Annotated in this window: 110 protein-coding genes and 1 pseudogene (1 of these 111 running past the window's edge); 45 read left to right on the forward strand and 66 right to left on the reverse strand. The window is 46.1% G+C overall.

Going from position 1 to position 115,343, the window contains the following annotated elements; genetic code table 11:
- Positions 1–313 precede the first annotated feature (313 nt).
- Both ASG89_RS19935 and ASG89_RS19940 read right to left on the reverse strand, forming a co-directional pair.
- Positions 314–1,270 carry an SDR family oxidoreductase gene (locus ASG89_RS19935; RefSeq protein ID WP_057312832.1) on the reverse strand — a complete coding sequence of 319 codons (957 nt, stop codon included), beginning with the start codon at positions 1,268–1,270 and terminating at the stop codon, positions 314–316.
- An 87-nt stretch (positions 1,271–1,357) separates the two neighbouring features.
- Positions 1,358–2,206 carry a MerR family transcriptional regulator gene (locus tag ASG89_RS19940; protein WP_082593457.1) on the reverse strand — a complete coding sequence of 283 codons (849 nt, stop codon included), beginning with the start codon at positions 2,204–2,206 and terminating at the stop codon, positions 1,358–1,360.
- Between the two features lie 205 nt (positions 2,207–2,411).
- Between ASG89_RS19940 and ASG89_RS19945 the strand changes: the two genes are divergently transcribed.
- The gene (locus ASG89_RS19945; protein ID WP_057312834.1) at positions 2,412–2,777 is read left to right on the forward strand and encodes a FlxA-like family protein; all 366 of its coding nucleotides are present in this window, start codon (positions 2,412–2,414) and stop codon (positions 2,775–2,777) included.
- A gap of 431 nt (positions 2,778–3,208) precedes the next feature.
- Here ASG89_RS19945 and ASG89_RS19950 read toward each other — a convergent pair whose 3' ends face one another.
- The 6 genes from ASG89_RS19950 to ASG89_RS19975 form a co-directional block, all read right to left on the reverse strand.
- The gene (locus ASG89_RS19950; RefSeq protein ID WP_057312835.1) at positions 3,209–4,225 is read right to left on the reverse strand and encodes an SDR family oxidoreductase; all 1,017 of its coding nucleotides are present in this window, start codon (positions 4,223–4,225) and stop codon (positions 3,209–3,211) included.
- Between the two features lie 35 nt (positions 4,226–4,260).
- Complete coding sequence (locus tag ASG89_RS19955; RefSeq protein WP_057312836.1) at positions 4,261–4,752, reverse strand: SRPBCC family protein; 492 nt, start codon at positions 4,750–4,752, stop codon at positions 4,261–4,263.
- Between the two features lie 285 nt (positions 4,753–5,037).
- Positions 5,038–6,420 (reverse strand): sugar porter family MFS transporter, encoded by a 1,383-nt coding sequence (locus ASG89_RS19960; RefSeq protein ID WP_057312837.1) that lies wholly within the window; start codon positions 6,418–6,420, stop codon positions 5,038–5,040.
- Positions 6,421–6,665: 245 nt separating this feature from the next.
- Positions 6,666–8,033 (reverse strand): AraC family transcriptional regulator, encoded by a 1,368-nt coding sequence (locus ASG89_RS19965; protein ID WP_057312838.1) that lies wholly within the window; start codon positions 8,031–8,033, stop codon positions 6,666–6,668.
- A complete protein-coding gene (locus ASG89_RS19970) occupies positions 8,008–9,471 on the reverse strand; it encodes a sensor histidine kinase (RefSeq protein ID WP_057312839.1) in 1,464 nt (487 codons plus the stop codon). The genes ASG89_RS19965 and ASG89_RS19970 overlap by 26 nt, the downstream gene beginning before the upstream one ends.
- On the reverse strand, positions 9,468–10,460 hold the full coding sequence (locus ASG89_RS19975) for a substrate-binding domain-containing protein (RefSeq protein WP_057312840.1): 993 nt from the start codon (positions 10,458–10,460) through the stop codon (positions 9,468–9,470). Before ASG89_RS19975 ends, ASG89_RS19970 begins: the two co-directional genes overlap by 4 nt.
- A 716-nt stretch (positions 10,461–11,176) precedes the next feature.
- Here ASG89_RS19975 and ASG89_RS19980 point away from each other — a divergent pair.
- The 11 genes and pseudogenes from ASG89_RS19980 to ASG89_RS20030 all read left to right on the forward strand — a co-directional run.
- Positions 11,177–11,899 (forward strand): annotated as a pseudogene (locus ASG89_RS19980) (ABC transporter ATP-binding protein); the annotation flags it as partial.
- A 1-nt stretch (position 11,900) separates the two neighbouring features.
- Positions 11,901–12,695, forward strand: a complete 795-nt coding sequence (locus ASG89_RS19985; protein WP_057312842.1) for an ABC transporter permease — start codon at positions 11,901–11,903, stop codon at positions 12,693–12,695.
- Between the two features lie 69 nt (positions 12,696–12,764).
- Complete coding sequence (locus tag ASG89_RS19990) at positions 12,765–13,463, forward strand: response regulator transcription factor (protein ID WP_057312843.1); 699 nt, start codon at positions 12,765–12,767, stop codon at positions 13,461–13,463.
- A gap of 1 nt (position 13,464) precedes the next feature.
- Positions 13,465–14,400: a sensor histidine kinase gene (locus tag ASG89_RS19995; protein WP_057312844.1), complete on the forward strand. Its 936-nt coding sequence runs from the start codon at positions 13,465–13,467 to the stop codon at positions 14,398–14,400.
- Between the two features lie 14 nt (positions 14,401–14,414).
- Positions 14,415–15,350: an ABC transporter ATP-binding protein gene (locus ASG89_RS20000; RefSeq protein WP_057312845.1), complete on the forward strand. Its 936-nt coding sequence runs from the start codon at positions 14,415–14,417 to the stop codon at positions 15,348–15,350.
- Complete coding sequence (locus ASG89_RS20005; protein WP_057312846.1) at positions 15,331–16,011, forward strand: ABC transporter permease; 681 nt, start codon at positions 15,331–15,333, stop codon at positions 16,009–16,011. Before ASG89_RS20000 ends, ASG89_RS20005 begins: the two co-directional genes overlap by 20 nt.
- 220 nt (positions 16,012–16,231) lie before the next feature.
- Complete coding sequence (locus tag ASG89_RS20010) at positions 16,232–16,693, forward strand: MarR family winged helix-turn-helix transcriptional regulator (RefSeq protein WP_057312847.1); 462 nt, start codon at positions 16,232–16,234, stop codon at positions 16,691–16,693.
- Entirely contained in the window at positions 16,686–18,158 is a 1,473-nt protein-coding gene (locus tag ASG89_RS20015; RefSeq protein WP_057312848.1) for a DHA2 family efflux MFS transporter permease subunit, read from the forward strand. Before ASG89_RS20010 ends, ASG89_RS20015 begins: the two co-directional genes overlap by 8 nt.
- A gap of 459 nt (positions 18,159–18,617) precedes the next feature.
- The gene (locus tag ASG89_RS20020) at positions 18,618–20,690 is read left to right on the forward strand and encodes an EAL domain-containing protein (RefSeq protein ID WP_235549839.1); all 2,073 of its coding nucleotides are present in this window, start codon (positions 18,618–18,620) and stop codon (positions 20,688–20,690) included.
- Positions 20,691–20,697: 7 nt separating this feature from the next.
- On the forward strand, positions 20,698–22,344 hold the full coding sequence (locus ASG89_RS20025; protein ID WP_321166521.1) for a thiamine pyrophosphate-binding protein: 1,647 nt from the start codon (positions 20,698–20,700) through the stop codon (positions 22,342–22,344).
- A gap of 60 nt (positions 22,345–22,404) precedes the next feature.
- Complete coding sequence (locus ASG89_RS20030; protein ID WP_057312851.1) at positions 22,405–23,067, forward strand: hypothetical protein; 663 nt, start codon at positions 22,405–22,407, stop codon at positions 23,065–23,067.
- Between the two features lie 108 nt (positions 23,068–23,175).
- On the opposite strand, the gene ASG89_RS20035 is transcribed toward ASG89_RS20030, so the two are convergent.
- The 10 genes from ASG89_RS20035 to ASG89_RS20075 form a co-directional block, all read right to left on the reverse strand.
- The gene (locus ASG89_RS20035; RefSeq protein WP_057312852.1) at positions 23,176–24,120 is read right to left on the reverse strand and encodes an ABC transporter permease; all 945 of its coding nucleotides are present in this window, start codon (positions 24,118–24,120) and stop codon (positions 23,176–23,178) included.
- Entirely contained in the window at positions 24,113–25,045 is a 933-nt protein-coding gene (locus ASG89_RS20040; RefSeq protein WP_057312853.1) for an ABC transporter ATP-binding protein, read from the reverse strand. The genes ASG89_RS20035 and ASG89_RS20040 overlap by 8 nt, the downstream gene beginning before the upstream one ends.
- A 21-nt stretch (positions 25,046–25,066) precedes the next feature.
- Positions 25,067–26,146 (reverse strand): hypothetical protein, encoded by a 1,080-nt coding sequence (locus ASG89_RS20045; protein WP_057312854.1) that lies wholly within the window; start codon positions 26,144–26,146, stop codon positions 25,067–25,069.
- A 2-nt stretch (positions 26,147–26,148) separates the two neighbouring features.
- Positions 26,149–26,892 carry a hypothetical protein gene (locus ASG89_RS20050; RefSeq protein ID WP_057312855.1) on the reverse strand — a complete coding sequence of 248 codons (744 nt, stop codon included), beginning with the start codon at positions 26,890–26,892 and terminating at the stop codon, positions 26,149–26,151.
- Positions 26,893–27,606, reverse strand: a complete 714-nt coding sequence (locus ASG89_RS20055; RefSeq protein WP_057312856.1) for an ABC transporter ATP-binding protein — start codon at positions 27,604–27,606, stop codon at positions 26,893–26,895. It abuts the gene before it with no gap.
- A gap of 3 nt (positions 27,607–27,609) precedes the next feature.
- Positions 27,610–27,987 carry a GntR family transcriptional regulator gene (locus ASG89_RS20060; RefSeq protein ID WP_063868034.1) on the reverse strand — a complete coding sequence of 126 codons (378 nt, stop codon included), beginning with the start codon at positions 27,985–27,987 and terminating at the stop codon, positions 27,610–27,612.
- 721 nt (positions 27,988–28,708) lie between these two features.
- The gene (locus ASG89_RS36510) at positions 28,709–28,858 is read right to left on the reverse strand and encodes a hypothetical protein (RefSeq protein WP_157276733.1); all 150 of its coding nucleotides are present in this window, start codon (positions 28,856–28,858) and stop codon (positions 28,709–28,711) included.
- A 213-nt stretch (positions 28,859–29,071) separates the two neighbouring features.
- Positions 29,072–30,955, reverse strand: coding sequence for a carbohydrate-binding domain-containing protein (locus ASG89_RS20065; protein WP_057312857.1), 1,884 nt, complete (start codon positions 30,953–30,955; stop codon positions 29,072–29,074).
- A gap of 32 nt (positions 30,956–30,987) precedes the next feature.
- Positions 30,988–31,668 carry a DUF4956 domain-containing protein gene (locus ASG89_RS20070; protein ID WP_057312858.1) on the reverse strand — a complete coding sequence of 227 codons (681 nt, stop codon included), beginning with the start codon at positions 31,666–31,668 and terminating at the stop codon, positions 30,988–30,990.
- Complete coding sequence (locus ASG89_RS20075) at positions 31,665–32,402, reverse strand: polyphosphate polymerase domain-containing protein (protein ID WP_057312859.1); 738 nt, start codon at positions 32,400–32,402, stop codon at positions 31,665–31,667. The genes ASG89_RS20070 and ASG89_RS20075 overlap by 4 nt, the downstream gene beginning before the upstream one ends.
- A 283-nt stretch (positions 32,403–32,685) precedes the next feature.
- Here ASG89_RS20075 and ASG89_RS20080 point away from each other — a divergent pair, with 283 nt between their 5' ends.
- From ASG89_RS20080 to ASG89_RS20130, 11 genes are all read left to right on the forward strand, one after another.
- Positions 32,686–34,101 carry an RNA-guided endonuclease InsQ/TnpB family protein gene (locus ASG89_RS20080; protein WP_057312860.1) on the forward strand — a complete coding sequence of 472 codons (1,416 nt, stop codon included), beginning with the start codon at positions 32,686–32,688 and terminating at the stop codon, positions 34,099–34,101.
- A 153-nt stretch (positions 34,102–34,254) separates the two neighbouring features.
- Positions 34,255–34,935 (forward strand): response regulator transcription factor, encoded by a 681-nt coding sequence (locus tag ASG89_RS20085; protein WP_057312861.1) that lies wholly within the window; start codon positions 34,255–34,257, stop codon positions 34,933–34,935.
- Positions 34,935–36,203 (forward strand): sensor histidine kinase, encoded by a 1,269-nt coding sequence (locus ASG89_RS20090; RefSeq protein WP_057312862.1) that lies wholly within the window; start codon positions 34,935–34,937, stop codon positions 36,201–36,203. The genes ASG89_RS20085 and ASG89_RS20090 overlap by 1 nt, the downstream gene beginning before the upstream one ends.
- 513 nt (positions 36,204–36,716) lie before the next feature.
- Positions 36,717–37,391 carry a response regulator transcription factor gene (locus tag ASG89_RS20095; RefSeq protein WP_057312863.1) on the forward strand — a complete coding sequence of 225 codons (675 nt, stop codon included), beginning with the start codon at positions 36,717–36,719 and terminating at the stop codon, positions 37,389–37,391.
- 3 nt (positions 37,392–37,394) lie between these two features.
- Positions 37,395–38,834 carry a sensor histidine kinase gene (locus tag ASG89_RS20100; RefSeq protein WP_057312864.1) on the forward strand — a complete coding sequence of 480 codons (1,440 nt, stop codon included), beginning with the start codon at positions 37,395–37,397 and terminating at the stop codon, positions 38,832–38,834.
- Positions 38,835–38,877: 43 nt separating this feature from the next.
- Positions 38,878–39,663, forward strand: a complete 786-nt coding sequence (locus ASG89_RS20105) for a DUF3919 family protein (RefSeq protein WP_057312865.1) — start codon at positions 38,878–38,880, stop codon at positions 39,661–39,663.
- Positions 39,664–39,687: 24 nt separating this feature from the next.
- Positions 39,688–40,722 (forward strand): ABC transporter substrate-binding protein, encoded by a 1,035-nt coding sequence (locus ASG89_RS20110; RefSeq protein WP_057312866.1) that lies wholly within the window; start codon positions 39,688–39,690, stop codon positions 40,720–40,722.
- A gap of 92 nt (positions 40,723–40,814) precedes the next feature.
- Entirely contained in the window at positions 40,815–42,473 is a 1,659-nt protein-coding gene (locus ASG89_RS20115) for an ABC transporter permease (RefSeq protein WP_057312867.1), read from the forward strand.
- 36 nt (positions 42,474–42,509) lie between these two features.
- On the forward strand, positions 42,510–43,589 hold the full coding sequence (locus ASG89_RS20120; RefSeq protein ID WP_057312868.1) for an ABC transporter ATP-binding protein: 1,080 nt from the start codon (positions 42,510–42,512) through the stop codon (positions 43,587–43,589).
- 76 nt (positions 43,590–43,665) lie between these two features.
- A complete protein-coding gene (locus ASG89_RS20125; RefSeq protein ID WP_057312869.1) occupies positions 43,666–44,679 on the forward strand; it encodes an extracellular solute-binding protein in 1,014 nt (337 codons plus the stop codon).
- A gap of 73 nt (positions 44,680–44,752) precedes the next feature.
- Complete coding sequence (locus ASG89_RS20130; RefSeq protein WP_235549840.1) at positions 44,753–46,222, forward strand: methyl-accepting chemotaxis protein; 1,470 nt, start codon at positions 44,753–44,755, stop codon at positions 46,220–46,222.
- A gap of 41 nt (positions 46,223–46,263) precedes the next feature.
- On the opposite strand, the gene ASG89_RS35155 is transcribed toward ASG89_RS20130, so the two are convergent.
- From ASG89_RS35155 to ASG89_RS20175, 10 genes are all read right to left on the reverse strand, one after another.
- On the reverse strand, positions 46,264–46,440 hold the full coding sequence (locus ASG89_RS35155; RefSeq protein ID WP_063868037.1) for a hypothetical protein: 177 nt from the start codon (positions 46,438–46,440) through the stop codon (positions 46,264–46,266).
- Positions 46,441–46,707: 267 nt separating this feature from the next.
- Positions 46,708–47,133, reverse strand: coding sequence for a hypothetical protein (locus tag ASG89_RS36515; RefSeq protein ID WP_057312871.1), 426 nt, complete (start codon positions 47,131–47,133; stop codon positions 46,708–46,710).
- A gap of 24 nt (positions 47,134–47,157) precedes the next feature.
- Positions 47,158–47,826 (reverse strand): hypothetical protein, encoded by a 669-nt coding sequence (locus ASG89_RS20140; RefSeq protein WP_057312872.1) that lies wholly within the window; start codon positions 47,824–47,826, stop codon positions 47,158–47,160.
- A gap of 15 nt (positions 47,827–47,841) precedes the next feature.
- Positions 47,842–49,206: an arsenic transporter gene (locus ASG89_RS20145; protein ID WP_057312873.1), complete on the reverse strand. Its 1,365-nt coding sequence runs from the start codon at positions 49,204–49,206 to the stop codon at positions 47,842–47,844.
- 153 nt (positions 49,207–49,359) lie between these two features.
- Positions 49,360–49,866: a hypothetical protein gene (locus ASG89_RS20150; RefSeq protein WP_057312874.1), complete on the reverse strand. Its 507-nt coding sequence runs from the start codon at positions 49,864–49,866 to the stop codon at positions 49,360–49,362.
- A 202-nt stretch (positions 49,867–50,068) separates the two neighbouring features.
- Positions 50,069–50,890: a collagen-like protein gene (locus tag ASG89_RS37775; RefSeq protein WP_235549842.1), complete on the reverse strand. Its 822-nt coding sequence runs from the start codon at positions 50,888–50,890 to the stop codon at positions 50,069–50,071.
- Positions 50,891–51,788: 898 nt separating this feature from the next.
- Complete coding sequence (locus ASG89_RS37195) at positions 51,789–51,965, reverse strand: hypothetical protein (protein WP_200963503.1); 177 nt, start codon at positions 51,963–51,965, stop codon at positions 51,789–51,791.
- A 99-nt stretch (positions 51,966–52,064) separates the two neighbouring features.
- On the reverse strand, positions 52,065–52,523 hold the full coding sequence (locus ASG89_RS20165; RefSeq protein WP_057312877.1) for a hypothetical protein: 459 nt from the start codon (positions 52,521–52,523) through the stop codon (positions 52,065–52,067).
- 52 nt (positions 52,524–52,575) lie between these two features.
- The gene (locus ASG89_RS20170) at positions 52,576–52,938 is read right to left on the reverse strand and encodes a hypothetical protein (RefSeq protein ID WP_057312878.1); all 363 of its coding nucleotides are present in this window, start codon (positions 52,936–52,938) and stop codon (positions 52,576–52,578) included.
- Positions 52,935–54,131 (reverse strand): ParM/StbA family protein, encoded by a 1,197-nt coding sequence (locus ASG89_RS20175; RefSeq protein WP_057312879.1) that lies wholly within the window; start codon positions 54,129–54,131, stop codon positions 52,935–52,937. The genes ASG89_RS20170 and ASG89_RS20175 overlap by 4 nt, the downstream gene beginning before the upstream one ends.
- Positions 54,132–54,396: 265 nt before the next feature.
- Here ASG89_RS20175 and ASG89_RS20180 point away from each other — a divergent pair, with 265 nt between their 5' ends.
- Positions 54,397–55,332 carry a phosphodiester glycosidase family protein gene (locus tag ASG89_RS20180; protein ID WP_057312880.1) on the forward strand — a complete coding sequence of 312 codons (936 nt, stop codon included), beginning with the start codon at positions 54,397–54,399 and terminating at the stop codon, positions 55,330–55,332.
- Positions 55,333–55,349: 17 nt separating this feature from the next.
- Complete coding sequence (locus tag ASG89_RS20185) at positions 55,350–56,360, forward strand: bifunctional glycosyltransferase family 2/GtrA family protein (RefSeq protein WP_057312881.1); 1,011 nt, start codon at positions 55,350–55,352, stop codon at positions 56,358–56,360.
- Positions 56,361–56,400: 40 nt separating this feature from the next.
- Here the strand turns inward: ASG89_RS20185 and ASG89_RS20190 are convergent, their stop codons facing one another.
- Positions 56,401–59,820, reverse strand: coding sequence for a glycoside hydrolase family 2 TIM barrel-domain containing protein (locus ASG89_RS20190; protein ID WP_057312882.1), 3,420 nt, complete (start codon positions 59,818–59,820; stop codon positions 56,401–56,403).
- A 297-nt stretch (positions 59,821–60,117) separates the two neighbouring features.
- Here ASG89_RS20190 and ASG89_RS20195 point away from each other — a divergent pair, with 297 nt between their 5' ends.
- The 4 genes from ASG89_RS20195 to ASG89_RS20210 are packed head-to-tail and all read left to right on the forward strand — an operon-like array spanning position 60,118 to position 64,079.
- On the forward strand, positions 60,118–61,200 hold the full coding sequence (locus tag ASG89_RS20195) for an iron-siderophore ABC transporter substrate-binding protein (RefSeq protein WP_057312883.1): 1,083 nt from the start codon (positions 60,118–60,120) through the stop codon (positions 61,198–61,200).
- A gap of 4 nt (positions 61,201–61,204) precedes the next feature.
- Positions 61,205–62,245 (forward strand): FecCD family ABC transporter permease, encoded by a 1,041-nt coding sequence (locus tag ASG89_RS20200; protein WP_057312884.1) that lies wholly within the window; start codon positions 61,205–61,207, stop codon positions 62,243–62,245.
- Positions 62,242–63,273: a FecCD family ABC transporter permease gene (locus tag ASG89_RS20205; protein ID WP_057312885.1), complete on the forward strand. Its 1,032-nt coding sequence runs from the start codon at positions 62,242–62,244 to the stop codon at positions 63,271–63,273. The genes ASG89_RS20200 and ASG89_RS20205 overlap by 4 nt, the downstream gene beginning before the upstream one ends.
- Complete coding sequence (locus tag ASG89_RS20210; protein WP_057312886.1) at positions 63,273–64,079, forward strand: ABC transporter ATP-binding protein; 807 nt, start codon at positions 63,273–63,275, stop codon at positions 64,077–64,079. The genes ASG89_RS20205 and ASG89_RS20210 overlap by 1 nt, the downstream gene beginning before the upstream one ends.
- 81 nt (positions 64,080–64,160) lie before the next feature.
- Here the strand turns inward: ASG89_RS20210 and ASG89_RS20215 are convergent, their stop codons facing one another.
- Both ASG89_RS20215 and ASG89_RS20220 read right to left on the reverse strand, forming a co-directional pair.
- On the reverse strand, positions 64,161–66,539 hold the full coding sequence (locus ASG89_RS20215) for a discoidin domain-containing protein (RefSeq protein WP_235549844.1): 2,379 nt from the start codon (positions 66,537–66,539) through the stop codon (positions 64,161–64,163).
- Positions 66,540–66,653: 114 nt separating this feature from the next.
- Positions 66,654–66,995: a winged helix-turn-helix transcriptional regulator gene (locus ASG89_RS20220; protein ID WP_057312888.1), complete on the reverse strand. Its 342-nt coding sequence runs from the start codon at positions 66,993–66,995 to the stop codon at positions 66,654–66,656.
- 135 nt (positions 66,996–67,130) lie between these two features.
- On the opposite strand from ASG89_RS20220, the gene ASG89_RS20225 reads away from it, so the two are divergent.
- A complete protein-coding gene (locus tag ASG89_RS20225; RefSeq protein ID WP_057312889.1) occupies positions 67,131–67,484 on the forward strand; it encodes a DoxX family protein in 354 nt (117 codons plus the stop codon).
- Positions 67,485–67,496: 12 nt separating this feature from the next.
- On the opposite strand, the gene ASG89_RS20230 is transcribed toward ASG89_RS20225, so the two are convergent.
- The 5 genes from ASG89_RS20230 to ASG89_RS20250 form a co-directional block, all read right to left on the reverse strand.
- Positions 67,497–67,826 carry a hypothetical protein gene (locus ASG89_RS20230; protein ID WP_057312890.1) on the reverse strand — a complete coding sequence of 110 codons (330 nt, stop codon included), beginning with the start codon at positions 67,824–67,826 and terminating at the stop codon, positions 67,497–67,499.
- A gap of 86 nt (positions 67,827–67,912) precedes the next feature.
- Complete coding sequence (locus ASG89_RS20235; protein ID WP_057312891.1) at positions 67,913–68,374, reverse strand: hypothetical protein; 462 nt, start codon at positions 68,372–68,374, stop codon at positions 67,913–67,915.
- A gap of 79 nt (positions 68,375–68,453) precedes the next feature.
- Entirely contained in the window at positions 68,454–69,056 is a 603-nt protein-coding gene (locus ASG89_RS20240; RefSeq protein ID WP_057312892.1) for a class I SAM-dependent methyltransferase, read from the reverse strand.
- A gap of 94 nt (positions 69,057–69,150) precedes the next feature.
- Positions 69,151–69,813, reverse strand: coding sequence for a hypothetical protein (locus ASG89_RS20245; protein WP_057312893.1), 663 nt, complete (start codon positions 69,811–69,813; stop codon positions 69,151–69,153).
- A gap of 84 nt (positions 69,814–69,897) precedes the next feature.
- Positions 69,898–70,476, reverse strand: coding sequence for a TetR/AcrR family transcriptional regulator (locus ASG89_RS20250; protein WP_057312894.1), 579 nt, complete (start codon positions 70,474–70,476; stop codon positions 69,898–69,900).
- Between the two features lie 166 nt (positions 70,477–70,642).
- Here ASG89_RS20250 and ASG89_RS20255 point away from each other — a divergent pair, with 166 nt between their 5' ends.
- A complete protein-coding gene (locus tag ASG89_RS20255; RefSeq protein ID WP_063868039.1) occupies positions 70,643–71,593 on the forward strand; it encodes a ketopantoate reductase family protein in 951 nt (316 codons plus the stop codon).
- Positions 71,594–71,701: 108 nt separating this feature from the next.
- On the opposite strand, the gene helD is transcribed toward ASG89_RS20255, so the two are convergent.
- Positions 71,702–74,113 (reverse strand): RNA polymerase recycling motor HelD, encoded by a 2,412-nt coding sequence (gene helD / locus ASG89_RS20260; protein WP_057312895.1) that lies wholly within the window; start codon positions 74,111–74,113, stop codon positions 71,702–71,704.
- A 345-nt stretch (positions 74,114–74,458) separates the two neighbouring features.
- Between helD and metE the strand changes: the two genes are divergently transcribed.
- Entirely contained in the window at positions 74,459–76,729 is a 2,271-nt protein-coding gene (gene metE, locus ASG89_RS20265) for a 5-methyltetrahydropteroyltriglutamate--homocysteine S-methyltransferase (RefSeq protein ID WP_057312896.1), read from the forward strand.
- A 27-nt stretch (positions 76,730–76,756) separates the two neighbouring features.
- On the opposite strand, the gene ASG89_RS20270 is transcribed toward metE, so the two are convergent.
- The 3 genes from ASG89_RS20270 to ASG89_RS20280 all read right to left on the reverse strand — a co-directional run bounded on the left by ASG89_RS20270 (position 76,757) and on the right by ASG89_RS20280 (position 79,672).
- A complete protein-coding gene (locus ASG89_RS20270) occupies positions 76,757–77,698 on the reverse strand; it encodes a LysR family transcriptional regulator (protein WP_057312897.1) in 942 nt (313 codons plus the stop codon).
- 77 nt (positions 77,699–77,775) lie between these two features.
- Positions 77,776–78,357: a TetR/AcrR family transcriptional regulator gene (locus ASG89_RS20275; RefSeq protein ID WP_057312898.1), complete on the reverse strand. Its 582-nt coding sequence runs from the start codon at positions 78,355–78,357 to the stop codon at positions 77,776–77,778.
- Positions 78,358–78,400: 43 nt separating this feature from the next.
- On the reverse strand, positions 78,401–79,672 hold the full coding sequence (locus ASG89_RS20280) for a phytoene desaturase family protein (RefSeq protein ID WP_057312899.1): 1,272 nt from the start codon (positions 79,670–79,672) through the stop codon (positions 78,401–78,403).
- Positions 79,673–79,935: 263 nt separating this feature from the next.
- Here ASG89_RS20280 and ASG89_RS20285 point away from each other — a divergent pair, with 263 nt between their 5' ends.
- Positions 79,936–81,204, forward strand: coding sequence for an S-adenosylmethionine decarboxylase related protein (locus ASG89_RS20285; RefSeq protein ID WP_057312900.1), 1,269 nt, complete (start codon positions 79,936–79,938; stop codon positions 81,202–81,204).
- 167 nt (positions 81,205–81,371) lie between these two features.
- Here the strand turns inward: ASG89_RS20285 and ASG89_RS20290 are convergent, their stop codons facing one another.
- Positions 81,372–82,154 (reverse strand): alpha/beta fold hydrolase, encoded by a 783-nt coding sequence (locus ASG89_RS20290; RefSeq protein WP_235549846.1) that lies wholly within the window; start codon positions 82,152–82,154, stop codon positions 81,372–81,374.
- 402 nt (positions 82,155–82,556) lie between these two features.
- Between ASG89_RS20290 and ASG89_RS20295 the strand changes: the two genes are divergently transcribed.
- The 4 genes from ASG89_RS20295 (at position 82,557) to ASG89_RS20310 (ending at position 88,702) form a co-directional block, all read left to right on the forward strand.
- Positions 82,557–83,360 (forward strand): hypothetical protein, encoded by an 804-nt coding sequence (locus tag ASG89_RS20295; protein ID WP_057312901.1) that lies wholly within the window; start codon positions 82,557–82,559, stop codon positions 83,358–83,360.
- A gap of 7 nt (positions 83,361–83,367) precedes the next feature.
- A complete protein-coding gene (locus ASG89_RS20300; RefSeq protein ID WP_057312902.1) occupies positions 83,368–85,566 on the forward strand; it encodes a sensor histidine kinase in 2,199 nt (732 codons plus the stop codon).
- A complete protein-coding gene (locus ASG89_RS20305; RefSeq protein ID WP_057312903.1) occupies positions 85,563–86,204 on the forward strand; it encodes a response regulator transcription factor in 642 nt (213 codons plus the stop codon). The genes ASG89_RS20300 and ASG89_RS20305 overlap by 4 nt, the downstream gene beginning before the upstream one ends.
- 578 nt (positions 86,205–86,782) lie before the next feature.
- Positions 86,783–88,702 carry a sensor histidine kinase gene (locus ASG89_RS20310; RefSeq protein ID WP_057312904.1) on the forward strand — a complete coding sequence of 640 codons (1,920 nt, stop codon included), beginning with the start codon at positions 86,783–86,785 and terminating at the stop codon, positions 88,700–88,702.
- Here ASG89_RS20310 and ASG89_RS20315 read toward each other — a convergent pair.
- From ASG89_RS20315 to ASG89_RS20325, 4 genes are all read right to left on the reverse strand, one after another.
- A complete protein-coding gene (locus ASG89_RS20315) occupies positions 88,668–88,916 on the reverse strand; it encodes an NHLP leader peptide family RiPP precursor (protein WP_057312905.1) in 249 nt (82 codons plus the stop codon). The genes ASG89_RS20310 and ASG89_RS20315 overlap by 35 nt on opposite strands.
- A 204-nt stretch (positions 88,917–89,120) precedes the next feature.
- Positions 89,121–89,285: a hypothetical protein gene (locus ASG89_RS36520; protein WP_157276734.1), complete on the reverse strand. Its 165-nt coding sequence runs from the start codon at positions 89,283–89,285 to the stop codon at positions 89,121–89,123.
- A complete protein-coding gene (locus ASG89_RS20320) occupies positions 89,278–90,219 on the reverse strand; it encodes a hypothetical protein (protein WP_057312906.1) in 942 nt (313 codons plus the stop codon). Before ASG89_RS20320 ends, ASG89_RS36520 begins: the two co-directional genes overlap by 8 nt.
- 191 nt (positions 90,220–90,410) lie before the next feature.
- Positions 90,411–90,770 carry a DoxX family protein gene (locus ASG89_RS20325; protein WP_057312907.1) on the reverse strand — a complete coding sequence of 120 codons (360 nt, stop codon included), beginning with the start codon at positions 90,768–90,770 and terminating at the stop codon, positions 90,411–90,413.
- Positions 90,771–90,931: 161 nt separating this feature from the next.
- Here ASG89_RS20325 and ASG89_RS20330 point away from each other — a divergent pair, with 161 nt between their 5' ends.
- Complete coding sequence (locus ASG89_RS20330; protein WP_057312908.1) at positions 90,932–91,543, forward strand: TetR/AcrR family transcriptional regulator; 612 nt, start codon at positions 90,932–90,934, stop codon at positions 91,541–91,543.
- 177 nt (positions 91,544–91,720) lie between these two features.
- Here the strand turns inward: ASG89_RS20330 and ASG89_RS20335 are convergent, their stop codons facing one another.
- Positions 91,721–92,401, reverse strand: coding sequence for a TetR/AcrR family transcriptional regulator (locus ASG89_RS20335; protein ID WP_057312909.1), 681 nt, complete (start codon positions 92,399–92,401; stop codon positions 91,721–91,723).
- 138 nt (positions 92,402–92,539) lie between these two features.
- Here ASG89_RS20335 and ASG89_RS20340 point away from each other — a divergent pair, with 138 nt between their 5' ends.
- A complete protein-coding gene (locus ASG89_RS20340) occupies positions 92,540–93,892 on the forward strand; it encodes an MATE family efflux transporter (protein ID WP_057312935.1) in 1,353 nt (450 codons plus the stop codon).
- Positions 93,893–94,044: 152 nt separating this feature from the next.
- Here ASG89_RS20340 and ASG89_RS20345 read toward each other — a convergent pair whose 3' ends face one another.
- The gene (locus tag ASG89_RS20345; RefSeq protein ID WP_057312910.1) at positions 94,045–94,836 is read right to left on the reverse strand and encodes a formylglycine-generating enzyme family protein; all 792 of its coding nucleotides are present in this window, start codon (positions 94,834–94,836) and stop codon (positions 94,045–94,047) included.
- Between the two features lie 59 nt (positions 94,837–94,895).
- Positions 94,896–96,188, reverse strand: coding sequence for a hypothetical protein (locus tag ASG89_RS20350; RefSeq protein ID WP_235549848.1), 1,293 nt, complete (start codon positions 96,186–96,188; stop codon positions 94,896–94,898).
- Positions 96,189–96,782: 594 nt separating this feature from the next.
- Here ASG89_RS20350 and ASG89_RS38235 point away from each other — a divergent pair.
- Positions 96,783–96,917: a hypothetical protein gene (locus tag ASG89_RS38235; RefSeq protein WP_268795636.1), complete on the forward strand. Its 135-nt coding sequence runs from the start codon at positions 96,783–96,785 to the stop codon at positions 96,915–96,917.
- A gap of 132 nt (positions 96,918–97,049) precedes the next feature.
- Here ASG89_RS38235 and ASG89_RS20355 read toward each other — a convergent pair whose 3' ends face one another.
- The 4 genes from ASG89_RS20355 to ASG89_RS20370 all read right to left on the reverse strand — a co-directional run bounded on the left by ASG89_RS20355 (position 97,050) and on the right by ASG89_RS20370 (position 99,083).
- Positions 97,050–97,517: a hypothetical protein gene (locus tag ASG89_RS20355; protein ID WP_057312912.1), complete on the reverse strand. Its 468-nt coding sequence runs from the start codon at positions 97,515–97,517 to the stop codon at positions 97,050–97,052.
- Between the two features lie 23 nt (positions 97,518–97,540).
- The gene (locus ASG89_RS20360) at positions 97,541–98,020 is read right to left on the reverse strand and encodes a GyrI-like domain-containing protein (RefSeq protein ID WP_057312913.1); all 480 of its coding nucleotides are present in this window, start codon (positions 98,018–98,020) and stop codon (positions 97,541–97,543) included.
- 137 nt (positions 98,021–98,157) lie between these two features.
- Positions 98,158–98,580: a DoxX family protein gene (locus ASG89_RS20365; protein ID WP_057312914.1), complete on the reverse strand. Its 423-nt coding sequence runs from the start codon at positions 98,578–98,580 to the stop codon at positions 98,158–98,160.
- A gap of 23 nt (positions 98,581–98,603) precedes the next feature.
- A complete protein-coding gene (locus ASG89_RS20370) occupies positions 98,604–99,083 on the reverse strand; it encodes a GyrI-like domain-containing protein (RefSeq protein ID WP_057312915.1) in 480 nt (159 codons plus the stop codon).
- 105 nt (positions 99,084–99,188) lie between these two features.
- Here ASG89_RS20370 and ASG89_RS20375 point away from each other — a divergent pair, with 105 nt between their 5' ends.
- Positions 99,189–100,154 (forward strand): helix-turn-helix transcriptional regulator, encoded by a 966-nt coding sequence (locus tag ASG89_RS20375; protein WP_057312916.1) that lies wholly within the window; start codon positions 99,189–99,191, stop codon positions 100,152–100,154.
- A 153-nt stretch (positions 100,155–100,307) separates the two neighbouring features.
- On the opposite strand, the gene ASG89_RS35735 is transcribed toward ASG89_RS20375, so the two are convergent.
- From ASG89_RS35735 to ASG89_RS20385, 3 genes are all read right to left on the reverse strand, one after another.
- On the reverse strand, positions 100,308–100,526 hold the full coding sequence (locus ASG89_RS35735; RefSeq protein WP_082593466.1) for a S41 family peptidase: 219 nt from the start codon (positions 100,524–100,526) through the stop codon (positions 100,308–100,310).
- A gap of 15 nt (positions 100,527–100,541) precedes the next feature.
- Complete coding sequence (locus ASG89_RS20380) at positions 100,542–100,868, reverse strand: hypothetical protein (protein WP_057312917.1); 327 nt, start codon at positions 100,866–100,868, stop codon at positions 100,542–100,544.
- Between the two features lie 276 nt (positions 100,869–101,144).
- Positions 101,145–101,891: a glycosyltransferase family 2 protein gene (locus tag ASG89_RS20385; protein ID WP_057312918.1), complete on the reverse strand. Its 747-nt coding sequence runs from the start codon at positions 101,889–101,891 to the stop codon at positions 101,145–101,147.
- Positions 101,892–102,069: 178 nt separating this feature from the next.
- On the opposite strand from ASG89_RS20385, the gene ASG89_RS20390 reads away from it, so the two are divergent.
- Complete coding sequence (locus tag ASG89_RS20390) at positions 102,070–102,753, forward strand: GT-D fold domain-containing glycosyltransferase (protein ID WP_057312919.1); 684 nt, start codon at positions 102,070–102,072, stop codon at positions 102,751–102,753.
- Between the two features lie 39 nt (positions 102,754–102,792).
- Here the strand turns inward: ASG89_RS20390 and ASG89_RS20395 are convergent, their stop codons facing one another.
- Positions 102,793–104,118, reverse strand: a complete 1,326-nt coding sequence (locus ASG89_RS20395; protein WP_235549850.1) for a nucleotide sugar dehydrogenase — start codon at positions 104,116–104,118, stop codon at positions 102,793–102,795.
- A gap of 437 nt (positions 104,119–104,555) precedes the next feature.
- On the opposite strand from ASG89_RS20395, the gene ASG89_RS20400 reads away from it, so the two are divergent.
- Entirely contained in the window at positions 104,556–104,795 is a 240-nt protein-coding gene (locus tag ASG89_RS20400; protein WP_057312920.1) for a hypothetical protein, read from the forward strand.
- A gap of 366 nt (positions 104,796–105,161) precedes the next feature.
- A complete protein-coding gene (locus ASG89_RS37780; protein WP_235549852.1) occupies positions 105,162–105,326 on the forward strand; it encodes a hypothetical protein in 165 nt (54 codons plus the stop codon).
- 71 nt (positions 105,327–105,397) lie between these two features.
- Here ASG89_RS37780 and ASG89_RS20410 read toward each other — a convergent pair whose 3' ends face one another.
- The 4 genes from ASG89_RS20410 to ASG89_RS20420 all read right to left on the reverse strand — a co-directional run bounded on the left by ASG89_RS20410 (position 105,398) and on the right by ASG89_RS20420 (position 108,456).
- Positions 105,398–106,150: a hypothetical protein gene (locus ASG89_RS20410; RefSeq protein ID WP_162259717.1), complete on the reverse strand. Its 753-nt coding sequence runs from the start codon at positions 106,148–106,150 to the stop codon at positions 105,398–105,400.
- Positions 106,151–106,425: 275 nt separating this feature from the next.
- A complete protein-coding gene (rlmH, locus tag ASG89_RS20415; protein WP_057312923.1) occupies positions 106,426–106,905 on the reverse strand; it encodes a 23S rRNA (pseudouridine(1915)-N(3))-methyltransferase RlmH in 480 nt (159 codons plus the stop codon).
- Positions 106,906–106,986: 81 nt separating this feature from the next.
- Positions 106,987–107,154 carry a CxxH/CxxC protein gene (locus ASG89_RS35160; protein WP_063795715.1) on the reverse strand — a complete coding sequence of 56 codons (168 nt, stop codon included), beginning with the start codon at positions 107,152–107,154 and terminating at the stop codon, positions 106,987–106,989.
- A 72-nt stretch (positions 107,155–107,226) separates the two neighbouring features.
- Positions 107,227–108,456, reverse strand: coding sequence for a S1C family serine protease (locus ASG89_RS20420; RefSeq protein ID WP_057312924.1), 1,230 nt, complete (start codon positions 108,454–108,456; stop codon positions 107,227–107,229).
- 220 nt (positions 108,457–108,676) lie between these two features.
- Between ASG89_RS20420 and ASG89_RS20425 the strand changes: the two genes are divergently transcribed.
- Entirely contained in the window at positions 108,677–108,886 is a 210-nt protein-coding gene (locus tag ASG89_RS20425) for a hypothetical protein (RefSeq protein ID WP_057312925.1), read from the forward strand.
- On the opposite strand, the gene ASG89_RS20430 is transcribed toward ASG89_RS20425, so the two are convergent.
- The 6 genes from ASG89_RS20430 to ASG89_RS20455 all read right to left on the reverse strand — a co-directional run.
- Positions 108,855–109,655, reverse strand: a complete 801-nt coding sequence (locus tag ASG89_RS20430; RefSeq protein ID WP_057312926.1) for an MBL fold metallo-hydrolase — start codon at positions 109,653–109,655, stop codon at positions 108,855–108,857. The two genes, ASG89_RS20425 and ASG89_RS20430, sit on opposite strands and share 32 nt — an antisense overlap.
- Positions 109,656–109,709: 54 nt before the next feature.
- Positions 109,710–110,525, reverse strand: coding sequence for a two-component system regulatory protein YycI (gene yycI / locus ASG89_RS20435; RefSeq protein ID WP_057312927.1), 816 nt, complete (start codon positions 110,523–110,525; stop codon positions 109,710–109,712).
- Between the two features lie 30 nt (positions 110,526–110,555).
- A complete protein-coding gene (locus ASG89_RS20440) occupies positions 110,556–111,842 on the reverse strand; it encodes a YycH family regulatory protein (RefSeq protein WP_057312928.1) in 1,287 nt (428 codons plus the stop codon).
- Positions 111,836–113,674, reverse strand: a complete 1,839-nt coding sequence (walK, locus tag ASG89_RS20445; protein ID WP_057312929.1) for a cell wall metabolism sensor histidine kinase WalK — start codon at positions 113,672–113,674, stop codon at positions 111,836–111,838. Before walK ends, ASG89_RS20440 begins: the two co-directional genes overlap by 7 nt.
- A gap of 2 nt (positions 113,675–113,676) precedes the next feature.
- Complete coding sequence (yycF, locus tag ASG89_RS20450) at positions 113,677–114,396, reverse strand: response regulator YycF (protein ID WP_056622616.1); 720 nt, start codon at positions 114,394–114,396, stop codon at positions 113,677–113,679.
- A gap of 181 nt (positions 114,397–114,577) precedes the next feature.
- Positions 114,578–115,343, reverse strand: partial view of a M23 family metallopeptidase gene (locus ASG89_RS20455; protein ID WP_057312930.1) — the final stretch only. 794 nt of this gene lie beyond the right edge of the window; the window shows 766 of its 1,560 coding nt (coding positions 795–1,560); its start codon lies off the right edge, out of view; it ends in the stop codon at positions 114,578–114,580.

The raw sequence follows: 115,343 nt of genomic DNA on the forward strand, positions 1-115,343 counted from the left end.
CTTTTGATTGTAACGTTGGCGGCTTTTGATTGTAACGTTGGCGGAATTCACTCATCTCGGACACCTCGTAATTTGGATAGGTCTATTATCTAACTCCCCAATTCGTTGTGTCCACTACTAAGTCTAAATTCATTTTCATCACTAACAGCGCTCTAATCTGACTCAGCTCGCTTTTTCTGGTGCATTAGTGATGTTTTTCATCACTAACAGCAGAGAAATCAAGCTAAGCATGTCAGCTGCAGCGTTGTCCTTACGTACTGCTCGATCTCTTCCACAGACTCTAGTTGCAGGACATACTGTGACATGGCCCCTGCTACTGAGCCCGCTGTTCCTGCATCGTTTCCTTAAACCACCGTACTGTATGCCTGATAGCTTCCACATGCGGAGTCGTCGTTTGCGGGCCAAAGGCAGCCTCAAATTTGCTGTGATCCAAGATGAAGGGGTGTTCAAACTCGTAAAGTACTTCCTTGAGCTCCCTCAGCATCGGATGGAATAGACCGATCATCGTCACCATACCACGGGATAATGTGCTTATTTTCCTTGTGGAGCCTAACTCTTCGAAAATCAGCGTCAACATCTCCCTGGTTGTGAGTGTATTCGCACTTGGAATATGCCAGACTCCCCCCAAAGCACGATCCTCTTGAGCGAGTGTTACGAGACCTCTGGCGAAGTCATCAATATACGTGTAGGTATGTGGCATATCCAGATTACCTAACAAACTTACTGGCTTGCCGCTTAAAGCGAAGCCAAATACTCGCTCTCCTAGGGAGGACTGTTTCACACCTGGACCATAGAAGTCCGAGGCGCGGCCAATCGCCACGCGTGCCTTCCCCGATTGATGCGCAAGCAGCAATTCCTCCGCCATCTGGGCGCGTGTTTGCCCTTTTTTGCCGGTAGCTAGGTGCGGTAGGTTCTCCGTCAGAGGCTGTTTCTGCTGGCCATACATATACAGGTTATCGCCGTAGATCAGCTTCGCACCCGCAGCAGTCGCACCTGCCATAATCCCTCGGGTAAGGCCGGGGAATTCGGTCGGCCAGTTCGTATAGCCCGGATGAGCACAGTGATAGACCACTGCCGCATCCTTGCACAGTGCCACTGCTTCAGCAAGTTGGGAAGCATCCCCTCTAGCCACTTCCACCGCTGTGGCCTCGGACAATCTACCGTTGCGATTCACCATACGTATGCGCTCGACCCCGCGCCGCTTTAATTCCCTCATGATCGCCATCCCTAGTGGCCCCGTTCCAACAATCACATGCACTTGATTACTCATTCATCATGCCCCCTCTTCTTCGATACCCTAACGATATTGTCTACCGTAACGAGAGAGTCAAGAGACATTCCGAAAATAGTTGGCGGATTATTGGGATATGGCCACTTGAAGCTCCACGACTACATTGTTGTAATCATCGAGATGGTTTTCTCTACCGAATAGGTGCAGCTCGCGAACCGGACCGGTTTGTGCATAGCCATTTGCCCCAAGCCATGTAAAAAGCGCTAGAATCCCCTCCCCGACACCCATGAAAGGACCTTTGTAAACGAGGCTTGCCACCATAGGCTCAGCTGGAATTTCATAAATGGTAATTGGACCAGCTGGACGTAAGTGCGCTAATGAATCAAAGCTAAACCCTACTTCAATGTCGAAATTCTCCTCAATAAACTCCGTCATATGATACAGAACGTATTCTTGTTGCATAGGGTCGATCGATGCACGGCCTCCCAGCCCTTCCTCGAGCTCCTCGAACATCTGACAGCGGTAGACGGGCATATCCTGTAGGCGTGGTATTATTCGGCGAAGTCCGGCCATATAGAGCGCGGGCACCTGCTTAATCCCAACCTCATAAGCAGGCTTCTCACCCAGTCGTTCTAGTTGATGCAATCTAGACTCAATGCGCGCCATTTGTTGCGCAGCTTCCTCGATTTGATTCGCTAGCTCCGCTTTCTTCTTGTGCATCATCTGCTTCATGTCGTCCATGGTGAGTGCTTGATCGATCATCGTCGCGATTTCATCTAACGAAAACCCCGTCTCTTTCAGCACCACAATATGATGAATTCGAGTGAGCTGTTCATAGGTATAATACCGATAACTAGTCGCGGTATCGATATAAGCAGGCTTTAGTAGGCCGCGCTCATCGTAATGGCGCAGGGTGCGTATGGTCACCTGTGCGATTTTGGAAAAGAGTCCGATTCTAATGAAATTCGACATCATTATCCGCCTTTCGAATACGTATCCTTATCTATCCATTATACGGATTTCATGGGGAATAAGGTGAACAAGTTCCAGCTTGCCTTACCTTCTTCCTAATTTTAAGCAAATCCTCAGGATACGTTCAGCTTCCCATCAATCCGTTCTGTCATACTCAGATGAGCTTTCTAAACATTTCCATAAAGCTAGAAATGAGGCTAAGACCAACATGAATATTTCCAGTGTATCTTCCACATCCAGCACTAGCTCGTATTCCTCCCCTACTAACTCAACGGACACAGCCGCCCTTGAGAAACAAAAGGCCAAGCTGCAAACCGAGCTAACGAAGGAACAGCAGAGCAAGGACGATCAGAAGACGAAGGAGCGCAAGACACAGCTCATTCAGCAACAAATCCAGCAGATTGATCAGCAGATCGCGCAGGCGAGCTCGAGATCTAGCAGCAGCGGTAACAGTGGCAGCACTAGCCAAAACGATTCCAGTGCTCGGAACTCGAACGGCCCTGACGGCCCGAGCAACGCTGCGAGCAAGCAAATGAACATGAATCCCAACGGTACGTTGGACATTCTAATTTAAGTCACTTCATGAGAAAAGGGACTGTACTTTGAGAAGTACGTCCCTTTGTGTATGCAGCCAACGGCTGCCGATCATTATTGCGTGATTGCTAAAAGAGGAAGGCGAACAGCTTGTGCCAAACACAAGAATACCTGTATTTTGTACAGCTATTTTCATCTCTAATTCGTGTTTAAGTGAATTAACCGGAAATTCTCCATGTAATTCCGAGAATTCGAGAGAATATTGGAGAAATCGCATGATTTAACTACATAATTTCCATTTAATCGTCGATTTCGAAAAAGAAATCAAGGAAATTAACTGTATGTTTTCCATTTAGTCGAGGCGAGATATCCAAAGTCTGAAATCCGAAATCAGCAATCAGTTGAAGTCTGATTGAACATGAGACAAGGCACCCTCAACCTCGAGGGTGCCTTGTCCAGCCCATGAGCGATTTACGCGAGGATCGCTTTCTTGGCAGACTCCAGTGCTCCAATGACCTTGTCGCACCACACATCGAATTCCGGATCTTCCCGCTGAAGCTCCGGATTAGCTAGGATATTCGCGATTGTCTGCTTTATTCCTTGATCAAATCGCGTCGTAGCCACGAATTCGGGCATAAGCCGCTTCAACTTCGTGTTGTCGAAAACAACGGAGTTCGCCTTATCTCCAAGCAAGCCTCCACGGTAGTCCTGCGCGCTGCAAGCATCGAGGAACTCTGAGGCCACATGCACCGCATGAAGCTTCACGCCTAGCGCATCCGCGATGGCCTCGTAGATCTGATTCCACGTCAATGTCTCATCAGACGTGATATGAACAGATTCCCCAATCGCATGGAGATTGCCCATGAGGCCAATGAATCCTTTGGCAAAATCGCTATTCTGCGTCATCGTCCATAGCGACGTTCCGTCACCGTGAATGATCACGGGCTTGTTCTCCAACATGCGCTTCGCTACTTGCCAGCTCCCCTTCGCACCATGTACACCAAGCGGGATGGAGCGCTCATCGTACGTATGACTCGGCCGGATAATCGTAATCGGGAAGCCTTGCTCCCGGTATTGTTTCACTAAGTACTCTTCACAAGCGATTTTATTTCTGGAGTAAGCCCATAAGGGGTTGGATAATGGCGTTCCTTCCGTGATCCGGTAATCGGATAAAGGTGTCTGATACGCGGAAGCCGAGCTGATGAAGATGAATTGTTTCGTTTTGCCTTGAAAAAGTCGGTAATCCCGCTCCAATTGAGAAGGCTCGAACGCGATAAAATCCGCGACAACATCGAACGATAAGTCCGCAATCAGCTTCGCCACGCGCTCCTCGTCGTTAATGTCCGCCTGCAGGATGCGCGCACCTTCTGGCAAGTCCGCATTGCGCGTGCCTCGGTTCAATAAATAGAGCTCACAGCCTGTGGCAAGCAGTTGTTTCGTAATCGCCGAGCTGATGGTACCCGTTCCGCCAATAAATAGTGCCTTCATGATTTCGCCTCCGTTATCCCATTTTGATGTATGTTTTAGGTCTGATTCGTTAGGACTGCGTCTGTCAGTTGCTTATACTTCACATACCAGTCATTCCACATATCCTTACGTGACGCAATCGTTCTACCTGCTAGCAACGCCTCAATCACTTCTAAACACACGTGCCATCCGGCCAAATCTCTTGGCGTGTGCGCTGTTATTTGATGCAAGTACTCACTGAACACGAGACGACATCCACCGTCTGAATCCGCGTGAAGCTCGAAACGAACGCGATCCTCATCCCATGTAAAAGCCAAAACCTGATCTTGGATGAATTCAAGAATGTCCATAGGAATAATTGTCCCGTCGGGCATATTGAACTTTATCATGCCGCCTTCACGGAGTTCGCCTACCTCTAACTCGGGAAACCATTTCGTTAGCTTGTCATTTTCCGTCAACCATGACCAGACTTCCTTCACATCATGCGGCCAATGACGCTCATAACGAGCCAAATATCCACCTTGGGTGGATTGAAGATCAGCTATCATACGATGCCTCCTCTACTTCGTCCTATTAAAAAGCATATCGAATTGTCCTAGCTTCATCTTACCTGTAGATACGTGTTCAAATCAAGAAATGAGAAAACCTCTATCGAGGCCACTCACAGATGAGCGACCGCGTTTGAAGAGGAGAGACTTTGGTCTCCGACCAAAGATCCCTATAAATGGTTTTATCGCCAATAAGAAAGCTGTTTTCGGAAGCCGAAAACTTATACTTTCTTATGTGGTAGCCAAAAAGCCGAGGTTAGGGCCCCGGCCTTTCTGTTCATGCTTCTATGCTTTTTTCGCGGACCATAGGGATTCGATTTCTTCCAGTGATCTGCCCTTGGTTTCAGGCACAACTCGCATGGTGAAGAAGAACGTCACCAAGGAAAGGATGCCGAAGATCCAGAAGGTTAGCGCTGGACCTGCAGAGCTAAGCAGTGGAGGGAACGTCTGTGAAACCACATAATCTGCGATCCACAGTGCCATCGAAGCGATGGCTGTTGCCTTGCCGCGAATACGATTCGGGAAAATTTCGGACATGATCACCCATACCACAGGACCTAAGGACACCGCGAAAGAGGCTACGTAAAGTAGGATAAAGACGAGTACAAGATTGCCTGATGTGTGGCCCGTGTGGAACGCGATACCTATCACCGCTAAGCAGATCGTCATTGAAGCGGAACCAACTAGCAGCAACACCTTCCGACCAACTTTATCGATAAGCCATATCGCTAGGATGGTGAAGAGAAAGTTAATTAACCCGACCAGAATCGTCTGAGTCAGCGCAGCATTCGTGCCTGTGCCCGTTTGTTTGAAAATCTCAGGCGCATAGTACATCACCGCATTGATACCAGTCACTTGCTGGAGAACGGCTAGGCCCACACCGACGATTAACGCAAGGCGCAGCGCTGGGCTGAATAGTTGGCGAATGGAGCCATTTTCTTGTTTAAACGATTCCTTGATCTCCATCACTTCTTTCCTAGCCAGTTCTTCCCCATGAATGCGGAGCAGGATCGGAAGTGACTCCTCAGCCCTTCCTTGCTTGATTAACCATCTTGGGCTTTCGGGCACGAAGAAAAGCAGCACTAAGAACACTAAGCCAGGAAATGCCCCGAAGCCGAACATCCAACGCCAGCCCGTTGCAATATTCCAGGCTTCATTGGAATGATTCGCAATGCTGGTATTGATGAAATACACGAGGAAAATCCCCGTCACCGTAGCAAATTGGTTCAATGCCACCAGTCGGCCGCGATATTTCGCAGGTGCTATCTCCGCGTTATACAGCGGGCAAAGCGTTGAGGTGATCCCGATGCCGAGTCCGCCAATGATACGAGCAATAATATACCCCGTGAATGTATCCGGGATCGCAGATCCAATAGAGCCAATAATGAAAAGCAGCGCCGCTGTGATGAGCACCTTTTTTCGACCGAAACGATCACTCAGGACACCAGATGCTGCTGCACCCACGATGCACCCAATAATTAAGCTGGAAACTGCCCAGCCTACCTCCACTTCACTAAGTGTAAAGCGTTCTTTCATGAAACCAACCGCTCCCGATACGACGGCCGTATCGAAGCCGAACAAAAGCCCGCCGAGCGCAGCAACAATGGAGACAAGCGTGACGAATTTTATGCTAACTTGCTGGCTTGAATTGTCTATTTGTACACTCATAATGATGGTCCCTTCTGACGTCTACCGCATCTTCATGCGAGTCTTTAATCTTACATTTCGTGTGAAGCGAGACTCATTATAGCATGGGCGATATGACAGCTGGGGAACCTTTCCCTGCACTAATTTGTGATATACCAGCATAAAAATAATCCGTCACAGACTCACGCCTCCCCCGAGCCTTCGGCTAGCACAATCTTGTCCGGAAATAACAAAATAGTCCTTGCCCCAGCATGGACTATTCTTCCTTATTGCCCCGTGCGATACTCCGTTGGGGTAACACCTGTCACCTTTTTGAACACGCGGCTGAAATAATTCGGATCCTTATAACCGACCATATAGCTGACTTCCTTCAGGCTAAGCTGACCCTCGTTAATGAGGTCCTTGGCCCTCTCAATACGCAGTCGTGTCACATAGTCGATGAAAGTTTCTCCGGTTTGCTGTTTGAATACTTTGCTAAAATAATGGGGATTCAAGTGGACAAGCTCAGCAACATCCTCGAGTGAAATGTCTTCCTGAAGCTTCTCATGAATGTAAGTCAGCGCGCGATCCAGCACCGTCCATGTCTGGTGTTCACGCTCTTCTCGGATTCGCCTAATGGCTAGCTCCACATAGGTACGCTCTGATGAATTATCAGCGGTACGCGGTTCGATCAGGCCTCGCTGCCCTTCAGTAGGGAGTCCTTTTAGTTCCTCGAAGGACCTCAGGTTTCCCCACTTTTTATCATACGTCGCCGCAAATACCGCTTCAAAGTAGGACGTCCGGATCCCCTCCATCTCATACCGAATCGAACCGATGCCAATATTCACGTCAATGCCGCGTACCTGTCGCAGATGTTCTACGAGCTTCGCACCTAAGGATGCTGCTTCTTCCCGCAGCACCTCAGCAGTCATCGGAGCGCGGTCCACTAGGAAGATGGCCATATGCCAATGCACCATCGAGCTGACGACACACCCGACGCGATTCTTGAGATAACCTTTCGTAAAGGTTTTGACGGTTTCGTAGATTTTCTTCTTCGTGGTTGCGACTTCCTTGTCGGATATAGGGCCAAGCTCTGGCAGAGCAAGGACTAGCCCACATCCCTGTTCCGTGGATATCTGCAAAATATCAGCCAAATACCCGGCATCCGTTTCATTCACAGGATCGGACATAATGACCAATGCCATTTCCGTCTCAGCCAGCGGAAGCAGCTGAAAATAGTTATCCCGCATCGCGAGCTCCCCCTCCCGCTTCCGCCCTTCTTGCTCAATTTCCGCAACTAAGCGCTGTAGGAGCTCAACAATCTGATCCCGTTTGGCTGGTTTGACTAGATAGTCCTTGACCCCTAAGGAAAGGGCCTCTCTGGCATACTCGAATTGCTCGTAAGCGGTCACTAGCACCATTTTCGTCTGAGGATGTCCCTCTTTGATTTCTCTTAATGCTTCCAACCCCTGAATACCCGGCATTCGGATATCCATTAGGATGATGTGGGGGCGGTGCTCGTCCGCTTTTTGAATCGCAATGCGGCCATTCTCCGCATGAATGACCTCGAATGTATTCGGCATCATTCGGCCCACGATCCATTCGATGCCTTCTCTCTCTAACGCTTCATCATCGGCGATCAGTAAGCGATACATCTCCAACTTCCTTTCCTTCGGCAGGCAGCCGCAAGAAGACCTTCGTCCCTCGGCCAGGATCACTTTGAATGCGGACGAGATCCTTTTGACCATAAAATAAAGCTAATCGTTTGAACACATTTCGTGTTCCTAAACCTGTGGACTGGCCATTGGCGCGGGTAACCTGAGGTTCCCCGTCCACATCAAGCAGAGCTTCACGGATCTCTTCGCTCATCCCCACCCCATTGTCGGAGATCGCGACTAGCGTTTCACCGCTCCCTTGTGTAATCGTGAGCTGAATGACGGCTCCTTCTTCCATTCCCTCGATCCCGTGTACGAACACATTTTCAAGGATCGGCTGCAGCGTAAGCATCGGTACGGGAACGTCCAGTCCGCCCTCATCAATCTCCATCACAAACTGAATGCGATTGCGGAACCTAGCTTGCTGTATTGTGAAATACTGTTTGGCATGCTCCACCTCATCTCTAAGCCGCACAGGACGATCTAGCTTTCGCAAATTATAGCGGAGTAGATTCGACATCGTGACCGTCAAATCACTCGTTTGCTCGGCACCCTCCAGTAGGGCAAGCTTGGACAACACATTCAAGGAATTGAAGAGAAAGTGAGGGTTCATTTGATTTTGCAACACCTCGAGCTCCATTTCTTTCAACTGCTTGTCCTTCTCCAATCCTTCTGTTTCCTTCACAATAAGCGCTTTGAGATTATCCTGCATATGTCCAAAGGCACGTGCTAACACACCAAACTCATGCTCTACAGGCAAATGGGGGATTGGCGCATGCAGATCTCCGTTCGACATGTGCTGCGCCACTTGAACCAGCTGGCTAATCGGTCTCGAGATGCCCCATGAGATGCGATAGGCCAGCAAGATGCTGATCAAGGTCGTGAGGATGAAAATAACGACACCCCACTGATTCATCTCCTCCGTTTGAACCAGAATTTGCCGATAGAGCGGCTGATAGTAGCTCAACTCCAAATCAATCAATTGGTAGCCTTCCTCCTGTATGAATGCCGCCGTCCGCTCTGCCTCTTCATAAAAGGCTGTATAGGCTAACGTATCTGGGCTGCTGGCTGCTTGGATTACGCCTGCTTCTTGTGCCATGAAGGTGTCAACCGTATGGGTATAGCTGCGGAACGTAAGGTGGTCGGTCGCTGAGAGGGTCTGCTGCGAAGCTAATTTCTGCTGCAGGGCCTCCAGCCCCTCCTTCTCGCGTATGAAGGCCAACCGGCTGCCTTCGCTTCGGTCCACGATGTAGCCGTTCATGGCACGGAGATTGTCCTGCGTTTGCCCAGCAATTTGCTTGTATAACAATACCCGATCGAGCATAACATTATAGCTTTCCTGTACGGATCTGCCACTATGGAATATGAAATACGCCACCGCATTATTCAAAATAAACAGCGCAGGCAGCACGATAAACAACATGCGACGTATGTTCACGGGGAACTCCTACTCACAGGTGTTAACGTCGTCGTATCGAGGATGTAGGTACCTGTAACATGTTGTTGAGGTAACGTGTTGCCCAGGAAATGAGAAGCTAGAAGCTGTACAGCTACCGAACCTATTTCATGGGGTTGTTGCACGATAGAAGCTTTGATGGCTCCTTGGCTGATCCCCTGCCTTGTCGATGCGATATCATCGAAGCCGAACACGAGTATGCCGTCTCGATGCGCTGCTTTCACCCCTTCCGTGATGCCTGCCGCATCTAAGGAGCTGAAACCCACCATCGTCTGAATGGCGGGATATTGCTTGAGCATTGCTTCCGTATGTTTCGCCGCCTGAATGCGGGATATATTCGATGCCCGGATATCTATAATTTCATAATCAGGCCTGTTCGCAATAGCTGCCCGAAATCCCTCTAAACGCTGCTGCTGATTCTCCGCCTGCTCACTTCCGATAATGACGCCAATTCGCCCCTTACCGATTGCTGCTCCTGCCACGAGTTCACCCATCCGTCTGCCCGCTTCCCGATTATCCGTGCCTACATAGGTTAATCTGCGGCTGTCTGGCTCATCCGCATCTAACGTAATCACAGGAATGCCTTGATCGATCGCTTTGCTGATCAACCTATCATACTGTGGCTCCTTGATCCCTTGAACAAGCAGAGCATCCGGCTTAGCTGCAATTGACTTCTCCAGCAGGCTCGTTTGCTCAGCTGGATTGATACGGATTGGACCCAAGTAATCAATCTTCATACCATGGCTTACTGCGGCTTCACTCGCGCCCTTCTCAACCGTTCGCCAGAATGGGTTGTCTAGCTCTTGCGCGATGAGCACAATGTGTTTGAAGGGCTGCTGAGCCTCGCTATGCGGCTCCATCTGTCCCACAAGCTGGCCAATATGCACGGTGGATATGAGAAATTGAAGCATCACATAGCAAAAAACAAGAAATAAGCCCAGCAGGCTGAGCGTCCAGCTCCTATTTCGCATTGTGTTGTGTCACCTCCTGAGCAGCGCATTCATCCGCTAGGAGGAACGCTTTCTGATTAGTATGAGCCCGGTGGGGCTAGCACATGCAAGGTTTTCCACGCGGATGCGTGGCATCTACTGAAGCCAGTGGTGTGGTCGTGGGAAAACGAGACCGTCTTATGAAAGCGAAAGCATAGGGAACCAGTGTGCCTGTGGATTTGGCTGCGAGCAGCTAATTGCTGAATAACTGGAAAACCTCCATCTATTTTCGCCAATATTACCTCGAATGGATGATTAGATGGATTTCATACAGTAATTCCTCCATATTCGGCCCATTAGCGCAAATGGCATCGGATTAGCTGTAGGTTTTCCAGTTAAACGCCGAAATCGGCTGAAATCAGCGGAAATAACTGTAGTTTTTCCATTAAGATGCGATGGGGGTTTGCGGAGACTCTTAGAGAATCGACAACATAACCTTAGAGAATCGACAGCCGACCTCAGACACCTCAACGACACCTCAGTGAGTACTAAGAATACTCAGCATATACTCAGAATTCACAGACTCCTTAGACTCCTTAGAATCCTTAGAATCCTCGGCATCCTTAGAAAACCCGCCCCCGCCTCCTCACCTCCGCATCGAAAGACTTTCGTAAGATTTAGGAAAGGGTCCTGCATGATGTATCTAGTAAGATAAGCGTATCAAATTAATCGGAGGTACGCATATGAACCATTTGAACATACAACCCGTTGTCGAAGTACGTAATCTGACGAAACGGATTCGACATAAGAGCATCGTGGATCAGATTAGTTTTGAGCTTTTCCCCGGCGAGGTATTCGGCTTTCTCGGACCCAATGGCGCCGGCAAAACGACAACCATTCGCATGATGGTCGGCCTCATCGGCATGAGCGACGGCGATGTCGCGATTAACGGCCACAGCATCCACACAAGCTTCCGGGAAGCGATTCGGCACGTCGGCGCGATTATCGAGAATCCCGAGCTCTACAAGCATCTCACCGGGATGCAAAATCTAATGCAATTCGCTCGCATGGTCGGGAGTATCCCACAGAGCCGTATCGATCAGATCGTGCAGCTAGTCGGGCTATCGGCCCGCATTCACGATAAGGTGAAGACGTACTCGCTCGGCATGCGCCAGCGGCTGGGCATCGCCCAGGCCCTGCTCCATAAGCCCGCTGTACTCATCCTCGATGAGCCGACCAATGGTCTTGACCCGGCGGGCATTCGTGAAATGCGCCAGCTCGTCCGCCAGCTGGCCGCTGAAGAAGGCCTCGCGGTGATGGTGTCTTCTCATCTACTCGCCGAAATGGAGCTCATGTGCGATCGCTTCGGGGTCGTGATCGATGGCCGCCTACGTAGCACCTTCTCGCTTGCAGACTTACAGTCCCAGACGGATACGCTGACACTCGAAGAGAAATATATCAGGCTAACGGAGGTTGCCAACTATGCTTAATTTCACCAAACTCGTGCAAAATGAAGGCATTAAGATCTTCACTAAAATCGGAACCTGGGTGATGATTGCCTTCATTCCGATCCTTGTTATAGCGGTCGCCCTTCTCTGTAAGTATGCGAACGAAGAGGAGCTTGCTGCGAACAATGTGTGGGAGTTCTTAGATTTATGCCTTTCCGCCATTCCCAATCTCATGGATATTGTCACCTTGTTTACGATTATTGTTGCCGCGGGCATCGTAGCCTCCGAGTTCTCTGGCGGTACAATCAAATTACTGCTGATTCGTCCCTTCAGCCGCTCAACGATCTTATTATCCAAGTTCACGACCGTCCTATTGTTCGGGTTAGGTCTTACACTACTGCTTTTAGTGACCATTATTCTTACAGGTGGCATCTTTTTCGGATTTAATGGTGCTTCCGAGCTTCATGCCGGGGCTGCTTTCTCGAATGCGGCTTACACCTGGAAAGCTATCGGCTACAGCGGCATCGAATTGATCGTCATGGTCACACTTGCCTTCATGTTCTCCTCTGTGTTTCGTGCAAGCTCCATGGCCATCGGGATTTCCTTGTTCTTCTTATTGACAAGCGGGCAATTGGCCTACGTTCTCAAACAATTTGAATGGTCCAAATTTCTGATTTTCGCCAATACGAATTTGCTGAGTTATGTGGACGGCAGGCCGCTAATGACCAGTATGTCTTTATCTTTTTCATTGCTAATGTTGGCTTGTTATCAACTGCTATTCCTCGCTCTATCTTGGTATGTGTTCGCAAAGCGTGATGTTTCTATATAACCAATTCCGTTTCAATATGAGCGGACAAAGCGGTATACTGGAAGCATATGACATAAAGGTGGAAATAACATGCCTAATCACATTTTGCTTGTAGAAGATGACCCGGCAATTGCTGAAATGGTCCTGGGCCATTTAACCAAAGAGAGTCTCACTGTTCGACATGCCCCTGATGGGGAGGCGGCGCTGCGGCTCTTTGCCGAGGAAGCTTTTGATATGATTCTGCTGGATCTGATGCTGCCTGGGGTCGATGGCATGGAGGTGCTGCGCAGGGTGCGTAGCGGAAGTACGGTGCCGGTTCTCATTTTGTCCGCGAAGGATAGTGATGTTGAGAAAGCATTGGGTCTCGGCTTCGGGGCGGATGATTATTTGGCCAAGCCATTCTCGCTTATTGAGTTGTCGGCACGTGTAAAAGCGATTTTGCGGCGAGCTTCCCAATATGCCAGTCCTTCTGCACCAGCCGAGCAAGCTCTCTTGCGCATCCACGAGCTGACGCTTCATCCCGATGAGCATCTCGTGACCAAAAACGACACGCCCCTCAACCTCACGGCGAAGGAGCTCCTTATTTTAAAACTGCTGATGTCTCATCCCAAACGCGCCTTCTCCAAGGAGCAAATTTATCGTTCGGTATGGAATGACGCTTATTATGACGATGTGAATGCGATTCAGGTCCATATTTCCCGCTTACGGGAGAAGATTGAGGACGATCCTGCGCACCCGCGGTACATCAAGACCGTATGGGGGATTGGTTACAAAATGGGGGATTTCTGATATGCATGTCGTGTGGCCCAGCCTGTGTATCTTACTTGGGATACTTACCTTCGTTCAATGGAAGATCAGAATCGACCAATCGCGTCATCTCCGCTATTTGCAAACGAAGCTAACCGATATTCTCGATCAGGAATCCTCAGAGAAGGTTCATCTCCATACCGATTCTACCCAGCTCCAACGCTTACTCATTGTCATCAACCGACTCCTCGATGCGAATCGCAAAGTGGAAGCCGACTATACCCGTAAGGAGAATGCAATTAGGAAAATGGTTTCCAACATGTCCCATGACTTGAAAACACCGCTTACGGTTGTGCTGGGTCTGACAGAGACCCTTGCACATGATCTTACTGCCAACGAAGAGGAGCGGAAGCGACTATCCCTCAAGGTTCATGAGAGAACGCTCGACATCCTGAATCTGACGAATCAGTTTTTCGATCTGGCACGACTGGAATCCGGCGATCGACCCCTCCCTTTATCCAAAATCAATCTGAGTGAGGCTTGCCGGAACGGCATTCTATTCTACTACGAATTAATTGAGTCACAAGGTCTCGAGGTTGATGTTGCGATTCCCGAAGAGCCGATCTGTGCCTACGGCAACACAGAAGCGATCGGGCGTGTGCTGCAAAATTTGCTGTCCAACGCGATACGTTACGGCAAAGATGGCGGCAGGATTGGCATCACACTCCGACAAGAGGCGGACGGCGTCTATATCGACGTGTGGGATCAAGGAAAGGGCATTGGCGAGCGAGATCGCCTAAATGTCTTCGAGCGTCTTTACACGCTGGAGGATTCCAGAAACCAGACCTATCAAGGCAGCGGCCTAGGTCTCACGATTACGAAGCGGTTAGTAGAACTCATGGAGGGGAGCATTTCCCTGCACAGTATCCCTCATGTGAAGACCGTGTTTACGGTCCGTTTTCCCACAATCCGCTTTTGAAAGGAACCCATGTGATGAGCCTTATTCTACAAACGAAACAATTGTCTAAAAGGTACAAACAGACCGAAGTTGTCTCCGCTGTCAACATGCACGTTCGCCGTGGCGAGATCTACGGCTTTCTCGGCCCGAATGGTGCGGGCAAAACAACGGTCATGCGGATGATTACGAATCTCATCACACCAACCAGTGGAGAAATCGAATTGTTCGGAGCTCCGCTTACTCCCCACTCTTACGAAACGATGAAACGGATGGGCAGCATTATTGAGTATCCGATCTTCTATGACCATCTGACTGCTCGTGCTAATCTAGAGCTCCACTGCGAGTATATGGGCTACTACGATACAAAAGCCATACCTGAAACACTAGATCTCGTTGGACTGTCCGACATCGGCAATAAGCCTGTGAAGGATTTCTCACTGGGAATGAAGCAGCGCCTAGGTATTGGCAGGGCCATCTGCACGAAGCCGGAATTGCTCATCCTCGACGAGCCTGTCAATGGCATGGATCCCTCGGGGATTCGTGAAATCCGTGATCTATTTCGCATGTTGAGCAAGGAGTTTGGCATGACCTTGCTTATTTCTAGCCATATTTTACAGGAAATTGAGCAATTGGCCGATACGATCGGCGTCATTAATCATGGCAAGCTGCTCGAAGAGGTGTCCATGGAACAGGTTCGCGGGCGGCATAACGAGTATACAGAGATTGTCGTGACGGATGTGCCGCGGGCTGTGCTTGTACTCGAAGATAAGTTGGCTATCCTGAATTATAAAATTATGGAGCGCAACACCATACGCATCTATGATCCGCGTCTTGCACCTGTAGAGCTGAATCGCTTACTTGTGCAGCATGAGATTGGCGTCGAGGCCCTGAACAAAAAGACCCGCTCGCTCGAAGACTACTTCCTCGGGGTCATCGAAGGAGGCAACCGTGATGCTATGGAAGCTCATTAAGCTGGAACTGAAGAAGACGAAGTGGCGAGGACTTCTACTTTGCGCCGTGATCACCAATCTCCTGGTAGCACTATGGGTCGTGAGCAGCGACGTGCCAAATAATGAAGTCAGAAGCTATGATCGAGTCTTCCAGAGCATTATGAACTACTGCGGGATTACCTTCATCATTTTCTCGTCTGTCCTCATGTCCCGAATGGTTATTGACGAGTATCGGAACAAAACGATTACCCTTCTCTTCGCCTACCCCGTGCCTCGAAAGATGATCTTCTTGGCCAAATTGATCATTATCGGGGTTTGGACCTTCGTCACAGTGTTACTCAACAATATTTTCGTGGTGATCTCACTCCTGATTGCTAATTCACATTACCATTACATTACGGAAACGCTGACCCATGATCGGCTGATCGCAGAAGCGATTCGTATGTTGATCTTCGCCTTCACCTGTGCAAGTGTATCCTTGATTCCGCTGTACTTCGGTATGTTTCGGAAGACGATGCCGGCTTTGATCGTGAGCGCGTTCGTACTCTCTAACTCTTCGATGGTGATCGTTAATAACATCACTGTCGAAGATGGATATGGTATCTTTATGACGGCAGCCTTGGTATGCTTCACCATCGGGGTCCTTATGGCCTACGCAGGTGTACGGAGGAGTCAGTTGTAGGTGGGTATTACAACATTAACGTATAGAGTCCGTATCTGAGCGCCCTCGCTTTGATACGGGCTTTTTTTTCACTGCATATGAACTGCATGATGCCCACCGATCTGCACAAACTAGGACAACCAACCAAATTTATCAGTTTGACAGCAATTTGCTATTACTCCTATAATAGTTCGTATACGAATTATTCGCACGCGAAATTTAGCCAAGGGAATGAGTTAACATGGACGATCAGCAGCAACAGCGTACACTCGAAATCATTCGCTCCGCACGAGAGGTCAAACAAGCCTTTCACCAGGTAATGAGTAAAGCTTACCAGCATTTAAATATCACACCGATTCAATCCTTCGTCCTTCGAAAGCTGAGTGAGAAACCTGGCATCACACTATCGGAGCTAGCCGAATGCATTCAATTGGGCAAAAGCACGACGAGCGGTATTATCGATCGCATGGTCAGAGATCAACTGGTATCCCGCGAACAATCCAGCGCAGATCGCCGGTCGGTCATCCTTAAGTTGTTGGACAAAGGCGAGCTGTTGCTTCAACGTGTGCGAGAAAACCAAGTGGAGCGCATGTCCCCGCTCTTGCAAATGTCCGATGACGAGATCGACAGTTTGCTTCGTATTCATCAAAAAATTGTGCGCATCCTGCACACACAACTGGAAGGAGATTCTACTTATGAGTGATGCAGTCACGAATACCCTACGAAGAGGTCCGATTGTAGCATCCCTGCTGATCGCGGCTTTCGTCGCCTTATTAGCTCAGACCTTATTGAATGTCGCATTGCCAAGCATGATGAAGGATTTGAATGTTAACGAAAACACCATTCAATGGTTGATCAATGGTTATATGCTTGTGAACGGTGTTCTTGTCCCGATCAGTGCCTATCTGATTTCTCGCTTTACGACGCGAAAGTTATTCATAGCAGCATCTGGATTTTTCGCACTTGGCACCATTATTTGTGCCTTTTCCCCAGGCTTTAGCCTTCTCTTAACCGGGCGTCTCGTTCAAGCTATTGGCGCTGGTATTCTTATGCCGCTGATGACGATCGTGTTCCTAACGATTTTCCCTGTGGCAGAACGCGGAAAAGCCATGGGTCTTATGGGTCTTGCCATGATCTGTGCGCCTGCCATCGGACCGACATTGTCTGGTTGGGTCGTTGAGCACCATTCTTGGCGTGTTCTGTTCTATATCATTTTGCCATTATCCTTATTTGCTCTAGTATTCGGCGCTTTGTCCATGAAAAATGTGATCAAAACATCTACACCCAAATTTGACATCCTTGGCGTTATCTTCTCGACCCTCGGTTTCGGTGGTTTGCTGTACGGCTTTAGTGATGCTGGATCCGATGGTTGGGGCAGCGCCACTGTTGTTAGTTGCTTAATTATTGGTGCGTTAGCCTTGCTTCTCTTCGTATGGCGTGAGCTCAAAATAGAGAAACCGCTACTCGAGCTTCGCGTGTTCAAATACAGCATGTTCTCCTTGACTACTGTCATTAATGTCATCATTACGATGGCGATGTTTTCTGCAATGGTCTTGCTGCCGATCTTCTTGCAAAATATCCGCGGATTCTCGCCGTTAGACTCTGGACTACTGCTTCTGCCTGGTGCCATCCTGATGGGCATCATGTCCCCTGTGACAGGTATTATTTTTGACAAAATCGGAGGACGCTGGCTCGCGGTCATCGGTTTGACGATTACAACAATTACAACTTACGAATTCAGTCAGCTTACTGTTGATTCTACGTATTCCCATCTCATGCTGGTCTACACCTTGCGGATGTTCGGGATGTCCATGCTAATGATGCCCATTCAAACAGCGGGCTTGAATCAACTGCCAAGACGTCTGAACGCGCATGGTTCTGCCATGTCTCAGACACTGCGGAATGTCGCGGGGGCGCTCGGCACAGCACTTCTGGTTACCATTATGTCGAACACAGCAACTTCCCGCGCGAAAGACCTGGTTATAGCAGGTAAAATCGATCCAAAAGACGCGGCAGCTATGGCCGACGTTACTCATCATGCCACGGTATATGGGATCAATTACTCCTTCGAAATCGCAACATGGATGACGCTCGCCGCGCTGGTGTTGGCCTTCTTTATTAGAAAGACTGCCCCAGCCGAAGAACCTAATGTAGAAAAAGCAGCGTAAAGAAGACGTGAATTGTCCAGCAAAATCGAACGACGAAAAAGGTCATCTGTGAAGATGGCCTTTGTTGCTATAATCTTTCGTTTATGACAGATCACCCTATTTCTTCATTAAATAACTCCAAAGCAAAAAACTTCCACCTCTTTACTTTTGTTTCCTAAAATCAAACAGAAATAAATTGACAAAAAACGAGATGAATAGACATAATGAAAATAAAACGATAAATAATGGGGTTACTCTAGATTTTTCAAATATAATTTTTTGCAATTTCATGGTAGCGAAGGGGGGATTGCTTTGAGCAATGTATCTTTAATCTCGGTGTCTAAAAAGAGATGTGAAAAGCTAGGTATTAATCCACGGGGGACTCCCACCTTTTCTAACTTTTTATCAGAAGGCGATTTGAATCTAAAACGGGCCGATTACGAAGAAATATTATCCGTTATAAATTTTTTTGTTCATAAAATGTTAGAGCTCATGAAAGGGATACCAGTACTAATCCTAATAACTGATGAGAATGGCTGCATTCTGGAAATGGCCGGAGATGAAGCGATTAAGAGTGTGATTGAGCAATCGGGCATTAAGGTTGGTCTCGTATTCAACGAACATGAAGCGGGAACCAACAGCGTTAATTTAGTTTTGGAACATCGTCAGCCGATTCAACTTATTGGGGACGAGCATTATTACCAATTTTTAGGATCCTCTGCCTGCTATACCGTACCCTTCAAATATACAGATGTCAACAATTTGCTCGGGACGATATCGATCATGACAGCAATTGATCAGCATAATCCATTTTTATTGGCGATGCTATGCACAGTCGTAGATTCGATCGAAAGAGAACTAATGCTGAAAAAGCAAAATAACCGATTGCATATTTTGAATCAGGTGGTCATCGAAACAACAAGAAACGGCATTATTATTACTGATCGGGATGGGATCATTACCGAGTTTAACAAGTTTGCTGAAATTATAACTGGTTCCAAAAAGCAGGATGTCATTAATAAACCTATTCCGGATGCCCAAACAAATGATTTCATTAAAGAGGTCCTTCAAACGGGAAAAGAATACGAAGATATGGAATTGATGCTTCCCCCTCAGAAGGGGCAAGACGAGCTGGTTTGCCTGTTCGACGCCTTCCCTATTCGTGATGAGAATATGCAGATCATGGGTGCATTTGCGCAGTTTCGGGATATCACGGAGCGTTATCATACGCAAAAGCAGATCAATTATTTGGCCTATCATGACGATTTAACTGGTTTACCGAATCGAAGATTTTTTACCCGGCATATTGATGAATTACTGAGAAACGGGATAAAAGAAAAAAGTATCTTTGCCGTCATGTTTCTCGATCTGGACAGCTTCAAGAAGATTAATGACACGCTGGGTCATAACAACGGTGACGCACTATTGAAGCTAGTTGCCGAGCGTCTAAAAACTTGCTGCCATGCTCCTAATCAATTGGTTTCAAGAATGGGTGGGGACGAATTCACGATCCTCATGCAAGAGATGACGGATCATACGGAAGCCATTCATGTTGCGGAAGTGATTATTAAAGCATTCGAGAAACCATTTGCAGTGGAAGGCTATGAGTTCTATATAACAGCTAGTATCGGTATTGCCTTCTATCCTCAAGATGGCATAAATGGCGAGATGCTGATGAAGAACGCTGACATTGCTCTTTACCGTATGAAAGAAGACGGAAAGAACAACTATAACATTTTCAAACCTAGCCCGAACAGCAGCGGTATTGAACGGCTTACATTGGAGAATTCGATCCGCAAAGCGTTGCGCTCAGAGGAATTCGTGTTATATTACCAGCCCCAAATCGATACGCTGACAGGGAAAATTATTGGTACCGAGGCGCTCGTTCGCTGGAATCACCCGACTCTCGGCTTGGTCCCTCCAGCTAAGTTCATCCCGATTGCCGAAGAAACAGGACTCATTGTCCCCCTTGGGGAATGGGTGCTTAGAACCGCTTGCATTCAAAATCAAATATGGAAAGAAAAAGGATACCCTCCTATGAGCGTATCGGTCAATCTTTCTTCTCGCCAATTTTCAAAGCAGAATTTGGTAAAGACCATTACTGAGATTTTACTCGAAACCCACATAGATCCCCAATACCTAGAGCTCGAAATTACGGAGTCGATGACTATGAATGTTGAAGTCGCGATTGAGGTACTCGGAAGACTGAAGGAATTAGGTATACAAATTTGCATCGACGACTTTGGGACAGGCTACAGCAATCTCTACTATTTAAAATTGTTCTCAATTGATCGGTTAAAGATTGATCAATCCTTTGTCAGGGATATTATGACGGATTCTAATGACGCAGATATTGTAGCTACAATAATAGCTATGGCCCATAACCTTGGAATTGATGTGATCGCAGAAGGTGTAGAAACTAAGGAACAATTGGATTTTCTGCGTAGTCAGAACTGCCATGAAGTACAAGGTTTTTATTATCATCGACCTTTACCTGCAGAACAAATTGAGCAGTTGTTAATGAAAACAATGAAAATCGATACTAAATTGTAAAGGTGATATGATGAAAAAGAGAGTGTATACACTATTAGTCGAGCATTTTAAAAATTGGGGAATTTCTCACGTATTCGGTATTCCTGGGAAGTCCATTTCTCCGCTGATGTTGGAACTTGATAATTATGGAATAGAATATGTGTTAGGTCGCCACGAAGCCGGCTGCGGGTTTGAAGCGTCAGGTTATGCACTGGCGAAAAAAACGATGGGGATCGCGATTGGCACTTCCGGACCTGGAGGAACGAATCTGATTCCAGGCGCTGGGCACGCCAGAGAGTTCCAATTACCTGTATTGTTTATCACCGGCCAGCCTTCGATGCAAGAGACTGGACGTGCTTTAAGTCAGGATTCAAGCCAATTTTCGGTAGATTTGGTTAAAATGTTTGAACCAGTAACCCTATTTAGTGCTCGCGTCGAGCGAGGGGATCTTCTTCACCTATACCTTAAACATGCCTTGGAAAAAGCCTACACAGGTGAAAAAGGTCCAGTTCATCTTTGTATCCCATTTGATGTGCTGATGGAGGAAGTGGATTCCTTCTATTTGCCTTTGCCGGACCACATTTCACCAGTTGTATCCCCTGATATTGATAAAGCCCTATCCTTAATCAATGAGGCCAAGAAACCTGTCCTCTTTCTGGGCAAAGGCGCCGTCGCGGCGGAAACATACAACCAAGTGCGGATTATTGCCGAACATTGGGGGATTCCTGTCGTAACTTCAACTGGTGGGAAAGGGGCTTTTTCCACTAACCATCCCTTATACTTGGGCGGATATGGCCTCGGCGGTTCCAAATATGCGACAGAATATATGAAATCTGGCATTGACTTGATGATCGTCGTTGGCAGCAAATTGTGCGACATGTCTTTGTCCGGATTTACGGCTGATATGGAGCCAGAGAAGGTATTGCAATTCGAGTATGACCTTACGTTCGCAGGTAAAACCATTCAAGCGCCGACGCAAATCATCCTAGGCGATATCGAATACAACCTGAATCAACTCATTTTGCAAAGCGGAGCATCCCTCAAAGAGCATGAAGTACTAGCAGCTCGTGCACAAGTGGCAGCAACGACCGCTCCAATGGAATCCGCATTGTCAGCGGGGGCAGCGTTCAGAAGTTTGCGGTCTGTGCTTCCGAAAGAGGCGGTTATCTTCGGGGATGCAGGGAGTCATTCTTTCCATGCCGTACAAAATTTTGAAATCATCGAGCCTGGAACATTCTTTTTAGCTGAAATGTTCATAACCATGGGGGCAGCGATCGGCTTTTCGATCGGCGCGAAAATTGGCATGCCCGAACGCCCTGTCGTCTGTGTGACCGGCGACGGCTGCATGATGATGCACGGCACAGAAATATCAACAGCAGTTAACCATGGGATTCCGGTTATTTTCTTTGTTTTGAATAACGGTCGGTTAGATATGGTAGAAAAGGGGATGTCGTATAACACGGGACGGTCCGTTGGCGCTATCTTTGAGCGACCGCTGGATGTTAGCTTATTCGCCCAATCTATGGGAGCAACGGCGTTTCGCTGTGAAAATGAAACAGACGTCAAGAGGGCGGTTCAGTTAGCTTTGCAGTCCAATACGGCTACGGTCATCGAGGTAATGGTTGATCCGCAAGAAATCCCGCCGATTCTTACTAGATTGCTTAGTTTAGATTAAACTTAACGGAGAACGTATATCCATTAGAAATGCCACCAACAACGAAAAGAGGATAGTACGATGTCGAAGATAGCGGTCATGGACAGCCACTTGGCCTCCCATCGCGAAATTCTAACAGGCCATAAGATTAGAGAAATTATCGAAATCGTTTATCGCATTAGTTTAGATGACATTTCAGCTAAAGGTGAAGGCAGTATTGTAGCCTCATACCCCTTCGAAATCATGAAACATGTTAGGCAATCACTTGGAATAGATCCAGCCTCTACGGATCACGATTCTGAAATCATGTCTATGACGAAGGTAGAAGCTATGGACAAATATCTGTTATCCTATGGACCTACGATAACAGGAGCGGAGATTAGAAGTCTCGTCAATGAGATTTTCGGTGTCAATCTAACAGGAATCGCTACTTTGGATAACTCTAGGTTATCCATCTTTTCGAAAGGTCAATGGATTTTACAAGAACCTACGGATATCATAAGTCTCATTACTGGAAAAGGTGATATTGATGTAACAATCAGCGCTACAGACTATTATATGAACACAATAGGATTCGATCAATTCCCCCCCGAACTTCATGACTTCTTACTCACACTAGGTTTTTCTTATCATATAGAGATGAAAAATTACCATTATTCAAACCCAGCAGGTCAATCTATTTCAGAGGCTTTCAAAGGACAATTAATCGGGAAGCTTGTAACAGTTATACGTGACCATTATTAAGATTGTGACACCGCCATCATTTCTTAGTCCTACACTTATAGAAAGCTGATTACAAAATGTAAAGAGGCACCCATCAGGTGCCTCTTCATTCTAGCTATTATCCACTTTTTACGCCGCCACATCTCTCTTCGTAAATACCAGCCATGCCACTGCATTGAAAATAATGAAATATATGCTCAGCACGATAATCGAGAATTGAAGCGTCATCCCGGTCTGATACGGGCGACCGCTCAAATACTGGGACAGATCAATATTCGCAAATAGCAAGTATTTACTCCATTCGTAGGGCTGCAAGAGTTCCATGAAGATCGCTCCCGCAAATAAAGCAAAGATGGAGAAGCCAATCGCCATGATACTGCTACGGAAGGCAGAAGAAATCATGAAGGCCATGGTGACGAAAATAATCGTAGACACGCCATTAAGTAGATATGTTTTCCACAGGTTAGCAATCATGCTCTTCTCCACAACCTGGCCTGCCGCATCCACGGTCACTAGGGGCAGATCAATCAGCCCGAACTTATATAGAATCCCGTTTACTAGAATAGACACAACGAACAGAATAATTAACAAGAACAAACCAAAGGCAATCATGGATAAATATTTGGACACTAGAATTTTCGTTCGATTCGCTGGTCGAATCAAGAGTAACTTGATGGTCCCTGTCGTGAATTCACCAGCCAAGCTGTCCCCTGCCACAATAACAGTGAACAAGGTGATTAGGATAATCATATGCGCTGAATCGTTAATCCCGCTCCACATGGTCCCCCCTTCCGGGTGAATATTATGCTCGAGATGGTAGTCGTACCTGGCAATCTGTTTTTCAATGCTTGCTTTGCTCTCCGCACTCCGTTTCGGCTCTTTCAGCGCATCTGCGAGCTCTTGCTTCTGCTCAATTACGTGATCTCTCCACGCATCGACCTCTCCCGATTTGTCATCATAATACCAATCCATGAAACTGCCTAAGAAAACGGCGCCAATCATAATAGCAACCATGATCCATGTACGTACCCGACGGTAGAGCTTCATATTTTCGTTCAGAAACAAATTAACCAACGTGTTCACCCCCTGTCATTTCCAAGAACCGATCTTCTAGAGATTGTCGCAGCACTTGGACACCATAGATGCGGATATCTCTTCGCATCAGATCTGCCAAGATATCGGGAATACTGTCTCTCTCTGTCACAACCTCTACCCCTTGGGGAACAATCTTCACATCTTTCACGCCTGTCATCCGAACAATGGCCGAGTGTACCAGTTCCGCAGGTGTAGCTTCGATCAAGTAGGTTTGCGTCCCGTCCTGCGAATCGGCCATGAAATCTTCAATCTTCTTCACATCAACTAGCTTGCCTTGCTGAAGAATGGCCACACGATCACACATCAGCTCCATCTCGCTCAGCAAATGACTGGACACAATCACTGTGATCCCTTCGGATCGCGTCAGATAACGCAGGTAATCACGCAGCTCACGTATCCCAGCAGGATCTAGACCATTCGTCGGCTCGTCCAGAATGAGCAGTGACGGCCTGTGAAGCAGCGCCTGAGCAACACCCAATCGCTGACGCATGCCCAGAGAATACTTCTTCACCTTGTCATGAATCCGCGTCTCCAGCCTCACGAGCTTGACCACTTCGTCAATTCGCTCCTTTGTAACCCCAGGTACCATGCGCGCATAATGAATAAGGTTATGATAGCCGCTTAAATACTTATACATTTCGGGATTCTCAACAATCGCCCCCACATGGCGGATCGCTTGCTCGAAGTCATGCTGAATGTTCTTCCCTTTAATAACAATTTCGCCCTGTGTAATAGACATTAAGCCAACCATCATACGAATCGTTGTTGTCTTCCCTGCGCCATTGGGCCCGAGGAATCCGAAGATCTCACCTTGCGGCACGTCAAACGTTAAATTATCGATAATGGTTGCTCGCCCAATTCGTTTCGTAACTCCGCGCAGACTTACAATGGGTTCACTGTTCATGCATGGGACCTCCTTCTAGATTTAGTTAGCTTGAAAAATTATATTGCCCGATGCCATCTTAGCATTTATTTTCTTTGACCCTTTGCCCAAGACACCCTTCATGCTGGTTTCATATTCATTGTTGGTACCCTTTTGGATAGATAAAGGAAGCAAGGATTGAATACGTCCCGCACTCATCTCAGCATCTAACGTATACCCCTCATCCTTGGACAAAATGAATGTTGTATTACCGCCATTGTCTGACACAACTTGGATGTCACCCTGGATATGGTCGAATTTCATATCGGAACCATGTCCTACAACAGATACAGAGCCCTTCAATTCACGAAAGAATACAGATCCGTATTTCGCATTTCCTGTGACTTCGCCTGTAATATCAGTTAAATCCGTGTGACCTGATTGGTGATCGAGGACCAGATTACCTAGCGTATGATCAAGATTGGCTGTACTAGATCGGTTAACTAGATCAACATTCCCTTTAATGTCGGCCATATATAGACTTCCATAGGAGGATTTCACTTTGAGATCTCCCTTTACATTAACAATCTCCATCAGCCCACTTGTAGAAGTAGCCGTGACATTCCCGTTAATCCCGCTAATTCGCACAGCGCCATCTTCATTCTGAATCGACGACTTCATCGCATCGGGGATAGCAAGTACATAATCAATGGAGACATAGTCAGGATCAATGGACTTTCCATTTGCTGTCGTAACAAACGTTAGTTGCCCATTCTGGAGCTCTTGCTCTACCTTAACAGCGTCTCGTCTGCGATTAGCCCCTTCTGTATTCGCTGCGGTTACTGTCACCGTAGCCTGTAACCGAATCGTTGACGTCTCTGAACGTTGTACGGAGATTTTGCCTCTACGACCTGATAGCAGTACTTCCTTAATCTCTGGCTTGTTAATTTCCGATTGAAGCTGCGCGGTTGCCGTTACAGCTCTCCTCTCGCCGATATAAGCATCTGTTCTCTCTTCATTGACGAATTGCTCAATAAACACTTGGAAAACATCTTCCTTGCGGATAAACACGTCGAGTATCGAGAGTAGGAACAGCATCACGACGGAGATGAGAAGAATACTTCTTTTTTGCCGGAAAAACATCCTCACACCTCCACTTCTTTCTCGAAAATAAACCCATTCAGCGCAATTAATCCTACACAGAGTAAACCAAGCACAATAAAGGGTCCTGAATGCAAGAAAGCCATATCTGACTCTTTATTTCCAATCACAATCTCAGGTGTCCAGATCAGTAGGTCGGACAACAGTGGACTGATACGAAGGATTAGCCAAATGATACCGAAAAAAGCGCTGAGCATCACAAGCCACTTGAACTTTGCAACTAGCTGTCCACATAAGAATGTGAACTGTACAACAATTAATAGGAACAACATCACCAAAAGGCAGATCCAGTAGAGGTTGAGCACTAGACTAATCAGGCTGGGCCCTAGCTCCGACCAATCCTCGCTTGTGCTTACTTCTTCCCACATCACACGGAGTACCAGGATTGTAAAGCTTGCTCCAATGCCTATGGACGTTGCAATCAGCAAAGACAGCACTGCCGCTAGCTTGGCTGCCAGCACCTTCCACCCTCGAATAGGCAAGGAAAGGAGGAGATAAATCGAGTTCGTTCTCCACTCTACATGGAGTTGGTAGTAGCCGGTTCCGATGGCTAAAGCAACTAGGAATAAGTACGGTACAATGAGTGTCAGCACCATCGTCGCATCCATTTGGAGTTCAGCGCTTTTGTACAAAACAATCAAATGCAGCGCAACAACAGCCACTGCAAAAAAACCGAATAAAGGGAAAATACTCTTTATTTCTTTCCTGAATAGGTTCCAGAGTGCCATCTACCCGTACACCTTCTCCCATATGTTCTCTAACGAGCAACCGTACGCCTCGCGTAAATTTTCGGTGGAGTCGAATATCGTAACCTGGCCATTCTGTAGAAAAATAACATCATCAAACATCGGCTCAGATTCATTCACCGAATGGGTGGAAAGCACAATCGTCTGCTCATCCGATTGAAACTCGCTAATAATGGAGCGGATGATTTTGGCTCTAGACGATGGGTCAATACCAGAGAACGGCTCGTCCAGCAGGATCAGCGGCACATTCCGAGACAAAGCTGCAATCAGCTTCAATCGCGCCCGCATCCCTTTGGACAGATTCCGAACCTTCTGGTTCTCATCCAGCTCCATTTTGACAAGCATATCCGCCGCTCTATCTGCCTGCCAATCCTTGTAGAACCCCGATATAAATCGCAGTGATTCCTTCACCGTCATCCACCCATACAGATTATCAATCTCAGGCAAGTATGCGACATGCTGCTTATTGTGGACATCCGGCTTCCTGCCGCCTACGAGAATCGTACCCGAAGTTGGATAGATCAGACCGGCCATCATCTTGAGCAAGGTTGATTTCCCACTCCCGTTTGGTCCCAGTAAGCCAACAATCGTGCCTCTCTTAACCTGAAGATCAATCCCGCTTATGGCTTGCTTTAACAAATACTTCTTATGAATGCCTTTGAGCTCAATCATGTACGGATTCTCTTCGCTCGACACGGTCTATCCCTCCTTGCGTTCAATATGTAAAGTCTCGCGGAGCATATGCGCCATTTCGTCTGGCTTAATGCCTAAACCGCGCATTTCTTCAATAAATTGATGGACGGCAGCTTGCGCCATTTCCGAACGAATCGAAAGGAGCATTGCTGGATCATTCTTGATAAAAGTACCTTGTCCTCGTAACGTTTCCGTCAAACCCACCCGCTCCATCTCTTGGTAAGCTCTCATCACCGTATTGGGATTAACTTGTGATATTTGTGCCCGTTCCTTGTGGGACGGAATTTTATCACCTGGCGATAGCTCGCCCCTAGCCAATGCCTTCTTTACCTCATCGACCATCTGCAAATAAATCGGTTTCGGGCTATTAAAATTAAGTTGCACCGTCCTACCCTCCTCTACACCGCAAACCAGTGCACTATTGAACTAGTGCACTATAAGGATATTTCGATCTTCGCGAATTGTCAATGACTTTTTATGGGCAGGGCATAAGAGCACGCCTCATCTAGAGGAAGGGGAACGAGAGGACACTATTTGGCCGTGAAATATGGAAAATCGACACCCAAGGGATCGTGAGTGTCCTATTTACTCGAAAAACACGAAAAAAACCAACAATTGCGCACATAGCGCACTCTAGTTCCTCACCTCGCAAAAAATGGCCGATTTTGGTTTATTAGCGCATCTCAATTCCCTTACGTAAGGGCGAAATTTGTATTGGAGGGGATCGCGGACAGTGGTGATGGGTGGGGGTGCGGATGATCGGGATGGTGGAGATGGCCGAGATGGTGGGGGTGGTGATAGTGATGGTGGGAAGATGCTGGGGCGGGTGGTGATGGGGCAGGTGGGATAGTGCTAGTGGGGATGATGGTGCGGGGATGGTGGGGGTGCAGGTTTCGAGGGAAGCGTGCCTTACATATTTGTATTAACTGGAAAATATACAGCTATTTACGAGATATTTCTTCGAAAACTCGATTTAACTGTAAAATATGAGGTTAAATCTGCCCGTTTTGTTCATATTGGATAAACTGTACAAAATTAACTGTAGGTTCTCCATCTATTCTGCGTTTGGTTGGAAAATCCTGAAATTTAACTACATAAAATCCATCTATTTGCCTCTGGAGCACAGTAGATTTACGAAATTTCCAGCCTCCAACCCATTAATCTGGCTCAGAAATCCTACTTCTACTTCTACATCTACTTCTACTTCTACTTCTACATCTACATCTACTTCTACCCCTGCCACTACTCTACTCACGCAACTCCGCTAGCAACCAACATGTCACACCTCTCGACTTACTCATTACGGGGTAAAGGCGCTTCGATTCCTTCATTGCTTTGCGTGATATCGATCGTACCTCCTGCGATAGCAGCTCCCCCTCCCCCATGAAAGAACCTAAACATGCAATAAGCTGTCCCCACATAGATGATCTACGTGAGGACAGCGCTCTAGAATTGCTATTCATTCAATTTATTGTGTTGCTCGTTGTGGGCGCTGTCCACCGCCTTGGGGTGGCATACCGCCTCCACCTCCGCCTTGTCTGCCACCACCAGGACCACCCATCATCCCGCTTCTAGCCTCGGTTACACCCGTTTCGGACAACCACGTGATCAAGGTTGCTGTCTTGAAGTCGACGACCTTCGTCCCGCCTTGGTACGTGCCGCCTTCATAAAGCCCCTTCGTTTCAGTGCCTGTTGAAGACCCGCCCGAGCTAAGGGTATACGAAGCGTCCTGCTTCAGGTTCGGTGAGCTAACGAACACCGACTGATAGTTCTTCGCTGGCGCAAAGGTGATAATTGTGTTACCTGCGCTATCTTCGAGATGAACCAGCGCACCCGCTTGCTGGGTCTTGGTGTAGGTCATTAGGACGCCGGCTTGCGTCGACTTATCAGACGTGGCCTGCGCCATGCCAGAGCTTCCCGCGGCAACGAGGAAGCCGCCCGTCATGACGAACGTACCGTCATAATCAAGGGAGCCGTTGTTGTTCTCGGTCGGTCCGTTGACCACCACCGTACCACCGCTCATCGTAATGGAGCCGTTCGAGTCCAACCCGTCGCCTTTGGAGTCGACGGATAGGAAGCCTCCGGTAATCGTCAGCATATTGCTCGAATTCGCGCCAGATGCGCCTGGTGCGCCTCCGGGTGCACCACCAAGCCCACCAACAGGAGCTGCCCCCGCTTGACCACCTGCTCCTGCTCCTGTGCCTGCTCCTGTGCCAGCTTGGCCTGCGCCTGCTCCTGCTCCGCTAGCTGCAGCTCCCGGAGCGCCGCCGCCCTCGGCGGACTCAGCATCGCCGCTGGAGATGTTCACACCGTCGTCCGTAGAGACGACATTGGTTGTACCACCCGAGATCAGCACCGCAGGCGATTCGATCCCTTCGTTACTTTGCGTGATATCAATTGTCCCACCTGCGATAGCAAGAGATACCTCGGCGTGAATGCCATCATCGCCAGCGTTGATGTGAAGATCTCCACCGCTCACATCAAGGCCGCCGCTGCTGTGCACCGCATCCTCGCCGGATTTGATCGTGAAGGATCCACCAGCAAGGCTGATATAACCTTCCTCACCCTCTTTATCGTTTGAGGTTTTGATGCCGTGTCCACCCGCATCAATGGTTAAGGTGCCTGCTTGGACAGCGACCAAGTCGCGCCCCATCACGCCATCATCAACAGCTTTAACATCCAGCGTACCTCCCGTGATTTTCAGCTTATCCTTACTGGTAATCCCTTTGTTGTAGTTCCCTTTCACGACTAGCTTCCCTGTTCCATTAATCGTTAGATCGTCTTTGCTGAAGATCGCCGAATTCGGCTCATCTGTCGCAGCATCTGGATACACATACTTTGTCCCATCAGAAACGATGTTCTCTGTTCCTTCTTGTAAAGAGATGATTGCCTTGCCCGCTTCCTCGACAAAGATTGCAGAAGATGTGCTGTTCAAAATCTCCACGCCATTTAACACTAGACGAACGACGCCTTTATCCTTCACGTTGACCGTTATTTGACCATCTGTCAATTTACCGCTCACGACATAGATTCCAGCCTTCGTAATCGCAATCTTACCGTCCTTCGCGGCTGCTCCCTCACCTTCGATCGTTGCACTTGTACCCGTTAACGAGATCTTCGTCGGATTCGCAGAAGCCCAATCGGTGTAGGCATCATCCGCCGCATACTCCACCTTCTGGATGACATCTGACGTCGTTGCTTTACCGGCTGAAGCCGTCGTTGCTGTCGTTGTTACAGTTGGTGCAGCCTCCGTAGTCGTCGAAGCTACATCTGTCGTTTCATTGCATGCTGCCAATACAACAGCGCATAGTAATAAGGCACTTGTGCCTTTCATATTCAAAGGTTTTTTCATAGAATTCTCTTCCTCTCTCTATTGCATTATTTTTAAAATTCAGCCGCTGTAGGGCTCATCGTTAATGTGATATCTAAGTTCCCATTTCTGCATCTAATGGCGTCTAGGAACTCTTTTTGACTCGTCAAATGATCAATCGTCACGACGTAAACTAACTCATATAAACTGCCTAACTCGGTTGTACGTACTTTTTTCAATTCATAGGCAATATCGAACATTTTGAAAACTTCATCAAACGCTTCTTCATATCCCAGACTCTCGGGAATCGTCACTTTCAACAGCTTCTGTGCGGCCTTCTTAGCACCAAAATTCGTCACTTTCAGAACAAACATCAATACGCACAGGATAATCGTGAAAAGTACTGCATAACCAAACGAACCAACACCGCAGGCAAGACCTGCCGCCATCGTGAACAAGACGAACGCAATATCCTTCGGATCTCCAGGAGCGCTTCGGAATCGAATGATGGAGAATGCCCCTGCAAGACTGAACGCTCTAGCAATGTTGCTACCGATTAATAGAATAATAATGGCTACGATGACAGGCAGAACAATCATGGTTAACGTGAAGCTTTGTGTGTAGTTGGTTTGTGTTTTCATATAAGTAACGCTGATCAAGGCGCCTAGTACAATGGCCGTAATAATAGTTAATAAAGCATTCATTAGCGTTAATTCTGTGCCTGCTGTGACTTGTGCAAAAATAGAATCGATCATAATTGAATCCTCTCCCCTGTAAGTTGTTCATTTCGCATCTTCTTATATTCGTTGCCGTACTTCGAGAAGCTCGTTCGAAACATGTCATGCTCCGACAGCATCTTCGATAGCCAAAGCGGGATCGTTTTCTCCGCCTTCACTTCCATCAGCCATTGCCCGCGGCCCATCAACTGCTCTCCATGATCGCCGCTTTCGAGCTTGAGATCGTACCGTCTGGAACGGATATTCGTGTCGAAGGTGATCCGCAAATCTCGGTTGTTTTTGCAAAACATCGCAATCCGGTCATATGCCAGATATACCTTCGGCTCCAGATCATAACGGCCTAAGAAATATTTAATCTCTTGGATCACTTGCTTGTTCATATATGGTTGCAATTCCGGCTCAAGCCCCGTTCGTACAAAGTCATACGACTCATTCAGCTTCAGCGCTGTTCTTCTTTTATTCACCAGGCCGAACACTTTCTTCTTCAGCTCTAGATAGACCTTCGCATCTGCATTTGGTACCCCATAAGCTCTTATCCGCAGCTTCTCTCGGTATTTCGGCTTCGCCAGCGAATTTCGAATTAATGAATCATGTTCGGTATCAAAGTAGATATTACTGATCGAATAGAATTGTTCATTCTTGTTGTAAGCGTCCATTTCCATATATTCGAGCAGTCGATTATAGATCGTATAAAAGGCTTTCGTATCCATCAAATACTTATTTTCATATCGATTAAATACTTCAATCGCCATTGTGATGCGCCTCCTTCTTGTTCAGCTTGCGTGTTGCTCGCCGCTTCCATGACTGTATCTTAGCCCCCGAACCTTTAGTGAAACTTAAATGCGAAATGAAAGTTGTTTTTTTCGTAAATCCATCTATCAATTCCGCCGTGAGGACTCCCACTTCTACAAGTGACGAGGTGTCATCGGCGACTTCCCAATTCCCCCCTAAATGTTCTTTCTATTCCCATTCATATGCGTTAAAATAACTACAGAACATTTGTTCCTGTTTGCTAAATAGACTAGAGGTGAAGTCATGTCAAAGCCAAAGTCAGTTTACAGAACCTATCAAGTATGTATTAAACCTGGACATCGGTTGTATCCTTACCTGGAGCAGGTGTGTCAGGATGCCAAGAACCTCTACAACACGACCAACTTTTATATCAGACAAGTGTTTACCGCTTTTGGGCAGAATCAACCGCTACAGCCATTACAGCAACAAGTGATGAACCTACTTCAGACGCACATCGACGCCATGAATAAACGATTGAGGGAGAAAAATCGTTCCCGTCCGTTTCAATTACCATCGCAGGAGAGTCCTTTTGTTAATTACCGCTTTTTGGACGCCTTATTCAAAGTGATGGGGCAAGTCGACTATCGAACGCTACCCACACAGAGCAGTCAAGGGGTCATGCGGGTTGTGTTTCAGAACTGGAAGTCCTTCTTCACCAGTATCCAGGACTATCGTAACCATCCGGAGAAGTACAGCGGAAAGCCACGTATTCCGGGCTACGCTCGCAGTCAAGCTAAAGAAGTGGTTTTCACGAATCAGGATTGTGTGATCAAAGAACGAAAGTATCTTAAGTTTCCGAAAACGCGATTGCAGCTTAACATCGGAAAGCTAGGTTATACCGATGGACAGTTGATGCAGGTGCGTGTTGTTCCAGGATTTGGACAATACGTGGTGGAAATGGTCTTTGCATGTCGGATTGAAGAGAGAGAATTGGATAAGGAACATGTACTAGCGATAGACCTCGGCGTCGATAATCTTGCAACCATTGTCACCTCGACCGGATCCAAACCGGTTTTGGTGAAGGGCAAGGTAGTGAAAGCCATCAATCAGTATTACAACAAAATGAGGGCTCGTTATACAGGTATTCTTCGTCAAGGTAAGCAGCCGCAAAAAGGCGTACATACTTCCCACCGTTTAGAAAGATTGCATTTGAAGCGCCATCGTAGGCTCAAAGACTTGTTCCACAAGGCGAGTTATCATATCATTAAGCTGGCTGTGGAGCAAAACATCGGCACAATCGTCATCGGGCATAACAACGGATGGAAGCAATCATCTGATATCGGGCGGCGAAATAATCAGTCCTTTTGTCATATCCCTCATCAGCTTCTCCTTTCGATGCTTCAATATAAAGCGGCTGAACAGGGAATAGCCGTCATCCTGACAGAAGAAGCCTACACCTCGAAAGCCAGTTTCTTGGATCATGATCCATTGCCGCTTTATGACGAAGAGGGTACATGGACGTTCTCGGGGAAACGGATTCATCGCGGACTGTATGAGAGTGCGAAGGGTTTGATTCATGCCGATGTCAATGGCGCAGCCAACATTATGCGAAAAGTATTCCCAAGAGCATCCGCCAAGGAAGCAAATGGGATAGAGGGGTTGGATGGTCCAAAGACCATCAATGTGTCAACTCCACTGGTGTTAAGCATCCTGAAATAAGTAAGGTTGATACACTTGAAACCCCCACTTCAACCTTAGCTTTAGCTAAAGTTAAGTGGCGGGAGTATTCATTAAAGTTGATTAAAGGTTCACAGGCTTATAATGAGCCATGCCAATTGAGAGCACCTAGAAGGCACTGAGGAGGAAACGACCATGAGAATTCTAATCGTGGAAGATGAAGTACATTTAGCTGAAGCTTTAACTCAAATTTTAAAAAAACACCATTACTCCGTTGACGTTGTTCACGATGGACAGTCCGGGCTGGATAATGCGTTAAGCGGTATATATGATCTTTTATTGCTCGACATCATGTTGCCTGAGATGGACGGGATCACGATTCTCAAGACTCTGCGTGCCAAAGGGATCTCAACACCTGTCATTTTGCTTACGGCCAAGGGGGAAATTTCAGATAAAATAGAGGGATTGGATTATGGAGCCGACGATTATGTGGCCAAACCGTTCTCAACGGAAGAGCTGCTAGCTCGGATACGCGCCGCGTTACGGCGTAAGGGTGAAGTGATACCTGAGGATGCTTTAAAGTTCGGGGACATCGAATTGCATACGGGAAATCTCAAGCTGACCTGCAAGGGGAAGGAATTGAAGTTGATTTTAAAAGAAAGCGAGCTCTTGGAGCTATTAATGACGAGAAAGCAAGCCGTAACCTCAAAGGAACAGATTATTGAGAAGCTGTGGGGCTTCGATTCTGAGGTGGAGCATAACAACGTAGAGGTTTATATTTCTTTTTTACGTAAAAAACTAACTTTCCTACACGCGGCGGTCCGTATCTCAACCCTTAGAGGCGTCGGATATGTGCTGGAGGAGGTGACTTCCTAATGTTCAACAAGCTCCGCAACCGATTTCTTATTGTAAATCTCGTAATCATTTCCTGCATTATGCTCTTATCCTTCGCTACGATTTATTTCATTACCTATCAGAACGTGCGGGCCGACATTGAAATGGAGCTGCATCGTGTAGCTGAATTCAATCTTAAACCTGACGGGAAAAAGGGAATGCCGAAGCTTGGACCTGATGGCGGGCATCGCCAGCAAGACCCTCAGGGGTACAATGATTCGTTACCTGAGCGGTCCGTTACCTTCATGCTGCAAACGGATGACCAGTGGAACATCACATCGACGAACTCCCGTTTTAACATGGACACCGCATTCTACGAAACGGCCATTAAGGAAGCTGCCTCCAGCAAGTCGGAGATCGGCCAGTTTACTCTCGATGGCAATCAATGGGCGTATATCGTGCAAAAGAATGCCTCTGGGTATAACGTTGTTTATCTCGACGTTACAGCTCAGAAGACGATCCTGACGAATCTTGTCTATACATTCACGCTCGTCGGCTTGGCGATGCTGATCGTCATCTTCTTTACGAGCCGCTATTTCGCGAATCGTTCCATAACGCCAGTTCGCGAAGCATTCCAGAAACAGAAACAATTCATTGCGGATGCTTCTCACGAGTTGAAAACACCACTAGCTGTCATCAATACCAATGCGGATGTTCTCTTAGCGAATAGCGAGGATACCATCGAAAGTCAATCAAAATGGCTGCATCGCATCAAATCTGAGACGGAACGCATGAAGACGCTCACCAATGATCTCCTCTATCTCACAGAAATGGATGATTCCAGAGTAGGTATCTTGTACAGCGAATTCAACGTGAGTGAATCTGTGGAGAGTGTTCTTCTCACAATGGAAGCCGTCGTGTTCGAGAAGGACATTACACTGGACTACGACATCCAGCCTGACTTAACCTTGCACGGCAATAGCGAGCAAATCAAGCAAGTCGTCATGATTCTTATGGACAATGCGATTAAATATACGCCACCGAAAGGGGCTATTTCGCTCACCTTCAAGAAGCATCATAGCGATACACTTCTCACGGTGACTAATACAGGTGAAGGCATCTCGCCTGAGCATGTGGAGCGGATTTTCGATCGCTTCTACCGTGCAGATCCCTCACGCTCACGTAAGCACGGCGGCTACGGGCTTGGATTAGCCATTGCCAAGTCCATCGTTGAGCAGCATAAGGGGAAAATTTATGCCAAAAGTGTGCAGCATGAGGCAACGTCGTTCTATGTGCAGCTTCCCTCTTAGCGTTATTGGAGTCGTTCATTCTCGACAGTTAGATAAGTGAATTTTTAGGAGCTAAACGGCTTAGATGCGTTTAGCTCCTTTGCGTGCTTTGCGCATACCGCTCTGCGTTTGCAATCTACCCGGAAGCCGCGATAGTCCGATATTCCCTAATTAAAACGAGGTTCCCTTGTTAAAAAGGACAATTAGTCAGATTCTGCCGAACTATCTACCAAATTTCCTTGCGAGAGGGTTGTTTAGGCCGTTTTAATTGGGCTATTTCGGACTAAATAAGAATTCATAGTGCACTCAGTGAGATTAGTTCGGCAATTCCGGACTAATTTCACCGAGAGTATGAGGACTAGCTGCCTCCACCCCCATCCTCCCCATGATGGCGTGCGTTCCACTCCTTTTCGGGGCCACATTTCATTCACGTATTTACATGTTGTGTTCCTTGTGTAGAATGGATACACAAGGTACATGCTTCATAAGTGGTGAATGAGGTAGGCTAAATGCGATCGGAAAGGAACTTTTCCTATGAATATTTTAATTATCGAAGACGATTCTAGCATTCAAATGCTGCTCAAATTAAGCCTTGAAGTGGAGGGCTTTCATCCTATCGTAGCAGGCACAGTCGCATCCAGTCTTGATGTACTCGCCTCAGAGCCTATCGATTTCATTCTGCTGGATCTCATGCTACCCGATCAGTCGGGGTTTGAGCTGCTGAAGACGCTCCAGCAAATCCATAAAGAAATCCCCGTGATTGTACTCACGGCCAAAAATGAGATGAATGATAAGATACTAGGCTTTCAGCTCGGAGCCGACGATTATTTAACCAAGCCTTTTGAGACACGAGAGCTTATTATGCGGATTCGCGCTGTCATGCGCCGTGTAACATCAGATACACCAGCACAAGGGGCTGAAGTCCTTCAAATTGGCATTATTGAAATCGATAGAAATGAGCGCTCCTTCAAGATGGCTGGCAAGCCTATTAAAACAACGAGCAAGGAGTTCGATTTTCTCTGGCTGCTGTGCAAGAATCCGAAGAAAGTTTTTACCCGCGAGCACATCCTAGACCAAGTATGGGGATTTGAATATTACGGACAGACACGGTCTGTCGATATGATGGTGAATCGTCTGCGGGAGAAAATCAAACCCCACGATCACGTGCTCGCCACAGTTCATGGTACGGGCTATAAACTGGAGGTTTAAACCATGAAGCTGCGCAACAAACTGTTCATTCAGCACTCGATCACGATCATCATGCTGCTTGCCTCGATGTATGTTGTGGTGAATTATACGCTGAGTAAAAGCATGATCGAGCGGGATACCCAAACCTTGGACCAGTATTACGGTCTACACCGCATTGAGGCTTTAAAAATCGTGAATGATAAGAAAATTAGTATTGAACAGCTCTTTTCGGGGACTTATGCGCCACTAATTGCCTCCCACCTTGCAGCTAACAGCAACTTTCAAGTGCAGCTGTTTGATCCGGAGGGGACAATTATCGGGGATAGCGGCAACAAAGAGGATTTGATGAAACGAAGCGATATTGACGCTGCACTAGCTGGACAATCAGCAACCGTCATTACCGAAGGTGAGAATAACAAAATTCTTATTTATGCCTCTCCTTTCACTTATGAGGGCAAAATTGTAGGCGGATTCCGCTATCTGCTGGATCTGAATAAGCATGAAGAAACGTTATCGGAGATGCGCTCTTGGTTTATTGGCGTTGCGCTTGGCTGCTTGCTCATCGCATTGCTAGCGAGCTACTCCTTCTCGTTCTTTATTATGAAACCGCTACACGCCCTTCAACAAGCACTAAAGCAAGTGACCGTTGGTGATTTCAGCCGTAAGATTGTTGTCACCAGCCAAGACGAAGTGCGGGAACTCGCTGATGACTTCAATCAAATGTCTGAAGCACTCCAAGAGCATATCGAGCTCCTTCAGTATGAACAAAACAAACAGAAGAAATTTTATGATAATGTGACCCATGAGCTCAAAACACCACTAACCTCTATCATTGGTTTTTCCGATCTGATTGACAAAATGGAGCGTGTCGAAGATATTCGAACATGCAATGTCTACATCCGCAAGGAAAGCACACGACTGTTACAAATGGTTGAGGAGCTGCTCCAAACATCGCTCAAAGGCGATGAAGCTTGGCGCGTACAGCTTGAGCGCGCAGATCTCGCGGCAATCCTAACCGATAGTCTGCGCATTCTTGAACCTACCTTGCATAAATCTTCCATCACAACGACGGTGCAGGCCGAGCCATGTGAGGCCTACGTTGATCCCCAGCGCACGCAGCAGGTCCTGTTTAACGTCATTGAAAATGCGATTAAGCACAGTGAATGCACACATCTGAATATTCGACTAGAGCAGCTAGAATATCAATGCCACGTCCGTATCTCGGATAACGGCAAAGGTTTAAGTGAGCAAGATACTGCCGCGCTGTTCCTAGCCTCTTCGGAGCACAATCAGAAGCGTCCCGTTTCGACGCATTCCCATGGGCTTGGTTTACTTCTCTGCAAGCAATTAATGGAGCTGCAAGGCGGTAACATCACGGTACATAGCCGCGAGAAAATGGGGACGGAAGTGATTTTGGTGTTCCAAACCGAGCCAACCCTCACGCAAGGCTTGTTACAAAATTGATACAAATCGATGATTTTTCTGAGATAAAAGGAGAGTAATCTACATGCAAGAGGAGAAGAAAGGGCTTTCATGGTTGCGTCTCATCTTACTACAAATCGTGATTGGTTGTACGTTGATTGGCATTTTTGCCTATGTGTTTCGTATCGGCGTCGATGAAGTACGGATCGTCCCTAAGGAAGCCAACAGCCGTGATATGTTCGACGGTGTTCCCATGCGGATGAACGTGACGTATCCGGGGGTTGGCACAATTTCCATTGATGATCCGAAAGAGCTGATTGCGTGGAAAGCATCGTTTACCCGCATATTAAACGGGGGCAAGCCGCAGACGCGTGCAAACGCTTCACGCTTGCTGTTAACAGGCTCCATTGCCTATCTGGATCAGGAGGATATCCCTTTCCAAATCGGGACCAGCGGCTTTCGCTTCGGAACAGACTCGGTCAATTCACTGGAGATTAGTGCTGAAATTCGGAAACTGCAGAATATGCTCATCGATAAGACGCTGACAGCGGATACGGTAAGCGGCGTTATTGCAAACAGAAATCATCAAGTTTTCCGTTTGCAGGATGGCCTCCTTACAGCACTTTCCGAAGCGGAGCGGACTGCACTAACGATGCAGACACGAACTGCAGTCAGGCTGATCGATTTCAGTCATTTCGACTTCATAGCTGAACAGCCTAGCAGCCACTATGTCGTGGAACTGACCGACGAAGCCGTGGACGGAAAGCATTGGCTGCATCTCGACCGATATGATAACGCTTACTTCATTGTTTTCGATTTGTTAGATGAAACCAACCATAAAGCCTATTTCAAGTTAAGTGATGCCTCCTAACATATCGAGGGGATGGTTGAGGAAATGGATAGAAAGAAAAGCAATACTTCTATTACGATCGTGTCAGTTATTGTTGTCGTACTGGTAGCAGGGTTCTTCCTGTACAAATCCGGTGTTTTTGGCGGGGCAGCGAAAGGTAAAATTACGGTATACTCCATTTTCCAAGAAGAAGATGCCCGTAAGCTCTTAGATAAATTCAAAGCAGAAACGGGGATCGACTACGATGTACTTCGTTTGCCAACCGGTGAGGCAGTGACCCGGCTACAAACGGAGATGGGCAAACCGCAAGCCGACTTCCTGATGGGCGGTCCCGCTGATTCCCATGAGGTACTGAAAATTGCCGGTGCACTTGAAACCTACATTTCACCGAATGCCAAAGATGTTCCTGATAATATGAAGGACAAAGACGGCTTCTGGACCGGATTCTATCTAAATCCCGTAGCCATTGGTATCAACGAACAGCGGTGGAAAGAGAAGTACGCTGCAGCCCCTTACCCGCAAACCTTCCAAGAGCTCCTTGATCCGAAATTTAAGGGCGAGATTGGGATGGCCGACCCAGCGACTTCCGGCACAGCCTATACAGCGGTAGCTTCGCTAGCCCAAGTATGGGGGAAAGATGAGATGCTGAAGTATGTTGCCAAGCTTCTTCCAAATCTCAAGGAAAGACCAAAATCCGGTACTGAGCCGATTCAGAAGGCAGCCAAAGGCGAGTATACGATCGGTATTACTTTCCTTGGTGACCAGATAAAGCTGAAAAACCAAGGCAACCCGATAGTTAGTATCGTCCCTGAAGCCGCAGGCTATGAGGTTGGTGGATTAGCTATCATAAAAGGTGGCGGTAACACGGCAGCCGCTAAGAAACTAATGGATTTCATGTTAACGAATGAACCTGGACAACTTTACACCGAATCTGCGTTTTCAAGTTCCGTGAAACCGACTGTACCGATCCCGAAAGGTGGCATCGATATCAAAACAACGAAATATAACAAGACCTACAGCTTGTGGAAAGCTGCCGAACAGCGTAAAGAGCTGCAAGATGCGCTAAAAGATCTTAAATAAAAAGAGCCTATGTACAGGGCATTGGAGTATGTTCCTTATGCTGATCAATGCCCTCCTACACAATGAATTTGAAAGGTGGTCGTAAACCCCTTATGATCATAGAAAAAAAGGGTATGGGTTCGTCGATTGGCAGACTGATGAAAGATCCATCATCGCTGATCCTTGTCCTCATCAGTTTCGCTGTTCTCTGTCTCTTCGTCATTTATCCGCTTATCTATGTGATTTCGCTACCAGGAGCAACGGATTGGACAACCTTTTTCAGCAAAAGTCGGTATGCCAAGGCTCTGCTCCATACAGTTGTCAGCTCCTCCTTATCCGCTCTAACCGCAACCATCTGCGGCTTTATTTATGCGTACTCCATTCATTACAGCAACATCGTGGGGAAAAAGTTTTTCCGTTTTATCGCCTTTCTCCCGATTCTCGCGCCTTCTGTTATGACCGGCCTGGCCTTCCTGCTTTTATTCGGCAGAGGGGGTATGGTCTCACAAACCATGAAAGCATGGTTTAACGTCGAACTGGACTTATATGGGCTGCCTGGCCTCTGGATCGTTCAAACGATTTCCTATTTCCCGCTAGCCTACATGACGATAACAGGCGTACTTCGATCCATTTCGCCAAACCTGGAAATCGCTGCCCAGAACCTTGGCGCACGCGGCTTCAAACTGTTCCGAACCATTACGTTTAGATTAGCACTTCCCGGCGTCATTAATGCCTTTCTACTCGTCGCAATCAATTGCTTTGCCGACTTTGGGAATCCCAAGCTGATTGGGGGCAATTACTCTCTCTTGGCTGTTGAAATCTACGGAGAAATCTTAAATAACGAGCCCGGACTCGCATCCGTCATGGGTATCATTCTCGTCATTCCTGCCCTGCTGGTATTCATGATTCAAGCCAAGCTGCTGTCCAAAGGCTCCTACTCAACCATCACTGGAAAGCCTGTTTCAGGACTCAACCGGGTGAAGACTTCCCGCAAGACAGATATCTTCCTTTTCATATTCAACAGTATTATGGCGCTCTTCATCTTGTCCATGTTCACAATCACCATCCTGTTCGCTTTTACCAAAAACTTCGGACAGAACAACACCTTTACGCTGGATCATATGTTTAAAATCGTCTTTAACCCTTCCAGCCCTGCTGTCATGAACAGCTTAGTCTTATCGCTCATCAGTTCTATTCTGGCTGTTGGCTTCGCCCTCGTGTTGGCCTATGTTGTTGTACGCAAGCCGTTTCCCGGCAAAAAATTGCTGGATTTCACAGCCGTATTGCCAATTGCTTTGCCTGGGACGTTCGTTGGTCTTGCCTTGATCGTCGCTTTCAGCAATGGACCGATTATGCTGCAAGGATCAGCCATTCTCATTATCGTCGCCATGCTGCTTAAGCAGATGCCCGTCGGCTATCGTGGTCTCAGCGCTTCCTTCAAGCAGGTAGATAGATCAATTGAGGAAGCCGCAACGAATCTTGGGGCAGACAGCCGCAGCACATTAACAACTATTGTATTTCCTATGCTGCAAAAGACCCTCGTTGCGAACTTTGTCTATGCCTTTATGAAAAATATGAACACCTTAAGCACCATTGTCTTTCTTATTACACCCAAATGGGTCGTTGCCGCCGTTTCCATCTTCAATTATGCAGAGACCGGCACATACTACTGGGCAGCAGCTGTTGCTGTCGGTCTGATGGGAGCAACGCTGGCTACGCTTGGTGTGATCAAGCTCATTTTCCGTTCGAAGGTCAAAATATTCGATTTCTAACTATACGTAACACTGACGTCCTAAGGAGTGAGAAGCATGAGTTCACACATATTGTTGGATTTAAAAAATGTGAGTAAAGTGTTTGGCAGCAATTACGTTCTCAAACAGATTAATTTACAGATTGAACGCGGGAAGTTCATTACATTCCTCGGTCCGAGTGGATGCGGAAAAACGACGCTGTTGCGTTCGATTGCAGGCTTTTATACCGTTGATGAGGGTGAAATTTGGATTGATGGTCGGCTTGTCAACGATCTGCCCCCCTATAAACGTGGAACACCGATGGTATTCCAGGAATACGCATTGTTCCCGCACATGACAGTATTCGATAATGTCGCTTACGGGCTCGATATTCAGAAGCGCCCTGAAGCGGAAATACAGGATCGCGTTAAGTCCGCGATGGCTAAAGTGAAACTGACCGGACTTGAGAAGCGGTACCCGCACGAGATGTCTGGGGGGCAGCAACAGCGGGTAGCTATGGCACGGGCTCTCGTCATGGACTCGCCGATCATCCTGCTCGACGAGCCGCTAAGTAATTTGGATGCGAAGCTGCGTGAAGAAGTACGTGTGGAACTTCGCAGCATCCAACAAGAGCTTGGTTTAACGGTCATTTATGTCACCCATGACCAACTTGAAGCCTTATCAATGTCCGATAACATTGTTGTCTTCAACAAGGGAGTGATTGATCAGTACGGCACACCGCATGATATATATTACAAGCCTCGCACGCCTTACGTCGCTGACTTCATCGGTACAACGAATTTCGTCGCTGCCGTTGTACGTGAATCTGCGAATGGCAAGGCCACAGTAGAATATGGTACGACTAACAAACGTACGGCAAGCGTGATGATCGATGAAGCTGTGACAGCCGGTGAAAAAGTGCTGCTCAGTATTCGACCTGAGTCCATGCGTATTCATGCAACGAATGCCGGCGAATTCTTGGTGAGCGGCTTCGTGAAATCGTCCATGTTCCTCGGCGAGAAGGAACGGTATTTCATTCTAGATGATGATATGAAAGAATGGATTGTCGATGCGTATGATATCGGTTTGACAAGATATCAGGGGAATGTCACGATAAGTGCAGCTGATGACAAAATTCATTTAATAAAACTAAGTTAATTGGACATAACATAGCAGCGGGTTGAAAAGGGAAACTTTTGTTTCCTTTTTTGACTATTCAGGAGGAGTTTGCGCCATGTGGAAAAAAGGTTTGCTCGTACTCATAGTAGGTATCGGTGTGTGCCTTGGATTTCAAGTCTTAGGGGAGAAGAAAAGTAACCAACCGCTTAAGGTAATCGTCATCTTCCACGAAGATGTAGGGAAATTCCTGCTCGAGACGTTCAAGGAAAAAGCAGATCAACCGTATGATATCATCCGGATGTCCAGCGGTGAAGCAAGCTATAACCTGCTGACGCTGGGTAAAACCGGTATTGACGTCGTACTGGGCGGACCTGCTGATCTACACGAGCAGCTCAAAAATAAGAGTAAATCGCTTCGCTACTCATCTGCATCCGCTGGCAGCATCCCCTCCAAGTACAAAGATGCGAAAGGTTATTGGACCGGAATGTACATGGGGGCACTGGCCATTGGTGTGAACCAAACTGTTTGGCAGCAGGATCCTCAGCTGGCGGCTCTGCCGCTGCCACAGCAGTACGAGGATCTGCTCCGCCCTGAGCTCAAGGGCAAGATCGAGATTCCTGACCCGGAGACGTCGGGGACAGGTTACACGCTGCTAGCATCGGTTGCCCAGCAGCGCGGGGATCGTGCAGCGATTGATCTCATGCAAGCGTTGAAAAAGCAAAGCGCCTCCATGACGTTCGCCGGCAACACGAGTGCACAGCATCTAGCTGAAGGTGGATTGGCAGCGGCCGTCTCCTTCTTAAGCGACCAGCTGCGTTTCAAAAACTCAGGCTATAACATAAGTTCGTTTATTCCGCCCCAGGCAGGCTGGGAGATCGGTGCTATCTCCATCCTAAAGGGAGGCAACAACCCTGCCGCAGCCAAACAGCTTGTTGATTTCATGCTCTCAAAGGAGACTCAAACCGATTATATGAACACGGCCTTTTCCTTCCCTTTAGTGCCAAATATCCTTGTGAATCCACTCCTTGCGCCAGTGAAGCTGGAGAATCTCCTTGCTGCTTACCGTTTTGATCTAGCTGCACAGCAGCATGAAAAGCTGCTAAACCAATGGCGAGAAGCGTTGGAGTAGTATTTAAATTTATGTAAAAATTTGTCGTTTCATGTTATCATCTTAACGTAACATTATACGAAAAGGTGGACGGATGATGAACTATATGGAGACATTGCACCGCCGCAACAAACTGCTTGTGACTATTATTTGGGGAATGCTGGTGCTAGGTATAGCCGTTGATTTCCTGACTGCAGCAGGCATGGATTCGATCATCGTCCTTCTTGTTGTCGGCACATTGACTAGCGGATTGGCAACCATTCTTACCTACAAACGTTGGCTTACCACCTACATCATGTATATCATATCCGCCATTATCACATTACTGACTTGGTTACTCATACTGACGGGCCCCATCTTCACAACCTATCTCCTTGTCTACGTAAATCTAGCCATTATGACGCTGTATGGCAGCTCGCGTGCTATTGCATTCTCCAGCTTTATGGGAGTCATTCTAACCGCCTACTTCTTCCTAAGCCCCTACAAAACGGAGATTTTCGGCGACAACGATATGGTCAATATGTACATGTACCTTGCGTTAATCGCAGTGCCCTTATTCGTATCTACAAAATTCAGTGAGAAATTGCAAAAAGATATCTTCTCAGAGCGGGAGCAGGCCGTTCTAGAAAAAAACAAATCGGTCGATTTGGTAAATCTTGTCTCCTCCTCCCTCGTCTCACTTACACAATTCAGCTCGAATTTGAGGCAGAATGCGACAGCAACGGGTTCAATCTCCAGAGAAGTAACCCAAGCCTTCGGAGAAATTACTGCAAGTACGGAAACGCAAACGTCCAGCATTAGCGATATTAGTGATTCCATTCGTTATATTGAGCAATCCGTCACATCCTTGGCTGACCGGTCAACGGCGATGAGAGATCTCTCCGTAAGTTCCGCCCAACTGACTCAGGTGGGAAGTGAAGAGGCCGAGTCCTTAGAAGCACAAATGAAAAGTGCCCACGAGACCATGGATTCTTCCGTTCAGTTGATGAACGATCTGGACAGTCAGAACTCGCGGATCAGTGACATCGTCGCGACGATTAAGCATATTTCGACACAGACGAATCTGCTTGCGCTAAATGCAGCCATTGAAGCCGCACGTGCAGGCGAGCACGGCAGAGGATTCGGCGTTGTTTCTCACGAGATTCGTAAATTGGCCGAGACCTCGCAGCAAGCTACCGAGCAGATCGAGCAGATTCTCGAGGATATTCGCTCGAAAACAACGCTAGCCGCGGCGCAGGTCTTACATGGGCAGCAATCCGTAGCGAATGGCAGTGATGCTGCGCAAAAGGTCGTACAAGTCATGCATGCATTGGCGACCGATGCCGGCCACTTGGAAAGTCAGTCCGCTCACGTAGAACAATCCGCAGAGAATCTTCACCAACAGTACACGCGAATTACGGACCAGATCGTTACGATTGCTGGTATTACCGAAGAGAACATGGCATCTATCCAAGAAATGTCCGCAAGTATGACGACACAGGACAGCCGAATTAGCGACATCCTAGAGAGCTTCCTTCAGCTCGACAAGCTCACTTCCGATCTCAATCGGATGACGAAGGGTTAAATGTAAAAGTCCAAGCCTCTAATGTAGGCTTGGACTTTTCTTCACTTAGGGTTATGTTCCTGCGTGATGGAGCATTTATTCTGTATAAATTGAATCTGATTTTCAAGCCGACTGCGCTGCTCTTCCGGGCCTTGGAACTGTTCAAGTTCCTGTATTAAATTGTGCAAATCATCGCCCGCATTCGCGCAATCATAATTGCTTTCTACATTTTCGAGCATAGTCCAGCCTCCTCATGTACGATCAGTGTTATTTCCCACCCTTATTGCTGTTTTGGTCCTGTGTTCGTGTGGTTGTATTTTTTCTGGATTGTCCTTGCTGTTTGTGACCTGACATGTTGTTTCACGCTCCTTGAAATGTAGGTTTTAGATAGTGCGAGTTTATTATGAGCAGCTAGCTGAATTTGATACGATGAATTTCACATATGAGTAAACGAGTAAAAAACCACCTCTTAGTGAGAGTGGTTTTCTTAAAAGATTTCAGCCATCTTACTTTTTACCTTTACCTTCTTTACCTTCTTTGCCCTTGCCCTCTTTATCTTCCTTGCCTTTTTCCCCTTTGCCCTTGCCCTCTTTATCTTCCTTACCTTTTTCCTCTTTGCCCTTGCCTTCTTTTTCTTCCTTACCTTTTTCCTCTTTGCCCTTGCCTTCTTTACCTTCTTTGCCTTCTTTAACCTCTTTACCTTCTTTGCCTTCTTTGCCTTCTTTGCCTTCTTTGCCCTCTTTACCCTCTTTACCTTCCTTGCCTTTGCCCTTTTCTTCTTTTTGCCCTTGTCCTTTTGCTGCATCCTTACCTTTTTCTTCTTTCTGTTCTGTTCCTTTGGCTTCTTTTACTTCTTGTTCTTTATTGCCGTTCTCATTCTTGTGTTCACCATGTTCATGGCCATGTTTACCAGGGCCTTTTCCTCCAGGCATATGCACTACCTCCTAATTATATAGTTACATGGTTGGCGAATGGACGCTTTTAATATGCTGAATATTTGTGTAAAAGGTCCTGCCTTCCGCTGTAATCATGTGGACAATATTATTTTCAATTTCTCTTAGTAATCCGATCTTACTAGGGCTTCTCCCCAAGTCAAAAACAACTATTTTACCTTCCAGCTTTTTCAGTTGCTCCTCAAAAGAGCGAGATAAGGGTAAATCGGAAGGATTTACAGGGAAAAATTTTTTATCCAGAAGGTAAGGCGTTTGATAATCATTGTATGGAATTAGCCACTTCAAATGGTTTAATGGTATAAACATCGTTTTGTAAACAGGGGAATAAAATTCGAAGTAATTCGTCATAATGTGGGTAATGTAACCGTGTATAGGTTGAAATCCTGAAACAAAAATTTCTGAAAAGACCCCTTTGGAATTCATTAATATTTTTCTATATGAAATTTTGTCGCCATTGATTGGCTTTTCAGTAAGAGCAGAGAAGTCCGTCGAACTTTTTTTGGTATTCATATTGACAGTCATAATATGGAAAGAAGGGATATATACATATCGCTCCCCGTTATATATAACTAGGATATCTTGCCCTGCATCTACCAAAACGCCCGTGTGCCATTTATCACCGAGCAATTCAACATCAATAACCGCTCCTAGCTTCTTCTGAAAAAGGTCCATCAATGTCACCTCCTCTCACTTAAATAACCAGCCCGTCCATACATATAAACTAAGAAGACTTATAAAAAGACCAATAGGAATGATCATAATCGTCACTTTAATATATTGGCTCCAAGTAAGCCTTATATGATGTTTTCTCAGAATATGCATCCATATCAATGAAGCTAGAGTACCCATCGGTAACAATAATGAGCCGATATCTGCACCAATGACAGTTGCTAAATAAGCCGTATGCATAGTGAATGAGTCTAAACCCATATTTTGCAAAGATAAGGTGCCAATCATAATTGACGGTAGGTTGTTAAACAAATTGGACATTGCTGTAAGCAGCATCCCCATGAGAAAGATGGCATTAAAGTGATTTTCGGCGACCGCTCCACCAAGCCATTGTACGAGAAAGTCAGTCAGTCCTGAATTATGAAGCCCGTAAATAATGACATAGATACTAAAAGCGAAAATAAGAATATGCCAAGGCGTTTTTACTAGAATATCTTTGGGCCCAATTCCTTTACGCATCCACCTAACTATAATAAGAACAATAGCACCAATGATTGCTGGCCATTCCGTAGCTACCCCAAAAGGGGTTAGTAAGAAAAAGCTGCAACGTATCAAAATGACGACCAGGATGCAAATTCGAAACAGTCCCCAATCTATATATCCCTTGTCCTTCGGATCTACCCTGAGAGGGTGGAAAGTTGAGGAATTGTCATGTACAATAGCGTTTATTGAAGAGGGCTGCAAGGAGATAATCTTCAAGGGAATCTCACGCTTAAAATAGACAAAAAGCAAATACGTAATCGTAATAATACCCATCATGGCGGGTACAAACATCATAGATGTGTAGGTGTTAAGATCTAAACCGACGGTTTTTAACGCGATCAGATTTGCTAGGTTACTGACGCCGATAGGTGCGCTTGCTCCAGTTGCAACTAAGGCTCCAGAGATGAGGTAGGGGATTTTTTGCCTCGTTTTTAAGTTAAGAATAGATAGGGTTTGGATGATGATGGGGGTTGTGATTAGGATGCTTCCGTCATTATTAAAAAACATCGTCATTAAAAAGCATAAAATATTAATGTACCAGAAGAGTGCTCGACCGGACCCCTTTGCCCGAACAGCCAAATTAATAGCTGCCCACCTAAACACCCCAATACTCTCTAATACAATTGACATTACAATTGTTGATATAATGGTTATGCTTGCCCCACTAACAATGGAGGCTATATGGTACACACCTGCAAGGGGCACAATGCCTAGAGCCAAGAAAATCAAAGCACCTAGGGTTGTTGGAATAGATTCATTAATACCGAATGGCCTCCAAATTATCAACAACGTAACGGTAACAAAAACAATAGAGATTACCGCAGTTGTTATATCAAACATGATCTTGCACCTCACAAGGGTTGGCAGATGATGATCCAAGTTTCAGTACAGTGATAGGGAGGGTGAGAATTTTAAATAATGTCGATCTAGCTAGGAATACAATGATCAGCATATTTCCCCTCCTCCCACCTACAATTAAGATTCAGAGATAGATTATTTTTTCTCGTTACTACTATCTTGCTTTTGTTCCTGCTTTTGTTCCTGCTTTTGTTCTTTCTTTTCCTCTTGGTTTTCCTTTTTAACGCCGTAAGACATGCTTTTAACATGAAAGTTAAAAATAGTGACTAATTCATGGTTAACAACCATCGTAATATAGTCATCAGTGGCATCGGCTAGAACGCCCTGGATACTCTCATGTCCCCCACGGTTAACTTGACACCACAGGTTTTTCATACCTTTCAATAAACCAACAAAGTTGTCAGCTTCCATAATTTTCAAAGGGGCTGCATTCGCCTGTGTTAGCAAATACTCCGCAGAATCTTTCGTATTCAGTGTGAGACTTTTCAAATGACTTGTGTTGTAATAAATAAGTCCATCCTTCTCATTGTAAATACCCACATAATCGAATCCCACCGCAACAATCTCGCCTTGTCGGGATTCAGGACCCCCGCGATCCAGTCTTACTTGTTTACCCATTAGCAAAGAATAATCGAATGCCATAATAATCATTTCCCCCTTCAGGTGGTGGTTAGTTGTTGTTGCATGATGTATATATACTCACATGGCAAAGGTTTGTACCCAACGAATGCCCTGTCTCTTAAAAACTCCACGAATATCACTAGAGGGTATTTATACGTGGATATACATACAGATCCCCTCCAATTAATAGGCTGGAGGGGATCTGCACGATTTCAGACAGACGTTACGTCATCTTCACATTCGATACTTCAGAAATACATTTTAATGCAACAGCATACACGGTATCTCGCGTGGATAATACGACAATCTCTTCGTTTAGTCCCATAACTGCCGCATTGGATATATCGTTCAACTGTTCAGCCAACGTACTGAAATCAACTTTGGCTTTACCGACTAATGAATTGAACAAGCTCACCATACCCGAGCTCTCGCTGCTATCAGAGTTATCTGTTTCAGTTAACATCTTGCTATCATAATCGCCTGACCAGACCTCTACACCTGCAATAAGATGCATAGGTACGAAGTGCTCAACGCCATTGCTTGCAAAATTTAATATACCGTTTTCGGCAGAAATTATTTTCACATTTGAATATTTACTAGTGGAGTAGTCTAATGTGTGCAGCTCTTTCAGTGTAATATTCTTGAGCTGACTTATTAGATTCTGCATGCTGTCATTCCCCTTGTGACAACATTTACAGCTCTCTTTACTGCACCTATCCTCCTGTTTAGGCGGCCCCGGCGGTTTGGGCGGTCCAGGTGGCTTCGGTGGTCCTGGAGGTTTTGGTGGTCCAGCTGGCCCTTCCGGTCCTTTTGGACCTTCTGGCCCTTCTGGTCCTCTTGGTCCCTCTGGTCCTTTTGGTCCCTCTGGTCCCTCTGGTCCTTCTGGTCCTTTGTGACCTTTTGGTCCTTCTGGTCCTCTGGGTCCTTCTGGCCCTTTTGGTCCTTTCGGTCCTTCTGGTCCTTTTGGACCTTCTGGCCCCTTTGGTCCTGCTGGTCCTGCTGGTCCTGCTGGCCCCGCTGGTCCGGCTGGTCCTGCTGGCCCCACTGATCCTGCTGGTCCTGCTGGCCCCGCTGGTCCCGCTGGCCCCGCTGGCCCCGCTGGCCCCGCCGGTCCGGCTGGTCCCCTACGGCATAGCTTACAGTGATGTTTTTTACACCTATTCCTTTTTTGGGGTTTATGACATTTCAATTTTCTCTTCTTTTTCTTATGCTTGGTACATTTACATGGCTCTTTTCTTTTACATATTAGGCAATGATCCTCTAAACCACTTGCTAGGGTTTGGGGAATGTCAGGTTTTGCCTTTACTCTATACGAACTCAGTTTAGCAGCGACTTCTATAATACGAAAAGTTTTTGAATTAAAAGCACTAGGATTAAAAAATACTTTCGAACGATTCATAATGACTTAACCCTCCTCTCAGGAATCTAGACATTTGTTACTAGGGAACATTTATCCATATAGGTATTTGCAATATCAGTGTATGAACCTATAAAATAGCCTGTTCTAGTGAAAAAGCACATTTTGGTACGTTTAAAGAATTATAATTGCAAAGAAGTAGAAATACGGGCTATACCCTAGAGCGTTCGCGGACACGTGACATATACATGCAGTATAAATAACGATTCATGTCATTTATCAGGTAATACAAGTGAAATAGGATTGGTTACATGTCAACGAACAGGAGGAATCCTTATGTTTATTGTTTGCCTACTTATTCTTTGTGGAATAGGATTGTATGTAACATTGAAGCCACCGACAGAGCTATCTGACAAGTCGCTAACAATTGATATATTTCCAGAGTTCAAAATGGATAGTATTCAGCAAGCTTTTGAAGTCGCACCTTCAGGAAAGAGGAATAACGATTGATTTTAGAGAAAAGAGAGACAACAAACAGACCATCCTAGGTAGGATGGTCTTACTTTGTAAACTATAACGAAGCCCCTTATTCGTGCTGCCCTTGATCGCTCAAATCCTCTGTCGAAGGAACGTCGCATGCCTGGTTGGCTGCCGCTTCAAACTCTGCCTCATTGCTCGATCCCAGCTTGTCACCAAACTGGTCCAGCCTGCCTGGGTGCCCTGCTGGTCCGTCATTATCTGGCTTATTATTTCTTCCGCTCACATGATCACCTCTTAGCGTTAATGGTTGAGTTGCCAAACGCATTAGCCTTGGCATACGTTTTAGTTTGTCTCGTTTAGCGCCAAACCATCCTCGCTGATCTCAGTCCGCAATTTGCAGCCATTCAGGGTATTCATCTAAGTAGCCGTGTTGACTTAACTCTCGTAACGAGTTGCAAATGCTAAGCTCATCCTCGCTAGATTGGCTCGTTAATTCAAGTAAGTCATGTAAATGAACATGCGGGTTCTCTTTGCAAAAGAGAAGTAAACCCTTAGCCGCCCATGAGAGGCGGTCATCTTGGAAATCTCCGACCATCCGGCGAAACAGCTTGTGCGGAAGGATTTTAAGATCGACGAGGTCTTGCAGTGCCTTCATCGTCTGCTTGTCCGTCATTCTCCCAAGAATCGCAATCTCCGATACCTCAGGGAAGTTAGACTCGGAGCCAAAACTTTTCAAAATAATGTAGACCATTTGAGAACATATATCTAGACCTGGTTGACGGAAAATATCATCCGACAGTGTAAAATTACGTGTACCCTCGCTTACTTGTCCATTAGACATGTTGATGTCCTCCTTTTCATTATGCTCGGAGTTCACCCCACCCGTTTACATCCTACATAAGCTTGCCAGCATTCCGACCAGCTTGCCGAAATATATCTTCTAAACTGAAGTTCTTCTGTCTGTTAGAAACCGGGATATCCTCAGATTCCTGGTGTTCCATGGGTGCGGTTAAGAACATATCATCCTCTACGAATGATTCGATATCATGATTTGGATCCTCTTCGCCTACCAACGCAGCTAGTGATTGTTCACGAAGGATATGTTTTGTCAAAATCTCCATAATGCCATGACTAAACATGCCTTCAGCTTTCAACTGGTTCATATACGCAATAACCTCTGGCGGTGTTTCTGTCGGAATGTATAGCGTCACATCCTTACCTGGACTCACCAGAACAGTCGATCTCCGTTTCTTCAATCCGCTCCGCTCCCAGCCTCAGTTTCCTTCTGGGTTTCTAGGCTTGCCGCTGCTTCATCATTCGTATGTTTCAAGGCATGCTCCAGCAAAAAGAAAGTACCGCGCACATTACGGAATTGACTGTACTCTGATTTATCAAATCGGATTGGCAAGCCTAACTCGGCATTTAATTTCTCGATCCAAGGTTGCAGAACGATGGCCCCGCCACCGATAAACCAAAACTCATTGGCATAGCGAACATGTTTCCACGAGTTGCGGGCGTATTTTAACACCTTCTCGGCTAGGATGCGCATGTGACGGTTGACGAGGTTCGTCATGTCAAAAGCCACTTTACCCTCAGCGTAAATTTCATACTCCTTGTTGACTAACATGATCGTCAGTTCGGCTGTGCTTGAGATTAACTCTTCTCCTTGAGCGTTGATTTCATTCCGTATGCTTTCCAACGCATCGTTTAGGTAGATTTTCGCCCCCGTTGAATGCCGTTGATCCAGATCAAGCCCTGGTCTGAAAAAAGCAATATCCATATCAACACCGCCAACATCTGCAATCCCGAAGCCTTTATGTGACAGCTGTGACTTGGATGTAGCCTCCATGTCATAGACACCTGACACATCGTCAATGCTGATATCCGATGGCAACGTAAACTCCATGTCTACCGTTACGCCTTTAAATATCGGTGTCGTAACAAACGTAATAGAATGAATGCCGCCTGTAATCTTATGTGCAAATTCTTCGCTAAATTTCGTTATTTCTCTTATGGGTAGTCCCGTTCCTAAGTACACCGTAGCTTTAATACGATTCTTGCCGCGTTTAATTGCATCCCCATGCTTCGTGGCAATGGCATATGCCGCAGCCGTTAGGAGTGTTACCATGGTTTCAGGCCGCTGAGCCTTCTTTTGTACCGCTTTATCTCCTACAATTTCATGCACAATTCCTTCGTCACCGATAGCCAAGTTTCCAACGTAGACATGACGATATTGCTCTGAATCAATCGCTGACGATGTGATTTGCACATCTAAGAAATCCAAGGGATCTCCTTGCTCCATCAGCAAAAATCGCTCCCCAAATGGTTGTGCGACAACATTAGGGAAAATAAAGCTGTTGTTCAACTCATCATAGATGCCTTTAATATGACTGCTGCCATTATCAATGGATAAGTGAATAGTTGTGGTAAGAATATCATGTTTGGCCATGTCTATTTCCTCTCCCAACCTTATTGAAATACTATAATAGATTCGGTTGAAAGAGGAGATTTAAGACGGTTATTAGGAATTATTAACAATTTTGTTTTGGGGAGGAAATAAAGTTTACCCTTTAAAGTTTGGAATTTAAAGTTTAAAGCTTAAACTCTAAACTTTAAACTTTATACATACTTACCCTCCTATCCTTCAGGCATTTAAGCTTCACTAAAGGTTACCGTTCTAAGATAGTTATATGAACCGAAAAGGAGTGATCATCATGTTCCGCCATCGACAAAAAACCAAAATTATCACCATCATAGCTATATGTCTGCTTATCATCGCTGCGATTCTCTACTGGCTTGCTAATCGTTATTTATTCGAGCACGTTGAGGTCGTTGTCGCTCCGAACAACGTCGTGACGCAAGAAGAGCCCGCCAAACAAATAACGCCACAAGCGCAATACGATGACTGGAATTACAAGGATGATAACCAGACGATTCGTATCAAACAGGTGCAAACGGGCTCCGGATCTAGTGCAATCACCTATTTCGTCGCCGACGTGACTTTCAACAAAAGCACAAGCCTAAGCACAGCGTTCGCTAAGAATGCTTTTGGCACGAACATCATCGAGAACACTTCGACGATCGCGGCTAGCAACAATGCCCTATTCGCGATTAATGGCGATTACTATGGCTTTCGCAACGACGGTGTCATCATCCGAGGCGGCACCGTTTACCGCGATGATCCAGCGCGTGACGGCTTAGCCCTTCTCAGGGACGGCACCTTGCTGTCTTATAACGAAGAGGAGCTCTCTTCCGATGATTTACTCAGCAAGGGAACAACCAACACCTTTTCCTTCGGCCCTACCCTCGTCAAAGATGGCGAGATAGCCGGAGATTTCTCCGCCGTGCAAATTGACAAAAACTTTGGAAATCGCTCGATTCAAGATGCCAATCCGCGCACCGGTATCGGGATGATCTCGCCGAATCACTTTTTGTTTATCGTGGTGGACGGGCGAAAAACCAACTATAGCCGCGGCATGACGTTAACCGAATTTGCAAATCTATTCCATGAACTCGGCGCTACCGAAGCCTATAATCTCGATGGCGGGGGCTCTTCCACGATGTATTTCATGGGCAGAGTCGTTAACAATCCGCTGGGCAAAGGCAATGAACGAGGCGTAAGTGACATTATCTATATTCCTAAATCTTAGCAAGGAGGACTGATACAATGACTATCCTCATCCCCTCCTACGAGCCGGACGAAAGGTTAATTTCTCTTATCCATAAACTAAAAGAAGTCAGCGACGCTTCGATCCTTGTCGTTGACGATGGCAGCGGTGAAGAGTACCGCCCTATTTTCGATTCAGCGAAGCAAGCCGGTTGTACCGTGCTAACGCACAGGATGAACCAAGGCAAAGGCAGCGCATTGAAAACGGGCTTTGATTATGTGAGACAGCATGGTGGAAGTGATGGCGTTGTCTGCGCCGACAGCGATGGACAGCATCTGCCGGAAGATATTCTAAGACTCACGAAAGCCGTTCGTGAGCACCGTAATCATATCGTACTGGGAAGCAGACAATTCACGGGCAAGGTTCCCCTGCGCAGTCGCATCGGAAATTCGGCTACGAGGCTGGTTTACGCTTTGGCCACGGGTAAGCCCATACAAGATACGCAAACTGGCCTGCGGGGCTATTCACCGGAAATGTTGGATTGGCTATGCCAAATTCCAGGAAATCGCTTCGAGTATGAAATGAATATGCTTCTCGAGGCACCTAAAGTGGGATACGACTTGGTAGAGGTACCGATCGACACCATCTATTTGGACGATAATAAATCTTCTCATTTTCGCCCATTGGCCGATTCCGCCAGAGTTTACTTTCCTTTCCTGAAATTCTGTGCATCTTCGGGATTCGCCGCGATCTTGGATTTTATACTGCTGCTCTTGCTGCAATGGATGGCTTCAAGTCTGCTCTTATCCGTCATGGGATCGCGGCTGTTCAGTTCCATATTCAATTACACCATGAATCGGAAATTTGTATTTGCCCAAAGAAATGGGATTGCAATCCGCAAATCATTGCCACGTTATTTCTCTCTCGTTATCATTATCATGTTGTTGAATTATGGTATCATTCATCTTTTTCATGAAAACATCGGTATCCCGCTCGTCGCTGCAAAACTCATGACGGAAGCACTCTTATTCGCCTTCAGCTATTGGGCACAGCGAAAATTCGTATATTGACATGCAAAGAGCCACTTCCTTCCTGGAAGTGGCTTTTATCTCATCGCTCAAATCGGAACCAGCCGAAATCAAATTGGCTTCCCGGGAGGAAAATGAAAGTCACTTTTTGCAGGCCTGCCACTTTTGCCAATGCAAATACTTGCTCTTCATACCCATCGGAATGTGTAAAATCAACAAGTTGAACACTTTCGCCCTCATCATTGGCGAATCGGATGTGAATCGTGTTCTTCTCAATAGGTGATCGGCCAAATATAACAAGCTTCGCAGTACCTTCACGCGCAAAATCCATAGCTTCGAACTCTAGAGATACGTTATTTCCGATACCTTCCACGCCATTTGCTGTTATGGCAAAGGTATCCCCATAAATGCGGTCGCACTCCGCAGCGCTATTTTGCGCCAAGGCCCTAATCTTCTGCTCAAATGAAAACCCCTTGATATGTACCTTCTGACGAAGGACAAAGCAAATAGAAGTAATACCGCGAAGTCTTTTGGACAGGTGATAGGTTTCTTCTTGATACACATTCCACTTCGATTCTTTGTGATACATGACATCTGCTAGCAATTCACTGCCCGGTTCATCAGGCATCCCTTCCCAAATTTGCAGGGCATACGGTTCACTTGTTAAGGCAAAAATGGGCATCGTAATCGTATCAGCCCCATAAGAGCCAAAGTCGATTTCACGAAAACCTACTTGGGTTTCACCATCTCTACTTGTAGCTACACCTCTTTCATTTCCGTTGCTCACTTCGCCTTTACTATAATCAAAGAGTCCCGCAGATATGAATGCATAAGGATCCTTATACGCCGTGCCAAGCCCAACTGCCTTAAACTCTAGCTGGGAAATAAGCTTCGTCTTGTCTGTACCATTCTTACTCATGCAACGAAGTCGGAATTCGCCATCGCCGATGGCTGTAACCTTCGCTTCATGACCCAATGCTTCTACTTTGGCAATGTTGGAGGCAATCCCTGCATCATTCACTACACGCCACTCTACTTCTTGATAGGAAGTATCTTCCGGATATAGCTGTACCCGTACGACCATCTCTTGTCCCGAGGGGTCGAACGTTTGGCCGAGGTCGCTTATGATGTCCATTTTCCGCAGAGGTATTTCCTGCTTATTTCCCACAACACACGGCAGCTCCAGATTCCGCTCTGAGGCAGCAATCCCCTCAACGATTTCATCGTTTGCTTGAAGTGACGCCAACTCAGCGATCTGGCTGGTTAACCCTTTGGAAGACACCTCGATATGGATTTTTCCGGGTTCTAATGTTGCCCCTATAATCGCCATGAGCTTACCGCTGAACAGTCGTCTGCTTGTCCCTTTATACGGATCCGTGTCGGTGCTGTCGCCATTATCCAGGCCAATTAATCGGCCCGCGCCGGTAACATCCACATGCACGCGATTATTCGCATTGGCTACAGGGTTACCATCCTGATCTGCCATAGTTATTTCTACAAAAATGACGTCCGTACCGTTAGCATAAAGTATCTCTTTATCCGCCTGTAAGCCAATTTGTGCCGCATCCCCAAAGGATTTTTGGACATCTGTCGCTATCACATGACCTGCTTCATCGTAGGCTAACGCTATTAATTCCCCTTTCGCATAGGGAAGCTTCCACCATCCTGCAAGTTGAGTACCATGTACATGGTCAATCTCATGGGTACCTATGGTCACGCCATTGAATTGCAGCTCAATTCTCGGCGCATTTGAACACACGCGAACATCAATCAGCTGACCCTCATTGAAATCCCAATATGGGAAAATATGCACCATTGGCTTCTGCTTATAATCTGTCCATGCTGATTGATATATGTAGTAAGAATCCTTTTTAAACGTAGCTGTATCTATCTGTCCAAAATAGGAATTCTTCGTATGATATGGGGTCGGTTCACCAATATAGTCAAAACCTGTCCATATAAATTGACCCAGGGAGAAGGGGGCATTTCGTTCTGCTAGAATACAGGCTTCTGCTGACTTAGCTCCCCAGCTCGTTGAACTGTTCCCCAGAGCAGAACACTGCTCGTCGTCATCGGCAAGAATCGATCTTTCAAAAGGAAAATGATAAATTCCCCTGCTTTGTACGACAGAGGCCGTCTCACTGCCGTAGATGATCCAGTCCGGATGCTCCTCATGATGCTTGTGATAATATTTTTCTGCATAATTATATCCTGCAACCTTCACGATATCCGCGCATTTCTGAGCGTTCTCCCAAGGCATATAATTCGAACCAATGGTCACTCTAGCATTCTGCATGGGATCGTACTTGAGCACTTCATCCATCAACATTTGCGTTACTTCTTGCCCTCTCGCATCTGCATGGGTATCATAAATCTCATTGCCAATGCTCCACATCAGTAAACTCGGACGATTCCGATCCCGCATGACCCAACTTTTCACATCTATTTGAGCCCATTCCTTAAAAAACCTTGCATAATCATACGGGGTTTTGGATCTTTCCCACATATCAAAAGCTTCCGAGACAACCAGAAGTCCCATCTCATCTGCTAAATCCATCCATTCTACTGCAGGCATATTGTGAGCAGTACGGATCGCATTAACGCCCATCTCCTTCAAAATCACAAACCGTCTTCTCAGCGCTTCTTTATTAAACGCGGCCCCTAGAGCTCCTAGATCATGATGTTCACAAACCCCATTTAACTTCATGTGTGTGCCGTTTAACTGCAGACCTTGCCCGGGGTCAAGAATGATTTCTCGAAACCCGATATTTTGCGTTATCGTTTCAATCGCCTGCTCAGACACAACAAGCTGTAATTGGGTTACAACCTGATACAACTGAGGATCGTCCGTACTCCACAACCGCGGTTCTTTCACCACTAGCCGTTGCTGATGACGTGAATGTGGATCCACACCTGCAGCAACTTTGGCTGAAGTCGCAGCCACCATCTGATCCTTATATAAAATCGTATGAGAGATTCGCACATCTTCATAGAGGTTCATCTCTGTTTCAATATTGACCTGCCAACCGCCATCTTCCCGCTTCGTTGTGATATAAATCCCATCCGTAACAATATAATTGCGATCCCTTGTTTTTAGCCACACATTCCGATAGATACCAGCCCCCGAGTACCATCTGCTATTCGGGCTTTGGTGTACGGCTTTCACAAGAATTTCATTCTCGCCCCCCACCAACGCAGCTGTAATCTCGTGTTCATAGGAGGAGTATCCATTCTTCCATTCCCCAACAAATTGACCATTTACATAGAGGGATGAGTTCATATAAACACCCTCGAAGTTCAGCAAAATCTGCTTAGCATCACTCGTATTTGTAAACCTCTTGCGATACCAACCAATACTATTTTCATACAAATCTAACGTATTATAAATAAGCCAATCATGGGGAATATCTACCGGTTCATATAGGAGGGCAGCGCTTTCAATTACGTCTAAACTGCTCTTGGTAAATTCCCAACCATCATTAAATCGTGTTCTCTTATTCATTGTTGGCGTGCTCTCTTTCTTCATTGGTTTGATAGATGAGTATATGGTATATAAGAAGCTCGTGATGAAAAATAGTCTCTATTATTATATAGCAAAAAAGATCCTAGAAAGGGAATTTCCTACGTCAGCATTTACTTTTTTAACCACCGGTTAAACATTCACCCTTCGGACATAGGAAATCTTTCTTGCAAAACTTTTCATTGACAACCTGCTGACTTGGATTTAAATTAGTATGATAGTGATAATCATTATCAGTAATTTACAAATACAAATTGAGAATAAGGACGGGTCTACACAATGAATGCAAAACGAAAACTCTCTTTTAAAACGCTAGTTATTTCTGCTGCTATTATGATCCCGCTAGTTGGTTGTGCATCGGAAAAGTCAGGCTCCACACCTGTAAGCACGACACCTGCAGCAACTCCGGCTGCGACTGCGGCTGCAACAGCTGCGGCAAGTACTACCCCAGATGCTGCGAAATATCCGATTACCATCAAGCACGCTTTTGGCGAAACGGTTGTTAAAAGCAAGCCTGCACGAGTTGCTACCATTCAATGGGCTAACCATGATGTTGTACTTGCGCTAGGTGTTGTACCCGTAGGTTTCTCAGCGGCAAATTACGGCGTTCAGGATAAAAGTGGACTTTTGCCTTGGACAGCTAAGAAGCTTAAGGACCTTGGCGTAGATAAACCGAATGTTTTCCAAGATACAGATGGACTTAATTTCGAGGCTATTTCTGCATCAAAACCCGATGTCATTCTCGCTGCTTATTCCGGGATCACACAAAAAGATTACGAAACGCTAAGCAAAATCGCTCCCGTTGTAGCCTATGAGAAAAGCCCTTGGGTAACGACATGGCGTGAGCAAGTCCTGTTCAATGCAACAGGCATGGGGATGAGAGCAGAAGGTGAAAAACTGATTAAGGACACCGAAGAGCTGATTAAGAAAAAAGCAAGCGAGTATCCGCAGTTGAAAGGTAAAAAAATTGCATTTACTAACTTCTCAGCGAAGGACTTATCCAAAATTAATATTTATACAGCTGCTGACCCTCGCGGTGCTTTCCTAATTGAGCTAGGCATGGTTTATTCGGAAGGCGTAATGAAAAAAATTACAGATCCAACCGCCTACAACTTGAAATTAAGCTCTGAGAATGCTGACGCTCTTAACGATGCAGATCTCTTGATCGGGTATGGGGACGACGCTTTATTACAAGCCGTTAAAGCGGATCCTATTCTAGGTAATATTCCAGCAGTTCAAAAAGGTGCTGTTGTGCTGATCGGTAACGGTACTCCTCTAGCGGCTTCTGGAAACCCTAATCCACTTTCGATTTCTTATACGATCGATGAATACTTGAAATTAATCGCGGCAGCAATTAAATAGATCCATGAATCGTTCATCGGTCTCAGACAGCACTCAACTAAACTCACATATGCCGAAACATTTTATGATGGTACTTCTGATCTGTCTTGTGTTGCTCATCATTTGCGTAATTACATCCCTGGCCTTTGGCTCTCGAATGGTGAGATTACATGATATCATCGATGGTTTATTTCACCCAAACATCGATTCATACGGGGCAAGCATAGTTCGAAAACGGTTCTCCCGAACCGTTTTCGGTTTGTTTTGCGGGGCGGCACTCGGTGTTTCCGGTGCGCTGATGCAAGCGGTCACACGTAATCCCATTGCTGATCCGAGTATTCTTGGGGTTAACACGGGCGCATCCTTGTTCGTCGTTTGTGGCATTGCCTTCCTAAACATATCAACGGCAAATCAATATATTTGGTTGGCTTTAGCAGGAGCTGCGATTACCGCGATTTTCGTATTTGGTATCGGCTCCATGGGGCGTGGCGGTGCTACGCCCATTAAGCTGCTTTTGGCTGGGGCTGCCACAAGTGCCGCCCTCTCTTCGTTGGTCAGTGCCATTATGGTGCCACGCTCTTATGTCATGGATCAATTCCGATTTTGGCAAGTGGGTAGTGTGGGGTCGGCGACCTGGGACGCTGTTGCTACTTTTACCCCGTTCCTGATCATCGGCATACTGATCGGTATTATTTCTGGCCCCGCACTCAATGCGTTAGCACTGGGAGATGAGCTAGCGACTGGGTTAGGGATCCGAACAGGTACATTACGGTTTATTGCAGCTTTTGCAGGGGTTATTCTGTGCGGCGCAACGACTGCGCTTGCAGGACCTATTGGCTTTATCGGGCTTATCTCGACTCATGTTATTCGCCTGATACTTGGTCCCGACTTGCGTTTCGTTATTCCGATGTCAGCTCTTTCAGGTGCCATCATTCTGACGATATCTGATGTCATCGGCCGGCTGCTCGGTAGCCCTGGAGAGCTTGAGGTTGGTGTCGTTACTGCATTTATCGGAGCTCCAATACTAATCATTCTAGCGATGAAATCGAAAGTGCGTTCATTATGACAAATACATCTATTGCATTTATTATGGCGGGAAGACGTCAAAGACGCCGCCGATGGATCCTTGTTACCAGCATCCTTGCCCTACTCTCCTGCGCACTTTGCTGTGCCATGCTTTTACTGGGAACCACGTTTTACCCAGTTAAAGATGTCATCCGCGTGCTGATGGGGGAAGAGGTTCAAGGTGTGTCATTTCCGATTAACTCTGTACGTTTACCGAGAATGTTAGCAGGCCTTTTTGCCGGATTTGCTTTCGGCCTTGCAGGGAACACCTTCCAGACGATGTTGCGTAACCCCCTTGCCAACCCGAATGTCATCGGTATCACTGCTGGCTCGAGCGCGGCAGCTGTTTTTTGCATACTCATCCTTCACGCGAACGGAACTATTGTTTCCGTTGCTTCCGTGATTGCTGGACTTGCAACTGTCCTGTTTATCTATCTATTGTCCAGAGGGAAAATATTTTCAATCGGGCGATTAATCCTGATCGGCATAGGCATCCAAGCCATGCTGGACTCTGTCATATCCTATCTTCTACTGGTTGGCGCAGAGCAAGATATTCCTGCAGCGTTCAGATGGCTTACTGGCAGCCTCAATGGCGTCCAATTATATGAACTTCCGCCACTGATCATAACGATTCTGATCTTCTCGCCTCTCATTGTCGTGCTCGGCAAACATTTGAGTCTATTAGAGCTTGGTGAACAATCGGCCACTACACTCGGTGTAAACACAGACTTAACCAGAATTGCACTCATTGTGAGTGCCGTCTTACTGGTTGCTCTTGCTACTGCAACAACGGGTCCAATCGCCTTTGTCGCTTTCCTTTCGGGACCGATCGCCAAAAGATTAGTCGGGGTTGGTTTCTCCAACGTAATTCCGGCGGGTCTAGTTGGCGTTAGTTTAGTTTTGGCATCAGACCTTATCGGGCAATTCGCTTTCGAAACCAGATTCCCTGTAGGTATCATAACCGGGATACTTGGAGCACCGTATCTGATCTTCTTGCTAATCCGAATGAATCGAAAGGGAGATTTATAATGAAGCCGACACATCATTTTCAAGCTCAACAAACCGTTGCAGGCTATGATAACAAAACAATTATCCAAGGCGTCAGCCTGGTTATCCCTAGTAATAAAATAAGCGTAATTATTGGCGCCAATGCGTGTGGAAAGTCTACCCTTCTTAAAACACTGTCAAGACTTATAAAGCCGGAATCGGGGAGTATCACCCTGGATGGCAAGCAAATCGATAAGATACCGCCGAAACAATTAGCACGTGTTTTAGGACTGCTGCCGCAATCTCCGATTGTTCCTGAAGGCATCTCCGTCGCTGATTTAGTAGGACGTGGCAGATTTCCGCATCAAGCGTTATTTAGTGGATGGACCAAGAAAGATTATGAAGCTGTAGCTGAAGCCATGGAAATTATGAAAATTACTGAACTTGCCAACGCTAATATTGATGAGCTATCAGGTGGTCAAAGGCAGCGTGTCTGGATTGCGATGGCACTGGCACAACAAACTGACATTTTATTTCTAGATGAACCAACAACCTTTCTTGATATCACCTATCAGGTTGAGATCCTAGACCTACTCACTGATCTTAATCGCAAACATGGGACTACCATTGTCATGGTTCTTCATGATATTAACTTGTCGGCGCGTTATGCAGACCATATTTTTGCACTGTATCAAGGTAAGCTCGTAGCTGAGGGGGAACCCTCGAAGGTTATTACTAGCACATTGGTCAAAGATATTTTCGGGCTTGATAGCGCGGTAATCGCAGATCCTGTATCGGGCTCCCCTTTGGTCATACCCAAGGGACGCTATCATGTTCATCATGCGTAATTTCTTAACTGTATAGGTAAAAATAAACCCACTCCTCGTCACATGAACGGGAGTGGGTTTTCCTCATTTCTCAGAATAGAACTAATCCGTATAGTCATTTGGATCAGTTATACCATGAATTTGACTTAGCAGACTCTTCACATCATCACTATTAAAGACACCATCACGATTAACATCGATATGCCATTCAGAACGACTAGCGATTGCAGCTATATCTTCAATATTAATCTGATCATCTGCTATAACATCTACTGATTTAAACGTAATTATTTGTCTATCTGAGATCAGATTATTTAATTTACGTAGCTTAGTCCGTAACGCACCACGCTGTATATCTACAGTAACTATTGTTGCATTTGCTTGTATAGGTGAGGAGAGCATAAGTTTAATTGTTTGATAACTCAAATCGCTGTAATCAAAGTAAGCTTCTGCGACTGTCAATTCTTCACCATCTACACGAATATGAAACAGATTCGCTGCCAGTGTATAGCTGATGTCCAACGGGGACGCCACTTTCAGCGTGACTTCATTTCCCGCTCTATTGCTAAAGGCTGATTCCACAGATAGATCTGTTAGCACCGCTTCTTGCTCATGTAGAGCCGTTTCTGCTTGGATTAAGTGATCTAATCCGGTTACTAAAGCTTTCTGACTCTCTGTAAGCGTCTCGAATGCGGCACGTGCTGCTTGAATAGCTTCACTGTCTGATAGTTTTACAGCATCCCGATTCGGTAAATTGTAGATAGCTGCGATAACTGGTGCCGCTGCAGTTTGATCCGCCGCTTGAAGCATAAGTATTTTATTTTCTAGCGCTATCAACTTATCGACATTGTTCACTAAAGTTCGTTGGGTTACCGAGAGCGTGTCGTAGCTCGCACGTGCTGCCTGAACGGCACTAGCATCAGATAATCCCACCTTAAGTTCAGTAGGCAATGCTTCAATAGCTGCCTGCACACTGCCTGCGGCTTGTGTATCGGTTGCTGTGACATGGAGCAAAATTTCCAACTCAACAAACCCGGTAAAGGCACTTCCTTTATGCATAGTTACCTTGATTTGGTTGGTTGAGATGGGATTAAAGTTGACTGTATTCAAGGTATTTTCCTTGGTAGCTCCCGCCTTATTACTAGTAGCCGTGGAAGTTAAAGGAGTTTTAACTTGATTCGGTAGACCGATCCACTGATTATTCATCCAATATTGCACATCATAACTGGATGGGAGCTGCACACCTCCGCCATCGTTAAAGAGGTAAATCTTAATTTGGTTAAATATTTTGGACTCACCTAAATCATAAATTAAGTAATCCGATGCATTGCCACCGTAGTTCGTCCATCTATCGTGCGCGCTATCTGAATAGTCGAATAAACCATTGACCGTTCGCTGTCCATCATCTTCACCATGTCCACAACATGTATACGAGGCAATCACCTGGGGATAATCCGTCATACTCGAATATAAGGCTAGATTCTTCTCTTCATTCGAGGACAGTAAAGTAATCGATACCGGATATGCTTCGCTGAGGTTGCCTGCAGCATCTTTGACCCTAACATAAATGGTCTTCAGTCCTGCGCCTGGCGGCAATGTATAAGCTTTGAACGAATCATATGGTTCCCATTCGGACCAGATGTCATTTCCATCTGAGAATTGCATGTCACTTACGTCCGCAGATTGGCCCGTCATTTCCAGCTTAACCACATTTGAATAGGTTGCTTGTACACTTCCCTTTATTTTAGCCTGTACACTTGGTGGTGTTGTATCTAAATTAACGATTCCTACTACCGTCTCCGATGAGTTGCCTGCCGTATCCACGGCATACGCCGAAATCGTTCGATTCGAAGTCAATTTGAAAGGGGCAGCGTATGTCGAACGATTATCTCCCCACAGCTGGTATTCCATTTTCACCGTATCTGACGGATAGCTAATACTCACAGTTACTTCATGCGTTGGTAGTGTCGTCGACAACGTAATAACGGGCTTCTCAGGATCAATGGTGTCGACCACTAAGTTCTTAACAGCGCCAAGTGCGGGTAAGGCAGTTGATAGATTGGCAGGTGAGGCATTCGAAGAATCCATGATACTGCCGCCATTTAACGCGAGGGAATTTTCAGCTGACCAGTCCAAATCCGTTGAATTTTCGCCTAATTGTGGGGTATACGTAAAGAGGAGTGTGTCCGTACCGCTACCTGAGGTATATGGGGCTGTTCCTCCGCTATTCAGCGCGATGGATGGGGAACCCTCTACCGTTACTGCGCTATTAAACTTCACTGAAATCATAATCATAGTGCCAACTTTATAGGCACCATCCGGTGTTGTCGACTCGACCGACATAATCTGCGGTACTGTAATCGCATTGGAACTGTGTGGTATCTTAAGTAGTAAACCAACCACTAAGCATGCAGCTAGAATGACTTGCCCTAGATATTTCTTCAACTTATTCACCTTACTTCCTGCCATGAATTTATCCAAATTATAACATGAAGGCATGTAGGCGAATAGGTCTTTATTCCTATAAAATGCAACTCATTCGGTCGAAAGTACTGCTAGTTAAACGTACATGTTTTATTAGCGCGCTTACTACATCTACCTCTGACGATCTTCCCCGTATAAATTATTCATATGCTCCATATGAGCTGCACCCCAATCATTCAAAGGCTGTAGGACCTTACTCAAGCCCTTGCCGTATTCGGAAATTGAATATTCTACTTTTGGAGGAACTTGGTTATACACTTCACGATGTACGATATCGTTATACGCAAGTTCTCTTAATTGTTGGGTAAGCATCTTTTTATTGATATCCGGTATCGCTTTCTGAAGCTCACTGAATCTCATAGTGCCGTTTGAAATAAGCTGAAGCAGAATGACGGGTTTCCATTTTCCTACTAAAATATCTAGCGCCGATTCAAATTTACAATACTCTTTCATATAGACCACACTTCCCTTTGTTAGGTAACTTTTTATTTACTCTGTTTAGAATAAGTGCCTACTTCCTTAATCGAATACTTGCGTTTATTATACCTGTAGAGATGCTGAAAAGTAATGAGGAGGTTACACACATTCATGAATATCGCTCTATGGATCATTCAAGGTCTTGCAGCAATAGGTTTTGTCTATTCTGGTTGGTTGAAGGCATTTCAGTATGAACAAGCGAAGTCTTCTTGGGGTTGGGTAAAAGATGTTTCAAAAGGGGTCGTTGTCTTTATTGGGATCGTTGAATTACTCGGAGCACTTGGACTTATTCTGCCTCAGGCGACCAAAATTGCACCTATCCTGTCACCAATTGCTGCAACTGGACTTGCCGCAATCGTTCTTCTCGGTGCCCTATTTCATGTTTCACGCAAGGAATATCGGGAAATCGGCGTGAACATTGTGTTCTTCGCGTTAGCTGCACTTATTGCGATTTGTCGGTTTTAAGCCTGCGAACCTCTATAGGGTTTGACCCTCCACATACTCATCGAACTTAATCTTGAAGCTGTAACGGTCTGTCGTCTCATCTCGCACAATCGAAGAGAGACTAGAATTACCCTTAGGGCGAATGCCGACATTTGATATCGTTGTACCATTAATCGTAATGTCTGCTGAGATATATTCTTCTTCTGCCGCGTTGTCCAACATGGCCTGCCATTTGGTTTCATCTACGGTAATCCCAGATGTCATGATTTTACTTTTATCAACCTCATTCACATATCCAAGGGTTGTAGCTTGTGATTTATTTGACGTATGGATCGCGCAACCCGTCAGCACGGAAGTAACCATTAAGGTTATGCCGCGATTTACTTCCACCAACAGCAAAACCCGCATCAACTGATGCGGGGAGGTAAGATTTATAACAATATGAAAATCTAGTATTGTCCTTTAATTACAAAAAACGAACCCCGAATGGTTCCAGCTAATTTGGATTTCTGTCTAGCAAACTTGAACTTCGGTTCTAACTCCATTGGAATCTCCATCCCCTCAGAAAGCTTAAAACCAACGGCCCGTTTCTTAGGATCATCCACCGTATACATGACATTAACGCTAAGACCATCCTCATAGAAGACATAGGTAAACTGGATGTTTTCCACTTGAAAACGTGACGTTTCTAAAGGTTTGGCAGCAAAAGCAAGATCACGTTCTTTCAAAATGAGGTTCACATAATCAAGATTTTCCTGGCTTTCGCTAGCAGGTACGACCGTAAATTCATGTTTGTACTTGTTCATAAAGTAACGGGCTTCATTCGCACGTAAACCAGCAAGCGCTTCTGCGACAGGTGAAGACTCTAAACCTACCGTAGACACATTTTTAAAATCAACCATATATGACATTTCCATCCCTCATTTTCTATCACTATTTCCTATTATTATACCAAAAAGGAATTCAATATAAACGTTTGCGTTGCAACATTTACTTTTGAGAATCAAGAACAAACATAGATGCATCTTGTCCCATGAATATGTTACTTCCCTGATAGAATGTTTTCGATTGAATATTCCTGAACCCTATTCTCGTCATCATGTCAGTTAGCTTCTCTTGGTTAAATCCGTTATGAACCAGATCGGAAACTACGTTTTCGTTTTTATCAAAATCCACGATTACTACATGTCCTCCTTCATTGAGTACATCAAATAATCTGGATAAAACGAATTCTACATCCGGAATATGAAGTAGAACCTGCGCCATGAATATATAATCCACATGCAAATCCGATAGACCTTCCTTTTCGAAATCAAAGCATAAGGTATCTGCATTCTGAATATGTAAATCAGAAATTTTCTGCTTTAGTTGATGAATCATGTTTGGTGAAGTATCCAGAAAAAGCATCGACTTAAACTCGTTTAACAAATTCATTCCGACAAGACCGGTTCCACACCCGAAATCAATTGCATGCTTACTCTTTGCGTCAACTACATATTCACGAATGGCATCTGATGATACCTTGGCAATATGAATTCTTTCCGGCGTGTCATATACATTCGCTATCATTTCAAACTTATCCGTATTTCCCATTACGATCTCTCCAATCTAACCCGCATTACTCACATAACGGCAAACGTACAAAAAGGAGCTGGCCGCGGCAAGCTCCTGCAATAATAATACCATTTTACATACCCTTCTTGTGTAACTCACCCGAAGGTCGCGCCCATCTGCGATATTTCCTGTAACCTCGCCGAACTAAGTGCAGTAAGAATTCCGGAAGCGGTATCCTGCGCAGCCAGGGGAAATAGAAACGATCGTACGCGCGCTTCAAATCGTCCCACATCGAACAATCGTCTTCTTTCAAGAAATCCGATACATCGACAACCAAGCCTCGACCATTGTGCTGCATCACATTCTTGCCATGCACATCATGGGGTGTCAATCCTCGGCTAACCGCGTACTTCAACGCTTCATCGATATCGTTTAACACTTGACGCTTAATCGGGATGCCACGCAATAAACTTTGATACAGCGTAACGCCCGTTAATCGACGCAATGCAAGATAAGTATCACCCGCATACAGGCATTCGGAATATGCCGGGTGCTTACCCAGCCGTCGATATATTTCTTTCTCATCCTCTATACCTGGCCGTCCCGGCGCGTACACCTTTACCACCATATCCGGATAGCTTGGATGCATCAGCACAGCCGCATAATTACCCGCTCCGACAAGCCGCCACGGCTCAGGGACACTGTAAACAACGATCGGGTCATAAGTCCGCTCACTGGCAATCTGCAAATTCGGAAGCAATTCTGCTTCAATGACTTCGATCCAGCGCTTCTGCACGCCCTGTCACCCCAAACTATTATTTGGTGGTATTATACATAAATATGAAGCAATATGCTAGAACAAAATTACCTGCATATATCTTCAACGTCCGATCAGACCATATAGCATAAGTTTATATAATTCACCGACCTTCGACCTATATTCGGAAGCCGTTCCCCATTGATTTTGCATGCAACCCACAGCCTGTAGAAACTCCAATACCGTCTCTGTCGAAATTGAGGCGTCGATTGCCCCTTCCTCTCTGCCGCTTTCAATGAATGCACCCAGGATATCCATCCGAATCTCGCTCGTGCTTTTGCTGAATAACTCGACAAACACTTGGTCGTCTATCGCTTCTTTAGAGAAATAGTGTTCCATTCGTTTATTCGGCATTTCAGTGCAAAGCGCCACAGCCTGCATCAGCTTCTCTTTGAATCCAATACCCTCGTTCAATAAACGTTCCACCGCTTGTGTCGTTTCCCGCAATAGAATGCGCACACATTCCTTAACCAGTCCCTCCTTGCTTCCAAAATAATTGTAAATCGATACAGAAGAAACTCCCGAGGCGGCTGCCAACTCATTTATGCTGACACTGGTATATCCTTTTTCCCGGAATAGCTCAAGCGCCGATTGTATAATCGCCTCTTTCTTCTGATTCGTTCTGATTTCATATTTGTTCACACGAATACCCCTTTTAACATTGATACAAGTATTATCTCACAAGACAATTAGTTTTTAAACTTAATATATCATATTTAAAAACTTGTTGACATGCGCAGCACCTCAAGATATATTAGTTTTTAAATATATGACCATTAATTTAAAAACTATTACAAGGAGCCCACCTATGAAAATATTAATGTTTGGTCGTGGCGTCATTTCTGCACAGTATGGATGGGCGTTTGAAAAAGCAGGACATGAAGTCGAATTTTATGTCCGACCAGGACGGATGGAGCAATTCGGTCCGTTTATCGATTTAGATGTACTCGATGGCCGTACAAGCTTTAAAGGTGTTCCCATGAAGGAAAGATGGCCGATTCAGATGCGTGAAGAGCTTACCCACAATCATGACTATGACCTGATCGTCCTGAGCGTCAATCATAATCAATTTGAGGATGTCGTCAAAGTCATTGGTCCCTATATAGGGAAGGCAACCATCCTACTTTTCAATAATGTCTGGAAGGATCTGTCTATCTTTGCAAAGGGTCTGCCTATGGACCAGATCATTTGGGGCTTCCCTGCGGGTGGCGGGGGGTTTAGCAGCCATAATAAGTTAGAGGGCGGTTTTATGAAATCGATCTATTTGCAAACTGAAGCGACGGCGGCTTCTACATCGAGGCATCAACGTGTCGTAGCGCTTTTCCGGCAAGCGGGGTTTTCTTTTTCATGGCAAAAAGATATACAAGTCTGGTACTGGTTCCACTTCATCCTGAATGCAGGAATGGCCGCCCAGGCGTTGAAAGAAGGCAGCTATCGCAACCTCTATCAATCACATAAGAAGGTAGCAAATGCGATTTTGCTAATTCGCGAGATGCTTCCATTAATCTCAGCCAAGGGAGGCAAAATCGGTCTAGGCACTTCGCTAGCGATGCGACTCCCCGCCAGGTTAATTGGATATGCCGCGTACAATTTATTAAAAGTCAACTCGGTGCCTGCGGCCATCATGGACAGAATGGAACGTACAGCCTACATTTCGCGCGAATCGTTCGCTCACTTCCCTAATGATGTTCTGGCCGAAGCCCGTAAGCTAGGCGTATCGCTCCCTCGGCTTGAGGCTATAGAGCGGCATTTTCAATAAGTTATCGTGATAGGCTGATATACGAAAGACTGACGATCCGGTGCCGAGGCACTTCGAAAAGTCAGTCTTTGGATTGAAAGTCGTTTCTTTCGACCTCACTTTGATGCCCTACTGATTTAACTCATACAAAGACTCATCCAATTCTAGAATGAATCGTGTCCATTCACCCGTCGTGTACAGAAGAAGCCGGTGCATTGCACGTGTGCATGCCGTATAAAAAAGTTTGCGCTCGCTCTCCCGATGGTACGTCCGTGAAGAAGCATCGTAGATTAAGACGGCATCGAATTCAACGCCCTTCGCGAGATAAGCGGGAATGACCATCGTTCCCTTCTCGAAGGTAAGCGTCTGTTGCGTAACAAGTTGCAGCAACGAGCATCCCTGCGCGCTCAAGAGGTCGTAAGCTTCTCTGCTTTCGGCAGCTGTTTGCGTAATAACGGCGATGGAGTCGAAGCCTTCCGCTCGAAGAGCCGCAAGATCCCCTACCATTCGTGCCGCCAACTGCTCATCACCGCCAGCCTTACAGAGGAGCGGCTTCTTCCCGGTTCTTTCGAAAGGCACAATCTCTTTTCCATCCGGCAGCAACGACTTCGTGAACTCCACGATCTCGCGGGTTGACCGATAACTGCGAACAAGGCGAATCAAGCTAGTGTCCGTCTCGCCGTAAAGTCGGATTAGCGGCGAATCTGCCCCGTACAATTCCGTTGCCTGCGTGAAGATAGCCTGCCCGAAATCGCCGAGTACTGTCATGCGAGCTCGGGGGAACAGCTTTTTAAGATATTCATATTGAAACATCGAATAATCCTGACCCTCATCAACGAAGATATGTCGTACCTCCGTGTTCATCCGAACACCCTCCACGAGCTCCTTTACATACAGGTATGGCGTCGCATCCTCATAGAACAGTTCAAGCCGTCCAAGCTTCTCCTTCGTTTGCTCGCAGATTTCCGGCCAAAACTGCGGAACCTCGCTCTCATTCGTCATCATCGGATAATCATCCTTATTACCGAACAGTTGGACATACAGTCCAATCATGTCTATGAACAACATTCGCTTCACACTTCGCCGCAACGGTTTGAACTGCTCCTTCACGATCATGTTGCGCAGCAATTCTTCTTCCCGCTCGGCATAGTCGAAGTCGCCTTCGTCTCGCCGGCGCTTGTTCTGGAGCATCTCTTGAATGGCTTCATATTGTTCTGCAAATTCAAAGACCCCCCTCTCTTTATGCAGCTCACTATACACGGCAGCGTACTGCTCGTTGTCGAGGTAATTGAGCTCCTCTTGCACCCAGGGTTCTTCCTGCTCTTTGCGCGCCAACAAAGTCAGCTCCTTCAGCAACCACTCTTGCAGCATAGCAACGCGATTGGCCACGCGGATGGAAGGATCATAACCGTAAAACTGTGTTTCCATTTGTTTTACGGTGATCAAATCACGGTCTCGAAACCGGATGCTGTTGAATCGCATTCCCTCCTGCCCCAGCCACCTCGCATAACTCTGAAGAGCTTGAAGAAACGCTACAGACGCCTTATATGCAATCCCCTCCAACCGAGCCTCATACTCTCGCGTGGATTGTTCGGTCAGCACGTATTCGATCTGATCAAACGGGCCCTCTAGATGTAATGCCGTTCCAATCCCATATTCCAGATATTCCTGGAAGGTCGTCTGCTGCATATTTTCCTCGCCGAGCTCGGGAAGGACAGTGGATACATAGCTGTTAAACATCGGATTCGGCGAGAAAAGAACAATTTGGTCAGCCTTGAGCCGCTCTCGGTGTGTGTATAGTAAGTACGCCACCCTCTGTAGCGCCGCAGAGGTCTTCCCGCTGCCAGCCGCCCCCTGCACAATGAGCATACGGCTTTTGTCGTCGCGAATAATGGCATTTTGCTCTTTCTGGATGGTCGCCACGATGCTCTTCATCTGAGAGTCCGCACCCTTACCGAGCACCTGCTGCAGCAATTCGTCCCCGATCGTTAAGCTCGTGTCGATCACGTTCTGAAGTCGGCCCTCGCGGATCTGGTACTGCCGTTTCTGCTCCATCGTCCCCGCGATGCGTCCTCCCGGCGTGTCATAGGAGGCTGAGCCCGGGGAATAGTCGTAATACATGCTCGCAATAGGTGTTCGCCAGTCATAGACCAGAAAACTCAAGCCATCCGTATCGACAAAAGACGATACACCGATGTAGACCTGCTCACTAAAGCCCTGACCATCTTCATGAAAGTCGATGCGACCGAAGTACGGTGACTGCAATAGCCGCTTCATGCTTTTCCATTGCTGTTGTCGCAGCTTGTAGCTGCGCTCCCGTTCCGACAACAATGCTTCTTGCTGCTTAATACTATAGAAGGTCTCCTCAAAATCCTCATTCGTACTCGTGTTGACCGTGACTTCTTCCCAGAATCGTTTGCGGATATCCCCCGCCTGATTATGCAGTCCGGCCACCTCCGGTTCCAGCTCAGCGATTCTCTTTTGTAGTTTTTCCATTACCTGATACAGTCGCTCCTGTTCTTGCTTCCAAACGTTTAACATCTCCTAAACACGCTCCATCCCGAATAATTTGAGTAAAATAAACGCTTGACAATCCGCGATACCGCATGGTAAGATAATATTGTAGATATGATGCAATAACTATGAAATAAATCAATAAAAACGGTGGTTTTCTAATAATACCACAGTGTTTCTTTCTGTGCAATTACATATTTATAGTTGAACCCGGCAGATTTTGCCGGGTTTTTGTTTTGTACTTATATGCTGTTGCCTTAACCTACCTTCCATATAAAAAAACTATACCCTGATATAGTTTTTATGTGTTTTCCGATAGCATCTTCCCCGCTCTATAATCAAATCATCATTCAGAGCAGGGAGAGATTGAAATTGAAAACATCCATTATCGGGTATCCAAGAGTCGGATCATTACGAGAGCTTAAATTTGCATCCGAAAAATATTTTAAAGGCGAGATTACAATCCATGAATTGCAGCAGACGGCCACCGGTCTAAGAGCCAGCCATTGGAAACGACAACAAGAGAACAGTATCGACTTTATCCCATCTAACGATTTTTCCTTCTATGATGGGCTGCTCGATACGGCGTGCTTGTTCAACATCATTCCGGAACGCTACCAAGCGCTGAAACTTAGCCCATTAGAAACGTATTTTGCTATGGCCAGAGGGTATCAAGGCGAACAAGGCGACGTTAAAGCATTAGCCATGAAAAAATGGTTCAACACGAATTATCACTACATGGTTCCCGAAGTCGACGATTCCACAAGCATTCAATTGGTAGGTACGAAGCTATTCGATGAATTCTTGGAGGCTAAGCAGCTCAACATCACGACGAAGCCCGTGTTAATCGGAGCATTCACGTTATTGAAGCTTGCTAAATATACCGGTGCCAAACAAGCCCGCGACTTCATTCAAGAAACAGCAGAGGCTTATGTGAACGTGCTGACAAAGTTAAACGACCTCGGCGCCAATTGGATTCAACTGGATGAACCGGCACTGGTAACGGATCTGACCAAAGAGGATCTTGTGCTCTTCTCGGACCTGTACGCACGAATTCTATCTGCCAAAGGCAGCATCAAGGTTATCGCTCAAACGTACTTCGGGGACGTTAGAGACTGTTATCAAGAGCTGCAAGCTCTACCATTCGACGGAATTGGCATCGATTTTGTCGAAGGAAAGCAATCTTTGGAACTCGTGCGGCAAATCGGATTTTCGAATGATAAAGTGCTATTCGCTGGCGTCGTGAACGGCAAGAACATTTGGAGAAACAAATATACAAACACAATCTCACTTGTGCAAGAGTTGAAAGGGCATGCCAATCATCTGGTGCTTAGCTCCTCCTGTTCGCTCCTGCACGTGCCTTACTCCTTACAACACGAAACGAAGTTGTCTGAGGAGAATAAACATTATTTTGCGTTCGCCGAAGAAAAACTTCGTGAATTCGCGGAGCTCAAAGCAATCTTGACGGATGCAGATCCTTATTCTGCTGATTTGTATCTTCGAAACGAAGAGCTCTTCAATGGCGTCCGTTTCAAGGGTAATGAGACCGTACAGACGAGAACGGCAACCTTGACAGATGCGGACTTCACGAGACTGCCAGCCTTCGCGGAACGGGAAGCGCTTCAGAATGCCAAGTTCAAGCTGCCACCCCTGCCGACAACAACCATTGGCTCGTTTCCACAAACAGCCGAGGTTAGAGCGAACCGGTTCGCCTTCAAGAAAGGTTCCATCTCCGAGGAGCAGTATAAACAGTTCAACTTCGACAAGATCGCAGAATGCATCGCAATTCAAGAAGAAATTGGCTTGGACGTGCTGGTCCATGGCGAATATGAGCGCAACGATATGGTTGAATACTTCGGTGAGTGCTTAGACGGTTTTATTTTCACAGAAAATGCTTGGGTGCAGTCCTATGGAACAAGATGCGTAAAGCCGCCGATTGTGTGGGGAGATATTAGCCGCTCCAGACCAATGACAGTCGAATATTCAGCCTATGCGAAGAGCTTGACCAACAAACCGGTAAAAGGGATGTTAACCGGTCCCGTCACAATTCTTAACTGGTCCTTCCCTCGCGAGGATATTAGCTTGCAAGACAGCGCCATCCAAATTGCGCTTGCGATCAGAGACGAAGTACTGGATCTGGAAGCTAATCATATTGAAATCATTCAGATCGACGAAGCTGCACTACGCGAAAAACTGCCACTCCGACAATCGGATTGGCAAGCCGAGTACTTGAGCTGGGCCATCCCTGCTTTCCGATTGGTTCATAGCGGCGTGCAGGCTGATACACAAATTCATACCCATATGTGCTACAGTCAATTCAGCGATATCATTCGAGAAATCGATGACATGGACGCTGACGTCATTACGTTTGAAGCATCCCGGTCGGACCTTGCGATTATCGATGCTATCAATGCGTGCGGATTCCAAACAGAGGTTGGTCCAGGGGTTTACGATATTCATTCTCCGCGCATTCCTAGCGTGGATGAACTCAAGCAGGGGCTGTTCCGTATGCTGGACAAAATCGAGGTCGCTAAGCTGTGGGTGAATCCCGACTGCGGACTGAAGACACGCGGGGTAACTGAAACTTGGGCTAGTCTAAGACATTTGGTTCAAGCTGCAAAAGAAGTTAGAGAAACGTTGTAATCATATACGTAACGAAAGAGGATGAACTCAGTCGAGTTCATCCTCTTCGCTTAGAATCGGATAACCATAATCGGAGATGACGCTTTTCAGCTTCCGAACATAGTCCGCGGCGAGCAGACTTAAATTGGCTTTCTTATTGGTGATATATCCAATCTGCATATTCGATTCCGTTCTCAGGCGCACCGATTTAATGTGCTCTCCGTTCAAGTCCTCATTGATCACACCCGAACTGATCGTATACCCGTTTAACCCGATGAGGAGATTAAATAATGTCGCTCGATCGCTTACCAAGATTTTCTTTTTGTACGACCTCGTGCTTAGAATTTCCTCCGAAAAGTAAAAAGAATTGAATTCACCTTGCTCGAAAGAGAGACATGGGTACTCGTCTAAATCCTCAATTTCAAACATCGTCTTAGCAGCAAGCGGGTGCGCGGAACTAATAAAGACGTGGGGCTCAGCTACGAACAGCGGGTGGAATCCCAGCGCGCTTTCTTTTAATATTTTCTCAATAACCTTCCGGTTAAAGTCATTAAGATATAGGATACCGATCTCGCTGCGCATATTACGTACGTCTTCGATAATTTCATATGTTCTAGTTTCGCGCAGCGTACATTCATACTCGTTCGTGTTCAAGTCTTTCAATAAGCTGACGAACGCTTGAACGGCAAAGGCATAATGTTGCGTCGATATGGCGCATAACTTTTTGGAAGGTTGCTTGTTCATATACCTTTGCTCTAGAAGTTCTGCCTGCTCAACGACTTGCCTCGCATAGGATAAAAATTCAGCTCCTTCATTCGAAAGCACGATTCCCTTAGACGAACGCATAAAAATGTCTACGCCAATTTCCTGCTCTAATTCTTTCACTGCGCTAGATAAGCTGGGTTGAGAAATAAACAGTTGCTTGGCTGCCTCGCTAATAGAACCGCAACTCACTATGGCTAGAATATATCTTAATTGCTGCAAGGTCATTCGTATCAGTCCTTATGAAGTGTTGCTTTCAGTATAACGTATTTCAGCAACAATACGCTTTCGAATTTTCGGTCGGATCACATAAAAGTCAGCCTCGTAATCATATCCTTCATCGTTCTTTTTCGGATCGCGATGACTTCCTCTTCGGAGATATTCCCGTAAAACTTCCGAATCGCCTTGTGATGAGAGAAATAAAAATAAACCGCACCTAGTAAACTCACAACGAAATCTTCCGGATGATCGACCTTCCTACATTCGCCAGTCTGGACGCCAAGCTGGTACAACCCCATCACCATCTCAAAAAAGAAATTTTGGCTATGAAGCTGTTGAAATATGTCTCGATCTTGCGCGACGCTTTGATCCATAATCTTCACGAAATACGGGTTATAATGAAGAAAATCAATGAAATGTTCCATGACTTGAATCAAGTTTTCGCGAACGGATGTACCTGTAGGTTCAATTGAAACGGGAACCGCTTTTTCGAACAAGTCGTTAATAACCGCCGTGAATAATTCTTCCTTACTTTTAAAATGGTAATAAATTAATGCCTTGTTAACACCGGCTATCTTTGAAATATAATCGATTCTAGCCCCATCATATCCTTTTTCCGCAAATTCCTGTAAAGAGGTTTGAAGAATTTTTTCTTTTCCCTGACCCATGCATGGATTCCTCCATTTAACAATATCATACTTCCTAACTCGTTTAGGATAATAAGTCCGCTACTTTCTTCGCGCTATCATAGCAAGGCATACCAAGCGCTCCCGACCCTTGTGTAGAATCTCCCACCAGATATAATCCCCGAACGGCTCGGCTTTGGAAAGGCAATAGTTTGGCATTCGTTCTTCTGGCGATTCCGTTCACCATAGCTCTGTTTATCATCCGTTTATTTACCACGTACTTTTCCCATCCAGGATATACGCTATGGAGCAAAGTATCAAATGCAGCTTGAGACAACTTCGCGTGACTGTCGTCTAACTGTTCCTGTTCGCTCAAAAATTTGAGACCGTTGATCAACTGCCCGCCAGGGGGGACGGAAGAAGGATTGTTTAAGCCGTAATCATTTATATAGAAGCCTCCATCAAGATCCAACAAATTACCGATATCGCTGCGGAGCCTCTTGGATAACATGATATCATAAACGAACACATATTGAGCCGCTTGATTGATATACCCGCCGAACTCATCTGCAAGAGATGGATAACTTAATAGCTTACCTAACTCTTTCGGAGGTACATTCAGCACCACTTCATCGAAATCATGCCGTTCCCCCGCACAAACGACACCTGTCACTCGGTCATCCTCAACAATAAGATCCGAGACGGTTTTCCCCAATAGAATACTGCCCCCATTTTGCGTAATTGCTTTTTGCAACTCACCCAGGAGGACGTCATACCCCATATAGCTTAAAGGCTCGTTTTTTTCATACTCGGGGGCGGTTAACTCAACAAAACGGTTCATAGAGAACAAGTCGAGTGCGCCGTCGTAGACCGATAACGATGCATAAGCTGAAAGGACTTTGGCGATCTCGGGGTTACTCACGTTCTCCCGGATCCATTGGGCTACGGACATGTTTTGCGGAAAAGACGGTGCTTGCTTAACCATCTGGTAAAATTGCTTCAGACATTTCATATGATTGAATAGACCCGAAATAGCGGGAGAGGTCAGCGCACCGAAGCCGAGCGGACTTGAGATGACTTTGCCTTCCATAAAGAGCTTAAATTTGGACAAGCTCGCCTTCCTATACTCCATCTGCAGTTCCAGTTCTTGAACTATGGAACGCATAGGTTCCTGCTTAGGAGCTAATACCGCATGGGCGCCATAACTCATTTTAAAGCCATTCATGGAAAGGACATGACTTCTGCCACCCAGAATCGGTGCACGTTCCATAACAACAACCTGGTTCCCTCTTTTCACTAATAAAGCCGCCGTCACTAATCCGCTTAGACCCGCTCCTACGATACACACTTTCTTCATACTTCTAGCCTCCTCATAAAAACTAACTAAAATTTTAGTTTAAATTTATCATTGCAGTACCCCGCATACAATGTCAAAAGTATTATAATCGTGAACGTTTTGGGAAATTTTACATGTGACATAAGTCTACAATTACCACTTCTTCAACCTCTTAATCTAGTTTTTTATTAACTTCCTTATTCATGGGTAGAAGCACTTACGTTGCGATTAGTAGAATCATATATTAAACATACAGCATGAATGACATTGAAGGAAGTGATGAGATGTTGAATTGTACAGGCCCTTGTTCCATTACGATATTAGGCAGCAGCGGAGGTGTTGCTAAAGCGGTACTAGCCATTCTAAATCAATCCGTTCAGGATAAAAATGACCCTATCTACCCTATCATAAGCCATTCGCAACTTCACCTCATTGACATTTATCAAAAGGATAAAGCGTATTTTGATCAACTATTCCCCCATCTTTCGGGTCTAATCAAGCTCCACCAGCTAGATCTTAAGAATGTCAGCAACTTTCGGAAACACCTTACTAAAACAAATACAAAATTAGTCATTGATGTATCATGGGCCGATACGATTGAGATGCTTAACTGCTGCAACGAATTGGGCATATTGTACGTCAATTCAGCCCTTGAAAATGCGCAAGTGGATGAGGACGAGAGCTTATACGGTTTTCCCCTTGCTGAGCGATATACTAGATATAAAACTAGAAAAACTGATTTTACCCATACAACGGCCATTACATGCTCGGGTATGAATCCCGGTATCGTACAATGGATGGCGCTAAAACTGATGCATGAAAATCCAGACAAAAAACCTTTAGCCTGCTACATTGTTGAACATGATACTTCCTTTTTTGCAGACCAATCATTAATTGAACCTAACACCATTTATACTTCTTGGTCGGTCGAGTGTTTCCTGGATGAATCAATATTAAGCTATCCGATGTTTGTCCATCATCATTTGCCTCATTATTTATATGAAGAAGTCTATGCAATGGAATACAAAGTAAGGTTAGGAGACAAGGAATTTTACGGATGTCTGATGCCGCATGAAGAAGTACTAACACTAGGTGAATTATTTGATATACAGATTGGATTTATTTATCGCGTTAGTGAATATACAACGGAATTAATCAGAAACAATTTAGATCATGTCGACGATTTATGGGATTGGAACCAGCGCATAATTGATCCAGAAAAAGGCGAGGTTGAAGGCGAAGACCTCGTTGGGGTTCTTTTGGTTTACGAGGATATGGAAAAGTTTATGTACAATTCGATGAAAAGTAGTGACATTTATGCGGAGCACAAAACGAATGCCACCTATTTTCAAGTCGCATGCGGTATTTATGCAGGCTTGGCCAGTCTGCTCCTAGATGATATTCCTGTAGGTATTTATCATGTTGATGAGCTCCTGCTCAATACCGAAAGCAAGTACGGAGAATATCTCACGTACCATATGACCGACTTTGTCGTGGGAGAAAATAAACAATCTGATGGATTACTTCATCAAAGGTTGAAATGGATTATATAACTGATCTCGATCAATACTACGAAACACGGTCACCCGAGTCACTGTGGGAAAGGTCCCCAGCGATCTTTCCCACAGTGGCCTCACCTCCACCCTACGCAAGTTAAAAGGCACCTGCCTAGGTGCCTTCCCCAGATTCTTATTCTATTCCACCATAGCTCCTGCCTGCCCTATCTAAAAAATTCCGATAGCAACGGCAGTAGTTTTTTTGCACTAACCATGTGGTTTTGGCCTGTAAGCTGTGAGTACTTTGCATTGGGAATTGCATCCGCCAATTGCCGGGCGACATCATGTAATCCTGTGGGACTCTTCTCGCCAACGCCGATTAAAGCTGGAACGGTTACTTTAGCAGCTCTTTCGACGGGAGCTAAGTCCTGCGTGAGCGCAATATCGTAAGCTAAGGTTGGCGCAAGTGCTTTCATCTTCTGCCAGCCGGGAAATAGCGGCAATAGCCACACGAACACTCGCGGCATTCCAATCCCCTTCAGAAAGGTACGCATAGCCTCTGCATGATTGCCGTCGTCGAGCAGCTCTTGCACGATCTGACTTAGTTGCTGATATTCTGCCTTTTCTTTCTCGTCGTGCACATATGACGCATCGTACATCGCTACCTTTTGCACTTTGTCACCAAGCCTGAGCGCAGCTTCAAGCGCCAACACGGCACCCGAAGAATGGCCGTATACATACGCGGTGCCGCCGGATGCATCGATCATGGCTTCAATGTCTTCGATTTCACGCTCCAGCGAATAGGGCAGCGTATTCCCGCTATCGCCGCGTCCGCGGCGATCGTAATTATAGACGGTAAAGGATGTGGCAAATACTTTGGCATCCTGCACGATCGGCTTAAAAGAGCGGTAACAGGAAGCTCCCGTGACGTAAATAAGCGCCGGGCCGCTGCCGTAGACATCGTACGCTAATGTTGTGCCGTCTTTGGACTGCGTTGATTTCATCATCACGCCTACTTCCTTTTTCAAAGTTTGGGTATAGGTTTATAGATGTTGATCTGAAATTTGCTTTCATTTTATATAGACGAATAAACGATTATGAAATCATCGGTCCAGCCCTAAATTTGCCGATAAACCAAACCTAGCAAACAATTGAGGGTCAATGAAATGATGAACATGCGCGATTTGACCGCTTTGAATCTCAAGAACATGTATGCTCCACGGCAAACACAGAGCATTGTCTCCTGTACCGCATCTTCCGCTATCGTTAGTTCATACAGCAGGAATTATGTCTCTTAACACGAATTAACTTCCTGACGTCTTTCCCGAACGATTGGGAATTTCCCTCTATTCCTTATGGATCTTATTTCGATATGCTGATCTCATGAAGAATGAGAGGGGATAGATGAAATGAACACTGTAGTAATTAAGAACGAACAACCGAAGGGTTGGAAGCAGATCGGGTTCGTTGCAACTGCTTTATTATTTGTCTTATTTGATTTTTTCTTCTTAGAGGGAGCCACAGAGGCGTTGGAGCCTTGGTTGCCTTCGGATTGCGGGGGCTGCAACGGCGAGTCGTTCGTGCCCGATTCTTATCGCTGGTTTGCTGTTTCGCATGGTGCGCTATTGGCCTTAATGTTCGGGGGGAGCCTGATTGCCTTGCTGCGCCGACCTTTTGAGAAGCCGATGCTGCTTCACTTCTATGCAGTGGGTCATCTTCTGTTTCTGGCGTCATTCGCTGCAACTGCACCGAAACTCGCGATTGGGAAAGCTTTTGTATTCGTGATGTTCGCGCTGATACTATCAATCTTGTTCGCGTTCTACCACAAGCGTGCTGCCGCGATAAAGCTCGCTGCGCCCACCGGTTACTCCAGCCCACTGCTTGTGTTGACGACGATTGCAGCAATTTTTCTAATTCCCATAGCCATCCATGCAGGCATTCAGCAATGGTCGGAGACAGGGGAATATTTCGGCTGGGGCGAGCATACGGCCATGCTGTTTGTATTGTTGTATGGCAGCTTTTTAACAGCTTCGCAGCGTGCCGGTTCTTATGCACTCGGAATTATCGTTAGCCTTACATTTATGTACCTTGGGGTTTCGGCACTTGCGGTACCAGACCACCCGGGCAGTTGGGGAATCGTAGGAGGAATCACATCTATTCTCTTCGGCGTAGTCTATGTCTCCGTCATGATTTACAGCAATCGTATGAGGTGAATTCACTATGCAGGCTTTGCGTAATCCATCACTCGAGATACAATCAAGCCCCGTCGGCCACCGCCACTCCCGGTGGCTATTTGCGCTGTATACCGGGAGTATCTCAATTAATCTCCTTCTGATCCTATGTTATTTGGCATCATTGCCATCCTACTATTCCTATCTACTGGAATCATGCTTTAGCTCGAATCGGATTTGCTCGGGTACGACGATAAGCGTCTTATCCTTAGAGTGGAAAGAGACTCTTGGGCTTACTGAATCAGGCCTGGCCATCCTTCATATCGGAATCGACTTGTTCTATTTCTGTTGTTTTGCATTCGTTGCTGCGCTGATTATGATCTTGAAGCCCAAAGATGTACTCGGCTCAATTGCTGCTTTTACGCTCGTGAGTTTCGTATTCGGAAATGTCGTCTTTCACCAGTGGGAAGAATCGGATATACTCGTTCCCCTCGCGCAGATTGCCGGGATATCAGGCTTCATGTGCCTGGCCTTGCTATTTCCGAGCGGTCGAATTACCCGCAGATGGATTGGGTGGACCGCCGTCCTTGCCTTCCTTGTCCGCTATGTGCCCGATTACTTGCCTTTTCGTGTGATGCATATCGACAATTGGCCATTGGGGCTGTCGCTTGGCTGGCTTATTTTATTTTTCGGCACGCTGGCCTATAGTCAATTTACGCAATATCGTGCAAATGTCTCACCGAAGGCAAGACAGGCCATTCGAAAAGTTGCCTTCGGTTTTATCAGCGCTTTCGGAGCATTAATTGGTGTGAACCTATTGCTAATCGTGTGGCCCCAGCTCTATAAGAGCGAACTATTCTGGCTAGATCTCTCCATTCGACTAACGATGCTGCCCATTCCTATTGCACTTGGCTCTGCCTTGCTAAAAGACCGCTTGTGGGGGGTTCCCCCCATCGTTCGCAGAAGTTTCGTTTACGCAACGCTGCTCGTCATGCTATTCGGCATTTATTTGACGACGGTGTGGTATCTGGCACTTGTATTTCAATCCCAAAGTGACGTCTATCCGCTAATCGCAACAGGGCTGGTCGCGGTCTTATTCACCCCATTGAAGGCAAGTCTGGAGAAGCTGGTAAACAGATTCGTATATGGCAAAAGAGAAAATCCCGTCTCTTTCCTGGTCGGTCTTGGTGATCGATTGAAGGAGCCCTATGCGCCAGAACAGGTTCTTGGAACGGTCGTCATGACGATACAGGATATGCTGAAGCTGCCTCATGCCTCCATAACAATACTGGTCAATGATCGTGAGCAAGAAGCGGCGATAGCCGGATGTCCACGCGAACCGGAGTCCCTCCGGTTTCCGTTAGTTGTGGGAGGACAAGAACTCGGCAACCTCTATGTCTCCCCCCGGTCATCCGATGAACCGCTGAGCCGTTCCGATATGCGCCTGCTCCATATGCTGGGCAGGGAATCTGCCCGAATCGTTCATGGACTTCAACAGTCTCTTGATATCAACCGCCTCATGCAAGAGCTGCAAGTATCAAGAGAGAAGCTGATCTTCGCCAGGGAAGAGGAGCGGCGCTCCTTACGCAACAATCTGCACGATGACTTGGCTCCGAAGCTCGCTTCTCTTGCCCTTACCGCATCGGCAGCAGGCGCATTGATTCACAAAGATCCTCCACGAGCAAAAGGTATTGTCGCCGAGCTCGAATCCGATATTCGGGTCATCGTCAGCGAAGTTCGTGAATTCGTCCATAACCTCCGGCCTCCGGCATTGGATCAGTATGGTCTCGTTGAAGCTATTCGCCAGCGGGCAGATCGTCTGATGTATGTAATGAATGCGCATAGTACGGATGAAAGTAAGCAGATTCAACTGGAAGTGTCATCGCCTCAGGTGCTGCCCCTGTTACCTGCTGCCGTTGAAGTTGCCGTGTACCGTATCGTATCCGAAGCGTTGACCAATGCTGTCAAACATTCGAAAGCACGCACGTGCCAGGTTACGATTGCGATGCATACGAGGATGCAGATCGATGAGCTTTATGTGGAAATTATGGACGATGGGGTTGGCATCTCCGATGCGATTCGAACGGTGTCCCATGCCTCGGAAGGTGGGATCGGTTTAACATCCATCCGGGAGAGAGCCGCAGAACTAGGAGGACGGAGTCAGATTGTGGTTGCTGAAGGCGGAGGAACGAGGGTCGCGGCATGGCTGCCCTTGCAATTTCATACAGATGGGAGTGTCTCAGAATGAGAACGTGGAAAATATTAATAGCCGATGATCATCCCATGTACCGCAAAGGACTCAAAACCGTTTTGGAAACGGTAGAGGATATGGTAGTCGTAGGCGAGGCAACAAACGGCGAGGAAGCGATTACTCTATGCGGCCAGGTATCGCCTGATGTCATCTTGATGGATATCCGAATGCCCGGCATAAACGGAGTAGCAGCAGCCAATCAGATTAAATCGAATCACCCGGACGTGCAGATTATTTTTCTGACGATGCACCAGGACGATTCATCGGTCCTTACCGCCTTAAAGACGGGAGCGAGAGGCTACCTTCTCAAGGATGCTGATACGGACGAGATCATTCGCGCTATTCGCTCGGTTGCCGCGAAAGAAGCCATATTCAGTGCGGAGGTAGCGGAGCGAATGATTGATTATGCAACCCGGCCAACCTCCACTCTTGACCGATTCACCCAACTGACGTCCCGGGAAAAAGAAGTTCTACATTTCATTGCCGAGGGATATTCGAACAGTGAAATAAGCAAAGAGCTTGGATTGACCACAAAGACCGTATCCAACTATGTGACGTTGGTGCTCAATAAACTTCACGCCACCGATCGTACTGCAGCTGCGCAAATGGTGAAGGAAGCGAGAAATAATCCTTGATGATATACAGCAAACCGGCTCCTTTTTAATTCGTCCTGTAGGGCTTTTCTTCAAGGGATGAAGAAGACGCATCATAGAAGGAGCTGGCACTCGTTATGGAGCATTTCAGGACTTCCTGTTCTCAAAAACATGTCTATGTACACAGAGGCTTGGCACACCGAGGGCTTTCACTATTATCGGGATGCCTATAGTTTATTTTTTATACACGCGCATTCAGTTATAATTACGATTAACAACCACACACACAGGCTTGAAGGCAACTCTGGAAAAATCTAAAAGCAGTCAAGAACGGAAACGTCCACGTCGTTAACTATAATTACTTGTATAATGATGATCCTATTGCCGTCGAGAATCAGTTGGATATCTTGGCTGATGCCATTCTGGCTGGCCGATAGCATGTAATGCCATAATCTGAATACAGACCCTCTTCTATCCGTTCGTTTACGGTTGTGAAGTAGGTCTTTTTGCATGTTGAGAAAATTGTAAAAAATTGTCGGAGACTAAAGGACTTATACACAATTTTGTCGAATTTATAGGCATACATAAAAATATTGGGTTGTTTCCCACGAGGTGCACAAATGAAGCGTTTTCACTTGATCTTGTTACTACTCACATTTGGCGGCGCTGCCTTCTTGGCATTGCTCCTGTATCCCCATATAAGCTCATCGGAGGATTCCACCAGTCTTCCAATAACCAGCTGGAAAGTGCAATGGATTCCTGCTGGAGCTCCAGAAGCCGCCTCGCCTGACATAGACGGAGAATGGCTGTCCGCCACGGTTGAGCACCCGTTGGTTACTATTCCCGATGGGAAGGTCGGTGCATGGATTCACCTGACGGTCCCCCCGACGTCCAACCTATCCAAACCTGGACTGTATATTGAACGCCTGTACGCCATGAATGTAAGGATTTATGAGAATGACAAGCTCGTCTATCAGGTCAATCACAGCTTTGACTTCGAGCGCACCCTTCTCCAACTGCCGCTCGACCATACTGAGATAACCAGCGATCTCTACCTGCTGCTAATGGGGAAGGAACGGGCAGGCATCAAAAGTAATGTCCAGCTTGGCGAGCTTCCCGAAATCTTCCGGCAAGCTGTCCGCAAGGAACTGCCTGACCTGTTGCTAGGGGGGGGCTTTGCTTTCCTGTCACTCCTGATGCTCCTCTGCTCTTGGTATCTGAACCGGGCCCTACGCAGCACCGCTCTAGCGCTTACCTTATTCGTCATGTGCAGCGGCCTTCTGATCATGACCTACTCGTCTATGCCTTACTACTATTTTCCTGAGCTTGGACACTTTTTCTTATTTATATTTGATACGTCTCTTTATATTTTGATTCCTGCCTTGCTGTACTTCGTCATCCACATATTCGAAGGCCGGTATCCATGGATCAAGCGAGTGTTTCGCTGGCTTGTCGTCTATTATTCGGTTAGCTTCTGCGTTATGGTATGTTATAAGATCCTTGGAACGCCTTTTTATTCTCCTTACATGTTCCTGAGCAACTGGCTGAATGCTCCGCTCATTATCGGACAACTGATTCTCATTTGCGTCCTCGCCTTTCGGAACGCCATGCGGAATCCCAATTCCCTGATTCTCTCCCTGGGCATTCTAATCCTTGCCCTTTCCGGTGTGATGGATCTCTTACTGTTATACGCGATTGATACATCCTATGTATTCAATTTATGGAAGCTTGGCATCATCATTCTAATCGCTTCCCTGGTGATAATCCTGAACCGCCGCATTGCATCTGACTACGCCCGGCTCCTCTCCTACTCCAAGGAGTTGGAGCTTTACAATCACCAACTACAGCGGACGGAGAAAATGCAGATCATCAGCGAACTAGCCGCATCCATTGCCCATGAGGTGCGCAACCCGCTTCAGGTCACAAGAGGCTTCTTACAGTTACTCTCGGGAAAATCAGTGGAGCACGACAAGTCCTACTTTACCTTAGCCATTCAGGAGCTGGATCGAGCATCAAGCATCATAACGGACTTCCTTACCTTTGCGAAACCGGAGCTGGATACACTAGTAGAACTAAATTTACAGCAGGAGCTCGCCCAAATCGAAACCATGATTACGCCGCTGGTCTTACTGAACAATGGAGAGCTTGAGGTTCACGTGCCCGAACCTCAAATTATTCTGGGCAACTCTTCCAAGTTAAAGCAGGCATTCATCAATATCATCAAGAATAGCATTGAGTCCCTTCATGAAGAAGGTCACATTACTATTAGCGCCTGGGCCGAGGGAGGAACCGCTGTCATCCGCATTGCAGATAACGGCGAAGGCATGGAACCGGAGCAGGTCGCGAAACTAGGAGAGCCGTACTTCTCAACGAAAACCAAAGGAACCGGCCTCGGCCTGATGGTTACCTTCCGTATCATCGAAGTGATGGAGGGCAGCTTGGAATTCCATAGTGAAAAAGGAAAAGGAACCGAAGCCATTGTCCGGTTCCCTCTCGTTTCCAACACTAGGACCAAGCAGCCTTCAGTTCTGCCCCAGTAGCTGTCAATTGATCCAATTCCTCCGGTTGCGGGGGAATGACCAGCGCATAATGAGCTGGTGTTTCCGCCAGCACACTCAGCTCAATACCTTCAGGAACTTCAATTCCGAAGTCCTGCTTCAGCGCGCTACGGGGATCGGCCAACAAGCGTGCCTTGAAATCCGCGTCCTCCCAAGCTTTCTTAATGATCTTCACTTTCAACGTATCCATAGACATGACAACACAACCCTTCAAAATATTAGGATATCTGCATTTTCATAATACCATGGAACTAGATCTTTTGTACCATTATTAACCATATATCGACAAATAAATTTTTAATTCGCCACCATTCAACAAGGGGGAGGACACTATAGAGTTCCATAGTGAAAAAGGAAAAGGAACCGAAGCCATTGCCCGGTTCCTTTTCCTTTTTCACTCCTAGGACCAAGCAGCCATCTGTGGTTGTACCCCAGTAGCTTTCAATTCATCCAATTCCTCTGGTTTCGGGGCAATGATCAGTGCATACTTCGTGGGTGTTACCGCCATCACTTGCAGCTCAGTACCTTCAGGAATAGTGTGTCCGAAGTCCTGCTTATTAACCATTTATCGTCAAGTATATTGCAAAACCGCCATCATTTAACAAACTATCGTAACGATCTCTTATCTCGTTTGCCTTGTGCTGCAAGCTTTGAGCGATGACAGATGCGAAAACTTGGAGGGATGCGGGAGCATCCTTCATGGCGTTCAACTGATCCGCATAATCGCTTGCAAGGGTCGCAAGCCCTCCTAAGGCCATTTCACGATAAATGCTGCGTTTCACCCTACTCTCATCCAAAACTTCGCCTGCCTGTAGCTGAAGGTTCTCCTGCAACAACACTAGAAAAGCGTTGCAGGAGGCTGTTGGCAAATCCTCTCGCCAATCTGTCCAGTCATCAGAGAGTTGGAGTACCGCAAGGGCCAAATCGATGGCTGTCTCCATAGTCCCAATCTCTTGGTCCCGTCCAGCTTGGAGCAACAGTGCTGCAGAGCACAGCTTCACCGGGGCGGCCTTGCGGGCCAATCGGCCAGGATCCCGTGGGTCCATAGGCTCGTCCACCTCACGGTACATAGCATCTGCCCATTCCGCTAAATAGCGATTATAATAAACCCATAGTTGAGCGTTTCCTGAGAAACACCGCTGATAAGCCTCCAAGAACCGTTGATTCAAAAGCGTGCTTAGGGCCAGCGAACGCCGGACCTCCCTCTTCTCATCCATTACATCGTCTAAGAGAAAAAAGGACAACATCCCGTACACATTCCCCACCGCTAACTCGCGACACAGCTCAATCGGACTCCCCAAGGTCTCTCCGACCCAATACGGGAGCAGGTAGCTGATCATATTAGGTCCGTCGTTGTCCTTCCTGTCCAAAGGGTAGCACTGGCCCAGAAGCGCCAAAGCTTGCTCCTTCAATTCCTCCGGGAGCGTTTGCAATTGAGCCGAGGCTTCCCCGAAGATCTGGACAATCTCATCGCTATATTGATCTATTAATCGGTTCATGGCTGGGAATCAGATCCTTTCTTATTGTGAAAATCAGTCAGTAACGAAGCCCTCATTCACATATCATACAACAACACAACCCAGCCATAGATAACTTTATCTAGGCTGGGTCGCATGTTCTTCCATAATTATACTTCTGATCCATCTAGGCGTAAACCTTGCAGTTCGCCACTTGTATAACGATGATCCTGTCACACCGATAGTCCACCCGCATTCATGATGGTTAAAACGATGATCAACAGAAGAAACACAACAGGGGGCATCGTTTTGCCAACCGAATCTTTGACCCTTAAGTGCGCTAGAAGTGCCCCCACCATCGTAATTCCAAGCCAAATAGCTCCCCAAGCGATTACATCCGCAGTCCAATAACCCCAAACAAGTACCACAGCTCCGACCAACTGAACGATTCCTGTGACAACGCGAAACCATTGGGGAATCCTCAGATTGTTAAATATATCAGCCCAGTACTTGACCCCAGCAATCTTAGCAGAACCCGAGAAAACATAGTAAAAAATCAACAAGCTCTGAAGCACGATTGAAAATACGGTCATTCGAATTACCTCCCTTTATTAGCTACTGAACAAATGGTAAGTTATAACTTAATTATTGTCAAGTTATAATTTAACAGATGTAAAGTTATAACTTGACTCATTTTCAATAATGGACTACGATGACTTTAACTTGATTAGATTGGGTATGGAGGTTCAACCTTATGGGAGAAGTACGTAATGCGGAACGCACGCAAAAGAATATTCTTGAAGCTGCACGAAAAGAGTTTTTCGACAGGGGGTTTAAGGGGGCGAGGATCGAGTCGATCGCAGAAAGCGCTGGGGTAAAGAAGCAGCTGATCTATCATTACTTCAAGGGAAAAGCAGAATTGCTTGAAGCTGTTTTGGCTAACTCTGCAACTAGCGAACCAGAGTGGGTCTCGCAAATCCCTGATAACCCCGTTAATATTGCCGAGCATCGATACAGGGTTAACAGCCAGGTGAGAGCAGACTTTATTAGGTTCGCTGCTTGGGAAGCTCTTGAATCATGGGCAGAGCCAACGTCTTGGAATAAAGGTGGGGAACTTGCCCTTCAATCCTATGCTGATTACTGGAAGGTTCAAAAGGAAAATGGGCTTGTTCCACCGGAGATCGAGCCTGAACTAATGACGCTGGCATTAACAGCTTTAACTATTTATCCCATTATTTTCAGCAATATCACCAAGTTCATTACTGGAAGCGATTCGACCGATCACGATTTCCAAGCTAGGTGGTCAACCTTTCTAAACCAAGTAAGCGAGCGCCTCTTAAATACGCAGCAAGACCCTAAGAGTTAGTGTCTGTTCATAGGTATGAATCGAAATAAAAAGCGTTTGCTCGATTTCTGAGCAAACGCCTCTTAGTATTAATTCATGACGCTTCTTAAGCATGCAGTAATTGCTTCAGCAAGAGTCAGTATTTAGAGCATCGAAGCGATTTCATTTTTGCCGCTCATAATACCTTCGTCATACATTCTACATCTCCCGCTCCTTGATCACCTGTTCAATCCCCAACAAAATCAGCTTCAATCCGAACTCAAACGCCACATCGGTCCCCATTAGGTCGAACAGCCCATTCCTGAACATCCTCCGGAACAGTCCCGATTCCGTCTCGCTCATGGAGTCCAAAAGGCGTATCATCTCCTCACCTGGCAGCGCTCCCTTTTCCTTAGAGATTGCTGAGACATTGCGCTCATGCTGATAATCATCCAGAACGAAGTAGAAGACATAGTTAACGAGCGTAGTAACCACTTGCATCTTCTGCTCTTGCTCAAGTGCTGTCGATTCCACACAGAGCAGCATACGGTTGGTGAACCGGATGATGTCCGGTTCGTGGGGCAGCGTCATCATCATGAGCTGCGTGGAGCAAGGATACCGACGGAGCACATTCCGTACCGTTACCGCTAGCACCGCCAACTGCTCTTTCCAGTCCCCCTCGGAGTGGAACTCCTCCAGAATCATTTTCGATACTTGGTTGGCCAGACGCTGGTAGAGATCTTGCTTGCTCTTAAAGTACCAGTACAGTGAGGGAGCCTGAATACCCAGTCGGTCTGCTAATCGTCTCATGCTAAATTTCTCGATGCCCTCCTCCCCTAGAAGCTCCCACGAGGCTTCCAAAATCTTATCCTCCGAAATCTGAGGTTGCTGTCTTTTCATCGGTATCCTTCCCTCTATCTAACAGTGTAAGTTTATGCTTTACAGGTTCTTACGTTCATGATAACATCTAACACTGTAAGGTTCAACCTAACACTGTAAGGCTGAAGGCCATAATACATGAAGAAAGTGGTGACCCACATGGATACAGAAAACCTCCATTACTTTGAAAAAGCACCGATCGCCAGAGCCGTAGCTCACTTCGCTGTACCGATGATGCTTGGCACATCAATGAGCGTCATCTATGCCATCTTGAATGCCTACTTCCTTGGTTCCCTCCATAATACGGCCATGTTAACCGCGCTAGCACTAACCTTGCCGTTATTCGCGGTCATTATGGCGCTAGGTAACTTGATTGGCATGGGTAGCGGTACATTCGTTTCCCGCTTGCTGGGAGAGAAAAAATATGATGACGTCAAGCATGTGTCTTCATTCGCCTTTTACAGCAGTTTAGTTCTCGGTCTTATCGTGATGGCTGTCGGCCTCCCGTTGATCGATTCCATCGTCCATGGCCTGGGGGCAACGCCTGACGCCTTTGGCTTCACGAAGGACTATGTCACGGTTATGCTTATCGGTTCACCCGTCGTCGTATTATTCTTCACGCTGGAGAATATTGTGCGCTCGGAGGGTTCGGCCGTTACGTCGATGATCGGTATGATTCTCAGTGTTGTTGTCAATATTATTCTCGATGCGCTCGTTATCTTCGTCTTCCATTGGGGCATAATCGGCGTTGCGTCTGCTACGGTCATAGCTAACTTGGTTGCGAGTGTATTCTACGCCTTCCACATGGGATATAAGAGCCAGTTCTTAACCGTCTCCGTAAAATGGTTCAAGGCAACCAAGGACATTCTGAGCAATGTATTCAAAATAGGAGTTCCCGTGTTTATTATGAGCATCTTCTTGGGTGCAATGTCACTTATCTTGAACCATTTTCTTATCGAATATGGCGATCAGGCCACAGCGGCTTACGGAATTTCATCGCGTTTATTGCAATTTCCCGAGTTTATCCTGATGGGCTTATGCGAGGGAGTTGTGCCATTGATTGCCTTCTCTTTTACAGCAAATAAATTACGTATGAAGCAGACCATTGGATTCACGATCAAAACCATTGTAGCGTTAGCAGCCGTGTTCGGCGTCATCGTCTATCTAATTTCCGACCACTTAATTGGTTTATTTACGAATGACCCGCAATTAATTGAAATGGGCAGCTACATCCTGCATGTGACATTCTTATCCTTGTTCATTACAGGAATTACCGCGTTGTTCACGGGGATCTTCCAAGCAACAGCGCAAGGAACCGCCGCGTTTATTATGTCACTTATTCAAGGAATTACTCTGATTCCTGTGCTCTATATCGCCAATCGCATGGGCGGTTTTCACGGGGTGGTCTGGTCGCTCGTCATTGCGGATGCCGTCGCATTCCTTGTTGGAGCCATCATGCTGTATGTTCTACGGAACAAATTGCAGCCGGATTTGGAGCAATTAGGACAGTAGAAAAATAACACGCACCTGTTCCGTTCCTGATTATCTTTTCTTAATAAATTTGCATCATTTACGTTACGGTTAAGCGTATCATCATAAAAACCCAAGACAAAAGGCACCCGCTTAGGTGCCTTTACCATTAGGAATTTTATCATTCCGGTGGTCTACTCGTACTCTACTTTACCAATTTCTTCGGTTATTGTAAGTGCTATTCTAAAACCAAGATCATCTATCTTGAAATCGGGCATGCTTTTCCTTCTACTCGTAGAACCGCAATTGTTCTCAACTTCAGCCCAACTGCCTCCCCGGAAGACTCTATAGTTCCCATATCGTTCAGTATCATACAGATCCCAGCACCATTCCCACACGTTCCCAATCATATCAAAAAGCCCCCATGGATTAGGAAGCAGTTGGCCGACTTGACGGACTGACCCATTGGCGTTTTCTTGATACCATGCAATTTGATCAATTCTTGCATACCGATATCCCGTTGTTCCCGCTTTGCACGCATACTGCCATTCAGCGTCTGATAGTAATCGAACGCCATTCGCCTTTTTGTTATATCTCGTGTTCTCACTTTCATTTGTGATTGTGTAGCATTCCGTCTTCCCCAGCATTCTAGACAGTTCGTTACAAAAGGCAAGCGAATCGATCCACGAAACTCCCGTAATTGGCAGGTTATTTACATTCGGTTCGACTTCTTTTCCATGCATAACATAATGATACATATACTGTGTTACCGGATACTTCATTACATAGAAAGGTTCGATCGTCTCATTCCATGTAATAGCCTTTTTATTACTTCCAGGGTTCGATAACGTGTAATCTGAACTAAGCCATTTATCCGTATTCACATAATCACGTAATTCAATGGTTCCTCTCTTTACAGGTACCATTAAATTCATTAATTCTTCTAGAAAACACTCTCTGTCACTTCCGTACCTTTTGAATGTCATACTGACCACCCACCTATCTTAGTATTTGATCGGAAGCTGGCACTCACGGGAGTCCCCGATTACAGTTCGTTGTTGAATAAATCTTGCACGCTCAGACCATTCACATTGCCCGACTGATCGCGATTCATCGCGAAGACCTTTTGCTTAATCGTTTCCTTCTTCAGCTCTTCAGGTATTTCGTCGCTCGCTTGGTTTGCATAGTACTCGTTCAATATTACTACAAACACTTCCTTCATCCTTTGCTGACTGGACGAGATCGTCCTATCCAGTAACAGCATAAGCATGTCTTTCGGTGTAAGCAAACCTGTATGACTGCTTCTCAGTATGAATTGCTTGAGCAAGTGAACGGATACGACGGCGAAGCGATCTTGGGAATGATCGTTACGTTCGATCGGTGTGAAGATATAATCAACTAGTTGTCCAAAGGCAAAAGATTCAATCCGTTTTACCTCATCCAGATTAGAAAGTACCGCTTTCTCCTCATCTGTAATTGCCGTTGCTTTCTTAACATACGGCATAAGATATTCGATAAACTTGTATTTGTAGAGGCTTTCATTGGTGCCAAACGTGTTAATATGAGCGAGTACGCGGGCAACGTTATAAAGCCGGTGCACATCATACTTTCCTTTTGCAGCCGAACACTCGTTATGCAGTTGCAAAATATCAAGCAACCACTTGTCCTGCAGCTCGGAGTACCTGAACATCTGAAAAAACTCATGTGAAATATCAAATATTCCATTTGAACTTTTCCGGTATCGATACGGTTCTATGGAGAAGAGTTTCCATCTCCTACGAATTGCTTTGTCAGAGTAGTCATACATCATGGATTGCGGGCCGAATATTTCTTCAAAAGCATACTGTGTGTCACTATTAAATCTATTGAAATAGAGGATGATGTTGCCCGACAGCTTTCTCTTCGTCCGGGAGCCGCCACTCATCTCTACTAGAACATCCGCTTCGAATGTCGTACCCTCCATACTGTCGAGATACAGCCCCAGTAATTCTTGCTCCAGGACTTGCTTTCTGACCCCTTTATTCTCAACGATGATATACGCAAAGAAATAGAAAATTGCAAAGATCAAGCTGAGAATCAGCACGACCAGATTGATGGCTCTAAGCTCCGCCACTGTAGTAAACATCAGGAATAGCGAGGCTACATTGACAATTGCAAATACGATCAGAAGATCATAGATGCGTATCCATTGAAATACTTTGTATCGTCTTATTAGAAATCTGCCGTAATCAATCCCGATTACGCTTTTGCTTTCTGCTAACGAAGTAAGACCTATTATCGTCATGTTGATCGCGATGATCGCCATAACCAGACTGTTGTCCGTCACTATCTTTTGCATGTCTAAAATGGATTTCATCCAGGAAAATACTGTTACTGCTCCATCATTCATTGCTCCTTCATCAGCCCCTCTTCTGTGGTCGACTTACATTACTCGATATTATTCGACTTGCTTGGACATTTTTCCTTTTCATCCTCTTTATAACAATGGTAAACAGCGACCCAAATGTCGCCTTTAAAGTGATAAGGCTCTCTGCGTTGTCAGCAACGGCAAGTTTGAAAGAGGCTGTCCCAAAAGACAACTCTGATGGAGGGAAATAGGATGCGCTATTTACGTCTCAATGAACAAAATTGGAATTGAAGGGGAACGAGGGTGCGTTATTTAGTTCAAATAAGCCAAATAGCCCGAAAATAAGATAAATAGCGCATCTACGTTCCGCTTGGAGTACATTTGAACCGTTATCCGGCGAAATAGCGCATCTACGTTCCCTTTGGGAACGATCTTGTGCACCATGTGTTCAAATATCGGAATTCACAATGGATATGAAGCTGTTCACTCATTAGTCACTAACCAAAAAGAAGCCGTCTCAAGAAGTCTACAAGGACCTTTGAGACAGCCTCTTTCATTGATCGTTGCGATTCGATAATTACATTCATGAATATCACATTAGGGATCGTTCAAGTGATTGCTGCGCTGGGGTTTGTCTACTCAGGGTGGTTGAAGGCATTTCGGTTTGAGAAAACCAAAACGTCTTGGGGATGGGTTAAAGGCGTTTCGGTTTATTTCTAATAATTAAGGACACCTTATATTTCAAGGTGTCCCATTTCCAACAACTATAAAGATTCCAATTTTCGAGAGAATTGAATTCTTTTGCAACATACAGTAGACTCTGAATTTCCGTTCAAAGTGGCGTTGCTTGCTTCAGTACTCTCCTTTGATGACAAAGAACGAACCTCGAATTGTCCCAGCAAGTTTGGATTTCTGCCTGGCAAATTTAAACTTCTTCGCTTCCAACTCACTAGGTACTTCCATCCCCTCAGATAGCTTAAAACCAACAGCCCGTTTCTTAGGGTCATTAACCGTATACAAGACGTTAACCGCTAGACCATCCTCATAAAAGACGAAGGTCCATTTAATATTTTCCACTTGAAGCTGCGACGTCTCTAGAGGCTTAGCCGCAAACTCAATATCACGTTCATTTTTCAGAATTCGATGTACGTATTCAATCGTTTCCTGGCTCTCGCTGGCTGGTACAACCGTAAATTCATGCTTATATTTGTTCATAAAGTAACGGCCTTCATTCGCACGCAGACCCGCAAGCGCCTCTGCTACTGGTGAAGATTCCAGACCAACCGTAGTCACATTTTTAAAATCAACGATATAGGACATTCTCATCTCTCCAATGATCTCGTTTATTTCCTAACAACTGGAACCCACATTTCCCCATATACGAAGCCGTCTCGCTGCCCCATCTCAACCGTTGCATTAGGTCCGCCAACATAGGCAAAATTCTGGGCTTCTGGTAAGGCTTGACCAAAGGCAATGCCGGTAAGCTTATTGCTCATCTCTTCGGCTGTATTCCCTTCACCTTTAACGACGAGGTATTGCCCCTTCGGGAATTGAATAACTCTGTGTTCTTCCGGTACCGATCCTTCTGTCATAACACCAGCATAATACATCATCTTGTGATTCACAGCTTCATTCACAGCAAAAATGTAGTCATTCGTGGCAATGGCCTTTAAAGCATCAAGCCTTCCATCCTGCTCCACTGCCTGCCAGAAGTTTTCTTTCTCCTTGTTTATACCGGCATAATCTGTGTAATCGCTCTTTAGCTCCGTTCCAATACCTAGTACGATAAAACTGTCTTTTTCCTCAAAAGTATACATTTCCATAACCAACACTCCTTTTTTTTTGAATCGATTCATTAATTTGTTTCTTCACTTGATATGTCTATTATAACTATAAATCATGTCAAAATGTGATACTGTTTATCGAGCCATGAATGGGCAGGCATTTATTTCACTACCCATTAAAGTTTGCGGCTTTTCGGACGCAGCGCCCAGGAGGCGATGCCAAGCGCGGCATAGAAAAGTGGAAGGATAATATGAAAGCCGTAATCGCCATAATCGTTAGCGAATACATGAGATAGGGCAGCACCGGTCATTAGAAAAAAGATACCGCTATAAGCCCATTCCTTCATCCGGGGGAAACCAGGCATTACGATCGCAATGACTCCAAGCAACTTCCAGCTTCCGAGAATGTTCGTAATGTATAACGGGAAACCAATATCGGTCACCAGATCGACATTCCCCCCATATCTCATCAGTTGCCCGATCCCACTTAATGCAATTGAGAATGCGAGTATTAGTGTGACAGTCCAATAAGCGAATATCCTGCCAATAGGACGATTTTCTACTTTCGCGATATTTTCATTACCTATCATCGTACTCATTATCATCCCTCCAATGATCTCATTTATTTCTTAACAATCGGAATCCACATTTCCCCAAACACGAAGCCGTCACGTTGCCCCATCTCAACCGTTGCATTGGGTCCGCCAACATAGGTGAAATCTTTGGCTTCCGGCAAAACTTGACCAAAGACAATGCCAGTAAGCATACTACTCAACTCATCAGACGTCTTCCCTTCGCCTTTAACGATGAGGTATTGTCCCTTGGGAAATTGAATTGCCCGATGTTCTCCCGGTACCGATCCTTCTGTCATGACGCCAGCATAATACATCCTCTTGTGATTTACCAATTCGTTCACGGCAAAAATGTAGTCATTCGTGGCAATGGCCTTTAAAGCGTCCAGCCTTCCATCTTGCTCCACTGCCTGCCAGAAGTTTTCCTTCTCCTTGTTCATCCCGGCATAATCCGTGTAATCACTCTTTAGTTCTGTTCCAACACCTATAACGATAAAGCTGTCTTTTTCCTCAAGGATATACGCTGCCATAATCAACACTCCTTTTTTGAATGGATCAAATGATTTGTTTTTTCACTTGATACGTTTATAATAACAATAAATCATGTCAAAATATGATACTGTTTAGAGGTCCCCATGAAAAAAGTAGAACGCATTAACGTCATCATGCGATACATCAACAACCGCGCCCACTTTACCATTTCTGAAATCATGCGCGAATTCAACATCTCTCGTTCGACGGCGATTAGAGATGTCAGAGAAATTGAGGCCATGGGAATGCCGCTTGTCGCCGAAGTCGGGAGGGACGGGGGGTATTTTGTCATGAACAACTCTGTCCTACCCACTGTCCGCTTTACCAATAATGAGACAAAGGCTCTTTTTATTGCCTTTATGGCCACAAGAAATCAACAACTCCCTTATCTCAAGAGTCGCCACTCTTTAGCGGAAAAATTACTCAGCCTCATCTCGCAAAACCAGCAAGATGATCTTGTTATGTTAAATCAAATTTTGCTATTCGAAGGAACTAACCCCCACAATCCCGATCTGCTTGATCTGTCAGACCTGCCCCACCCTATGTTAGAACAACTCATCCAAATACTTCTTATGGATAGCTATTTAGTAATTTCCGTCGAAGAGGGAAGGGAAATAAAGTCTTATCCCATTTACCTATTGCATCTATATCGTGAAAAAAGCTTATGGCAAATCGAAGGCTTTGACCTAGAGGAGGAAAAGCGGCGGATCATTCCTGTCGACAATCTCACCGATGTCAAACCATACCCTGAGAAAAAAAGAATAAGCAGGAAGAAGATTATCGAACAACTAAGCAAGCAGGAAGAAGCTATCAATCTAGTCCTTGAACTCGGTCCAAAGGCGATTGCCCAATTCAAAAAATATCATCCATTAAAAATGTCCATTTCCTATACAAATCCTTATCAAACTACAGCTCTTCTAAAAACTTTCATCAATGTTCATCATGCGGAGGAATTGACTGAAATAATAAGTTGGTTGCTTTTCCTAGGTGGAGATGTCAAGGCTAGGGAGGTGCCGAAAGAGGTTTTGGAGGGTTTGCAGGAGAGGGTAGATATTTTAGGGAACCGTTGAAAAGCCAGGATTTACGGAAGTGTTGTAGGAAGTTTTGTGTAATTCCGCACTCCCTCTTTCCGCAGCCGCTCAGTATGGTCACACTCTTAAACAGAAAGAGGACACCAGAATCTGTATCCTCTTTTATTACCAATTTAGCCGCCATTTATGAAACTACAACTGATCCTTCATGTACTCAATGGCTTCAGAAAGCTGAACATCGTTCTCTTTTACCTTCTTCACTTCAATATTCGGCGTTAGACCGATCCCATGAATATGATTTTTATTTCTCGTTAAATATTCCGCTGTCGTCAATTTGTAGTAGTTCCCTTGCTGGTCTTTGAACACTTGCTGCACGGTCCCCTTACCGAATGTACGTTCCCCAATGACTATGCCCGCTTCCGATTCCTAGTGCGGGATCGTCACTTCCTTATAACTCTCCCCGGCACTAAACGTCACGGTCCCCTCCTGCGGGTCCATAAACTTGCCGCTCGTCAGCGCCGTAGTCTGATTATGTGCGGAGCCAAACTGTGTTCGGTACGACACCGCAGTGGTTTCCGTCGCGGGGCTGTCCAATCTGATTTTAATGACGGCATCATCACCTTCACCGCTGCCTGCCGTATAACCATCCAGATACGCCAATGGAATATCCGCCGATGCATAAGCCGATGGTCCTATACTAATCGAACCCAGTAGTACTACCGATGCTAGAAATGCGCTGGCTACTCTCTTCAATGATAGACTCTCCTTTAAAAATCTAATAGCTTCTCATGTCGATTACTATCGAAATTTGTCTGTTAACTAATAGTTTATCTTCATTATCTCTTAAACTCAATCCTTTTTATCAATAATAAAAGACTAGTAATCCGGCCCTTGTTTTAACTCACAACGGCAAAAAAGCCCCACAGTTATAGTTGGGACTTTTCTCCTGAAACCAACTTATGGTGCGGTTCACCGTAATAGTCATGACGGCGCAATCTAAGGGCACCTCATCGGGGACGAGGTCCTAGTTTACTGTATCCTTATAGGCAAAACCCTTTCACGTTTGACGCCTCTTACGATGCTCTCATACTTGTCGGTCCGTGCTATGGCAACCGCCCTCATTTTCCGCATCGTGGTCCTATCAATTTTCCAGGTATGCCTGGATTGATCTGCTCGGCGAATGGCAGCAAAATGACGATGGCTCGTAGAGCGCACCACACCACCCTGCTTCCAAATATCCTGAAGAAATTTCATATCAGAGCCCGAACGCATTCTTTTGAATCTGACGCTTGGAAAAACGCTTCGCCTGAACACTAAGGTCGCCCCTGCTACGGAGTCCTTCCGCCCCTTCCTCAATAGGAGAAGCTGCTTCGTTCTGACCATATACATGTAGAATCGGTTTTTTCCGATTAGATCGGCTCCTGTGCTCTCCGCCATATGAATCGCTTCCGCCAAGTAGCCAGGTCCATAGTAGTCATCGTCATCGAATTTGGCGATGTACGTATAACGCCCTCTTTGGATTCCGAAGTTCAGACATTCTCCCAAGGATGCCTTCTCTGGAAGCTGCAAAACGGAAGCCCGTATTCCCAAACGCCTTGCATAGTCCCGGTACACGGAGGGATTCATGCTGTCGTGGTTCAAGACGATGATTAATTCCCGGCGTTCCAATGACTGATGACGGTAATTGCGAAAGAGATTCTTCATAAAGTCAGGCTTATTCGTCACCGAAATAACCGTAACGCCCACTTTTGGATGCAACAGCTTCTTAGCCTTCACTGCGCAGCCCCCTTCTTCCTTAGTTTGTACCTGAGATATATGTTATTCCCGCCATATAAGGAAGGTTCAGTTATACGGATACATGCGGATTTCCGGCATGAATAAAGTCGAACCCAAACGATCAGCAGGTAGGATCATATGATAAATAAATATATGATGGAAGAGGAGCGATGATGGAATGCCGAACCTTTTAACCCGGGGACAGACATACGCAAGAATCCGATATGCCATGGATCATAAACAACCGTTCTCCCTGGTTCGAATCGGAGATGGTGAGAATATATGTTTGGCTCAAAGCTCGGTTTGGTCCATTAAACAAGTGTTACAGGAGCCTTGGGCCGTTATGGCTAACCGCGGGGAGAAGGGAGTAACCCTTCCAAGCCTTGGACTGCGCAATCAGATGGTGACCGAGATGAAGAGAGCTACCGTTGTGGGCGTGTTGTCACCAAGTGATACCTTAATTCGGGCACCGCGGCGTCTAAAGCGTCCTCTGACCAATAAGGTGTTCGCCCACTTCCGACTTTCCCCTCTCTTAACGTGCAACGCCTGCATTAATAGATACGCCCCGCGGGACGAGGCATTCTGGAGAATGCTTAAGGGAAGACGAATTCTCATCATCAGCAAGCACGCTAATAACATGAAGAACATATTGGAAAAACGAGGATTGAACGTTGTCGGGGTCATCCCCTTTACTCATTACAAACAGATCGGTCAAACTCTCGATAAAGTCAAAATCATAAGACATTCATTCGACTTGGTCCTCATCTCTACTGGAGTGAATGCTGTCATTCTCGCTCCTAGAATCGCGAGGATGTTTAGAAAGGTCGCCCTCGATTTCGGCCAATGGCATAAAAACATATAAGGACCAGCCTAATTGGCCGGTCCCTTTTTATATCCATCCTTATGAAATACCTCCGCCTCCTAAGCGGACAACCCTTGCCTTTGCTATACCATCATAGCCGGCTGTCGCATTCCGCGTGTCGTATACAAGCTTCGCATGCTCAAGGAGCAGCGAAAGAGGAATACAGGAATGGTCCGTAGCCAAGATCACAGCATCCATTTCAGCCAAGAGCTCGAAGGTTATCTCCACGCTGTTCCATATCCCCCCATTCACCTTTACGTTTGGGATATAGGGATCATGATAGACGGCGTCAGCCCCCATGCTATGAAGAACTTGCAGAAGTTGAAGGGCCGAAGACTCCCGCGAGTCGGCAATATCTTTCTTGTAAGCTATCCCGTAGACCAGAATCCGAGCATGCTGCAGTGACTTCGTATCTAGAATCTTCTGAACTTGCCCGGCAATATATTGAGGCATTTTGTGATTGACGGATTGCGAGAGTTGAATGAATCCAGAACCCATACCATATTGTTGAAGTTTCCATTCTAAATAGATGGGATCCACTGGAATGCAGTGTCCTCCGATCCCTGGTCCGGGATAAAATCCGGAGAAACCAAATGGCTTTGTCTTGGCTGCTTCGATGACCTCCCAAATATCCAAATTCAGCTCATCACAAATAATAGCCAGCTCATTCACGAAGGAGATGTTAATCAATCGATAAGCGTTCTCCATAATCTTCGCCATTTCGGCTGATTCTACGGAGGAGACCGAATGAATCTTGGTAAATACACCCCTGTAGAGCTCCTCAACCTGCCTTAAACAGGTCGGAGTCATCCCGCTTACGACCTTCGGGATCATGTGACAAGGATAATCCTTGTTCCCGGGATCAATTCTCTCCGGGGAGTAGGCCAAATAAACGTCCTGCCCGACGGTAAGTCCAATTCGCTCTAAAATCGGGGCAACAACCTCCCTTGTCGTACCGGGATAGGTTGAGCTCTCCAGAACGATCAACTTCCCGTTGGGAACTAGCCGGCTGATCTCGGAAACGGCCTGTGTTAAGTAACTTAAATCCGGCGTCCCCCTATCACTGAGTGGAGTGGGCACACACACGATGAAGGCTTCCGCTTCCTCCATTTCTTGATATCGATCCGTCAGTACCAATCGCCCAGTCGATAGGGCCTCCATAATTTCTACATCCTCGATCTCCGTAATATAACTCTTGCCTGCTTTGAGCAAGGAGATCTTCCGGGCATCCAAATCATAGCCCACGATCCGGAAGTCCTTCCTCAATAGATGCAAAACCAGCGGAAGTCCAACGTACCCAAGCCCGATTACGGCTGCGGTTCGCACTCTTGGCTCCGTTTGACCCAAGTCCTGCCTGCTCGTCACTTCCCATCAATCCTTTCAATCTAGTCTACCAAACTAGTATATGAAATGGATCTTGATCGGCTTGGACGCTCTCCTATTAAACTAAAATTGTAACATCGCCCCTACAAAACATAATCTTTCTTAAAAATTTCGCCTCATTTGTGAAACGGATACAGATTCCACATAGAATAAAAGCGCCACCAAAAAGGCTAGCGCTCTATACTTTCAATAATAGGTAACCTTGTCTACTTCTATTAACCGGCACGTTATCATAATCCCCAAATCGCATCCCGTCAAGAGATAATGTGCGAATGAGCGACAGAGCGGGGGATCACCACTTATGCTTTCTAAATAGGAATGAATTTCCGAGTATGCAGGGTGATATCGCTTTTTCCAATTCATCCGGTGTCACGTAAAATATTCTTCAGAACGATGAGGAATAAGGAAAGGAGATCTGCATGAACAGCGTGGACAAAATCAGATTTTTGCTCTTTTACGGCGAAGCGCCCGAAGCAACTTGTTACGGGTATCTGGAGGTGAATCGGGATGGCAATATCATCGCGCTCTACAATAGTTGCGGCGAGGAAATCGACATGTTTGGCGGACATGAATTTGTCAGGGTACGGGCGCTTGGCAAATTCGATGATGAAGACCGCGATAATTTTTACTCCTTGTTAGAAAGTGATGGTGTAGGATAACCTGCACGACAGACAGGTGAAGATTCGGTGTTAAGACACTACGTGGAACGCAATGAATATTCTCTGTGGAGGTAGAAGATGCACAAACGGGTTCAAGAGGCAAGCGGAATGAAGAGAGTGGCGATGTTAGCGGCCCTGCTCCTCGGTGCATTTATTCCGTTTCTTAACGAAAAACCAGTTATATGCTGATGATCGGCATATTGGTGCCGGTGACCGCATTGCTATAGCAATGGTTCACGACTCGCCGGATGTTTATGTCGCGATGGCGTTATTTTTAGCAGGTACCTGCTTGTGTGCAGTATCCACTGCCAGGAAAAGAAATGTAAGTACCTCGAATTGTATGAAATAGACGATATTGACCGCGACATGTTTTCTGAACGCCTGAGCGTATTAAACAAGGAGCTGGATACTGAGTTAACCCGCAGATCGAAGCTAGAATTAGAGCTTCGAGATGATCAGGCTGATCCCGTACCCTATGAACTTGTGTGTTCCTTGATGTCGAACTTAGATGCCCTTCTACTGACAGCTTAGCAAAAGGGGCTCTTCCTTTGTCTGGAAAAGCCCTTTTTATAAAATATCGCCTTGAATTGGAACTATAAATGTTACACATATTTAAGTTGCCACTGGATTTTTTCGGCATCATAATTGGTAACATCTATAGGTGTCGTTATGTCACGTTCGTCCGTCACGCTTCCATTTTGATTCCAGTGAAAATAGTAGTTTGCGAAATGACCATTATATGACTTTTTACTCAAGTGTTGCTGTATTTCATTAGTATTAAAAATGAGTCCTTTATAGGAATCCCCGTTTTCAACTAAGTATATATGATAATCAAATTGAGTAATATGCCGGTCATCTTCCTTATGCCACGAGCAGCATTGTTTTTGTGGATTGTAGCTTGCATCATGATAGTCTCTAGATAAACCTACCTTTACTTTTACAATTCGTTTATCTGCCAGTTCTACTTCCATAGTGCTGTAACGTACTTTAACAACTCTTGATCCTTTATTGTTCTTCACAATATTGCTCATTACGTAACCTACTGCTTTCTTTCTGTTCATACGCTTCTTCGTATTAGAATCGTCCATGTCTTTTGACAAAAGCTGATCCTCCTCCTCATTTTTATGGTTAAATTCTTCGCTATCGTCATCTTCGGTATTCTTCGATAGTCGTAAATCCTCTAATGTATTGTAAACGCGACTAGCATCTTCAAAAGATACCTCTGTGATAAAAAGCGTTGATGATACATCGTCTGTAGCTAAGAGTGTTCGAGCTACCAATTTATCCATCTGTGAAGCACTTTCATTTTTGGCATTCCAGTCCTTGTATACACTCGCCAACTTCATTATTTGCATTGCCCTATCTCCCTTCAGGCTTTTAAGATGGGTTTCTTTTATTATTGTCATCATACACCACATAAGTTAAATAAGCAACATAAGAATTTAATTTTGTTTAATAATCCTATTTTGCTTATTTGCTAATTTGGATTTAACTAAAACAAAACGCCCTGTCTACTGATTCTCCAAAATCAGCAAACTAAGGCGCAAGCTTGGATAATTTTATTCTCAGTCCATGGGTATACCGCTTATAGTGTCCACGCCATGTTGGGAGCGACACTATAATTTCGCCGTTACTTGTGATACGGTTCCCCCCGATTTATCCGCATCGCGCGATAAATCTGCTCCACCAGCACCAGCCGCATCAGCTGGTGCGGCAACGTCATGCGGCCGAAACTCAGCCGCATGTCCGCAAGGCGCAGCAGCTCGCTCGACAGCCCGAGCGAGCCGCCTATAACGAAAGCCACCTGGCTCCGCCCATAGGTGGCCAACTTATCGAGCGAGCTCGCCAGCTGCTCGCTCGTCCACATCTCTCCGTCGATGGCCAGCGCCACGACGTAAACATCCTGGCGCAGCGCTGCCAGCAGCCGCGCGCCTTCACGATCCTTCACCTGCTGCTCCTCAGCAGGGCTCATGTTCTCAGGTGCCTTCTCATCGGGCACCTCAATCATCTGCATCTTGGCATACGGGCCAAGACGCTTCACGTACTCCGCGATCCCGTCCACGAGATAGCGCTCTTTTAACTTCCCAACACTCAATATCTGTATCTGCATAATGACCCCAATCCTTTTCTTTGATCTTTTTATCTTTTCCTTTATTCCAATTTCAAAAGAAAAAGAGGCCCCCAGGCCTCTCTAAACGATTAGAAAACGTGATAATGACTGGCAATGCTCGCAGTGCTCAGGCGGTGCCCAGTGGGCGAAGTGGGTTTTCTGCAAATCCACAACATCTGGAGCTTCCTCATATTCATCAACAAATTCATCTATGGCTATTTCCACATGATCTTTACAAACGACATGCATATTAGTACCCTCTCATTCGCAGGCGGTTCTGTAGATTTCTATTCTTTCTCTTTACGCTACCCTACTACTAGACTACTTATCCGTCGCCTCAACCAACGTCAATACCGTCGTCAGCTTCTTCCCGCCTCGATAGTACACCACATTGATTTTATCGCCGATTTTCTTCTCATTATATAGGTATTTCCTTAATCCAATCGTGCTTTCGATCTTGCGATCATCCAACTGAACGATCACATCCTGCGGCTTCAGTCCCGCTTCCTTCGCAGGGCCAGAGACGTCAAAGACGATAACTCCAGTTTTGACATCGGCAGGCAGCTTTAATACATCCGTTCCTTTAAAAGCTTGCAACTCCTGCGTCGACACACCAATTAACGGTCGTTTCACCTTGTGGTCCTTGATGAGACTATCAATAATCGGCGTCACACTATTAATGGGAATCGCAAAACCTAAACCTTCAACCCCTGTGTCCGAAATCTTCATCGAATTGATGCCGATCACTTTGCCCTCGATATTGACCAGCGGTCCACCGCTGTTCCCTTGGTTAATCGCGGCATCCGTTTGGATGACGTCCATTTCCCAATCATAATCCGTGCCTTCACGTGAAAGCGAGACAGGTATTGTACGTTTGGGTGAAGAAACGATGCCTTGCGTCACAGTTGGTGAGAAGCCAAGGCCTAGCGGATTGCCCACGGCAATGGCCATCTCGCCCGCTCTTAGCTTGTCGGAATCGCCAAACTCAGCAAGTACTTTCACATCTTTGCCATCCGCTTCAAGTACAGCCAAATCGGTAATGCGATCGCGGCCAACCAACGTAGCTTTGCGATGCTCGCCTTCGAAGTTCACGATTTCGAACTGGTTCCCATTCTCCACAACATGACTATTCGTCACAATACGAACTTTATCTCCGCTGCGTGCAAACATGACACCTGATCCGATACCAATGCCCGCTTCTTGCCCCGTATCATCCTTCTTCGAAGAGATAACACTGACCACGGCTGGTTTTATTCTTTCCGTCGCGGCAACAACCGAATCATTACTATTCATCGGATGTACATCCGCTTTGGCCACTACAGGAATCGCAAGTGCTTTCTCTGACGAGTTACTTCCTCCAATAGCGTGAACGATTCCTACCACGATGAGCATGCCGATCGCCCCAATGAATCCTGCGATGAGGGCTACATACCGTTTTCGACCAGCGAAGCTTGTGAAACTCGTGAAATTTCCTGTCCCTTTGGGACGCCAGACTGGTTCGCGCCTTCTGGACCTTTTGGTCGAATAAAAATCATCATCAAACAAACTCATTTCAGGTCCCTCCTCGCTGACGGGGTCAACGCTACACTTGCCTTGCTTTATTTCAATCCATGGATGGGTTCTCGAACTCATCGACTTGTGATTGGTTTTTTGCAAAATATAGGAATGTTTCGCTCGCTTCTTGCCTACAATAATAGTAAACCAAATCTCTCGCCGAATTACTAGAGTGTTCAAAAACTTTAATAGACCTTATTTAAAGGAGAATGCCACTATGAACCGGATTCCATCCCATTTTGATGAAATTAATATGATCGGTAAGCTTGCTGACCTTAAGGAAAGCCACTATCACCAGTCGCTTGTCCTCTCATCTCTCATTCAGGTCTTGATTGATAAAGGCCTTATCACCGCGCAGGAAATCCATCTCAAGTCACAAGAACTAGATAGCGCACTTACTCCGAATCCAATACATCCCATTTCGTAGAACGGTCAAAATACGTATCCATCAGCCGCAGTTGTTTCGCCTCAGGCGCTCGCTCTTGTACTATGTTATTCACGGTTAGCCTGGCCAAATCCATTAAGTTATGATCACGGCTAAGGTGCGCCATATAGACAGATTTCGTCTTATTCGTCATGATATCACAGAGCGCTTCCCCTGCGGCTTCGTTGGATAAATGTCCCTTGTCTCCAAGAATACGGCGCTTAATGCTCCATGGGTAATGCCCCACGCGCAGCATGTCCACATCATGATTGGTCTCCAAGACCAGAGCATCCGAATCCGCAATCTTTTCCTTCACCTTTTCGCTCATATATCCGAGATCCGTTACGACACTTAATTTCTGTTCGCCTTCATAAAAAACGTAACCCACCGGCTCCGCCGCATCATGCGAAATCCCGAAGGATTCCACTTTCATTGAACCGAACTCCTCGACGCCGCCTGTATCCATCACTCGCTTATTGCCTTCGGCGATCACACCGATTTGACGATCTAGCTCGACCCACGTCTTCTCATTGGCATAGATCGGCACATCATATTTCCGAGCGAATGCACCGAGTCCCTTAATATGATCAGAATGCTCGTGTGTGACGAGAATGCCGTCAATACTACTCGCGGCAAGCTCGCGCTCCTTCATTAACAGCTCCATCTTCTTTGCACTGAAGCCTACGTCAATCAGCAGCTTTACCTCACCGTTATCGACAACCGTTGCATTCCCCGTTGAACCACTTGATAACACCGTAAATCGAATTCCCATCTTCCCTACTCCTCTATGCCTACCTGTGTACCAGTTGGTTATTCCCTACTCCTGTTACTTCTTTGGCGTGTTCTTTGCACCTGGGGCTGGAGAAGCATTGGATGCCTCTCCGTAACCTTTCGGGCCGAACGGGTTAAGGGCAGCCCCCTTCTCCACCGCGCCATTGAAGGCTTGTAAATAATAAATATCTCCATTATCAATCGTTACCCGCCAGTGCGGATACATGGGCTGTGTTTGCGAGTTATACGGTTGTCCGTGATACCCTAACCGAACCTCGGTAATAATGGAACCATCGCTTAAATAATTGTCCACTAAGCTGCGGACCGCTAATTGGGCTGAAATCATCTTCTGCTCCGTCTGTTCTACCTCTGATTCTACTTCAACGAAAGCTTGTCGGTAACTGGTAATTTCTCCATTCATCTCATTCAGCTCGACCATCACATCAAATAGTGGAATCTTGCCATACAATTGCGAGAATACGAAGATTCCGTCTCGACTAATCGCTGAGTCCAGCTGATACATGGTGAAGTTTGGAATCTCTGAAAGCGTCTGAACTTCCTTGCTAGCGCCTTTACCGAGCAGCGCACTCATGTAAATTGGGGTTTTGAGCGTTTTCTCCTCGCCTGGCTTGATACTATCATCATATTTCACCGTGATGACCTTCAACTTAGGCATATCCGTTGGAAGCTCGTCTGTAAGCCGAATATTTTTATTGCGGAGCGCACGGTTCAAATCCTCCACAGTACTCGATGGATCCAAGGATATGCCTATCTGATTGGAACGATTGGTGGACCACAGTTGGAAGCCGAGAATCATATTCAACAGTAGAAATGAAGCGATCAATATCGTCTTGGCCCTACTCCAATTCATAATCTCACCAACCCTTCCCTGTCAGCCTGTCTATTCAATGAAATCATACGTGCCATCACGCAGCTCGATTGCCCATGTACTGGTTAATGTTACTGTCTTATCCGAAATCACCGGACGATACGCTGGAAATATAGAAATGATGCTGGATCGACGCTGGTAGTATTGTAATCGTTGCTCGATCAAATCTACTGACATCAACTCATTCTCTTTGCGTTGCCCAGACTTCAGATCAGGAATCACCATCGAGCGCTCGAATCCTGAGATTACACCTTTCTGCACTTGCATATTCATCGTGCCAAAGCCTTCTGACTGTGCGGTTACAATCGGAAGTGATTCATAGTACTGGCGGAATATGAAGGTCTGGTTGTCCAACTGTTTCTCCGGAGTGCGGGCTACCATATATCTGCCATCCCAACCAATATGCTGATTGATAAATTTGATGCCTGCCATCAAATCTTCCAACACCTCGGTTTTACTAGTTGCAGGTGCTACCGGATCGAAATACGTCACCCACCGTTGGTCTCGATTCAATTGGAAGCCACGCTTACTATCGGTGTAGATTTCGGAGCCATCCCGTTCTTTCAGATAGCGAGTAATGCCAGGGTCAACGAACAAGCTTTGCTTCAATTGATCTGCCGTAAGCTGTGTATACGTGAACGTATAGCTAGGTAGATGCAGCGTTTTCAATGGCAGGTAATAATCACCGCTATTCATAGCTTTGAATAAATTGCTCGGCTCGCCATAGGCCACGAAATTCTCAACGTCCTTACTCGTGAAGTCCGCCCCAATAACTTCATAACCAACACCTGGCGAATCTGTGAAAAAGAATGCACGAACCTCATCATTCGTCCCTTTGGAGTAGATCCAAATCTTCGTGATTTTATCATTCTCAACGGGAACTTCTCCTTCGATTCGGAATAACTGCTGCAGAATGGAGAACGGAATGCCTTCCCGGAATCGAATCTCCACACCAAGCTGTTTGGTCCGAACTTCTTCCCAGTTCACATTGACGAGATACATCGACGTCTTGCGGAAGCCTTTGAAGCTGCGCTGCTTAATATTATCCAGTAATCTGGTGTAGTAGTAATTGCTTGGGTATAGCACAGAATGCTGCTGATTTCCTAAGTGAATGATCAGTTGATCGGGAAATAGCATATCAGATAGCTCCGCTTGCTTACCGAGCGTCTCTGTCTGTACATAGTTACTTTGCCTAATCGGCTCGATCTTCGGAGGGCTGTATGAAGCTAAGATAAAGCTCTGATACAAGCTTGTTCCAATCAATAGAACGAGCAGGACTGATTTCAGGCTCTCTACCATACTTCACCCTCCTCTTCCTGCCTAATCGGCAACGTAAATACGACGCGCGTTCCTTGACCCAGCTCTGACTCTAATGCGATCGTCCCTCCATGCGCTTTCACTATTTCCCGGGCAATGGACAGACCTAGACCTGTGCCTCCCATATTGCGAGAGCGTGCTTTGTCAACGCGATAGAACCGATCGAATATCCGAGAAAGGTCCTTCTTCGGAATCCCCATCCCATTATCTTGCACGGATATTTCCAGCAATTCTTTATCAATCTTACGAGCTTCCAAGCGAATTGTACCTTCATCACCGGTATATTTAATCGCATTGGAGACCAAATTATCGAGTACCTGATCAATTTTATCGCGATCGAGCAGCAGACTCGTTACGCCATGTTCCACGTGTAACATAATTTGAATTTTTCGTTGCTGCAGCTGAAAAGAAAACCGGTCCGCGACCTCCTCCAGCATCTCGCTGACGAGCGTCGAGGACTTGCTCATCATCGACTGCTTCGAATCGAGTCGCGATAGATGCAAGAGATCCGTTACCAAGCGGATCATCCGCTCAGTTTCACTGCGTGTCACGCTAATGAAGCGTGAGGCGAGCTGCGGTTCCTCGATCGCTCCGTCATCGAGCGCCTCGAGGTAACTCTTGATCGTTGTCAGCGGCGTTCGCAGCTCATGGGAGACGTTCGCTACGAACTCTCGTCTAGCTTGCTCTAGCTTCTCCTGATCTGTTACATCCTGCAGCACCGCAATGATCCCGTTCTGACCCTCGCCACGGCGATGGATCGGCGTAAACGTTATACGAACCGACAATTGGTCATCCTCGTCGTCTGGCAGCTGAATATCCAGCAACGTCGTATTCACTTGCCCTGTCACTAATCCGCGGATTGTATCTATCGGAATCCCGATGACTTCTGATATATCTAACCCTAGCGTTGTTTCCTCTTCCACTTGCAGAATCTGCTTCGCTCGGCGATTCAACACGATGACATGTCCTCTATCATCTGTAGCGATAACGCCATCATTCATATTTGTTAGAATGGAAGCAAGCTTCTCCTTCTCTTCTTCATTGAGTGAGAGGGCCTCTTTCAGCCGATTCATCATAAAATTAAAGGTTTGTCCCAACTGACCGATCTCATCGGTCCCTTGAATCACGACTTGTTGATCGAAATTCCCCTCAGCTACAGCTGTGGCCTGCTTCGTAATCTCTTTAATAGGGTTCGTAATTGTGCTCGTCAAGAGAACACCTAATAACGCAGTCAACCCCAAGGCAATCAACGTCGCCGAAATGAGAATTCGGTTAATAGAACGAATCGTCTTATACACATCTTCCATGGAAGCGATGATGTAGACTGCCCCCAGAACACGAGCTCCACTGCCAACCGGCTTCGCAATAATGATCTTTCGATACCCATCCTCGTCCGTGAAGATCCGCTGATTATCCTTAATTCCTTGCAAGGCCCGGATAACTTCCGGTTGTGTATTTTTTTGCTTCAAGTGACTCGCAACTGACGTGGAGATCACGTTACCATTCGCATCTATGATTTGAATTTCCGCATTATTAATGGAAAAAAGATTGCTCACGAATTCATTTAAATCCGCGTAGGTTTTCTTACCTTCGGTCGCATTTTTGCTCTCCTGGTCCCCCGTCAAATACGATTCAACGAAGCCAGCTAGCAGCGTGACCTGACTATTGCGGGAGGCTAGGAAATCATTCTTAAAATATGTTTCTACCGTCTTATAGAAATACACCCCAATGAGCTGCATCGCGATGAGAATCAGCAGAACATAAATAATAATTAGCTTCGCTTGAATCGACTGAAAGAAGCGGATGCCCTTCATGCTTAGAAGCCTCCGGCTTTAGGACTGCGCATTAAGTAGCCGAGACCCCTGCGCGTCATAATATATTCCGGGCGGCTTGGATCCGTCTCCAGCTTCTCGCGCAGGCGGCGAATCGTCACATCGACGGTCCGTACATCGCCGAAATATTCAAACCCCCACACCGCTTGCAGCAGGTGCTCACGGGTCATCACTTTGCCTGAGTTTTTGGCCAAATATTGAATGAGCTCGAACTCCCGATGTGTCAGATCAAGGGGCGTTCCGTCCTTGTACACCATATACATGTCGTTATCGATAAAAAGCGCATGAATGCGCATCCCATTGCGCTGCGCTTCCGGCTCGTTCGGTGCCGTTTGCACCTTCGTCTGTCTGCGCAGATGCGCTTTCACACGGGCGAGCAACTCCCTGGTGCCGAATGGCTTCGTCACATAGTCGTCTGCGCCCATCTCCAAGCCCAGCACCTTGTCCAGCTCTGTATCCTTCGCTGTTAGCATTATAATCGGCGTATTGAGCTTAGAACGCACCTCTCGGCATACATCCATACCATCCTTCACAGGCAGCATGAGATCAAGCAGGATTAGATCTGGCTGTTCCGAGAACGCAAGCTCTACAGCGCTTCCGCCATCGTATGCACAGATGACCTGATAGCCCTCTTTCTCCAGGTTAAACTTCAAAATATCTGCAATTGGTTGTTCGTCATCCACCACGAGAATTTTCCCAAACATGCGACCACCGCCTACTATAAAGTAACTGACGCTGACACGCCTGATCGCGTGTAGCTGCCAGAGTTAGATCCATTCATCAGCCAGTTATTTCCTACATACTCTCCCTCATTTTAACATACATTTAACTAAAAAGAGACAAGGCCCCCGAGTTGTCCGGTTCGACCTTGCCTCTATTTTTTAACTAGCGATTCAAATATTTCAAAGGATTTTCCAAGCTGCCGCTGCTGTGAACTTCAAAATGCAAATGCACGCCAGTCGAGTCGCCTGTGCTCCCCATAATGCCAATCTTTTCGCCCTTCTCGACGATGGTGCCTGATTTCGTAGTAATTTGGCTTAAATGTCCATAAAGTGTTTCATATCCGTTTAAATGGTTAATTATTATATAATTGCCGTAATCTGACTTGTACCCTGTTTCGATGACTTTGCCATTATCTGCTGCCATAATATTTCTGTTACCTGTGATGTCGATGCCCTTATGTAACTTGCCCCAACGATAACCGAATGTACTTGAGATACTAGGCGAAATGACAGGCCATGCGAACTTCCCTGTACCTTCACCTTTGATGACTTTCGTCCCTTTTTTCACCTTGGCCGTGACGGGTTGATCAATAATTTCTTCATTCACGACTTGCTCTTCGGTCATGAGACCATCGACCTTCGTTACTTGAATCGTCACTTTCTTAAGCCCATTCTTTCCTGGCGAAATCGGTTGGACGACGCCTAAGCGCATCGAATCGTCTTTCACATACTCGGTATCGTATTGAATCTCTTGATTCTTAACGATTTTCTCCGTCGTTTTCACAGAAAGTGTTGGCTTCAGCACGGTAACATCTAATTGATTCCCGATTTTCAGCTTATCATCTTGAATCCCTGGATTATTATCATAAATAAATTGCTTCGTAATGCCTAATTTCTTTGCAATACACGAAACACAGTCACCTTCGACA

It is taken from the genome of Paenibacillus sp. Soil766, from assembly GCF_001428105.1.
In the GTDB taxonomy this organism is placed as follows: Bacteria; Bacillota; Bacilli; order Paenibacillales; family NBRC-103111; genus Paenibacillus_E.

What these genes read in the sequence shown, in the direction of transcription:
- ASG89_RS19935 (WP_057312832.1), bottom strand. Translation starts at nt 1,270, where the DNA reads ATGAGTAATCAAGTGCATGTGATTGTTGGAACGGGGCCACTAGGGATG.
- ASG89_RS19940 (WP_082593457.1), bottom strand. Translation starts at nt 2,206, where the DNA reads ATGATGTCGAATTTCATTAGAATCGGACTCTTTTCCAAAATCGCACAG.
- ASG89_RS19945 (WP_057312834.1), top strand. Translation starts at nt 2,412, where the DNA reads ATGAATATTTCCAGTGTATCTTCCACATCCAGCACTAGCTCGTATTCC.
- ASG89_RS19950 (WP_057312835.1), bottom strand. Translation starts at nt 4,225, where the DNA reads ATGAAGGCACTATTTATTGGCGGAACGGGTACCATCAGCTCGGCGATT.
- ASG89_RS19955 (WP_057312836.1), bottom strand. Translation starts at nt 4,752, where the DNA reads ATGATAGCTGATCTTCAATCCACCCAAGGTGGATATTTGGCTCGTTAT.
- ASG89_RS19960 (WP_057312837.1), bottom strand. Translation starts at nt 6,420, where the DNA reads ATGAGTGTACAAATAGACAATTCAAGCCAGCAAGTTAGCATAAAATTC.
- ASG89_RS19965 (WP_057312838.1), bottom strand. Translation starts at nt 8,033, where the DNA reads ATGTATCGCTTACTGATCGCCGATGATGAAGCGTTAGAGAGAGAAGGC.
- ASG89_RS19975 (WP_057312840.1), bottom strand. Translation starts at nt 10,460, where the DNA reads ATGCGAAATAGGAGCTGGACGCTCAGCCTGCTGGGCTTATTTCTTGTT.
- ASG89_RS19985 (WP_057312842.1), top strand. Translation starts at nt 11,901, where the DNA reads ATGCTTAATTTCACCAAACTCGTGCAAAATGAAGGCATTAAGATCTTC.
- ASG89_RS19990 (WP_057312843.1), top strand. Translation starts at nt 12,765, where the DNA reads ATGCCTAATCACATTTTGCTTGTAGAAGATGACCCGGCAATTGCTGAA.
- ASG89_RS19995 (WP_057312844.1), top strand. Translation starts at nt 13,465, where the DNA reads ATGCATGTCGTGTGGCCCAGCCTGTGTATCTTACTTGGGATACTTACC.
- ASG89_RS20000 (WP_057312845.1), top strand. Translation starts at nt 14,415, where the DNA reads ATGAGCCTTATTCTACAAACGAAACAATTGTCTAAAAGGTACAAACAG.
- ASG89_RS20005 (WP_057312846.1), top strand. Translation starts at nt 15,331, where the DNA reads ATGCTATGGAAGCTCATTAAGCTGGAACTGAAGAAGACGAAGTGGCGA.
- ASG89_RS20010 (WP_057312847.1), top strand. Translation starts at nt 16,232, where the DNA reads ATGGACGATCAGCAGCAACAGCGTACACTCGAAATCATTCGCTCCGCA.
- ASG89_RS20015 (WP_057312848.1), top strand. Translation starts at nt 16,686, where the DNA reads ATGAGTGATGCAGTCACGAATACCCTACGAAGAGGTCCGATTGTAGCA.
- ASG89_RS20020 (WP_235549839.1), top strand. Translation starts at nt 18,618, where the DNA reads ATGTTAGAGCTCATGAAAGGGATACCAGTACTAATCCTAATAACTGAT.
- ASG89_RS20025 (WP_321166521.1), top strand. Translation starts at nt 20,698, where the DNA reads ATGATGAAAAAGAGAGTGTATACACTATTAGTCGAGCATTTTAAAAAT.
- ASG89_RS20030 (WP_057312851.1), top strand. Translation starts at nt 22,405, where the DNA reads ATGTCGAAGATAGCGGTCATGGACAGCCACTTGGCCTCCCATCGCGAA.
- ASG89_RS20040 (WP_057312853.1), bottom strand. Translation starts at nt 25,045, where the DNA reads ATGAACAGTGAACCCATTGTAAGTCTGCGCGGAGTTACGAAACGAATT.
- ASG89_RS20045 (WP_057312854.1), bottom strand. Translation starts at nt 26,146, where the DNA reads ATGTTTTTCCGGCAAAAAAGAAGTATTCTTCTCATCTCCGTCGTGATG.
- ASG89_RS20050 (WP_057312855.1), bottom strand. Translation starts at nt 26,892, where the DNA reads ATGGCACTCTGGAACCTATTCAGGAAAGAAATAAAGAGTATTTTCCCT.
- ASG89_RS20065 (WP_057312857.1), bottom strand. Translation starts at nt 30,955, where the DNA reads ATGAAAAAACCTTTGAATATGAAAGGCACAAGTGCCTTATTACTATGC.
- ASG89_RS20070 (WP_057312858.1), bottom strand. Translation starts at nt 31,668, where the DNA reads ATGATCGATTCTATTTTTGCACAAGTCACAGCAGGCACAGAATTAACG.
- ASG89_RS20075 (WP_057312859.1), bottom strand. Translation starts at nt 32,402, where the DNA reads ATGGCGATTGAAGTATTTAATCGATATGAAAATAAGTATTTGATGGAT.
- ASG89_RS20080 (WP_057312860.1), top strand. Translation starts at nt 32,686, where the DNA reads ATGTCAAAGCCAAAGTCAGTTTACAGAACCTATCAAGTATGTATTAAA.
- ASG89_RS20085 (WP_057312861.1), top strand. Translation starts at nt 34,255, where the DNA reads ATGAGAATTCTAATCGTGGAAGATGAAGTACATTTAGCTGAAGCTTTA.
- ASG89_RS20090 (WP_057312862.1), top strand. Translation starts at nt 34,935, where the DNA reads ATGTTCAACAAGCTCCGCAACCGATTTCTTATTGTAAATCTCGTAATC.
- ASG89_RS20095 (WP_057312863.1), top strand. Translation starts at nt 36,717, where the DNA reads ATGAATATTTTAATTATCGAAGACGATTCTAGCATTCAAATGCTGCTC.
- ASG89_RS20100 (WP_057312864.1), top strand. Translation starts at nt 37,395, where the DNA reads ATGAAGCTGCGCAACAAACTGTTCATTCAGCACTCGATCACGATCATC.
- ASG89_RS20105 (WP_057312865.1), top strand. Translation starts at nt 38,878, where the DNA reads ATGCAAGAGGAGAAGAAAGGGCTTTCATGGTTGCGTCTCATCTTACTA.
- ASG89_RS20110 (WP_057312866.1), top strand. Translation starts at nt 39,688, where the DNA reads ATGGATAGAAAGAAAAGCAATACTTCTATTACGATCGTGTCAGTTATT.
- ASG89_RS20115 (WP_057312867.1), top strand. Translation starts at nt 40,815, where the DNA reads ATGATCATAGAAAAAAAGGGTATGGGTTCGTCGATTGGCAGACTGATG.
- ASG89_RS20120 (WP_057312868.1), top strand. Translation starts at nt 42,510, where the DNA reads ATGAGTTCACACATATTGTTGGATTTAAAAAATGTGAGTAAAGTGTTT.
- ASG89_RS20125 (WP_057312869.1), top strand. Translation starts at nt 43,666, where the DNA reads ATGTGGAAAAAAGGTTTGCTCGTACTCATAGTAGGTATCGGTGTGTGC.
- ASG89_RS20130 (WP_235549840.1), top strand. Translation starts at nt 44,753, where the DNA reads ATGATGAACTATATGGAGACATTGCACCGCCGCAACAAACTGCTTGTG.
- ASG89_RS35155 (WP_063868037.1), bottom strand. Translation starts at nt 46,440, where the DNA reads ATGCTCGAAAATGTAGAAAGCAATTATGATTGCGCGAATGCGGGCGAT.
- ASG89_RS36515 (WP_057312871.1), bottom strand. Translation starts at nt 47,133, where the DNA reads ATGCCTGGAGGAAAAGGCCCTGGTAAACATGGCCATGAACATGGTGAA.
- ASG89_RS20140 (WP_057312872.1), bottom strand. Translation starts at nt 47,826, where the DNA reads ATGGACCTTTTTCAGAAGAAGCTAGGAGCGGTTATTGATGTTGAATTG.
- ASG89_RS20145 (WP_057312873.1), bottom strand. Translation starts at nt 49,206, where the DNA reads ATGTTTGATATAACAACTGCGGTAATCTCTATTGTTTTTGTTACCGTT.
- ASG89_RS20150 (WP_057312874.1), bottom strand. Translation starts at nt 49,866, where the DNA reads ATGGCATTCGATTATTCTTTGCTAATGGGTAAACAAGTAAGACTGGAT.
- ASG89_RS20165 (WP_057312877.1), bottom strand. Translation starts at nt 52,523, where the DNA reads ATGTCTAATGGACAAGTAAGCGAGGGTACACGTAATTTTACACTGTCG.
- ASG89_RS20175 (WP_057312879.1), bottom strand. Translation starts at nt 54,131, where the DNA reads ATGGCCAAACATGATATTCTTACCACAACTATTCACTTATCCATTGAT.
- ASG89_RS20180 (WP_057312880.1), top strand. Translation starts at nt 54,397, where the DNA reads ATGTTCCGCCATCGACAAAAAACCAAAATTATCACCATCATAGCTATA.
- ASG89_RS20185 (WP_057312881.1), top strand. Translation starts at nt 55,350, where the DNA reads ATGACTATCCTCATCCCCTCCTACGAGCCGGACGAAAGGTTAATTTCT.
- ASG89_RS20190 (WP_057312882.1), bottom strand. Translation starts at nt 59,820, where the DNA reads ATGAATAAGAGAACACGATTTAATGATGGTTGGGAATTTACCAAGAGC.
- ASG89_RS20195 (WP_057312883.1), top strand. Translation starts at nt 60,118, where the DNA reads ATGAATGCAAAACGAAAACTCTCTTTTAAAACGCTAGTTATTTCTGCT.
- ASG89_RS20200 (WP_057312884.1), top strand. Translation starts at nt 61,205, where the DNA reads ATGAATCGTTCATCGGTCTCAGACAGCACTCAACTAAACTCACATATG.
- ASG89_RS20205 (WP_057312885.1), top strand. Translation starts at nt 62,242, where the DNA reads ATGACAAATACATCTATTGCATTTATTATGGCGGGAAGACGTCAAAGA.
- ASG89_RS20210 (WP_057312886.1), top strand. Translation starts at nt 63,273, where the DNA reads ATGAAGCCGACACATCATTTTCAAGCTCAACAAACCGTTGCAGGCTAT.
- ASG89_RS20220 (WP_057312888.1), bottom strand. Translation starts at nt 66,995, where the DNA reads ATGAAAGAGTATTGTAAATTTGAATCGGCGCTAGATATTTTAGTAGGA.
- ASG89_RS20225 (WP_057312889.1), top strand. Translation starts at nt 67,131, where the DNA reads ATGAATATCGCTCTATGGATCATTCAAGGTCTTGCAGCAATAGGTTTT.
- ASG89_RS20230 (WP_057312890.1), bottom strand. Translation starts at nt 67,826, where the DNA reads ATGGTTACTTCCGTGCTGACGGGTTGCGCGATCCATACGTCAAATAAA.
- ASG89_RS20235 (WP_057312891.1), bottom strand. Translation starts at nt 68,374, where the DNA reads ATGTCATATATGGTTGATTTTAAAAATGTGTCTACGGTAGGTTTAGAG.
- ASG89_RS20240 (WP_057312892.1), bottom strand. Translation starts at nt 69,056, where the DNA reads ATGGGAAATACGGATAAGTTTGAAATGATAGCGAATGTATATGACACG.
- ASG89_RS20255 (WP_063868039.1), top strand. Translation starts at nt 70,643, where the DNA reads ATGAAAATATTAATGTTTGGTCGTGGCGTCATTTCTGCACAGTATGGA.
- helD (WP_057312895.1), bottom strand. Translation starts at nt 74,113, where the DNA reads ATGTTAAACGTTTGGAAGCAAGAACAGGAGCGACTGTATCAGGTAATG.
- ASG89_RS20270 (WP_057312897.1), bottom strand. Translation starts at nt 77,698, where the DNA reads ATGACCTTGCAGCAATTAAGATATATTCTAGCCATAGTGAGTTGCGGT.
- ASG89_RS20275 (WP_057312898.1), bottom strand. Translation starts at nt 78,357, where the DNA reads ATGGGTCAGGGAAAAGAAAAAATTCTTCAAACCTCTTTACAGGAATTT.
- ASG89_RS20280 (WP_057312899.1), bottom strand. Translation starts at nt 79,672, where the DNA reads ATGAAGAAAGTGTGTATCGTAGGAGCGGGTCTAAGCGGATTAGTGACG.
- ASG89_RS20285 (WP_057312900.1), top strand. Translation starts at nt 79,936, where the DNA reads ATGTTGAATTGTACAGGCCCTTGTTCCATTACGATATTAGGCAGCAGC.
- ASG89_RS20290 (WP_235549846.1), bottom strand. Translation starts at nt 82,154, where the DNA reads ATGATGAAATCAACGCAGTCCAAAGACGGCACAACATTAGCGTACGAT.
- ASG89_RS20295 (WP_057312901.1), top strand. Translation starts at nt 82,557, where the DNA reads ATGAACACTGTAGTAATTAAGAACGAACAACCGAAGGGTTGGAAGCAG.
- ASG89_RS20300 (WP_057312902.1), top strand. Translation starts at nt 83,368, where the DNA reads ATGCAGGCTTTGCGTAATCCATCACTCGAGATACAATCAAGCCCCGTC.
- ASG89_RS20305 (WP_057312903.1), top strand. Translation starts at nt 85,563, where the DNA reads ATGAGAACGTGGAAAATATTAATAGCCGATGATCATCCCATGTACCGC.
- ASG89_RS20310 (WP_057312904.1), top strand. Translation starts at nt 86,783, where the DNA reads ATGAAGCGTTTTCACTTGATCTTGTTACTACTCACATTTGGCGGCGCT.
- ASG89_RS20315 (WP_057312905.1), bottom strand. Translation starts at nt 88,916, where the DNA reads ATGTCTATGGATACGTTGAAAGTGAAGATCATTAAGAAAGCTTGGGAG.
- ASG89_RS36520 (WP_157276734.1), bottom strand. Translation starts at nt 89,285, where the DNA reads ATGGTTAATAAGCAGGACTTCGGACACACTATTCCTGAAGGTACTGAG.
- ASG89_RS20320 (WP_057312906.1), bottom strand. Translation starts at nt 90,219, where the DNA reads ATGAACCGATTAATAGATCAATATAGCGATGAGATTGTCCAGATCTTC.
- ASG89_RS20325 (WP_057312907.1), bottom strand. Translation starts at nt 90,770, where the DNA reads ATGACCGTATTTTCAATCGTGCTTCAGAGCTTGTTGATTTTTTACTAT.
- ASG89_RS20330 (WP_057312908.1), top strand. Translation starts at nt 90,932, where the DNA reads ATGGGAGAAGTACGTAATGCGGAACGCACGCAAAAGAATATTCTTGAA.
- ASG89_RS20335 (WP_057312909.1), bottom strand. Translation starts at nt 92,401, where the DNA reads ATGAAAAGACAGCAACCTCAGATTTCGGAGGATAAGATTTTGGAAGCC.
- ASG89_RS20340 (WP_057312935.1), top strand. Translation starts at nt 92,540, where the DNA reads ATGGATACAGAAAACCTCCATTACTTTGAAAAAGCACCGATCGCCAGA.
- ASG89_RS20345 (WP_057312910.1), bottom strand. Translation starts at nt 94,836, where the DNA reads ATGACATTCAAAAGGTACGGAAGTGACAGAGAGTGTTTTCTAGAAGAA.
- ASG89_RS20350 (WP_235549848.1), bottom strand. Translation starts at nt 96,188, where the DNA reads ATGCAAAAGATAGTGACGGACAACAGTCTGGTTATGGCGATCATCGCG.
- ASG89_RS38235 (WP_268795636.1), top strand. Translation starts at nt 96,783, where the DNA reads ATGAATATCACATTAGGGATCGTTCAAGTGATTGCTGCGCTGGGGTTT.
- ASG89_RS20355 (WP_057312912.1), bottom strand. Translation starts at nt 97,517, where the DNA reads ATGTCCTATATCGTTGATTTTAAAAATGTGACTACGGTTGGTCTGGAA.
- ASG89_RS20360 (WP_057312913.1), bottom strand. Translation starts at nt 98,020, where the DNA reads ATGGAAATGTATACTTTTGAGGAAAAAGACAGTTTTATCGTACTAGGT.
- ASG89_RS20365 (WP_057312914.1), bottom strand. Translation starts at nt 98,580, where the DNA reads ATGAGTACGATGATAGGTAATGAAAATATCGCGAAAGTAGAAAATCGT.
- ASG89_RS20370 (WP_057312915.1), bottom strand. Translation starts at nt 99,083, where the DNA reads ATGGCAGCGTATATCCTTGAGGAAAAAGACAGCTTTATCGTTATAGGT.
- ASG89_RS20375 (WP_057312916.1), top strand. Translation starts at nt 99,189, where the DNA reads ATGAAAAAAGTAGAACGCATTAACGTCATCATGCGATACATCAACAAC.
- ASG89_RS20390 (WP_057312919.1), top strand. Translation starts at nt 102,070, where the DNA reads ATGCCGAACCTTTTAACCCGGGGACAGACATACGCAAGAATCCGATAT.
- ASG89_RS20400 (WP_057312920.1), top strand. Translation starts at nt 104,556, where the DNA reads ATGAACAGCGTGGACAAAATCAGATTTTTGCTCTTTTACGGCGAAGCG.
- ASG89_RS37780 (WP_235549852.1), top strand. Translation starts at nt 105,162, where the DNA reads ATGTTTTCTGAACGCCTGAGCGTATTAAACAAGGAGCTGGATACTGAG.
- ASG89_RS20410 (WP_162259717.1), bottom strand. Translation starts at nt 106,150, where the DNA reads ATGCAAATAATGAAGTTGGCGAGTGTATACAAGGACTGGAATGCCAAA.
- rlmH (WP_057312923.1), bottom strand. Translation starts at nt 106,905, where the DNA reads ATGCAGATACAGATATTGAGTGTTGGGAAGTTAAAAGAGCGCTATCTC.
- ASG89_RS35160 (WP_063795715.1), bottom strand. Translation starts at nt 107,154, where the DNA reads ATGCATGTCGTTTGTAAAGATCATGTGGAAATAGCCATAGATGAATTT.
- ASG89_RS20420 (WP_057312924.1), bottom strand. Translation starts at nt 108,456, where the DNA reads ATGAGTTTGTTTGATGATGATTTTTATTCGACCAAAAGGTCCAGAAGG.
- ASG89_RS20425 (WP_057312925.1), top strand. Translation starts at nt 108,677, where the DNA reads ATGAACCGGATTCCATCCCATTTTGATGAAATTAATATGATCGGTAAG.
- ASG89_RS20430 (WP_057312926.1), bottom strand. Translation starts at nt 109,655, where the DNA reads ATGGGAATTCGATTTACGGTGTTATCAAGTGGTTCAACGGGGAATGCA.
- yycI (WP_057312927.1), bottom strand. Translation starts at nt 110,525, where the DNA reads ATGAATTGGAGTAGGGCCAAGACGATATTGATCGCTTCATTTCTACTG.
- ASG89_RS20440 (WP_057312928.1), bottom strand. Translation starts at nt 111,842, where the DNA reads ATGGTAGAGAGCCTGAAATCAGTCCTGCTCGTTCTATTGATTGGAACA.
- walK (WP_057312929.1), bottom strand. Translation starts at nt 113,674, where the DNA reads ATGAAGGGCATCCGCTTCTTTCAGTCGATTCAAGCGAAGCTAATTATT.
- yycF (WP_056622616.1), bottom strand. Translation starts at nt 114,396, where the DNA reads ATGTTTGGGAAAATTCTCGTGGTGGATGACGAACAACCAATTGCAGAT.